The sequence below is a fragment of the Neorhizobium descurainiae genome (genome assembly GCF_051400715.1).
Lineage (GTDB): Bacteria > Pseudomonadota > Alphaproteobacteria > Rhizobiales > Rhizobiaceae > Neorhizobium.
On record NZ_JBLFFK010000010.1, the window covers coordinates 112,541 to 199,805 of the forward strand.

An 87,265-nucleotide genomic window follows, 5' to 3' on the forward strand; every position below is an offset into this window, starting at 1 on the left:
TTTTCGGGAGCTTCGAATGCGATACTGACCGCTGCCATTGCCATGAACCTGTTTTCCCTATTGTTATTCTGTCCCGAATTGTGCGGGGCAGCCTCGGCTATCCCGTTAAATTCCGGCACAATCGGGGCCGGAATCTTCCCATATGGTTAATTTCTGCTAAGCTCCCGGGATTTTAGGACTTTTGCACCTTCTCATGGTTTAAATTCTGTTAACAACATTTCGCGCCTCCGGTCGCAGGGGGGCGTTTTAATTGTACGGGATGGCCGAATGTGCCACTACAGTACGACTAAGGTGGCGAGGAATATTCTCCTTTTGCCGCGGATGGCAGGTTGGTAAGTTTTCATTATCATCCGTTTGAAAGAACGGGGCCGACCTGAAAGTGAATGGGAAATTCCGAATTCCAGTGCGGAAGGCGGATTCCGGCAGGCAGTATCCCTTCTTTCGATCTGCGGGCGGCAGAATGTTGGATGGGGGATGGCCGGGCGAGTATGTAACGAGGCGTAACCGCATGGCGAAGAAAACCACCAGCGAATCGATCGACGAAACGGCTTTCCAGGCGTTGGAAGATGCTCTGAAGATCAATTTCAACGACGAGCAGCCGCGTCCCCGATCCGTGCCCCATGCCTCGGAGGCCAGAGTGTCAGACACATCCCAGCCGCGTCAAACTTCCACGCAGCCTCAGGACGGTTCAGCCGAATCCCAAAGATCGGCCGCTTCCGAGAGCGCCGCAAGGACGCAGGCCTTCCAGCCCGCCAACGACCCCGGCCGGCGCTCGACCACCGCCATGCTGCGGACGCTGGAGGGCGGCACGATACGCTCCGCCATCCGCAACGCCGTCATCATCTCCATTCTCTGGGCCATTGCCGGCATCGGGCTCGGGCAGCTCATCTACGGCAGCCAGCTCTGGCAGATCACCTCCGTCGAAGGCGTGCTTGCGGCCCCCGGCATCGTCGCGCTCGCGGTCGGCATTCTCGTGCCGATCATGCTGTTCTTCGCCTTCGCGATCATGATGGCCCGCGCCCAGGACCTCAGAAACGCAGCGCGCTCCATGGCCGAAGTGGCGCTTCGCCTCTCCGAACCGGAGACCATCGCTTCCGAGCGGATCATGAGCGTCGGCCAGGCCGTGCGCCGCGAAGTCTCCGCCATGAACGAAGGCATCGAGCGGACCATCGCGCGCGCCGCCGAACTCGAAACGCTCGTGCATTCGGAAGTCAATGCGCTCGAGCGCAGCTTCACCGACAACGAATTGCGCGTGCGCGGCCTGGTGCAGGAACTCGGCTCCGAGCGCGACGCGATCGTCAACCACGCCGAGCGCATCCGTTCCTCGATCGTCGGCGCCCACGACCAGCTCAAGGAGGAGCTGTCGCTGGCGACCGAAGAGATTTCCGTCCGTCTTGCGACCTCCGGCGAAGCCTTCGCCTCGATGATCGAGACCCGTGCCGCCACGCTGATGGAAAAGTCCAATGCAGCCGGCGAAGCGCTCGGTTCGCTTCTGACCGCGAAGTCGGAAAACCTGCTGCAGACCCTGAACTCCGCCGGTTTCGCCCTCGCCCACGAATTCGACGAGCGGATGGACACGATCACCTCGGTCCTCTCGCAGCGCGGCGAAGCGCTTCTCAACGAGTTCCAGACCCGCGCCTCCACGCTCGACGCCAATACGGAAAAGCTGAACGCGGCGCTCGCGGACCGCACCCGTCAGCTCAACGAAACCCTGCTTGCCCGCACGCGCGAAATCACCGAAGGCCTTACCAACAGCGAAAGGACCCTCACTGGCTCGCTCGACGGCATCCTCGCGGCGCTCAACAGCTCGCTCGATGACAAGAGCTCGTCGTTCCGCCAGAGCCTGCAGACGACCGTCGACGACGTGGTCATGGATCTCGACATGCGGTCCGGCTTCTTCGAGGAGCGCCTGCAGGCGACCGTCGGCCAGCTCAGCACGACGTTCGACGACAGCATTTCGCAGTTCACCTCGGCTTTCGACCAGCGCGCCGGCACGCTCGACAGCAAGCTGATGGACAGCCTTGCCCGCATCAACGAGACCGTCGCGAGCGGGTCGGAATCGATCGAGAACATTCTCAGCTCCAGCATCGAACGCATCAGCTCCTCGCTGACCGACCAGTCGCTTTCGCTCGCGACGACACTCGGGACCAGTCAGGAAGTGCTCGATTCGATGCTCGAAGGCCGTTCGCAGGAGCTTTCCGATGCGCTGGCAGCCCGCAGCGGCGAAATCCAGGATGCGCTTGCGTTCCGTACCGCCGAGATCCAGGACGTGCTCGCATCCCGCACCAGCGAGCTGCATGACGGGCTTGCGGACGCCCACCGCAAGATCAGCGGCACGCTCGCCGAGCACAACGGCGAGCTTCACGAAGGCCTCGCAAACGCCCACCGCAAGATCAGCGACACGCTTAGCGAGCACAGCAGCGGCCTGCTCGGCACGCTTTCGGAAAGCCAGACCAGGTTCGAACAGGGACTGGCGATCCGCTCCGGCGCCATCATCTCCGCGCTCTCCGGCAGCCACGACCACCTGACCGAAGTGCTGAGCCAGAAGACGGCCGCGCTCGACACGCTCATGTCCAACGTGCCGGAACGCCTCGCCGGCGTGTTCGACGAAAGATCGGAGCGTATCGCCAAGACGCTTTCGGACGGCGAGCAGCGCATCAGCAGCGATCTCGGCCGGCATGTCTCGGAGATGCAGGCATCGCTGGATGCCAATCGCGAGCGGATTTCCGAAGTCCTCCAGGACAAGTCGATGGAGCTTGCGACCTCCTTCGCGCTCGGCGAGGACCGCCTCACCGGCATGCTGGACGAAAAGGCGGAATCCATCACCCGGGCGTTTTCGGAGACCGAAGAACGCATCAGCGGCGATCTCGGCCGCCGCACGTCGGAAATCCATGAGGCGCTGAATACCAATCGCGACAAGCTTGCTGAAATCCTCGACGACAAGTCGATGGAAATCGCCACGACCTTCGCGCTCAGCGAGGACCGCCTCTCCGGCATGCTGGACGAGAAGGCGACGGCATTCGCCAATACCCTTTCCGATGCGGACAGCCGCATCGAACAATCCTTCGCGGCGCGGGCGGAAGCCATCCGCAGCGCCTATGCCGACAACCAGCTCAATCTCGACCTCTCGCTCGAGAACCGCACCGCCGAACTCTCGCGCATTCTCGAAAACGGCAGCGAACGCCTGGAACAGGCCGTCGGCGGCGCAGCCGGCCGGATCGAAAGCGCGCTTTCGGACGGTACGCAACGCTTCGAAACCGACATGGCCAGCGGCCTGGAGCGGATGGAGACCGTGCTCGGCACCAGCCAGGAACGCATGGCCGCAACGATCGGTCTCGGTCACCAGCAGATGGAAACCACGCTGGGCTCCGGCTACGAGCAGATTCGCGACACGCTCGAAGAGCGCACCAGCAAGATCGCCGAGACGCTGGGTGAAGCACACAGCCAGATCGACAACCTGATGCAGGATCAGGCGACGTCGCTCGGCACCACCATCGCCGCAAGCGCCGGCATGCTGGAAATGTCGCTCGAGAACCAGCAGAGCGCATTGCGCGGCGCCATCGATTCGGCCGGCCAGTCGCTGGAAGAACGTCTGCGCGAGAATGTCGGCACGCTCGCCACCCAGCTTTCCAATGCCGCCGGGGAGATCGGCCGCTCGGCAGACTCTTTCTCCAACCGCATCCGGGAAACCGTGGGCGGCGTCCAGGGAGCGCTCGAAGAAACCGGCAGCCGGATCGAATCCACGTTCGGCGGGCTTGAAGGCCGCATCCGCGACGAGATTCTCGGCGCCACCCAGCTTGTCAACGAAGCCGGCGCCAATCTTTCCAGCACGCTTGGCGACCGCACGGCCGAATTGGAGCGTGTCGCCGGCGAAGCCTCCGACCGCATCGCCGAGACCATGGACAGCCGCACGGCGCGGATTGAGGAACGGCTCGGCACCATTGATCGCGCGCTGACGATCGGCCTCGACAACGTCACGAAAACCATGGAAGGCAAGGCCGTCGGCCTCGCCACGACGCTGCGCGAAGCCGTCAGCGCCGCGGCCCAGAACATGGACAGCGAAGCCACCCGCTCTGCGGAAGTGCTTGCCCGTGCCGGCGCCGAATTCACCCAGGAACTCGCCAACCGCAACAGCGAATTCACCAAGGCGATCGAGGAACGCTCCACTCAGATCGTCGGCCGGATTTCGGAAACGCAGAACCGGCTCGCCGGTCAGGCGGCAACCGTTGCGCAAGCCTTCTCCGAGGCAGGCAATGCCATCGTCAAGAAGGTGGCGGAGGCCGACAGCCTCGTGAAGCAGCAGGTGACGGCGATTTCCGAAGCCCTCGATGATGCGCAGAAGGCACTCGGCGCCCGTGGCGACGATATCCGCACCACGCTTTCCGACACGGCAAACCAGCTCGACAATGCGATGGACGCCGTCGACCGTGCGCTCGCCGCGCGCGGCGAGGCAATCCGTTCGGCCCTCGACAACCGCGCCCGCGACCTGAATTCCGTCCTCGCCAGCCGTTCGGCGGAACTGTCGCGCCTTCTCGACGAAAAGGCGAAACCGATCATCGAGGAATATACCGAAGCCGGCCGCATTGCCGTCGAGCAGATCACGACCGCCGCGCAGCAGGGCGCCGAACGGCTCTCCGCCACCGCGGATGAAACGAGCGCGCGCATCCGCGACGAGAATTCGGCCCTCATCGATGCGATCGCGGCCCGCACGAACGATACGCTTGCCGCGATCAGCCAACGGACGGAAAATGCCGCCGGCACGATGCGCTATGTCGAGCAGGGCCTGTCCGTTGCGGTGAACAGCCTCATCGACAAGCTGGCGGAAAGCAATTCCAACATCGCATCGCTGGTCGAGCAATCGACGCGGGAGATCAGCAGCACGGCGGATGTCGTCGCAGAGCATCTGGCGGAAGCCGACCGCAAGCTTGGCTCCACTGCCAACCGCTTCGCGCAATCGGCCACGCATGCGGCCGATATCGTCTCCGGCTCGACCCGCGTGCTGGAGACCAATATCGACCGGATGTCGGATGTCTTCAGCCAGACGCTCGATCAGGTCGGCAGCATCGTCGGCCGATTCGACGAGCATTCCCGGGTACTTGCCGAAGCTTCCGACCTCCTGGGCGCCGCCCAGTCCAACCTTGTCAGCACGCTGGACGAACGGCAGAGCGCGCTGCGCAATCTGTCCACCGGCCTGGTCAACCGTTCCGAGGAAATCGAAGCGACCATGCGCAGCCTGACGAGCCTCGTCGACGGCGCCTTCGAACGGGCCGAGGAACGTTCCCTGCAGGTGGGTTCGCGCCTGCGCGAAAGCCTTCACGCTTCGTTTGCGGACATCGGCCGGACGCTCGGGGAGACCCAGCACCGCGCAGAGGCCACCGCGGATGCGATGCGCAACGCCCTCATCGGTGCCGGCAGCGACGCCAACCAGGCCATCGAGACGACGCTTTCCGAAGCCGAGAAGCGTACCCGCGAGATTTCCGAGCGCATGCGCAGCAGCATTGCCGCATCGCTCGGGGACGTCGAGCGGCTGCTGTCGGATACGGCCAATCGCTCCGGCAGCGCGGCCGAACAGCTTCGCGAGACGCTGCGCGAATCGGTCGACGAAGCCATCAATCGCTTCTCGGGTGCGACCGAGGAGATCCGCCGCTCCGCGCAGGACATCCGCCGGGAACTCGATGCGACCCGTTCCGAACTCAAGCGGGGTGCGTTCGACCTTCCGGAAGAGGCCAAGGAAAGTGCCGCCGCCATGCGCCGCGCGGTCGCCGAGCAGATCAGGGCGCTCCAGGATATTTCCGCCCTGGTGGGCCGCTCGACGCAGAACTTCGAAGTCTCCGAAGCGTCGGCCAGCCGTCCCGCCCCGGCACCCCAGCCAGCCCCTGCGCGCCCGCAGCCTCCCGCTGCCGCTGCGATCCAGCAGCCGGCTCCGGCCGCTCCGCGCAGCGATCCGTACGCATCCGGCTCGCTGCGGGGCACGCTGCCGCTTGACCGGCAGACTCCGGCACCGGCCGCGCGTTCTCAGGAACCGGCGCCGCGCGGCGGTAATGCCGGCGACGAAGGCTGGATCAGCAATCTCCTGCGCGGCGCCTCCCGCGACGAATTCGGCAATGCTCCGGCGGCCCGCCAGCCGCAGCCGGCGCGTCCGGCCGAACCGGCCTCCGCGCCGCGCAGCAATGGCGACAACCGCAATCCGCGCCATATGGTGGAATCGCTGAATTCGCTCTCGGTCGATATCGCCCGCGCCATCGATCACGACGCGTCGGTCGATCTGTGGCGCCGCTACCAGCGCGGTGAGCGCGACGTCTTCACCCGTCGCCTTTACACGCTGAAGGGCCAGCAGACCTTCGACGAGATCAAGCGCAAATACGACCGGGAGCCGGAATTCCGCACCGCCGTCGACCGCTACATCGCCGATTTCGAAAAGCTGCTCGCCGACGTCGCCCGCACCGACCGGGACAAGACGGTGACGCAGAGCTACCTCACCTCGGACACGGGCAAGGTCTATACGATGCTCGCCCATGCCGCAGGCCGGTTCAGCTGAGACCGGATAGACACCACGACAAAAAGGCTGCCCTTCGAGGCGGCCTTTCTGTCTGCTGAAAAAGGTTCGCTACCTTTCCGCCGTCATGCTCTGGCTCGTCCCGAGCATCTAAGCCGTTGATCTTGCAGATTCTCGGCACAAGGCCGAGGATGACGCGAGAACTTGGTGGCCGTTTGTCAGCAGTCTCAGGCCGCTCTTCCAGGCGGCCTTTTTGTTTCAAATGAATTGCGTTTACCGGAAAGGCCGCGATCACATCGACTTCAAGGCCCAGTCGACGATCTCCGCGCCGACCTTGGCGAAGGCCCTGTCGAGCGCCTCGATGAAATCGCGGTTCTCCGCGCCCGAGACCGCCGCCGTCGCCTTGAAGACGCCTTGGGCGCGCACGGTGCCGTTGCGGTCGTTCAAAAGCTTTGCCGATATCTCCACGTTCGCCACCCGCGGGCTGCCGGCGCTCACCTCGAAGGCGCGGATATCCGTCACCACCTGATAGTCGATCGCAAGGCCCTGCCCCGGCTTGCCGACGCCGCCGAGCCGGCCGGAATTCTCGAAGGCTTCCACGAGCTTCGACTGGACAAGGGCCGGCAGACGGTCGCCCCAGCGGGAATTGGCGAGATATTGGATTTCCGAAGGCGACACGCGCACGACGACCTGCTCGCTGTTCAACTGCTTCAACGCAGTCGGTTCCGGCACCAGAATCTGACGGTTGCGGGCGGAAGGACCTCCTCCCGAAGGCGTCAGCGACAGATCGAATGTATCGTTGTTCGCCTTGCTGCCGCAACCGCTCACAAGCGCTGCGACGAGCGGCAGCGCGAGCAATAACGGGCGGCGGGCCGCACGTCGCACCAAGAACTCCGAACCGGTCATCAAGCCCCCACTCTCCAATACCGAACGCCCCACTTACCGCCGTGTCCTGCCATCATATTCCTTCACCGTCTCGCCGCCGAAGATCAGCCGCTGCGGGTTCTGGTCGAAATTGTTGATCGTCTGGTCGAGCGACTGCACGGTGCGCCGTGCATCGTTGACCAGTGTCTGGATGTCCCTGAGCCCGGTCGCGGAGAAACGCGACAGGTTATCGGCGATCGGACCGACACGCGCATTGATGTTGTCGGCGACGGTCCGGAAGGATTCCAGCGTCCGGCGCGCTTCGGCAAACAGGCCCTGCGAATCGTCGCTCGATACGAGACCGTCGACCTTGGCGAGAATGCCGTCGACGCGGCTGGAGGCCTCGTTGAGCTTCCTCGCCAGTTCGGTGAAGTCGCCGATCGCGCGGTCGATGTCTTCCTTGCGGTGGGCGAAGTTGTCCACCACGTCGCGGGCGGAGCTGATAGTCTGGCGGGCATCCTCGGAAGCGGCTGTAATGTTGCCGATGGTCGTCCTGACCTGATCCGGATTGACGGAATTCATCACCGTATCGACCCGGCCGAGAACGCTCTGCGCCTGTGCGCCCGCCCGTTCGAAATTGGCGGCGGCGTCCTTCACGTTCGTCACCAGTTCGCCGAAATTGTCCGAGGCGTTGGCGATGTTGCGGGTGGCGCGCTCCGTATTGGCGACGACGGCGTTGATCTTTTCCGCGTCGATCGCACTGACCAGCCGCTCGGCTGCCGCAAGCGTGGAATTCAGCGTTTCGGAAACGCGGTCGATGGTCGTCGAAAGCGTCGAAAGGCTGTTCAGGAACCGGTCGATGCTGTCGGAATTATGGGCCAGCGCGGAGGTGAAGGTCTCCACGTTGCGGATCGTCTGGGTCAAAGGTCCTCGCGCATCCGCGACGAAGCCCTGGATGTCGCCGATCGCGTCGTCTGCTCGCTGGAGGATCTTGTCGGCGGTCGCAAGCAGGTTCGTCACACTCGACTGTTCGGCAATCAGCACCGCCGGCCGGCCGGTTTCAAGAGACTTCTGGAGAATGTTCTCCTCGCCCTTCGCTCCCCCGGAGAGCTCGACATAGGCAGCTCCCGTCAGACCCTGCACTTCCAGTCTAGCCTGGGTGGACTGGTAGACGGGGGCATCGGCCCTCACTTCCGTGAACGCGATCGAATAGCGCGGGTCGTCCGGGTCGATGGTGAGGCTGCGAACCGAACCGACGGCAATGCCGTTGAAGCGCACCGGAGACCCGACCGACAACCCGTTTGCCGAACCCGGGATACGGATCGCCAGCTCGGCCGTCGGTCCGCCGCGGCCGGATTGCGCCATCCAATAGACGAAACCGAAGGCGGCCGCGATCACCAGCAGGGTGAAGAAACCGACGAGGGCGTAGTTGGCTCTGGTTTCCATGGATTACGTCACTTCTCTACTTCTGCCGCCGGCTGCTTTTCTGGGAGTACGACCGACCGAGCCCGCTTGCCGCGAAAATAGGACTGAACCCATGGATCGTCACAGGCGAACATATCTTCAAGGGTGCCTTCCACCAATACCCGTTTCTGGCCAAGCACGGCAATACGGTCACAGACCGAAAAAAGGCTGTCGAGATCGTGTGTTACCATATAGACGGTCAGGCCCAGCGTATCACGCAGCTTGGCGATCAGGGCATCGAAGTCGGCGGCGCCGATCGGGTCGAGGCCTGATGTCGGTTCGTCGAGGAACACCAGGTCCGGGTCGAGTGCGAGAGCCCGCGCCAGCGCCGCACGCTTGATCATGCCGCCGGAAAGCTCGGACGGGTATTTGTCGGCCGCGTCCGGCGGCAGACCGACCATCTCGACTTTGAGATATGCAAGTTCGTCCATCAACGACTGCGGCAGATCGAGATATTCGCGCATCGGAAGCTGGATGTTTTCCTTGACCGTCAGCGCCGAAAACAAGGCGCCGTGCTGAAAGAGCACGCCGAGGCGCGTATCGAGCTCCATCCGCTCCCCTTCCGACACCTTGTCGTAATCGGCACCCAGAATGTGGATCGTGCCGGAACGATGCGGCAGGAGGCCGAGAACGGTGCGCATCAGCACCGACTTGCCGGTGCCGGAAGCGCCGACGAAGCCCAGGATCTCGCCGCGATAGACATCGAGGTTCAGCCGGTCGAGCACCAGATTGTCGCCGAAGCCGACGGTCAGATCGCGCACCGACAGCACGGTTTGCCGGCCGTTCGTCCTATCCTGAGCCTCGCTCTTCGGTGCTTCGTCCAAACCGCTCTCCATCAGAAATCGATCGCGGAATAGAAGATGGCGAAAAGCGCATCCATGAGGATGACGACGAAGATCGCCTTCACCACGGAGGTCGTGACGTGTTGGCCGAGCGATTCGGCGCTGCCGCCGACCTTCATGCCTTCGACCGCCGCGACGATGCCGATGCAGAGCGCCATGAACGGCGCCTTGATCATGCCCGACGCGACGGAAGTGTGATCGATCGCCTCGTGCAGCCGCGAGAGGTAGGTTTCGAAGGTGATGCCGGAATAGGCCCAGGCGACGACCGCCGCCCCGGCGAGCGCCGCAAAATTGGCGACGATAGTGAGCAGCGGCAGCGCAACCGTCAGCGCCACGAGGCGGGGGAAGATCAGCACGCCCACCGGATTGAGACCGATGACGGTCAGCGCGTCGATTTCCTCGCGCATCTTCATGGAGCCGATCTCCGCGGTGATCGCGCTTCCAGACCGGCCGGCAATCATGATCGCGGTCAAAAGCACGCCGATCTCACGCAATTGCAGGATGCCGACCAGATCGACGACGAAGATTTCAGCGCCGAAATAGCGGAGCTGGAAAGCACCCTGCTGGGCGATGATCGCGCCGATCAGGAAGGACATCAGCACGATGATCGGCACGGCGCGCACGCCCATGCGGTCGATATGGGTGACCACCGAAGCCGGCGAGACGCCCGCGCCGCGGCCGAGCTTCATCTGCGCGCCCCGAACCGCTGAACCGAGAATGTGCATGGCCGCATAGAAATCGCCGCCAAGCCCCACCATGATCTTGCCGATCGGCGCGAAAAGCCGTTCGAACAGCGTGCCCTTCGCGCCGCCATCGTCAGGCGGCGCCGGGGCCTTTTCCGGCAGCACGCCGACCAGTTCCTGAATAGGCCCGTCGCCGCCCGTCAGCACCGGTTCCCGGCCCTGCTCGCTCTTGGCGGTCAGAAGCCTGCGGATCAGCCAGGCGCCGGCGGTGTCGATACCCGCTATGCCGGAAAGATCGATCTCCAGCCTGCCCTGCCCCCGAGCCCGTTCAAGCCGCTCGAAATCCTTGAGGATCGGAGAAATCGTCGAGCCCCGCCAGTCGCCGGCCAGCACATAGCGCTCACCGCTGCCGCCCGGTATGTTCTCGGCTGTGATCTGGGCTGACTTCGACGCCACGGTTTTCTTTCGCGCTTACAATTTCAATGTGATGCGGTTGATCGTCTTTTTCGAGACCGGCAATATAGCCGCCTCATAGGGATTTGCCACAACGGGACACGTAAAAGCATGGTCCGTCACCTTGAAGCCACAATAGAGACCTTCCCGATCGCCGGCACGTTCACGATTTCGCGCGGTTCCAAGACGGAAGCGGAGGTCATCACCTGCATTATCCGTGAAAACGGCGTTTCCGGCCGCGGCGAATGCGTGCCTTACAGACGCTACGGCGAAACCATGGACGGCGTCATGACGGAAATCCGCTCCATCGCCGACGCGATTCGCGACGGCCTGACGCGCGAAGATCTGCAGGCGCGGATGAAGCCGGGATCCGCCCGAAACGCCGTCGATTGCGCCTTGTGGGACCTGGAAGCCAAGCGCGGCGGCCGCAGCGTTGCCGACGTCATCGGCGCGACAAGCCTGAGGCCCTTCGTCACTGCGTTTACGCTGTCGCTCGGCGAGCCGGAGGCCATGGCCGCCGAAGCCCGCAGGAATGCGCAGCGCCCGCTTCTCAAGATCAAGCTCGGCACGGACAATGACGAAGCCCGCCTGCGCGCCGTCCGGGAAGCCGCTCCGGATTGCCGCATCATCATCGATGCCAATGAAGGATGGACCGAGGAGAACCTTGCCCGTCATATGGCCGTCGCGGCCGAAGCCAACGTATCGCTGATCGAACAGCCGCTGCCCGCCGGCAAGGATGCGGCACTTGCCGGCGTCCGGCACCTGGTCTCGGTCTGCGCCGATGAAAGCGTGCATGCCACCAAGGACCTGGCCAGCCTTCGCGACCGCTACGACGCCGTCAACATCAAGCTCGACAAGACCGGCGGGCTCACGGAGGCGCTCGCGATGAAGGCGGAAGCGCAGCGGCTCGGGTTTGCCGTGATGATCGGCTGCATGGTCGGCTCCTCGCTTGCCATGGCGCCGGCAGTGCTGCTTGCGCAGGATGCGGATTACGCGGATCTCGACGGACCGCTGCTGCTGGCCCGCGACCGGCCGGGCGGACTCTATTACGAAGGTTCGCTCGTCCATCCTCCGGCGCCCAGCCTCTGGGGCTGAAGCCGGGCCGCAAGCGCGATGATCGCAAGGCCGACAAGCGCCACGACCGACATGGCGACATAGCTCGCCGGTCCGAATTCGCGGTAGATCAAGCCGGAGAGGAAGGTCGAAAGCGCCAGGAAGACGCCGTTGTAGAAGACATAGGCACCCTGCATGGAAGATTCCTGGTCCTCCCGAACGGATTCCACCAGCCGGTGCTGCAGCCCGATATGCACGAAGGCAAAGGTGAAGGCATGGGTCAACTGCAGCGCCAGATATCCCCAGAAGCCGAGCGGCATGGGAAACAGCGTCCAGCGCAGCACCGCCACCGCGCAGCCGATCCGCATCAGCGTCCAGGGCGGAACGCGCCTGGCGATCCAGCCCGCCGCGAAGAAGACCATGATCTCGGCGATGACCGCCATGCTCCAAAGGATACCGATCGAACCGCTGGAGAAGCCGACCTGCTGCCAATGAATGGCGCCGAACGTGTAGAACATGCCGTGGCTTGCCTGGATCACCGAGGCGCCGATCATCAGCACGTGCAGGTCGATCCGCCGCAGCGCGCTCGGCTGCAGTCCCTTGTCGGCAGCGGGCACGATCACTGCCCGGCCGAGCCTGGGTGCCGCGAAGGCCGCGGCGATGGTCAACAGAAAACCGATCGCCAGCGCCGGCGGGATGACGTGCCCGCCCCAGATGCCGCGCAATTCGCCGACGGCGAGCGCTGCCGCCACGAAGCCGATCGAACCCCAGACGCGCATCGATCCATATTGAAAGCCCCAGCGCCGGACGCCGGTCACCGCGATCGATTCGACGATCGGCGCATAGGGCGCGAAAACCGCCGCCTGAACGGCGATGACGATCAGCAGCGGCCAGAAATCGCGTGCGAAGAACATGGCGAACGCCGTCAGCAGCGACAGGGCACCCGACCAGGCGAGCACCAAGGTCCGCTCCGTCAACCGGTCGGCGAAGAGTCCGGCCGTCGGCGCCGCGAGCACGCGGAGAATCATCTGCACGGCGAGAACCACGCCGATCTCGAATTCCGTGAAAGCAAGTCCGTCGAGCCAGACCGGCAGGTAAGGCAGGATGACGCCGTTCACCCCCAACGGCGCGCCATAAGCGAGCGCGCAGCGCAGTTGAAAGAACCGGGGCGCCGAAGGCGCCGCATGTGCAGGAATCACGATTTCACGGGTAGGTTGCCGAAACTTTCAGCTTACCTAACACAGGACCCCGGCCCTGCCTATGGCAAGAAATAGCCGTCCTGCAGGATTACCCCGGATACACACAGCCACCCTGTCAGGCGGCCTGCATGTCCTCGACGTTCTGCGGCTTCGGCAGCGCCTTGATCTCGGCTGTCGTGCCGATCCTCTGCCAGGAGATCATCTCGAGCGTCCCGTCATGGTGCTCGGCGATTGCCGTGCAGCTCTCCACCCAGTCGCCCGTGTTGACATAGTGAATGCCGTCCATGTCCTCCATCACGGCATGGTGGATATGGCCGCAGATCACGCCGTCGACATTGTTGCGGCGGGCCTCCTCGGCCACGACACGCTGGAATTCGCCGATGAAGTTGACCGCATGCTTGACCTGCAGCTTCGCCCAGGCGGAGAAGGACCAATAGGGCATGCCGAGGCGGCGGCGGATCGCGGCAAGGCCGACATTGATGACGATCGCGGCATCGTAGGCCCAATCGCCGAGATAGGCGAGGAGGCGGGCATTGCGCACAACGACGTCGAACTCGTCGCCGTGCAGGATCAGGTATTTCTTGCCGTCGGCCATTTCGTAGGTTGCGCGTTCGGCCACTTCGATGCCGCCGAAATGCGTGCCGGGAAAGGAGCGCAGGAATTCGTCGTGATTGCCGGGGATGTAGACGATGCGTGTGCCCTTGCGCGCCTTGCGCAGGAGCTTCTGGACGACGTCGTTGCAGCCCTGCGGCCAATACCAGTTGCGCTTCAGGCGCCAGCCGTCGACGATATCACCGACCAGAAACATGGTGTCGGCTTCGTGATAGCGCAGAAAGTCGAGAAGGAAGTCGGTTCGGGCGGCTTTGGAGCCCAGATGCACGTCCGAAATGAAGAGCGTTCTGAAATGCCTTGTTTCCATTTCACCGGTCACGAAGTCGTCCTTTCGCTGCCGCTTCTGCGATTTTCAAAACCAGACTCGTGTTTCAGGATGATGACAGGCCAAGGGAAAAGCCGTCTCCGCGACTATTCGCCATGCTCCAATTTCCGCCACGACCGCAAATTAGCTGCTGTCGCATCCGGTCGATTGATGTAATGAGGGACGCTCGCCTTTCGACCCAGCAAGACAGAAAAGAAGTGCCAGGAGGGACCATGAACGCCCAGGAAAAACCGAAATCGTCCACCGTGCCGGTGAGCGGCGATCTCGACGAACAGGCGCTGTTCTTCCATCGCTATCCGCGCCCGGGCAAGCTTGAGATCCAGGCGACCAAGCCGCTCGGCAACCAGCGCGACCTGGCGCTCGCCTATTCGCCGGGCGTCGCCGCACCCTGTCTGGCGATCCGGGACAATCCGGATGCCGCCGCCGATTTCACCGCCCGCGCCAATCTCGTCGCCGTCATCTCCAACGGCACCGCCGTGCTCGGCCTCGGCAATATCGGTCCGCTGGCCTCCAAGCCCGTCATGGAAGGCAAGGCCGTCCTCTTCAAGAAATTCGCCGGCATCGACGTCTTCGACATCGAGATCGACGCGAACAGCATCGACGCGATGGTCTCGACCGTGTCGGCGCTCGAGCCGACCTTCGGCGGCATCAACCTGGAAGACATCAAGGCGCCGGAATGTTTCGAGGTGGAACGCCGGCTGCGCGAAAAGATGAACATCCCGGTCTTCCACGACGACCAGCACGGTACCGCGATCATCGTCGCCGCGGCGATCATGAACGGGCTGGAGCTTGCCGGCAAGAACATCGCCGACGTGAAGATCGTCACGTCGGGCGCGGGTGCGGCGGCGCTCGCCTGCCTGCATCTCCTCGTCTCGCTCGGCGCGAGACAAGAGAATATCTGGGTCCACGATATCGAGGGCCTCGTCTATGAGGACCGGACCGAGCTCATGGACGAATGGAAAGCCATCTATGCGCAGAAGAGCGACAAGCGCGTGCTTGCCGACAGCATCGGCGGCGCCGACGTCTTCCTCGGTCTCTCGGCCGCCGGCGTGCTGAAGCCCGAGCTGCTCGCCCAGATGGCGGAAAAGCCGCTGATCATGGCGCTCGCCAACCCGACGCCGGAAATCATGCCCGAGCTTGCCCGCGCCGCCCGGCCCGACGCGATGATCTGTACCGGACGCTCGGATTTCCCGAACCAGGTCAACAATGTGCTGTGCTTCCCGTACATCTTCCGCGGCGCGCTCGATTGCGGCGCCCGGACGATCAACGAGGACATGAAGATGGCGGCCGTGAAGGCGATCGCCGCGCTTGCCCGCGAAGAAGTCTCCGACGTCGCCGCGCGCGCCTATTCGGGCGACACGCCGATCTTCGGCCCGGACTATCTCATCCCCTCGCCCTTCGATCCGCGCCTCATCCTGCGCATCGCCCCGGCCGTCGCCAAGGCTGCCGCCGAGACCGGCGTCGCCGCCCGGCCGATCCAGGATTTCGATGCCTATCTCGATCAGCTGAGCCGCTTCGTCTGGCGTTCCGGCTTCGTCATGAAACCGATCTTCAACGCCGCCAAGAGCGCCGAGAAGAACCGCGTCATCTTTGCCGAAGGCGAAGACGAACGGGTGCTGCGCGCAGCCCAGGTCCTGCTCGAGGAAAAGACCGCCACCCCGATCCTGATCGGCCGCCCCTCGGTCATCGAGGCGCGCCTGAAACGCTTCGGCATCCGCATCCGTCCGAATGTCGATTTCGCCGTGGTCAATCCGGAAGACGACCCGCGTTACCGCGACTACGTGGACGACTATTTCGCCCTGGTCGGCCGCGAGGGCGTCAACCCGGAAGCTGCGCGAACCATCGTGCGCACCAACAACACCGTCATTGGCGCGCTCTCGGTCAAGCGCGGCGAAGCGGATGCGCTGATCTGCGGCGTCGAGGGCCGCTACGACAAGCACCTGAGCGACGTGGAGCAGATCATTGGCAAGCGCGCCGGCGTCTGCGCCTTCTCGACCCTCAGCCTGATCATCTCGCAGCGCGGCACGATCTTCTTCACCGACACGTTCGTCAACTACAATCCGAACGCGCAGGAGATCGCCGAGATCACCGTTCTCGCCGCAGAAGAGATCCGCCGGTTCGGCATCGTCCCGAAAGCGGCGCTGATCTGCCATTCGAATTTCGGTTCGCGGGATTCGGAAAGCGCCCAGAAGATGCGCGCCGCGCTCAAGCTGGTGCGCGAACGGGCGCCGGACCTGGAAGTCGACGGCGAAATGCAGGGCGGCTCGGCTCTCTCGGAGGTGTTGCGCAAGCGCGCCATGCCGAACAGCTCGCTCACCGGAGAGGCCAATCTCCTCGTCTTCCCGAACCTCGATGCGGCCAATATCTCGCTCGGCATCGTCCGCAACATGACCGACGCGCTGCATGTCGGACCGATCCTTTTGGGCGCGGCCATGCCGGCGCATATCCTTTCGCCGTCGGTCACCTCCCGCGGTGTCGTCAACATGGCGGCGCTTGCGGTCGCGGAGGCATCGCAGCCCAATCTCGAAGTGCAGCCATAAGTTGACGAGCTGAGGGGCAGAGGCCGCCTTCCCCTGAATTTCAACCAGGCCGTGGGGCGCGCCTTATGATATTGTCAACCGGCCTGCTCCATGATCGGGTCTCCGCCGACTGGAGAGAATGCCGGACACAATGCCCATGCGCCTTCGTGGCCTCTTGATCGCCCCGCTTCTGCTCGTTCCCGCAGCGGCCTCCGCGCGTGACGTCGCCGCCTGCGCGGCGCTTTACCGGCAGCTCAACAATACCCGCCAGGTGATCGGCAACACCGCCGAAATGCGGCGTTATGCGCAACAGCTCAGCCGCCAGAACAGCGTAATCCGGCAGTTGCGGATCGAGATGCGCAGTGCCGGCTGTGGCACCGGGAGCGTCATCACCCTCGGCGGTGCGGACAGCGAGGTCTGTCAGGAAATCCGCGATCAGCTCCAGCAGGCGGAAGCGAACCGCGACGCCATAACCGACGAACGGAACAATGTGCGGCAATTGGTGCAGTCTTCCGACGAACGCACCGCCATCCTGGCGGCGATCCGCTCGAACAGCTGCATTCCGTCCGACGTGGAGGAGGACCAGAAGGAGCGGATGAAGGTGCAGGGTATCGAACTGCCGAAGGAAGAGCCCTATTCCGGCATCACCAATCTGCGCACCACGCCGCCCGAGCAGCCGCAGGCCGCGGCCATCCAGCCGAACTTGCCGGGCCCGGAGCGTCCCTACGATCCGGACAGGAAGGTGCGCACGGTCGGCCCGCAATTCCTGCCCGAGGAAAACATCGATCTCGCCCATCCGAAATCGAGCGGGCCGCAGCCGCAGCAATGATCAGCGATTCTCCCATTTCTCCCTGAAGATCAGCTCTTCGAGCGGCAGGCGCTGGCGCCAGCCTCTGACCGCCAGTTCCGGCTCGGCATAAAGCCGGTCGACGTAACCCAGACAGAGCCAGGCGACGATCTCGATGCGTTCGGGAATGCCGAGCAGCGCGCGCACGTCCTCGTCGCGGAAGATGCTCACCCAGCCGACGCCGATGCCTTCCGCGCGTGCTGCGAGCCAGAGGTTCTGCACGGCGCAGACGGTCGAATAGACATCCATGCGCGGATTGTGGGTGCGGCCGAGCACTACCGGCCCTGCCCTGTCCGGATCGCAGGTCACGCAGATCGAGAGCGGCGCCTTCCGGATGCCTTCGAGCTTCAGGCTGCGATAGAGATCGCGCCGCTCTTCGGGGAACATTTCCGCAGCCTCGTCATTGGCGCGCGAAAAGGCGGCGAAGGCCGCTTCCCGCACCGCCGGATCGCGGATCAGGACGAAGTTCCAGGGCTGCATGAAGCCGACCGACGGCGCCGCATGGGCGGCGGCAAGCAGCCGCATCACCAGATCGTCCGGCAGCGGCTCGGGCAGGAACTGGTCGCGCACGTCGCGGCGCGTCTCGATCGCCCGGTAGACGGCCGCCCGCTCGGTTCCGGAAAATTCGCCGGCAAGTACGAGGCCGGGTTCAAAAAGGTCAGGTCGCATCGTTTTCCCCAACAATGCAGCCCCCATGCCTGTGGGCCGGGGAGAGCTTCGAAACCTGCCCGCCGTCCGCGCGGATCGGTCTATCCCGTCAGGCCGGTCTTCTGACTTGGCTTCATCCGCTTCTGCCGCAGCCTTCCCGGAAAACTCCAGTGGCCTAAATCTCGCGGCCGGGCGTCCGCCTCACAGCGTTGGGCACGTTCCGGCATCTCACCGGATTCCCGATTCTCCCGCAACAAGCGGGCACCTGACGAAGGCGTTATGCCCGGAAGGCCGAAGCCGTTCAAGCCGCTTATGCGACGGGGAAGTATCGCACATAGGCGAATTCGCCGCCGTTCGGCGCCCAGTTGGGCGAGTTCATCGTGCCCTGCCCGCCGAAAAGGTCGAACAGCGTCTCGACATTGCCGCCATCCATGTCCATCAGCCGGACGCGCACGTTTTTGTCGCGCGGATGGTCGAAGACATCGGCGTCGTAGGAGACGAAGACGATCTTGTCACCCTTCGGTGACGGATGCGGAAACCAGTCGCCATAATCGCTGTTGGTGATCCGTTCGGCCGGTCCTCCGGCAGCCGGCACGCGCCAGATCTGCATCAGGCCGGTGCGGCTGGAGTTGAAATAGATCCACTTTCCATCCGGCGAATAGTCCGGCCCGTCGTTGCGGCCTTCGCCGAAGGTGAGCCGCGTCTCCTCGCCGCCCCCAATGTCAATCGTATAGATGTCGAAGACCTGGTCGCGGATGCCGCAATAGGCGAATGCCTTCCCGTCCGGCGACCAGCCATGCCAGTAAGACGGCAGGTTCTTCGTCACCAGTTTCGGCGCACCGCCTTCGGCCGGCAGCACGTAGATCGCCGACTTGCCGAACTCGACCTTGTCGGACACGGCGATCAGCGAACCCTCCGGCGAGATGCCGTGGTCGTTGTTGCACTGCCGGGCAAAGCCCGTGTCCACCGGCTCGGGATCACCGTCACCGTCCGGAGACAGGCGATAGATCAATCCCTCGCTGTTCAGCATCAGGTAGCGTCCGTCCGGCGACCAGTTCGGTGCCTCGAACAAGGCTTCCGTCTGCCATACCACCCGGTTCTGTCGGGTGCGGATGTTGAAGACCTCGACCGAGCTGCGCAATGCCATGGCTTCGCCCTACCGATCTCTGAACCGGTTGGTAATCGGATAGCGCCGGTCGCGGCCGAAATTCTTCTTGGTGATCTTCACGCCCGGCGCCGATTGCCGCCGCTTGTATTCGGCGAGATAGAGCAGGTGCTCGATCCGGTGCACGGTCGCGATGTCATGGCCGCGGGCGACGATCTCCTCCGTGCCCATCTCCATCTCGACCAGGCATTCGAGGATGTCGTCGAGCACCGGATAGGGCGGCAGCGAATCCTGGTCCGTCTGGTTGGGCCTCAATTCCGCCGAGGGCGCCTTGGAAAGGATGTTCTTCGGGATCACCTCGCCCGTCGGCCCGAGCGCGGTCGGCGGCAGGTGCCGGTTGCGCCAGGCGGAGAGCGCATAGACCTGCATCTTGTAGAGGTCCTTGATCGGGTTGAAGCCGCCGTTCATGTCGCCGTAGAGGGTCGCGTAGCCCACCGACATTTCCGATTTGTTACCGGTGGTCACCACCATCGAGCCGAATTTGTTGGAGATCGCCATGAGAATGGTACCGCGGGCGCGGCTCTGCAGGTTTTCTTCGGTGATGCCCTCGTCCGTCCCTTCGAAAAGCTCCGACAGCGCCGACGAAAAGCCGTCGACCGGCTCGGCGATCGGCACGATGTCGTAGCGGCAGCCGAGCGCTTTGGCGCAATCGGCCGCGTCCTTCAGCGAATCCTCGGATGTGTAGCGGTAGGGCAGCATGACGGTGCGCACCCGCTCCTCGCCGAGTGCGTCGACGGCGATCGCCGCGCAGAGCGCCGAGTCGATACCGCCGGACAGGCCGAGCACGACCGATTTGAAACCGTTCTTGTTGACATAGTCGCGGAAGCCGAGCAGGCAGGCGCGGTAGTCCGCCTCCTCTTTCTCCGGAATGCGCGCCATCGGCCCGCGCGTGCAGCGCCACGTGTCGCCGGCCTTCTTCCATTCCGTGACGGTGATCGCCGGCTCGAACTGGCTCATTTGGAAAGCAAGCGTCTTGTCGGCATTGAAAGCGAAGCTCGCGCCGTCGAAAACCAGTTCGTCCTGGCCGCCGAGCTGGGCGGCATAGATCATCGGCAGTCCGGTCTCGATGACCTGTTTCAGCACCACCTGATGCCGGATATCCACCTTGCCGCGGTAATAGGGCGAGCCGTTCGGCACAAGCAGGATTTCGGCCCCACTTTCGGACAGGGTCTCGCAGACGCCGAGCTCGCCCCAGATATCCTCGCAGATCGGAATACCGAGGCGCACGCCGCGGAAATTGACCGGTCCCGGCATCTCACCCGCAGCGAAGACGCGCTTCTCGTCGAACTCGCCGTAGTTCGGCAGATCGATCTTGTCGCGGATGGCGATCACCTTGCCGCCGTCGAGAACCGCAACCGAATTGTGCCGGCCCTCCTTGCCCTGGCGGGGAAAACCGATGATGACGCCCGGCCCGCCATCGGCGGTATCGGCGGCAAGCTGCTCCACTGCCCTAAGGCAGGCAGTCAGAAAGGCCGGCTTCAGGACGAGATCCTCAGGCGGATAGCCGGAGATGAAAAGCTCCGTGAAGAGAACGAGGTCGGCCTCTTCCCGGGCGGCATCCCGGCGCGCCTCGCGCGCAAGGGCCAGATTGCCGGCGACGTCGCCGACGGTCGGGTTGAGCTGGGCGACGGCGATGCGAAGGGTCTGGCTGATGTCCTGGGTCATCAGATGGATTTAGCGTTCCCTGCGGGAGGCCGCAACGTTGTTCCAGGAGTTTTTTGCGGACCCTCCTTGATCCGTGGAGATGGGCGAACTCCCCGGTGTCGCCTCAAGAGAGGAGAACTTGCTTCCGCTGGCTTGCTCTCCTCGCTCTCCTGCCACGGAGTGCGTTCGGGAACGTTTCGCACCTTTAAATTATGTTTCCATTTTCTAATGCAATTTAAGATGACGCATTAATCGGCCGTTAGCACCTGCTGATTATTATATTCTAAAATACTTATTTAGCGGGAGAGAATAAGCATGAAACGTCTCCTATCGCTGATGAAATGCCGATCGGGAGGCTCGGCGGTGGAGTTTGCCATCGTGGCGCCCATCCTCTTCCTCACGCTCTTCAGCCTGATCGGCTACGGCATTTATCTGAGTGCCGCCCATGCCGTGCAGCAGATCGCCGCCGACGCCGCCCGCACCGCCGTGGCCGGACTGAACTCGGCCGAACGCGAACAGCTCGTGCGCAACTATCTCAGCATGTCCACCATGAACCACGCTCTCCTGGACATGAGGAATTTCACCCTCCAGGTGCGGGACGATCCGCAGAACCCCAATCAATTCACCGTCTCCATCGATTACGACGCGAGCGAACTGCCGATCTTCAGCCTTTACAGCTACGCCATGCCGGATCCGCACATCCGGCGCTTCTCGACGATGCGGATCGGAGGCATTTGACATGCGCAGGCTCGTTCACGCCCTTCGTCGCGATAAATCGGGCAATATCGCCATATCGGCCGCCCTCACGCTGCCGCTCGTTATCGGCGCCTTGGCGCTCGGAGTGGATTACGGCTACCTGACCCTGCAGCAGCGCCAGATCCAGAGTTCCGCCGATCTTGCCGCCATTGCCGCAACCGGACAGTTGAGCGACCCCGAAAAGGCGGCGCTCGACTATTTCACGCTCAACAACCAGAATTTTGCCGTTCGGACGGATACCGGACTGCTGACGGCCCAGGGGAAAATTCCCTTCGACCCGGAACGCCTCTTCGAGAGTTACGACGCCTATGCCGAGCTGACGAAAGGCCGCTATGTGGCCGATCCGTCGCGCCCGGTGGAAACCCGTTTCGAGGCCGGCGCAACGCCTTACGACGCCGTTCGCGTCACAATGCACCAGAAGAGCCGGATCTTCTTCGCAAACAGCTTCGCCGAAGCGCCCCTGCTTGCGGCCACCGGCACGGCTTCCGCCGACAAGCTCGCCGCCTTCTCGGTCGGCTCGCGGCTTGCCAGCCTCAACGAAGGCATCATCAACGCTCTGCTCGGCCAGCTCCTCGGCACGACCATCTCGCTGAAGGTCATGGACTATCAGGCGCTGATCGACGCCGACGTCAACCTCCTCCACGTTCTCGACGGGCTGGCGATCGACCTCGGGCTCACTGCCGGCACCTATTCCGAGGTGCTCAAGACCGAAATCACCTACGGTCAGTTTCTGCAGGCGCTCGGCAAGGCAACCGGTCTCACGCCGTCCGTCCGCGCTATCCTCAACACGCTCGAAAAGACGGTCAACCGCACGCAGGTCAAACTCAGGCTGGAAGAAATCCTGGCACTGGGACCATTGTCCGAAAGACTGGTCGGACAGGGCGATGGGCTCGCCGTGAAGGCAGCCCTGATGGATGTCATTACGGCGGCTGCGGTGGCCGGCAATGGCGGCAAGCAGATCGGCGTCGATCTCAATGTCAGTATTCCCGGCCTCAGCAAGGTGACGCTCACAATCGCCATCGGCGAGCCTCCGGTCGGCACGCCGCCGAACGCCGTGGGAGGACCCGGCACCATCGTCCGCACCGCGCAGACGCGGCTCGCTCTGAATGTCGTCGTAGACGGCCTCTCCGCCATCGCCGGACTGAAAGTGGAGGTGCCGCTCTATCTTGAGGTCGCGCATGCCGAAGCACGGCTTGCCGATATCCGCTGCTATGGCGGTACTCACGGCAATGGCAGCGTCGACGTCGAGGTCGTCCCAGGCGTCGCGGCGATCGGGCTCGGCAATGTCAATCAGGCCGCGTTCGAAAACTTCGGCACCACGCCGCGCGTCACCAAGGCGAACATCCTGTCCACAGTCCTGCTCAGCATCGCCGGAAAGGCCGACATCAACGCCGGCAATCTCACCAGGAAGACGCTGACCTTCTCGGCCAACGATATCACCTCCGGCAAGGTCATGAGCGTCTCGACCAGAGACACTTTGACGAGCCTCGTCACTTCGCTTCTGAAACGGTTGGAGCTGGAGATCAAGCTCGGTCCGCTGGCGATCGGAACGCCGACGCTCATTCAGGCCGCGCTCGCCGATACGTTGGCGACGCTGACGAAGCCTCTCGATACCCTGGTCTACAATCTGCTCCTGACGCTCGGCGTGCGCATCGGCGAAGCCGATGTCCGGGTGACGGGCCTCACTTGCCGCAATCCCGTTCTCGTCCAGTAAATTCAGCCCTGAACGAGAAAATGAAGAAGGCCGGCGCTCCCCCTCGCCGGCCTTCTTTCATTCGCAGCTGCCGAAGATCGCGCAAACGGCTCAGCCGTTGACGACCATCCGCTTCTCGTCGCGGCCGCTCTTCATCCGCTCGGCGAGCAGGAAGGCGAGTTCCAGCGCCTGGTCGGCGTTGAGACGGGGATCGCAATGGGTGTGATAGCGGTCGTGCAGGTCCTCGGCGCTGACTGCGCGGGCGCCGCCGGTGCATTCGGTCACGTCCTTGCCGGTCATCTCCACATGGATGCCGCCCGGATGGGTGCCTTCGGCGCGGTGGATCTGGAAGAAGCTTTCGACTTCCGAGAGAATCCGCTCGAACGGACGGGTCTTGTAGCTGTTCAGCGTGATCGTGTTGCCGTGCATCGGATCGCAGGACCAGACGACCTTCTTGCCTTCCCGCTCGACGGCGCGGATGAGCTTCGGCAGGCAGTCGGCGACCTTGTCGTAGCCGAAACGGCAGATCAGCGTCAGGCGGCCGGCCTCGTTGGTCGGGTTCAGGGCGTCGATCAGCTCGATCAGCTTGTCCGCCTGCAGCGAGGGGCCGCATTTCAGGCCGATCGGGTTCTTGATGCCGCGGAAATATTCCACATGCGCATGGTCGAGCTGGCGGGTACGGTCGCCGATCCAGATCATGTGGCCGGAGGTCGCATACCAGTCGCCGGAGGTGGAATCGACGCGGGTCAGCGCCTCCTCGTAACCGAGCAGCAGCGCCTCGTGGCTGGTGAAGAAATCGGTCTCGCGCAGGCTCGGATTGTTTTCCGAGGTGATGCCGATCGCCTGCATGAAGTCCATCGTCTCGCTGATGCGGTCGGCGAGCTTGCGGTAGCGTTCGCCCTGCGGGCTATCCTTCACGAAGCCGAGCATCCACTTGTGGACGTTTTCGAGGTTGGCGTAGCCGCCCATCGCGAAGGCGCGCAGCAGGTTCAGCGTCGCCGCAGACTGGCGGTAGGCATTCAACTGCCGTTCCGGGTTCGGCGTGCGCGCTTCCTCCGTGAAATCCGTGCCGTTGACGATGTCGCCGCGATAGGTGAGCAGCGTCTTGCCGTCCTGCGTCTCGTGGGAGTTGCTGCGCGGCTTGGCGAACTGGCCGGCGATACGGCCGACCTTGACCACCGGCAGCTGGGCGCCATAGGTGAGCACGACCGCCATCTGCAGGAACGAACGGAAGAAGTCGCGGATATTGTCCGCGCCGTGTTCGGCGAAACTCTCGGCGCAGTCGCCGCCCTGCAGCAGGAAGGCGTTGCCTTCCGCGACGTTGGCGAGCTGCTTCTTCAGGCGGCGGGCCTCACCGGCAAAGACGAGCGGCGGAAAGGTCGCGAGCTGAGCTTCCGTCGCTGCCAGCGCGGCCTGGTCCGGATAGTCCGGGACCTGCTGGATCGGTTTGTTCCGCCAACTGCTCGGGGTCCAATTCTGTGCCATCTCACTCACCTGTTTTAGCCACCACGATCGCCTGCCGGGCAACCGCCTTCAAAATAGACGCGGCTTATAAACCTTAACAGGGGCCTTGCATAGCCGCATTGTCGGACAATGAAACCGGTGCTTTGCACCCGCACCCGAGCCGGGTCGCGATGCCTCAGACGCGCTCGCCGTTCCTGACGCGATAGCTCGGATTGTACATGGTGACCAATTCCTCCGCAGCCGTCGGGTGGACGGCCATGGTACGGTCGAAATCGTCCTTGGTGACGCCGGCCTTCAGCGAAATGCCGAGAAGCTGGGCCATCTCGCCCGCGTCGTGGCCGAGAACATGGGCGCCGAGCACCTTGCGGCTTGCGGCATCGACGACGAGCTTCATGATCATCTTCTCCGCGCGGCCCGACAGCGTCGCCTTCATCGGCCGGAATTCGGCGCGGTAGATTTCGAGCTCCGGATAGCGCTTGGCCGCCTCCTCCTCGGAAAGCCCCACGGTGCCGATCTCCGGCTGCGAGAAGACGGCTGTCGGGATGAGGTCGTGATCCGGGGCGGTCGGATTGTCCTTGAAGGCGGTTTCGATGAAGCACATGGCCTCATGGATCGCCACCGGCGTCAATTGTACCCGGTCGGTGACGTCGCCGAGCGCATAGATATGCGGCACGCTGGTGCGGGAATATTCATCGACGACGATCGCGCCGCGCTCGTTCACTTCGACGCCCGCGGCCTCGAGGCCCAGCCCGTTCGTGTTCGGGTCGCGGCCGAGCGCCAGCATGATCGTGTCGACGGCGATGGTCTCTCCGCAAAGGGTACGGGCGACAAGCCCGCCGGCCGGCGCCTTCGTCACCTCCTCGATCACGTCGGTGAGGACGATCCGGATGCCCTTTTCCACCATCGCCTTGTGCAGGCCTTGGCGCATGTCCTGGTCGAAACGCGAGAGGATTTCCTTGCCGCGATAGATGAGCGTCGTATCGACGCCGAGGCCATGAAAGATGTTGGCGAATTCGACCGCGATATAACCGCCGCCGGCGATCAGGATCGAGCGCGGCAGTTCCGGCAGGTCGAAAGCCTCATTCGAGGAAATGCAGAGCTCGTGGCCCGGCAGCGCCGCATGCGGATTGGGCGATCCGCCGGTCGCGATGACGATCTTCTCGGCCGTCACCGTCTTGCCGGTCTTCGTGAGCCGGATCGTATGGGCATCGACCAGTTCCGCGCGGGTTTCGAGGATTTCCGCGCCGTTGTTCTCCAGCCCGCGGCGATAGAGGCCTTCGAGGCGGGCGATCTCCTTGTCCTTGGCGGCGATCAGCTTCTTCCAGTCGAAGGTGCTTTCCCCCACCTGCCAGCCATACCCCACGGCATCCTCGAAATGCTCGGCATATTGCGAGGCATAGACGAAAAGCTTCTTCGGAACGCAACCGCGGATCACGCAGGTTCCGCCGAAGCGGTATTCCTCGGCGATCGCCACCCGGTTGCCGAGCGAAGCGGCGACGCGGCCCGCCCTCACCCCGCCCGATCCGCCGCCAATCACAAAGAGATCATAGTCATAGGCGGTCATCAGAATTCTCCTTCGGACGGGCAGCGGGATCGCCCTCATATAATGTTCCGACGCAAAAAAGGAAAAGCCCGGATCGCTCCGGGCTTCCACAAAATTCGCCGGACCGGCTATGCGATCAGGGCTTCGGCGCCGGGGTGGGAGCAGGCTTGGCAGGTGCGGGTGCGGCTGCAGCCGGAGCTTCTGCCGAACCGGTATCGACCACCGGGGCCTGGATCGGTGTCGCGTCGATGACACCGCGCAGCTTTTCGGTGCTCTGGTTGGTGAGGTCGCGGGAAATGCCGTTCGCCCAGATTTCGGCCGCCTTCACCAGCTCGCGGCTGACGAGCGGCTGATTGGTGAGCAGCTTCTTGCCGGTTTCGGTGTTGAAGAACGTGGAGATCGCCTTCAACTCCTCGACCGAGAAGCTCTTGGCGTAGATGGTCGCTGCCTCCTTCTCGAGATCGGCGCGACGCGACGCAAGCGCCAGCGCCTCCTCGTCGACCACGTTGGAGATCTGCTCCTGGAAGTTCGGAGAAGCCTGGATGAACTGCGCCTTCAGGCGCTCCGACAGGTTGGGCAGGATGTTGTCGTAACGATCGGTGACGTTCAGCGCAGCAATCGCTTCCCGCGCGGCGGTAAGCTGGGCGTCCGAGACTTCCTGAGCGCGAGCCGATACCGTGAAGGCGCCGGAGAAGAGGATCGCCAGGGCGGCGGCACGGCCGAGAACCGCGAATCTGATCATGAGTTGTTGCTCCTAGTTTATTTCGCCTCGAGCGTCCGCGCTCCAGCCTCGCCGGCAATGATCGCAAAGGACGCCATGTGGATGAACAGCCCGTGTTCGACGACACCGGGAATGGAATTCAGCTCCCGCGAGAGAGCCTCTGCATCAGGAATGCGGCCAAAAGATGCGTCGAAAATGTGGTGGCCGCCGTCCGTCGTGAAGATATCGTCACCGGATTTGCGCAGTTTCAGCTCGCCGCTCAACCCCAGCCTTGCCGCAACTTTTTCGATCGCGATCCGCGTCGCCGTCTGGCCGAAGGGATTGACCTCGATCGGCAGCGGGAAGGCTCCAAGCATCGAGACAAGCTTGCTTTCGTCGGCGATCACGATCATGCGGCTCGACGCGGCCGCGACGATCTTCTCCCGGAGCAGCGCGCCGCCGCCGCCCTTGATGAGGGTCAGGTTGGCATCGACCTCGTCGGCGCCGTCGATCGTCAGATCGAGCTCGGGAAGCTCGTCGAGCGACTTCAGCGGAATGCCGAGCTCGACGCAGAGCCTTGCGGTGCGTTCGGACGTCGGGACGCCCTCGACCCGCAAGCCCTCGTGAACCTTTTCGGCCAGGAGCCTTACGAATTCCTCTGCCGTCGAACCGGTGCCGATGCCGAGCCTCATGCCGTCTTCGACATATGCCAATGCAGCCTCGGCCGCCTTGACCTTCATTTCCCGGGCGTCCATCCGCCAAAAGCTCCCGCTGTTTCGCCGAACCGCTGTTTACACGCCTCCTCCGGCAAACGAAAGTCCCCCCGATTGGGTTTTGAGCCCGTTTCGAGCCCGGGTTTTGCTGAGGGCGCGAATCCTGCATATTTGCATTTCACGGCAGCATTCCTTAATCCAGGGAGATATCCCGACAGACCTCGTGAGGCTTCATTGACCGCTCCCCTCGTCATTTTCGATCTCGACGGCACGCTGATCGACACCGCACCGGACCTGATCGACAGCCTCAACCATACGATCGCGGTGGCCGATCTCGCGCCCGTCACGTTCGAGGACCTCACCCATCTCGTCGGCCAGGGCGTGCGCGTCATGATCCGCCGGGCTTTCGAACTGCGGAAAACGCCGCTCGACGAGGCGACGGCCGAGCGCCTGTTCAACCGCTTCATGGAACATTACGAGGCGCATATGCCGGGCAAGAGCCGTCCCTATGCCGGTGCCGTCGAATGCCTCGACCGGCTGTCGACTGCGGGCATGCGGCTTGCCATCTGCACCAACAAGGCCGAACGTCTCGCCTTCCCCCTGATCGAAAAGCTCGGCCTTTCGGATCGCTTCGCGGCGATGACCTGCGGCGACACCTTTGCGGCCCGCAAGCCCGATGCGCGTCACATACTCGGCACGATCGAACGGGCCGGCGGCAATCCCGCCGCAAGCGTCATGGTCGGCGACAGCGTCAACGATATCCTCGCCGCCCACAATGCCGGAATTCCTTCGATCGCCGTCAGTTTCGGCTATTCCGACGTCGCGGTCGAAACGCTCGATCCCGGGCACGTCATCAGCGGCTATGACGAGCTGACGGCGGATCTGGTGGAAAAGCTGATGTCCCGAGAAGCCAGGTTCATAGCGGCGGCCAAATAAAAAGGCGACCCGCGGCCGCCTTTTGCCTCAATCTAAAATCCGAACTCAGCTATGGGCGGCGCGCACCTTGGTGGTCGCAGCGAAGGCCTTCATCATGGCGTCGTCGCGGCCATAGACGTCGTCGAAATATTCCACCTTGCCGTCCTTGTTCGGCCAGGCGGTGAAATAGGCGACATAAACCGGGATCTTCGCAGTCACCTTGGCGGCGACATTCTTGCCCGCGGCGATGCGCGCATTGACGTCCTCGACGGTCGTGCCGAGCACGGCAGCCGCCATCTTGCGCGGATCGGCAAGCCGGACGCACCCATGGCTCAGCGCCCGCATGTCGCGCTGGAAGAAGCTCTTCGAGGGCGTGTCGTGCATGTAGATCGCATGGCTGTTCGGGAAGAGGATCTTCAGGTCGCCGAGCGCGTTGTCGCTCGACGGCGGCTGGCGCACCGCGATACTCTGCGTCGAACCGTACCAGTTGACGCTGCTCGACGAAACGGCGCGGCCGTTGACCGAGACCTCGTAGCCCAGCCGGTCGAGATAGCTCGGGTCCCGGCGCAGATGCGGCAGCATCTCGTTGATGATGATCGACTGCGGCACGCCCCAATAGGGATTGAACTCCACGGTCTGGATCTCATCCTGGAAGAAATAGGTCTGGTTCGACTTGGAGCCGACGACCACCCGCATGGAGAACTGCTCGGCGCCGTGATCGTGATAATAGACCATGAAGGCCGGCTGATTGATGAAGACGTAACGGCTTCCGAGGTCGCCGGGCAGCCAGCGCGCCTGTTCCATGGCGACGACCAGCTTTGCGATCCTGTCCTGCGACGTATGGCCGACCATCTTGCGGACGGTGGCCGCACCGATGACGCCGTCAGGCTTCAGGCCGGCCTCGGCCTGGAAGGATTTCACCACCTCGACAAGCTCCGGCGTGTAGTCCGGCGTCTGCTGATAAGCGGCAAGCGTCGCCGCGTGCCTGCTCTTCAGCTCCTCCGAGCCGGAGCGCTCGATCGCCGCAATCACGTTGGCCATGTCCGGGCTGCTCCTGCCCGGCTTCAGCAGAAGATCGCGCGGCAGGGAGATGCCCGGGCCGTCGCTCGCCGCCTCGGCACGCAACCTGGCAAGCTCGGCCTTCAGCGCCTGGAAATGCGCGCTCTGAGGTGCGAGGCCCTCCAGATAGGCGGCTGCATCCGATCCGCTTTTCGCGAAGGGCAGGACCAGAGAGAGCTTCACGTCCTTGCGCTTGAAATCGTGGTAGCCGGAAACCCGGTTCGGATCGATGCGGCCGCGCAACATATCCTCGGCGAACATCAGCACCTTTTCCGACAGCGCCAGTTCGAACTGCATCAGCTCCCGGTCATGGGCATCCGCAGGAGAGGCCGAGACGGTCGGCGCGGCGAGATCAACCTGCGCGGCAGGATCGGTGGGGGCGGCAGTGTCGACCGGAGCGACGACGCTTGCCGTCGTCAGCGACGGTACGGGCAGCAGATAATCGGCCGGGTCGAGACCGTATTCGCCGGCGCGCTCGAAGAGCGCCAGGACGCCCCTCGCCTTTTCGTTCACATCGCCGTCGGAAATCCAGAGCGGTTCGGCGGTCTTGCCGTAGAAGGCTTCGAGAGCTGCAGCGATCTCCGTCGGCGCGGAAACCTTGGCTTCGGAGAGGAACCGCGAGCCATCGGTTGCGGCTGCAGCGGCAAAACCGGCCGTCTTCACGAGGCGCTCGGCATCCGGCTTGTATGTGTAATAGCGCGGCCCCGAGACCTTCGGCAGCGGCTCGGGATCGGCGAGCGCCCGCTCGCTCGGCATGCCCCTGCGGCCCGTATCGACGCCCGGCAGGCCATCGTCCGCCTGCCGCGCCCTGTCGGCGCCGGGGCCGCCGCGCAGAAGGTCCATCAGGGTTATCGCATGGGCGGGAGCGACCGCCCCGGTGAAGACGGAAATTCCCGACACGAGCGCCAGTGCGATCGAAGTTTTCTTGTGTCTGTGCTGCAATGTCGTCCCCGTCACCTGCATCCGCGACTTCTCCGCGGGCCCGAATATCATCACGCCATCTAACCGATCGCGTAAGGGATGGAAAGAAACGCACGAGCTTCCCGACCGGTTCGCGCCCTGCCGGGAAATAGCGTCGGTGCGCGGGCAGAAGGTTAAGAAAATATTCGTTAAATTTTTACTGACGCCGGGCCGCAGCGACAACAGGCGGGCGAGGAAAATGTCGTATAATTCCGCTTCCCGTGTCATAAAAAGCACGCCGGCAACGTACCAAAAAGCCCGTTTCCCCGTCTTGCGGACGCATACCAATCGTATAGTAATGCCCGCCGGCCGGCATCCCACGCGGTAACGCGTTGTTGAAGACCCGAGGCCGGCAGCGACCACGAGAAAGCAGAGGCAGCGAAGATGGCATCGACCCGCACCGAAACCGATACGTTTGGCCCGATCGAAGTGGCAGGCGACCGTTATTGGGGGGCTCAGGCGCAGCGCTCGCTCGGCAACTTCAAGATCGGCTGGGAAAAGCAGCCGCTCGCCGTGGTCCGTGCCCTCGGCATCGTCAAGCAGGCCGCGGCCCGCGTCAACATGGCGCTCGGCGGTCTCGACCCCGCTCTCGGCAAGGCGATCGTCGATGCGGCCCAGGAGGTCATCGACGGCAAGCTCAACGATCACTTTCCGCTCGTCGTATGGCAGACCGGCTCCGGCACCCAGTCGAACATGAACGCCAACGAGGTCATCTCCAACCGTGCGATCGAAATGCTCGGCGGCGTGATGGGCTCCAAGAAGCCGGTGCATCCGAACGACCACGTCAACATGAGCCAGTCGTCGAACGACACCTATCCGACGGCCATGCACATCGCCTGCGTCGAACAGATCGTCCACCACCTCATCCCGTCGCTGAAGCACCTGCATGCGGCGCTCGACGTGAAGGTCAAGGCCTTCGCCCACATCATCAAGATCGGCCGCACCCATACGCAGGATGCCACGCCGCTGACCCTCGGCCAGGAATTCTCCGGCTATGCCGCGCAGGTCGCCTCGGCGATCGCCAATATCGAACTGACGCTCCCCGCCCTCAGCAAGCTCGCCCAGGGCGGCACGGCCGTCGGCACGGGCCTCAACGCCCCGGTCGGCTTTGCGGAAAAGGTCGCGGAGGAAATCTCGAAGATCACCGGCCTGCCCTTCGTGACGGCGCCGAACAAGTTCGAAGCGCTCGCCTCGCACGACTCGATGGTCTTCGCCCACGGAGCGATCAATGCGGCCGCCGCAGCCCTCTTCAAGATCGCCAACGACATCCGTTTCCTAGGCTCCGGCCCGCGCGCCGGCCTTGGCGAACTGTCGCTGCCGGAAAACGAACCGGGCTCGTCGATCATGCCGGGCAAGGTCAATCCGACCCAGTCGGAGGCGCTCACGCAGGTCTGCGCCCACATCTTCGGCAACCACGCGGCACTCACCTTCGCCGGCAGCCAGGGCCATTTCGAGCTCAACGTCTACAATCCGATGATGGCCTACAACTTCCTGCAGTCGGTCCAGCTTCTCGGCGATGCGGCCGTCTCCTTCACCGACAACTGCGTCGTCGGCATCGAAGCCCGTGAGGACAATATCAAGCGCGGCGTCGAGAATTCGCTGATGCTGGTCACCGCGCTCAACGGCAGGCTCGGCTACGATATCTGCGCCAAGATCGCCAAGACCGCACACAAGAACGGCACGACGCTGCGCGAAGAAGCGGTCGGCGGCGGATATCTGACGAACGAGGAATTCGACCAGTACGTCCGGCCGGAAAACATGATCGGCCCCAAATAAAAGGCTGACCGGCGCCCGGATGGGAAGAAGCCTCGCGTCTCGACGGACCGCGGGGCTTTCATCCGTTCGAAGCGACTTTTCTGATAATTTATTACACTCGCAAGGTGAGACGGCTTCTGAGTGGCGTTCCGCAAGCTCTTCCGTTCAAAGGGAATTGGTTAACGCGCGATGGCGAAATAAAATTAAGAACAAGCTGTTCAGAGCGGACCCTTAATTCTTTTCCAATATTTTTCACATACTAATTCTGGTCATCAATACGGGCGGAATCAGTGGGGATCGTCGATGACGACGGCAACGGCGCCGAAGGCGCAACCTGGCGATCTGATCAGTCAGATCATCTATGCGGTGCGATCGATGGGCGTTGCGCCGATACCCCGCAACTATCAGCTGTTCTATGAAGCCTATATCGGCTCGAATCCCGACCTCACCCGGGATCTTGCGGCACTCGGAAACCGGGCGTCCCAGGAAGAGCTGGACGATCTCTCCCATCGCTATCTCGGAACGGGGCAGGTAGCCGTCGTCGAGAATGCGCATACCAGGCTGCTCGGAGAGCTCGACTCTCTTCTGAAGCTGCTGCGTCAGGAGCAGAACTCGCTGGAGAGCTACAGCAGGCTGCTCGGAGAGACCGCGCAGCGGATCAACTCCAAGAGCAATTTCTCGACCGAACTCCTGAGCAATGCCATTTCGCTGCTCAACGAAGCGACGGGCACGACGATCGCCCATGGCGAAAAGACAGTCGGCGGGGTCGCGCAGCGCAGCCAAGAAATGGATCAGGTCCGCAAGGAACTCGACGAATACAAGCGCATCGCCAACACGGATTCGCTGACGCGCATCGCCAATCGCCGCGCCTTCGACGAGCGTCTCGCATCGATCTACAACAATTCCGCCGTCCTGCCGGTCGTCGCGCTCGTGCTCGCGGACATCGACAACTTCAAGAAGATCAACGACAGCTTCGGACACCCGGTCGGCGACAAGATTCTCGCAAGCGTCGCCTCCGTGATCCGTTCCAACGTCCGCAAGGATGTCTTCGTCGCCCGTTCCGGCGGCGAGGAATTCGCCATGATCGTCGAAGGCAATACGCCGGACGAGGTCATGATCCTTTGCGAGCGGGTTCGCCGCGCGCTGGAGACCCGCACCTTCCGCAATTCGCGCTCCGGCGTCGACTACGGCCCGGTCACGCTCTCCCTCGGCTTCGCCATGGGTTCGCAGGCGGGCGATCCCGGCGAACTTTATGCCGACGCCGATACCGCGCTCTATCATGCCAAGAACGGCGGCCGGAACCGCACCGTCTTCTTCGAAGAAGGCATGAAGAAGGATTATGCGGGCAAGAACTGGCTGATCTACAGGAAGTAGGTTTCAGGTGATCCGGAAGCGGACTGGATCCTCGCCGCGGCCTGCTACCACATGGTCTTGGCGGCGCGCTCCGGCCATTCGCGGTCGTAGGTTTCCTTGTCGAAATCCGCCTTGGCGGCCTTCAAAAGAGCGCCGGGCGTCGGCAGGCTCTTCGGATCGACGAAGCGCTCCGGATTCCAGAGTTCCGCGCGCATCAGCGCCCGGGCGCACTGGAAATAGACCTCGTTGATGGTGATGACGGTCACGCTGCGCGGATGCCTGCCGTCCATCTCGAAGCTTTCCAGCAGCGCGGGCTCCACCGAGACGACGGCCCGGCCGTTGATGCGCATGGCCGTATTGGAGCCCGGCACCAGGAACATCAGCGCCACGCGCGGATCGCGGACGATGTTGAGAAGCGAGTCGATGCGGTTGTTGCCGCGCCAGTCGGGCAGAAGCAGCGTCGCCTCGTCCTGAATTCGCACTGCACCGCCCAGGTCGCCGCGCGGTGAGCAGTCGAGCCCTTCCGGCCCGACGGTCGCGAGCGCCACGAAGGGAGAAGCCTCGATCATCTGCCGGTATTCCGGCGTCAGCACCTTGGTCACCTTGACGAGGGAGGCATCAGACACGCCCTCGTAGATGGCCTTCAGTTCCTCGACGGATGTGATGATGGTCATGGATCGTCCCCGCAATCGCTCCGGCCTTAGCCGGCGCGGGTGACAGTATGATGACAGGTTTCGGCGATCAAGCGGCGGCCCCGCTTCCGGCGGCTTCATGAACCGGTGGCATATCCTCCGACAGGAATGCGCCGATCGTTTCGATGACGCCACGGTCGCTGACGATGCGGCGATGGCCGAGACCGTTCGCCCAGTGGAGCTGCGCCGTCGCAAGATCGCCGAAGCGGCGAGCATGGTGGGATGCGACCTCCTTGTCCTCCTCCGCATGCACGACCAGCACGGGCTTGCCGAGCCGCGCGGCGGCGGCAACCGTGTCGAAATCGTCGAGCGAGGCACCCGCCACCTGCTCCGCGTGCTGGATCAGCAACGCCTTGACGCGCGGCGCCAGCCCGACCATTCGCGAAAAATCGTCGAACAGCCAGTGGATATCGCTGGGCGATCCGATCACGACCAGCTTCGAAGGCGAGATCGCGCCGGCCCCCTTCATCACGCCGCCGGCCGCGAGCATCGAAGCCGCACCGCCGAAGGAATGGCCGACCACTGCGTCGAAACGGCCGAAGCGTCGCTCGGCCTCCACCACCGTATCCACCGCCTGGCGCATGTTGAGGCTCCGGCCGCTCGAAAGACCGTGGCCTGGAAAATCGAGCACCACGACCTCGGCCCCGCTTTCCGCAAGCCCCGCCGGCAGGGCGGAAATGTAGGCCGCGCTCGACCCCCAGCCATGCACGACGAGATAACGCCGGCGCCCGGGCCTGCCGTCGCCGAAGCGGTAAGCCATGACGGTGGATTTCCCGGCCGGAAACGGCATCCTCTCGGCCGCTGCGAGCCTTTCCCGGCCCTCCGCCTCCGTCATCCGGGCCTTCTCGCCCTTCGGGCGGCGCGACGGCGTGCGGCAGAAAAGCGCAAAAGCGAGCTTTGCCGCGGTTTGAGGAGCCAGCCTTCCCAACATGGCGAAGGCGAGACGGATGACCTTGAGCGCAAAATTTGGCATAGTGGAAAAATCCGATAATGTTCAATCTTGAACAATAAAGTACAAACATGAACAAAAATCAATCCCTGCCGTGGGATCATCCGCGATTTAAAAGCTGGGTCGCCGTGGCGCGCGCCTGCCAGCTCATGCAGACCGTGCTGACGCGCGAGCTTTCCGGCCTAGACATCAAGCCGCCGCATCTCGACATCCTCGTCAACCTCTACCGGTTCGAAGGGATCTCGCAGCAGGAACTGGCCCGCAAGCTGCTGGTCGGCCGCTCCAACATGAGCATGACGCTGCCGCAGATGGAAAAGCGCGGCCTCGTCGAACGCCGCGGCGACCAGAAGGACAAGCGCGTGCTGCGCCTCCATCTCACGCAGGAAGGCCGGGCCGTTGCCGAGGAGGCGATGGCGATCCAGACGACGCTGATCGAGCGGACGCTTTCCTCGACGCCGATCGAGCAGTGCCATGCCATGGCCGAGTCGATGGAAAGAATCATCCTGGCGCTGCAGGCGGAAAACGCCGAGGAGACCGAGCAAGCCTGACCGGCGCCTATGAGGGCTGTTCCTTCAGCTCCGCCTGCTCCGCCGCGCGTCTTTCGCGCTCCTGCGCGGTTCTTGCGGCCACGAGATCGGCCGGGCCGGCATTGCCCCGGATCAGCGAGCGCCCGGCATAGATGCCGCCGACCAGTTCGAGCGCGAAGCGCTCTTTGTCGACGGAGCGGAATTCCTCGACCAGTTGGTCGGCCATCTCAGGCTCCTCGCCGAGGACATGCAGGACCTCCCTTCCGAAAGTCAGGGCCGATTCGTAGGTCTCGCGGATCTGGTAATCGACGCCCGCATGGATGAGGTCGATGGCATGGCCTCTGTCATAAGCGCGTGCCAGCAGCGGAACGAGCGGAAATTCCTCCTTGATGATTTCCGCCGTTTTGATTGCGGCCTCCTTGTCGTCCATCATGAGCAGGATCGCTTTCGCGGTGCCTGCGCCTGCGGCGTGAAGAATGTCGATCCTCGACCCGTCGCCATAGAAGACCTTGAAGCCGAACTCTCCCGCATCGCGCACGAATTCCACATCCTTGTCGATCATCGAAAGCGTGTAGCCCCGCGCCAGCAGCGGCTGGCTGACGATCTGCCCGAAGCGGCCGAAGCCGATCATCAGGACGGAGCCTTCGACATTTTCCGGCAGGGCGAGCCCCTCCGTATCGGGCTCCTGTTCCGGCGTCAGCCGGTCGTGCAGGATCACCATCAGCGGCGTCAGGACCATCGATATGATGACGGTTGCCGTCAGGATCGCATTGGTCTGCGCGTCGATCACCCCCTCGGACATCGCCGCGGCATAGAGGACGAAGGCGAACTCCCCGCCCTGCGCCATCAGGACGGCGCGCTCGAAGCTTTCGCTGTGGCAGGTTCGGAGGAGCCGCGCAACGACGTAGATGATCAGCGCCTTGAGGATCATGTAAGAGACAACGCTGGCGACTACGATCTGCCAGTTGGCGGCGATGACGGCAAGATCGATCGCCATGCCGACACCCAGGAAAAAGAGGCCGAGCAGGATGCCGCGGAAGGGTTCGATATCCGCTTCGAGCTGATGGCGGAACGACGACTCCGACAGGAGCACGCCGGCCAGGAACGCTCCCATCGCCATGGAAAGCCCGCTCATCTGCATGGCGAGCGCCGAACCCAAGACGACCAGGAGGGCCGCTGCCGTCATGACCTCCCGCGCGCCGGAGGTCGCGAGAAGCCGGAAGAACGGATTGAGCAGGTAGCGTCCGGCGAGAATCAGAGCGGCGACCGCGGCGATCGCGATGCCGATCGACGTCCACCGTTCCGCGGGCGTCGCGGTCGCCTCCGCCGTGGAGACCAGCGTCACGAGGGCCAGAAGCGGCACGATCGCCAGATCCTCGAAGAGGAGGATGGCGACGATGCGCTGGCCTTTCAGCGTCGAAAGCGCGTTCCGCTCCTGCAGCATCTGCATGACGATCGCCGTCGAGGTCAGGACGAAACCGGTGCCGGCGACAAAGGACGGACCGAACGGAAAGCCGAAGGCGATGCCGATCCCCGTCAGCCCGGCGATGCAGGCGATCACCTGAAAGGCTCCGAGGCCGAAGATGTCCTTGCGCATGCCCCAGAGCCTGGACGGCTGCATTTCGAGGCCGATGATGAAGAGAAACATCACCACGCCGAGCTCGGCCACATGCAGGATGGCTTGCGGATCGGAGAAGACGCCGAGGCCGAAGGGACCTATCGCCAGTCCGGCGGCGAGATAACCCAGCACGGACCCGAGTCCCGCACGCTTGAAGAGCGGCGCGGCGACGACGCCTGCCCCCAGCAGGACGACGACCTGCGCGAGATCGCTCGAATATGCTTCAGCCGCCAATGCTCATGTCTCCTGGATCGCTTCTGGATCTAAGCATCGCGGCTTAAACCCTTTTCGGCAAGCTCGCGCTCGTAATCCGCAAACAGGTCGCCCCCATGCTCCCCGAGCTCGCGCAGATAGGACCAGGTGAAGATGCCGCTGTCGTGACCGTCGTCGAAGGCGATGCGCACCGCGTAATTGCCGGTCGGCGCGATCGCCGCGATCCCGACATTCCGCTTGCCCGGCACGGTCACCTTCTGGCCCGGGCCATGGCCCTGCACTTCCGCCGAGGGAGAAAGAACCCGCATCGTCTCGGCAGGCACCGGAAAGGTGCGGCCGTCGTTGAAGGTGACGCTGAGCGTGCGGCGGTCTTTCGAAACCCTGAGTTCCGTCGGCCAGATCTCGCTCATGGTGGAGCTCCCGATTGTCATATACCCGCCGGAGGATTATGGGTTCGTCCGCTCCGCCGCAAGCTGTTTTACACTCGCCCCTGTTCTCATGGGGCCGATTGTCATACACTTGAAGCAGAGGCTCGAAGTCCCCACCTGTGGGGTAAGGGAGATTATCACGTGAACAGTTTCGCAGGACCGATCGGAGGGGCAGCGCCAATCATCGCCGACAAGGCGCCGATGATCGATCCGTTCGGCCGGGCGGTCACCTACCTGCGCGTCTCGGTCACCGACCGCTGCGATTTCCGCTGCACCTATTGCATGGCGGAAAACATGACCTTCCTGCCGAAGAAGGACCTGCTCACGCTCGAAGAGCTGAACCGGCTCTGTTCCGCCTTCATCGCCAAGGGTGTCCGCAAGCTGCGCCTCACGGGCGGCGAGCCGCTGGTGCGCAAGAACATCATGTTCCTGGTGCGCGAGCTCGGCCGCCATCTCCAGTCCGGCGCGCTCGACGAGCTGACGCTGACGACCAACGGCTCCCAGCTCGCCCGTTACGCCGACGAGCTCTACGATTGCGGCGTGCGCCGCATCAACGTCTCCCTCGACACGCTCGATCCCGCAAAATTCAAGACGATCACCCGCTGGGGCGATTTCCACAAGATCATGGAAGGCATCGACGCCGCCCGTAAGGCCGGCCTCAAGATCAAGCTCAACGCGGTGGCGCTCAGGGATTTCAACCGGCTCGAAATCCCCGCGATGATCCGCTTCGCGCATGAGCGCGGCATGGACCTGACGGTGATCGAGACCATGCCGATGGGCGAGATCGACGAGGACCGCACCGATCAATACCTGCCGCTTTCCGAGCTGCGGGCCGATCTCGAGGAGCAGTTCACGCTCGCGGACATTCCCTACAAGACCGGCGGACCGGCCCGCTATGTCGAGGTGAAGGAAACCGGGGGACGGCTCGGCTTCATCACGCCGATGACCCATAACTTCTGCGAGAGCTGCAACCGCGTGCGGCTCACCTGCACCGGGACGCTCTACATGTGCCTCGGCCAGAACGACGCGGCGGACCTCCGCACGGCGCTGCGCGCCTCCGAGAGCGACGATTATCTCTCTGCGGCGATCGACGAAGCGATCGGCCGCAAGCCGAAGGGCCACGACTTCATCATCGACCGCCAGCACAGGAAGCCCGCCCTCGCCCGCCACATGAGCGTCACCGGCGGCTAAAAAGCGCCAGCGCTCTTTTTCTCACGTCCGGCTGATCGAGACGCCGCCGTCGGCGAGCATCGAGGAACCCGTCACAAAGCTCGCCATGTCCGAACCCAAAAACAGTGCGGCTTTGGCGATCTCCTCCGGCTGCGCGACCCGTTTCAGCGCATGCAGTCCATTGATGAAGCTGACCGTCTCGGGAAGCGCGCCCGGAAAGTTGATCGGATTGGCGTCCGTGTCGACCCCGCCCGGCAGCAGGGCGTTGACCCGCACCTTGTGCGGTCCGAGTTCCGCCGCCAGCACCTGGACGAGACCCGCAAGCCCGGCTTTGGCGGCAGCATAGGCGCCCATGCCGGGCATGCCGGCGCTGTGGCCGACGAAGGTGGACGTGAAGACGATCGAGCCGCCGCCGCGGGCGATCATCGCCGGCGCTTGGTATTTCGCCGCAAGGAACCCGCTGGTGAGGTTGAGCTCCAGCGTGGTGCGCCAGTCGTCCGCGGATGTTTCGGTCACCGGGCCGTAGGCGACCGTGCCGCCGGCATTGTTGAAGGCGAAATCGAGCCCGCCGAAACGTTCCACCGCCGTTTCCACCAGCCGCCGATGCAGGTCCTCGTCGCGGATGTCTCCCGCAAGGGCCGCAGCCCTGCCCCCGGCAGCCTCGATTTCCTCGACCAGCGTGTCGAGCAGTCCGGCCCGTCTTGCCGTGACCACCAGGCTTGCGCCTTCATCGGCAAAAAGCCTTGCCGCAGCCCGGCCGATGCCGGCGCTCGCACCGGTGACTATTGCGATCTTTCCTTCAAGGATTTTCATGGGATCTCCGCTTTGCTGTTTTCATCAAGTGCGGGATCCAAATTCCAGATCGGGGCGCCGCCGGCCACCCGTTTCCTGACTTTCGCGGATCAGCGCGATGTCCGCCGATAGACATCCGGGCTGCAGGGCGAGCGGCCCGGACGGTCGCAGTAGGTCTGCTGCTCCGCTCCGGTCTTCACGAACCCCTCCAGCATCGGCCGGGTGAACGTGCCGTCGCTCGCGCCGGCGGCCCGATGGCAGGTGGCACAGGGCGGGCTCGGCCGGAATGCGTCGAGCCCTTCACCGGGCCTGATCGAACCATAGGTCCAGCGGCCCTCTTTGCGGCGCTTGACAAAGACCGTCGTCAGGTCGTCATCGGAAAAGCTTTCCATCAGGATGGTCATCGTCTCCGCAGGTCCGCCCCGACGCAGTGCTTCGAGCGAGGCATTGTCGACCAGCATGTTGCGGTAAGTCCCGTCGGGCCGGTCGACCCGGGCGTAACGCGTGAAGCCGCTGCTGTGATTGTCCGCAACGACCGCGAAAGCGGCTGCCGCGCCGGATATCAGCGCAAGGAACGCCAATAGCGCAACCAAGCTCGGCACCATGAAATGACCGGATTTCGGCAATGATCCACGCCTTCCCGTTGACTGTCGAGGGACAAAAGCCTTGCTTCGAAAGAAGATAAGGGTCACGCTGATTGCGTTCCAATCGGAATATCACGATCTGTGATAGGGAATTTTAATCAGGAGCTCCTATGGATATCCGGTCCATGGCGTGTTTCGTCGCCGTCGCCGAAGAGCTGCATTTCCGCCGGGCGGCCGAACGGCTGCATCTCACCCAGCCCTCGCTCAGCCAGCGCATCCGGGCCCTGGAGTTCGAGATAGGCACGGAGCTCTTTGCCCGCGACCGCCGCGGCGTCGCCCTCACACCTGCCGGCAAGGCATTTCTCGAACCGGCGCGGCGGGCGATCGAGAATGCAAATCTCGCCAAGGAACAGGCGCTGCGAGCAATGCGCGGCGAAGTCGGCCGGCTGCGGCTCGGTTTCACCGCGATCGCCTTCTACGGCGTGCTGCCGGAGGCCGTGCAGGCCTATCGCCGGCACTATCCCGACGTGGAAGTCGAGCTTTCCGAGATGAATTCGCCGTCGCTCGAAACGGCGCTGACGATGGGTACGATCGACCTTGCCATCCTGCATCCGCCGCTCGCCAGTCCGCATCTGGCCATCCGCGAACTGCCGGACGAGCCGTTCGTGCTCGCCCTGCCCGCCAGCCATCCGCTCGCCTCCCGGACCGAAATCCGGATTGCCGATCTCGCCGGCGAGCCGCTGCTGATTGCTCCGCGCAGCGTCGGACCCAGCATCCACGACCGCTTCATCGCCCTCTTTCAGGAAGAGCGCATCAGCCCGCGCATCGTCCAGGAAGTGACGCCGATGACGACGCTTGTCGGGCTTGTCGCGGCCGGCGCCGGCATGGGCTTCGTCACCGCGGGCCTGTCGCACCATCCCCGGCCTGGCGTCAGCTACCGTCCAGTCACGCCGACGCCGCCATCGTTGCCGATGGCGGCGTCCTGGTTGAAACCGGAGCTTCCAATCAGCGGGCAACGCTTCCTGGAAACGGTCGCCTCTCTGATCCCTTGAGGCCTCAGGCCGCGTCGCTGCGCAGCATGTCCGCGCGCCGCTCATAGGCGCCGGCGTGGAAATTCGTGTTCGGGTCGCGGGTCTTGAACCGCTCGATCTTCTCCGACAGCATTTCCACGCGCTTGCGCAGGCCGTGGATCTCGGCATTGTTCTCTTCGACCATCGCGGCGTTGCGCTGGGTGATGAGTTCCACTTCCTGAACGGCCTTGGTCACCTCGTGGATGCCGGTCGACTGCTCGCCGGTCGCGGCCGAAATCTGGGCGACCAGTTTGCGGACGTCCGTGATGTGGCCGATGATCTCGGTCAGCGCCGAACCGGTCTCCTCGACAAGCTGCACGCCGTTGCTGACCTGGGTCGAGCTTGCCGAGATGAGGCCTTTGATCTCGCGGGCCGCACCGGCGCAGCGCTGCGCCAACTCGCGCACTTCCTGGGCGACGACCGCGAAGCCGCGTCCCGCCTCACCCGCACGCGCCGCCTCGACGCCGGCATTCAACGCCAGAAGGTTGGTCTGGAAGGCGATCTCGTCGATCACGCCGATGATCGTCGCGATCTTGTCGGAGGAGCGGCTGATCTCGCCCATCGCGTCAACCGCGCGGGACACGACCTCGCCGGAACGGACCGCGAATTCCTCCGTCTCGTTGACGGAGACCGAAGTCTGCTTGGCGCTTTCGGCGGTCGAGCGGACGATATCGCTCAAGTGCCGGAGTGCCCGCGAGCTCTCTTCCAGCGCCGCCGCCTGCTGCTCGGTGCGGCGGGCAAGGTCGTCGGCGGACGAGGCGAGATTGCCGGTGCCGCCGTCGATCTCCTCGGCAGTGGAACGGACGTCGGCCAGCGTCGCCCGGAGCGCCTCGACGGCCTGGTTGTAGGTGCGCGCCATCTCGACGAAGTCTTCCGGCAGGTTCTCGTCCATGCTGCGTTCCAGATCGCCCTCGGCAAGCTTGCCGAGCACGTCGGAGAGAGCGGTGAGCGCCTGGCGCTGTTCGGCGGCGATGCGGGCGCGCTCCGAAGCACGGCGTTCGGCCTCGGCGTTGGAAAGCTCGCGGGCCGCGGTGGCCTCTTCCTCCAGGCGGATGTTCTCCAGCGCCGCATCGCGGAAGACGGTGACCGAGCGGACCATGTCGCCGATTTCGTCACCCCGCTCGCGGCCCTCGATCTTGACCTCGAGGTCGCCGGCGGCAAGCCGCTTCATCACCTCGGTGACACGGCGCAGCGGGCCGCGCAGGGTTTCGACCAGCATCAGGCCGCCGACGATGGCGAGCAGCGTGCCGAGCACCATGGCGACGATCGAGAGCTGGGCCGAGCGCTCGCTGTCCTCCTTGCCGACCTCCTGGGCCTGGGCGACGAAGTTCTTGAGGCCAGCCATGCCGGCGGTCAGTGTTCCGGTCGCGGCCGCCCGGGCCGTCTTCCACTCTTCGGCGATCGACAGAAGCTTGGCCGTATCGTCCTCGATCGACTTCAGCCGCGGCTGCAGCATGGGCGCGAATTCACGCATGGCCGGATTGCGCGCGAGTTCGGAGACCTCGGCGCTCGCCGTGTTCAACTGTGCCATGACGTCGAGGACGATCTTGCGGGCCTCTTCCGTCTGGGTGGCGCGCAGGCGCTCGATGTAGAGCTGCATGGCGTCGATGAGACGCAGCGACTCGGCGCTGCGGTCGAGAAGCGTGCGAAGGCTCGCCACTTCCCCTTCGATGCTGGCGAAACGCGAGGCGGCATTGCCCGCCTTGTTGGCGACCTCGGCCTCCATCTCGGACTGGTATTTCATGAAGGCACTTGCCGCGAGGCGGATCGCCTGGGCTTTTTCCGGAACGGGCCGATCGCTCTTGATGAGATCGCCCATGCCGTCGATCGCATCGCGGATGGGCTTCAATTGCTTGGCACCGTTCGGCGTCAGGAAGGACTGCACCTCGTCGAACGTCTTGGCGAGAATGCCGAGATACATGTCCGCGGTGCTGATCGCACCGTCATCCGTGCCCGTCTCGCGGACGGAATTGCGAACTTCGCCGATCTGCTCGGCGATCGCCTTGTAGGCATAGGCTTCCAGCACCATGCCCTTGGCGAATTTCTCCTTCCCCTCGAACTGCTTGCGGACGTTGGCTACCTGGTCGGCGACGCCGGTCGCGATGGTGCGGATGTCGTCGACGTTGTAGTCCAGGGCCGTGGCGTTCTCATCGCGCCTCTGCTTGATCGCCCAGAGGGCGTCGGTATCGGCCCGCAGCGCCGGCGCCAGACCGGTCACGACCGCGATGCGCTCCCGGTCGCCGTCGGTCACGAGCAGGCCTTCGAGCACCTCCACACCGTTTTCCTGCCGGTCGATCCCCTCTCTGAGGGCGGCAAGGGTCGCATCGTCGGGCTTGCTGGTGAATTCCTGGAGCACGGACTGGAGATTTTCGAAATCGCCGATGTTCTCGATCGTCGCGCGCGTCACGGTCATGTGCCCGTTCAGCATGCTCGCCGTATAGTAGCCGGCAAGGCCGACGCCGGCGATCAGAAGAACCAGCGGCACGACGAAAAGCAGAACCTTGGTGACGATCCGGCGGCCTTGAAGAAGACGATCGATGAAAGACATTTTTCCCCCAACTGCAATCAGGTACCGGCTTTCGCGTCAGCGGCATTCGCGAAACGGCAACGGCACGATTCCAGCCTCATGCGGGAATGATTGCGCCTACAGTCGGCAATTTCGGTTGAACAAGGGTTAATTCGGAACCCTTACAATTCGCTTTCTTACACTCTATCGCATATTAGACTTCCGTTCACCTCTACCCAAGAGCGTACCGCCCAGGTCGCAATCGCACTGGCGGTGGGTAAGCCATTGCTTTAAGAGACCTTCGGTACCGGAGGAATCGGGAATGGCATCGTCGGAAAATTCGCGGGGGGCGCTCCTCATGTCGCTCGCCATGGCGGCTTTCACCTTCAACGATGCGCTGGTCAAATCCGTCACCTCCGAGCTCGGCATCGCGCAGATCATGGCGGTGCGCGGCGTCATGGCGACCGTCCTCATCTATTGCGTCGCGCGTTATCTCGGCGTGAGGCTGTCTCTCAAGGCCGTCACGCATCCGCTCGTGCTGCTGCGCACCGCCTTCGAGATCGGCGCCACCCTCACCTTCCTTTCGGCGCTCGCCCATATCGAATTCGCGGCCGCCTCCTCGATCATGCAGTCGTTGCCGCTTGCCGTTACGTTAGGTGCGGCACTTTTCCTGGGGGAGCCGGTCGGCTGGCGGCGCTGGACGGCGATCGCCGTCGGCTTTGTCGGCGTGCTTCTCATCATCCGCCCCGGGCCGGAAGGTTTTACACCTGCCGCGCTGTTTGCCGTTGCCGCCTGCTTCTTCACCGCAAGCCGCGACCTGACGACCAGGCGGATCACCGCCGAAATCCCGACGCTCACCGTGACGCTCTTCACCTCGCTTGCCAACACCGTCGTCGGAGCGCTCCTCATCGTGCCGATGGGCGGCTGGCAGCCGGTCGGCCCTGAAGCGCTCGGCTATCTGGCGCTTGCCGCGGTCCTGGTCTTCGGCGGATATCAGGCGGTCATCAAATCCATGCGCGTCGGCGAGATTTCCTTCATCGCGCCCTTTCGCTACACGGGCCTCCTCTGGGCGCTGGCGATCGGCGTCTTCCTGTTCGGCGAGCGCCCGAACGCCTATATGCTCACGGGCGCTGCCATCGTTATCGGCTCCGGCCTCTATACCTTCTATCGCGAACGCAAGCGGCAGGGCGTCACGATCGAGAAGGCAAGCGCGGCCCCGCCGGCCTGACGAGAGGTCGCAAAGGCAGCGCAGAAAGGAAGAAGACGTGCAGCAGACCCGGTTTCTGGACAGACGCACCCCGCCGCATATCGTGACGCTGGTCGTCTGTGCCGGACTTGCAGCCCTTTCGCTCAACGTCTTCCTGCCGTCGCTTTCCGCCATGGCGGTCCATTTCGGCACCGACTATGCCGTCATGCAGCTTGCCGTCTCCGGTTATATCGCCGGTACCGCCCTGCTGCAGCTCGTGCTCGGACCGCTCTCCGACATTTTCGGGCGGCGCCGGGTGATGATCGGCAGCATTCTCATCCTGCTCGTCGGCACCGTGATCTGCATCACGGCACCCAATGTCACCGTCTTCATGTTCGGACGGCTCCTGCAGACGGCGGTCGTCGCGGGCTTCGTGCTGCCGCGCGCCATCATCCGCGACACCGTGCCGATGGAAGGTGCCGCCTCGATGATCGCCTATGTCACCATGGGCATGTCGCTGGTGCCGATGATCGCGCCCACCGTCGGCGGCACGCTCAACGACCTGTTCGGCTGGGAGGCGAATTTCGCCCTCATCCTGGGACTGGGTCTTCTCGCCCTGATGCTGGTCTCCGCCGATCTCGGCGAGACGAACCGCACGCCGGCGGCGAGCTTCACGGCGCAATTCAAAAGCTGGCCCGAGCTTTTCCAGTCCCGCCGCTTCTGGGGCTATACGCTCACCTCGACCTTTTCCTCCGGCGTCTTCTTCGCCTTTCTCGGCGGCGCGCCCTTCGTCGGCACGGCGATCTACCATCTGACGCCGACCATGCTCGGCGTGCAGTTCTTCCTGATCGCTGCAGGCTATATGGTCGGCAATTTCATCTCCGGCCGCTATACCCGCCGCTTCGGCACCATGACCATGATGCTTTCGGGCAGCGTCGTCAGCCTGATCGGCGTCGCCGTCACCACCGCCATTCTTCTCGGCGACGTGGCGTCGGCGACCGCCTTCTTCGCGCCGCTGGCGCTGACGGGCGTGGGCAACGGCCTCACGCTGCCGAGCTCGAACGCCGGCATCGTCAGCGTGCGCCCGCACCTTGCCGGCTCGGCCTCCGGCCTCGGCGGCGCGATCACGGTCGGCGGCGGCGCGGCCATGTCGACGCTGGCGGCGGCCGTGCTCAAGGAAGAAGGCGGCGCCATGCCGCTCCTCGTCGTGATGGCCGTCTCGACACTGCTGGCGCTTGCCGCAACCGCCTATGTCCGCCAGATCGACCGCCGCGAAGGCGCGATCGAAACCCGGGACGCCGACGGATGACCGGCGCGGCACTCCCTCCCGGCCTGATCCTTGCCGGCGGCAAGTCGAGCCGCATGGGCACGGCGAAGGCGTTGCTCACAATCGGCGGCGACACCATTCTCGGCCATATCGTCCGGCGGCTCTCGCCCCAGGTTTCGGCAATCACGCTCAATGCGCCCGAAGACTTTTTAAATCCGCTTGGCCTGCGTCTGCTGCCCGACCGGCTCGGCGGCCAGGCCGGGCCGCTTGCCGGCGTGCTCTCCGGCCTCCGCGACATGGAGGACCATGGCATCGCCGCCAGCCATCTCCTGACCGTCCCGTCGGACAGCCCCTTCCTGCCGGCCGATCTCGTCGCCCGCCTTCAGGCCAGGACGACCGATCCGGACGCGATCGTCATCGCCGCGTCGGACGGGCGCAATCACCCGGTCTTCGGGCTCTGGCCGGTCTCGATCGCCGACGATCTCGAACCCTGGCTTGCCGATCCGGAAAACCGGCGCATCACCGCCTTCCTCCGGCGTCACCGCACGGTGACCGTCGAATTCCCGATGATCGGGACGCCCCGCGGACCGCTCGATCCCTTCTTCAACATCAACACGCCGGAAGACCTCGAAGAAGCCCGACGCTTTGCGGAGGAACTCGCATGAGCCCTGCCCGCGTCTTCGGCATTTCCGGCTGGAAGAATTCCGGCAAGACGGGCTTGACGGTGCAGCTCATCGCCGAACTCACCCGCCGCGGCTACCGGATCTCTACCATCAAGCACGCCCACCACGATTTCGACATCGACAAGCCGGGCGCCGATTCCTTCCGCCACCGGGAAGCCGGCGCGAGCGAGGTGGCGATCGTCTCCGACACCCGCTTCGCCATCATGCACGAGCTGCGCGGCGAGCAAGAGCCGCGCCTTGCCGACATCCTCGCCCGCCTCGAACCCTGCGATCTCGTGCTCATCGAGGGCTACAAGCGGGAGCCGGTCCCGAAGATCGAGACCCGTCGCCTCGATGCCAAAAGTCGTGAGCCGCTCGCACCGAACGACCCGCATATCGTCGCCATCGCCGCCGACCATCCGGTGACGGACACGGCGCTGCCGGTCTTCGACCTCGACGACCCGGCGGCAATCGCCGATTTCATAGAGAAGGTGACCGGACTCAGGCGTTAAGCCTCGCCCTGGTGCTCGACAAGATAACGGGTCGCAAGCGCAACGTGACGGGGGATCGGCTTGTCCTTGCGATAATCCGCGACGAGACGGCGCGAAATTTCCAATGCCGAAGCCATGCCGTCGAGCGACATGCCGAGCTTTTCCATGGCGTTCCGAAAATCACGGTTATCGAACGTGACGGATGGCAGCGCGGCGAGCCACACGGCAGAGAATTCGAGATCTTCGCCCGGCCATTCCAAGGCATTGCGGTCCTCGCTGACCGCCATCCTAGTAAAAAGCGCATCGTCCTGCCGAAGCGGAATATAGATGCGGCGGCTTTCCAGTGCCGGCGCAAGATCGACGATCTTCGCCTCTCCGCTGTCCCAGACAATCCTCACCTTGCGCCCATCGAGGGGGGTTGCCTCTGCAATACGCGGCAGAGGCTCCCAACGGTAATGACCTCATTATCTTTCATTGAGGCGTTGCGAGGCATCTTCCAGCACCTTTCTATTCTCCATCACCCAGGTCATGGCGATCCCGAAACTGCGTCGGTCGATCGAACCTGCAAGGATTTCCAAATCGGCAAGCCGCACCAGGGCTTCATGATCGGGGTGACGATATGGAAATGGGGCGGATGGTGATCATCGGCAAAAATCTGAATCTTCAGATTCCCGAGTTTTACAACTGTCGGCATCACCCACCCCGTGACGCGTCAGAAATAGTGCATATTACGCACTATTTCAACATGAAAAGCCGCCGGATTGCTCCGGCGGCTGACTTTTTCGCGGGCTCGCATTCGTTACTGCTTCGAGGCGACCGGCTTCACCAGCGGCGTGATGCGGCGGACGGTGACGCGGCGGTTTTCCTGTTCCGGGCCGTCGGTGCGCACCTTGAGGTAACGTTCGCCATAGCCTTGCGTCGCGAGGTTTTCCGGCGGAACGTTGAAGGCGTCCGTCAGCACGCGGGCGACCGATTCCGCCCTTTCGTCGGACAGGATCAGGTTGTCCTCGTCCCCGCCCACGGCGTCGGTATGGCCTTCGATCAGGAAGGTTTCGGACGGATCGCCGTCCAGCACCTTGTTGATCGCGTCGGCCACCTTGCGCAGCGATCTTGCCTGATCCATCGGGATTTCGGCGCTGCCGGTCTCGAAGGTGATCGTATCGAGGTCGATGCGCGGCACCTTGTCGCGAATGCGCGCGGAATACCGCACTTCGTCCAGCGAGTAGACGCGCTCGACCTGCTCGACCGGCGGCTGTTCGAGGAACTCGTAATAATCCCGGTCCGGCTCGCTCGACGTGTCGATGATGTAGTCCTCGACCGGCACAGTGAGGCGCATCGGCGGCAGGTCCGCGCCGGGATCGCGCCAGACATAGTCGCGGTCGCGGCGCTCGTCCATCAGCTCGGGAGCATAATAGAGGACGTATTCGTCACCGCCATCCACGATGCGCGAGCGCTGGACGATCTCGCCGTAGCGGTTGCGGACGGTGACGACGCGCGTGCCGTCGTCGCGCACGACGATCTCGCGGACCCGGCCGTCGCGCAGGCGTTCGTATTCCGGCTCGCGGCCGTCGACATAGAAGCGGCGGCTGTCGTCGTGACGCACGAAGGTCTGGTTGTCGATCGAGATGATCGTACGGGCGCCGTCACGATCACGATCCCGGTCCCGGTCGCGGCGGACTTCCTCACGGAATTCCCAGCCGCGCGGCCGGTCGAATTGCGGACGCCCGTCGAGCCGTTCGCCTCGCTCGTCGATCATGGCGCGAACCTGCTCCTGCTGTTCGCGGCTAAGCCGGGTGTTCGCCTGGGCCTCCGCATCGGATCGCGGACGCTCGGCCGGCTGCTGCTCGACCTGTTCCGTCTGCTGGCGGCGCGGGCGCTCCCGGTCGCCGGTCAGACGGGCCGACGGCTCCTCCTTGGCGCTGTCGAGCACGGCGGCGCCATTCTCGACCGGCAGCACGACCTGCTCGCCATCCCGGGCCGAAGCCGGGTCGCGGGCGACCTCGCGGGCGCGTTCGACCTCTTCCGGCGTGCGCGGCGGACGAGCCTGCTCGCGAGTTTGTTGTTCGCGGGTCTGCTGTTCACGTGAGGGCCGACCTTCGGTCGCCTGCTCACGCGTCGGCTGCCCCGGAACCGGCTGCGGCTCCTGGCCCTCCGTCGCCCGCCTGCGAGGCTCTTCGCCCTGCCGCTCACCATCCTGCGTGGCCCGGCCTTCGGCCGGCGGCTGCCGCCTGCGGTCATCCTGGGCCGTGCCGGTATCACGGCTTCTCTCTTCACCTTCGGCATTGCGGCGGGCGGGCGCTTCCGGGGCGGTCTGCGGCGTTGCAGCGCGGTCGGCCGCGCGCGGCCGCTGCGCCGGGGTTTCCGCCTGGTTCTCGGCCGGAGCCTCACGACGTTCCTGGGCGTTGCGGCGCTGCTGGCGTTCGCCGCCTTCCGGCGCGGCTTCACGCGGGCGTTCCGCTTCCCGGGTGGCTGGCTGTTCGGCCTCAGGGGCCGCCTGTTCGCGCTGGCGTTCACGGCGCTGTTCGCGCTCACGGCCGCCTTGCTCCTGATCGGTCTGCTGCTGACGGCGCAACAGACGTTCGGCGCCTCCCTCACCCTGCTCGGCCTGCTGACGGCGCTGCGGACGCTCGCCGCCACCCTGATCCTGATCCGCCTGCTGGCGGCGCTGCTGACGTTCGCCGCCGCCCTCACCCTGCTCGGCCTGCTGGCGGCGCTGCGGACGCTCGCCGCCACCCTGATCCTGATCCGCCTGCTGGCGGCGCTGCGGGCGTTCGCCGCCGCCCTGATCCTGATCCGCCTGCTGACGGCGCTGTTGGCGTTCGCCGCCGCCTTGCCCCTGACCCTCGCCTTGCTCGCGGCGGGGACGACGCTCACGCCCCTCGCCTTCGCCTCCCTGACCGTCCGGCAGAATGAGCTGTTGCTGGACCTCGATCAGGCCCGGCATCCGGCCCGCCTCGATAGCGGGCTTCGGCGGGGCTGCGCTTGCCGGCTGAATCATCAGCGGCAGCGAAACGAGCGGCGCTGCGACGCTGGCGAACAGTCTGAATTTCCTGGACATTGGACATTTCCTCTTTACGGGTGTCATCCCTTTCGTGCGCGTCCTTTATTGCCCAACGGGAGGCGGACTTACGCGCCGGCTGAACGGCATTCGGCCGGAATGGTTCCCTCGGAGGGTGTCGCGGCCCACCTGAACCGCGCGTGAATGCATCGTTCATGTTTCACCGCCGGTCCACCAACAGTTCAGGCCGTGCGGACGTGCACGTAAAATGCCGTTGCAATTTCGTCCGGCCGGTATCTATAAAGCCGAGGTGGGGCTGCAACGCCCTTCTTCCCCGTGGGCGAGATAAATACGAACACGCCGCAGGGGGTCGCCAACAGAGAGGATCATCATGAACATCTCCGCCCGCTTCTTTGCCGCCGCCTCGATTGCGGCATTGTCGCTTTTTGCCGGTTCGGCTGCAGCCCAGGAAAAACTCGTGATCGGCACGGAAGGCGCCTATCCGCCCTTCAACAACCTCGAAGCCAACGGCGAACTCACCGGCTTCGACGTCGATATCGCCAAGGCGCTCTGCGAAGAGATGAAAGTCACCTGCACCTTCGTCACCAACGATTGGGACGGCATGATCCCCGCGCTGCAGTCGAAGAAGTTCGACGCGATCGTCGCCTCGATGTCGATCACGCCGGAGCGCCTGGAACAGGTCGACTTCACCAATAAATACTACAACACGCCGGCAGCGATCGCCGTGCCGAAGGATTCTCCCATCACGGAAGCCACGCCGGAGGCTCTCAAGGGCAAGACGATCGGCGCGCAAGGCTCCACCTCGCATGCGAACTATGCCGAGAAGCACATGCCGGATTCCGAGCTGAAGCTTTACCCGACCGCCGACGAATACAAGCTCGACATCGCCAACGGCCGCGTCGACGCCGCCATCGACGACGTCGTCGTGCTTTCGGAATGGGTGAAGTCCGATGCGGGCTCCTGCTGCAAGATCCTCGGCACGCTGCCGGGCGATGCGGAGATTTACGGGCCGGGCCTCGGGATTGCCATCCGCAAAGGCGAGTCGGCGCTGGTCGCGAAGTTCAACGACGCCATCGCAGCGATCCGCGCCAACGGCAAGTACAAGGAAATCAACGACAAGTATTTCGATTTCGACGTCTACGGCGACTGATTGCGCCGGACGCTCGCCAAGGCTCGGCGGGAGGCTTGCCCTTCCGCCGTTTTTCTTTTTAATGAGACCGACATAACATCAGCGGCACGGCAGAAGCCGCAGGGGAAACCGACCTTATGAGCGGATTCTTTTCCGCCCTCTTCACGGCGCTCGATCCGCTTTGCGGTCCTGTCGGCCTTTTTACGCTGATCGGCTCCGGAACGCTCGTTTCCTGCGGCGAGGCCGGCTGGGGCGACGAGATCGCCTTCGGCGTCAAGGTCACCATCTCGCTGGCGCTCGCCACGCTTCCGGTCGGGCTCGTCATCGGCTTCCTGATCGCGCTCGCCGCCCAGTCGGAGGAAAAGCTGCTGAGGCTGGCGGCCGGCATCTACACGACGATCTTCCGCGGCCTGCCGGAACTGCTCACCCTCTTCATCGTCTATTACGGCCTGCAGATCCTCATCCAGTCGGTGCTTGCCTGGTTCGGCTACGAGGGACGGATCGAGATCAATGCCTTCCTCGCCGGCATGGCGGCGCTCGCCGTCGTCTTCTCGTCCTATTCCTCCGAGGTGCTGCTCTCCGCCTTCCGGGCAATCCCCCGCGGCCAGTACGAGGCGGGCGACTCCCTCGGCCTCCACCGCTGGCGCACCATGCGGCTCATCGTCCTGCCGCAGCTCGTCCGCATCGCGCTGCCCGGTCTCACCAATCTCTGGCTGATCCTGCTCAAGGACACGTCCTATGTCTCGGTCATCGGCCTTGCCGATATCCTGCGCCAGACCGGCATTGCGGCGCGCGTCAGCAAGGAGGCGTTCTTCTTCTATGGCATCGCCTGCCTGCTCTACCTGGTGCTCGCCATGATCTCGTCCTTCGGCCTCGGCTTCGTCGAACGCTGGGCCAGGCGCTCGGAGATCCGCCGATGACCGCCGTGAACGAGCTCATTCCGCCGCGCCCGGCGCCGGCCGCCGCCCGGCGCACCATCACCGGCGCCAGGATCGCCGGCATCGCCGTCCTTGCCCTCTGGGCTCTTCTGGCGATTGCGCTGGCCGGCATGGTCATCGACGGTTGGGACCAGGACAAATTCCTGCGCTACGGCCCGCGCTATCTGTCCGGCCTCTGGGTCACGATCTCGCTCGTCGGACTTGCCGTCGTGTTCGGCGCTCTCCTGTCGGTGCCGATCGCTTTCGCGCGCATGTCGAGCAACCGGGTCCTGAACGGCATCGCCTACGCCTATGTCTATCTCTTCCGCAGCACGCCGCTACTGGCCCAGCTCTTCCTGATCTATTACGGGCTCGGCAGTTTCCGGCCGCAGCTCGAAGCCGTCGGCCTTTGGTGGTTCTTCCGCGATGCCTGGTATTGCGGCCTGTTCTCGTTCGTGCTCAACACCGCCGCCTATCAGGCGGAGATCCTGCGCGGCGCCATCGAGAGCGTGCCGCGCGGCCAGCATGAGGGTGCCGCAGCCCTCGGCCTTCCCAAAAGTATCGCCTTCCGCAAGATCATCCTGCCGCAGGCGCTGATCGTCGCGCTTCGCCCCTATGGCAACGAGATCGTGCTGATGATGAAGGGGTCGGCGGTCGTCGCCATCGTCACGGTCTACGACCTGATGGGCGAGACGCGCTACGCCTTCTCGCGCACTTTCGACTATCAGACCTATCTCTGGGCGGCGATCTTCTACCTCGCCATCGTCGAGACGCTGAGGCACGTCTGGGCCTTCCTGGAAGCCCGCTTGACGCGGCATCTGAAGCGGTAGCAGCACTCGTTCAATTACGCTGCTAACACACTGAAAAAATTCGCGAATATGCCTCTATAGGCCAATTGTAAAGCTTCCGTTAAGCGTGGCATGCTCCCATATCGGGGTGACGCAACGACGTCAACTCGAAACAACGAATGGGAACTGCTGATGTCTGACATGGAAATGATGCTGAAAGGCTACGGCCTCACGACAGCCCAGATCTTCTACCGCCTGCCCGACCATCCCTTGCTGCTCCAGAGCTATGTCTGGCAGTATTACGACCTCGCCCCGGATTTCCCCGAGATGAAGGGTTTTCTCAAGTTCTGGCAGGAAAAGCTGGATGGCCCGCTACATTCCGTCCGCTATGTCCACCGCAAGCTGATCTCGGCCGGCGAATGGCGTGCGGTGAAGGGCGAGATCATCCTGCATTAGGGCTGTGAGGCGGTTAGACATGCACCTCGCCATGAGCGAACTCGCCTTCGTCGGGCTCGCGATGCAGGGCGGCGTATAAGACGGCACAGTAAAGGGCGGCAACGACCGTAACCACGCTCCACCCCGGCAGCGGACCGAGCGCGGCATTGCTCACGGCATCGGAGATGGAGAAAACGACGTCCACCTTCGGCTGGTCAGGCAGCAGCTTGGGGGTCGATATCTTAAGCAGCCAGGCGAGCAGCAGGATAAGGTACATCCAGACGTAGTTGCGGCGCACCCGCCGGAACAATGCCTCGCGATAGCTGATCAAGAAACAGGGATTGCGGAGACTGCGGGCGATCCCCGCCGCCCAGTCCGGCTTGAGGTCGGCCTGCGGGTCGAGCGCCTGCGCGAAGTAATGCCGTTCCAGCTTGCGCACCCTGGCGCGATAGACGTCGAAGAAGCGGTAGCGCCTCGCCTCGATCAGAAGCATCAGCGAAATCAGGAGAATGGCGAAGAGCACCACGCCGTGATGCGATGTCGGCGTGGAAAGGGAAACCGACAGCAGCGCCGCCACCATGGTGATCGCCCAGTTCGAGGTACGGTCGATGCGGTCGCGCCAGCTCGCCATCCGGCCGATCTCGCCGCGATAGTAGTGGATGATCATATTGGCCTTTTCGGCGGAGGTGATCGGCAGCGACGGCGCGCGCCGCTCGACGTTCTGCTCCAACACGTTCGGCCTCTGCTCGCCGCCCATGGCTCGTTCCTCCCGGGGCATTTGCTGGTTTATCCTTCAACGAGCGAGTTCCCGTCGCGTTCCGCCGCATGGACAAACGACGGCCACCGGCTTAAAGCCCTCCCGAAACGAAGGACAAGCCGATGAAGAAGATCGACGAGGAAGCGCTGGCCGAGGCCTACAACCGCGCGCTTTCGCTGGAAAAAGCGGGCGATATCGACGCCGCCGTGAAGGCCTATGAGGAAGTGCTGGCGATCGACCCGGAGGATCACGGCGGCGCCGCCGTCCGCATCGCCGCGCTCGGCCGCGGCGAAACGCCGCCCAAGGCGCCGGACGCCTATGTGGAAACCCTCTTCGACCAGCATGCGGAAAGTTTCGAGGACATCCTCGTCGAGCAGCTCGGCTATGCGGTGCCGGTCATGGTGCGCCAGCGCCTGCAGGCGTTGCAGCTCGGTCCGTTCAAGCGCATGCTCGATCTCGGCTGCGGCACGGGGCTTACCGGCGGCACGCTGCGCGACATGGTCGACGACATAACCGGTATCGACATTTCCGAGAACATGGTTGAAATCGCTCACGAAAAGGATCTTTACGAGACGCTTTACGTAGCGGAAGCCGAGGATTTCCTCGAAGACAATGACGACGAGCCCTTCGACCTCGTCACCGCCACCGACGTGCTGCCCTATCTCGGCGCGCTGGAGCCGCTTTTCTTCGGTGCGGCGGAGAACATGGTGCCTGGCGGCATCTTCGTCTTCTCGTCCGAGACCCTCTCCGACGGCGACGGGCGGCCCTATATCGTCGGTCCGCACCAACGCTTCATCCATTCGGAAGCCTATATCCGCAGCCGCCTTGCCGATACCGGCTTCGAAATCCTCGAAATCTCCGAGATCAACGTGCGCATGCAGGACGGCAACCCAAGCCCCGGCCATCTGGTCATCGCGCGGCTGAAGGGCTAAACCTCCTCCCAACGGAGGATTCGATGACCCCGCAGCGCTATCTTCTCGCCCAGGCCTACAACAATGCCTGGGCCAACCACCGGCTTCTCAAGGTCTGCGGCCGGCTTTCGCCGACCGAGATCGCCGCACCGCGCGTCAGCTTCTTTCCGTCGATCGTCCACACGCTGAACCACATCCTGACCGTCGACTGGCTCTATATCAGCGCGCTCGAAGGCGACTGTCTGGGCGCCGCAGCCTTCGATCCGGAAATCCCCTTCCCCATCTTCGCCGACCTCGAACGCGAGCAGCGTGCGGCCGACCGACGCCTCATCGATCACTGTCGCGGCCTGGATGCCCGAACGCTGACCCAGGAAGTCCGCATTCCGCGTGCGACCCATGTGCAGGCGGAAACCGCCGACCGCGTGCTTCTCCACCTCTTCCAGCACCAGATCCATCACCGCGGCCAGGTCCACGCCATGCTGTCGGGAACGTCCGTCCTGCCGCCGCAGCTCGACGAATTCTTTCTCGCCGATCCGGCCGAACAGGCGCTGCGTAAGCAGGATTTCGCCGAACTCGGCTTCACCGAAGCCATGATCTGGAGTTGATTCGAACATGCTTTATTTCGTCATCAAGGCCCTGCATATCCTTTCCGACTTCCTGCTGATCGGCGGCATGCTGATCAACGCCTTCGTCATCGGCATGGTGCCGCCGGCGATCCGCGTCGGCGTGATCTCGGCGCTTCGCAAATACGATCGCACCGTCACCACCGCCGCACTCGCCGGCGCCTGGATCTTCGGTCTGTGGCTCATCTTCGGCTATATCGGCTTCTCCGACGGCTGGCTGCACGCCAAGCTGCTCCTGGTGGTCCTCTTATCGGCGCTGCATGGCATGCAGGGCGGCTGGATGCGCCGCATGGAGGCCGATCCGAAGCTCGATCCGCCGGCTTTCGTGCGCGCCGGCATGCCGATCATCCTGGTCTCCGTCGTGCTGGTCGTCGCGCTGGCCGTCATCAAGCCGTTCTGATGAAGCAATGCCTCCTTCCCGCGCACTGATGAGAACAAATCGCCTCGTTCTGCGCCCGACCTCCGGCGCGGACGCCGATCGCGCGTTCGAAATCCAGTCCGATTGGGAGGTCACGCGCATGCTGCGCATGGCCTCCTTTCCGCCCGATCGCGAAGCGACCGAAAAATGGTTCGCCGATCACGAACGCGAATGGCTTGCAGGCGAGGCCTACCGGTTCGCCGTGGACATCGGCGGCCGCATGGCCGGTCTCGTCGACGTGGACGGGATCAACGGCGGGAAAGGTGATCTCGGTTACTGGTTCGAGCGGGCGGCCTGGGGGCAAGGCCATGCGTTCGAGGCCGCGCATGCCGTAGTCCGCTTCGCCTTCGAGGAAGCCGGCCTCTCGATGCTGAAATCCGGACATGCGAGCGACAATCCCGCATCGGGCCGCGTCCTCACCAAGCTCGGCTTCGTTCCGCTCGATATCGTGGAGCGCTTTTCCCGCCCGCGCGGCGAAACCATCCGGCAGTGCCGCTATGCGCTTCCGGGGCCGCCACAGCCGTAGCCGTCGTCTTACCGGCAGGAAATGGACGCTTTTCACCGAACCCGGCTTTTCCCACCGGCCGCTTTGCTCTAATCCTCACCCAGCAAAATTCAGGAGGTTCGGCATGGCGAAGGTGGCATTCATCGGTCTTGGGGTCATGGGTTTCCCCATGGCGGGGCATCTGAAGGAAAAGGGCGGCCATGACGTCACCGTCTATAACCGCACCGCATCCAAGGCTGCGGAATGGGCGAAGAAATATGGCGGCCGGACCGGCGCCACGCCCGCGGAAGCCGCGAAGGACGCCGATTTCGTCTTCACCTGCGTCGGCAATGACGACGACCTCCGCTCGGTGACGGTCACGGAGACGGGCGTGCTCGCCGGCATGAAATCCGGTTCGATCCTGATCGACAACACGACCGCGAGCGCCGAAGTCGCCCGCGAGCTCGAAGCGGCCGCAAAGGCGAAGGATATCGGCTTCATCGATGCTCCGGTCTCCGGCGGCCAGGCCGGCGCGGAAAACGGCGTGCTCACCGTCATGTGCGGCGGCGATCCGGCAGCCTTCGAAAAGGCCCGGCCCGTCATCGATGCCTATGCCCGCATGGTCGGCCTCATGGGTCCGGCAGGCGCCGGCCAGCTCACCAAGATGATGAACCAGATCTGCATCGCCGGCGTCGTCCAGGGGCTCGCGGAAGCGATCCATTTCGGCAAGCAGTCCGGCCTCGACATCGAAAAGGTCATCGAGGTGATCTCCAAGGGCGCCGCCGGCTCCTGGCAGATGGAGAACCGCTACAAGACCATGAATGCCGGCAAATACGATTTCGGCTTTGCGGTCGACTGGATGCGCAAGGACCTCGACATCGTGCTCACCGAGGCCCGCCGCAACGGCGCAAAATTGCCGCTGACCGCGCTCGTCGACCAGTTCTACGGCGACGTGCAGGCCATGGGCGGCAACCGCTGGGATACGTCCTCGCTGCTCGCCCGGCTCGACAAGAAACGATGAGCCCGTTCGGATGATCGGGCCTTCCTCCGATGTCGCCGGGATCGTCGCGCATCTCGAAACGCTGCGCTCGGAGGAGAATGTCGCCGGCATGGCTCGCTTCGGCATCGCCACCGGAACGGCGCTCGGCATTTCCAATCCGGACCTGCAGAAGATCGCGCGCCTGGTGAAGCGCGATCATGGACGGGCGCTCGATCTCTGGCGCACCGGCGTCCGCGAGGCGCGCATGCTCGCGATCTATACCGCCGACCCCGCCGCCCTGACGCCGGCCCAAGCACGCGGCTGGTCGGAGGATTTCGCCTCCTGGGAAATCGTCGACACCGCCGCCGACCTCTTCACGGAGACACCGTTCTGGCAGGAGCTGATCGCCGAATTCGCCCGGGACGAGCGGGAATTCGTCCGCCGCACAGCGTTTGCGATGATCGCCGGCGCCGCCGTGCATCGGAAGACGGAGCCGGACGAGACCTTCATCACCTATCTGCCGCTGATCGAGGCGCATTCCGCCGATCCGCGCAATTTCGTGAAAAAGGCCGTCAACTGGGCGCTCCGCAATATCGGCAAGCGCAGCCGCATCTGCCATCGCCCCGCCTTCGCGCTCTCGGAAAAGCTCGCCGCTTCCGTGGACAAGACCGCCCGCTGGATCGGCAAGGACGCGGTCAGAGAGCTTTCGAGCGAAAAGGTGCTGGCGCGGCTGAAGGGCTAGATGCCTGCGGACAAAACGCTTTCAAGCGGAGTGTTCAGACCGGCCGCGACGCAGGAAGCGATACGGCGGTCAAACCGTTCATGGCTGTTCAAACCATTGGCAACAATCCTGCCGTCTTCGATTTCCAGCAATTCGCGATATCCATCAGAGCTGCTGTTGTCATAAATGACGATGGCTTCGCAGAAGAGAAAAGCCTTCTTCAAATTCTCAAAGGCAAGATCGTATCTTCGGCGAATGATAGGCTCAGGTATGTTATGCCCGCCTTGCTGCACACGCTGCTGGACGCGTGCGACATGCAAATCCGCTGAATTGAGCGCAATGAAAATCAGAAGCGTGCGATAACCTTCCTCCTTCGCGCGCTTTAGAAGGTTGATCGACTGGTGGCTACTCAACGTCGTTTCGTAAGTGAAATCCACTCGGCGGGAAAAGACGTTTTCAATAGTTTTCAGAACTAATCTGCCCGCTTGAAGCGACGCGGCTTCGGGATCGCGCGGATTAAGTTCACCGGCCACATCGTCGGCATTGATGAATTTGCCTGGAAAGGAAAGATGTTTGAAAAATGATGATTTGCCGGCGCCATTTGGCCCGGCCAGAACAGTGCATTCCGGCCGGACAAGATTATTCGGCGGCATGCAAACCGGGCTTCATCGCAAAGGGATACGAGTGGAGCACCTTAGTGCCATCAGGCTTTTCCTCCACTATACCTACGCCCACTGAGTGATCGACATAATACGACGAAACGCCATTCGCTTGGGCTTCAACGCGTTCGCGTGGGCCGATCGTCTTGATCACGTCTTTTTTCTTGCGCAGTTCCTCAAGCATTCGCATGAGCCAACCTCCGTTAAGCTCAATATAATGCGTAGGCAGACGAAATCTACAGTAACTTATTCCTCCCCCGACTTCTGGTTGTCGAGCACCATGTAGTCGAGCGGCAGTTCCGTCGTGTATTTGATCTGCTCCATGGCGAAGGCGGAGGAGACGTCGCGGATCTCGATCTTGGCGATCAGCCGCTTGTAGAAGGCGTCATAGGCGCCGATATCGGGCACGACGACGCGCAACAGGTAGTCCACGTCGCCGCTCATGCGGTAGAACTCCACCACTTCCGGGAAATCCACCACCACTTCCGAAAAGCGCTTCAGCCATTCGATCGAGTGGCTGGCGGTGCGGATCGACACGAAAACCGTGACCTTGGTATTGACCTTGCCCGGGTCGAGCAGCGCCACCCGGCGGCGGATGACCCCGTCCTCCTCCATCTTCTGGATGCGCCGCCAGCAGGGCGTGGTGGACAGGCCCACCTTCTTCGCGAGATCCGCGACGGCTAGAGTGGAGTCCTCCTGCAATATGCGCAGGATCTTGCGGTCGAGGCGGTCCATTAACAGTCCTTTCGAAATGATTTTTCGTTATACACGTAATTCATAGGAGTTAACCGAAATTTGTTCTCCGGATCAAGCTATCCACATTCTGGCGCAGCACCGGCAGCACATCCGCCTCGAACCAGGAATTCTTCTTGAGCCAGCCGGTATTTCGCCAGCTCGGATGCGGCAGCGGCAGAATGCGCGGCCCCTCGTTCACAAAGAAATGTTCGCGCCAGTTCCGGACTGTTTCCGTCATGCCCTTCTTGCGGCGGCTGCCCAGATGCCAGGCATGCGCGTAGGCGCCGACGGCCAGAACCAGCTCGATCTGCGGCATGGCGGCGAGCGCCCTTGCCCGCCAGAGCGGCGCACATTCCCTCCTCGGCGGCAGGTCGCCGCCCTTCTCGTCATAGCCGGGAAAGCAGAGGCCCATCGGCACGATGGCGAAGCGGTCGGGATCGTAGAACTCCTCGCGGGAGACGGCCATCCAGTCGCGCAGGCGATTGCCGGAAGCATCGTTGAAGGGAAGACCGCTTTCATGGACGCGCAGCCCAGGCGCCTGCCCGGCGATCAGCACCCGTGCGGTTCTCGAAAGCACCGCCACCGGCCGCGGTTCGTGCGGCAGGCGGTCGCCCTCGCCCTTCGCCGGCGCGTCGCGACAGAGACGGCAGGCCGCGATCGCCTGCCTCAGCACGTTGATCTCTCCCTCGCGATTCCCAATCCGGTCCATGCTCATTCCCAATCGATTGCCCGTTTCAGCCAGTCCACGAACGCGTCCGCGAGGTTCGGATCGTCCGTCATGCCGCGGCCGGCGCGCCAGTCTTGAGGGCTTTCGAAGCGCCCGGCCCAGAGCCCCTGCCGCTCGCGCCGGGCCGCCACCTGTTCGTCGGCATAGCGGCCGGAGGCGATCGCCAGTCCCCGCCGCACCAGGACCGCATTGATGTTTTCCGTGCCCGCGTGGCAGCGCACCAGAAGCCGGCGATAACGATCGCGGTCGCGGCCGAGGCATTCGGTCCGGGCGTCGGCGGTGAGGCGCGCCAAAAGCCGCCGCGCCTCCTTCCCGCATTCCCAGCTTCTGCCGCGGTCGTCCTCGCAGGTCTGGTCGAGTTCCGGTGCATCTATGCCCTGCAACCGCAACCGTTCCCCGCCCGCCGACAGCGTATCGCCGTCGATCGCGTAGAATGGACCCCGTATCACGCTGTCGGCCGCCTGATCCAGCTTCACGGCGATCAGCACCAGAAGAATGAGGAAGGCGGCCAGAACGACGCCGTCTCGAGCAAACCTGAATATACGCGCCACAATCCGGCCTTATTGGAAAACGGAAGCTTCAGGGAAATGGCAAACAAAACCTTTCCCGGCAGGACTCTCTTAAGGTTTTGCCCCTAGTCTCTCAACACCCGGGTAAGCAATCCAGTAGCCATGAGTAACGGCGTCAGCACCTCGACCGACAAGATCATCGTGGATCGTTCGCGCAGCCATCGCAACAAGGCTGTGTCGAAAGCCGTTCGCGCCACCCGGGAACGGCTGCAATCCAGCGCCAACGGCAACGAACTCTTCGATCGAGACATGCTCACCATGCATGTCAACGCCGTGCTGCAGGGCGCGTCCATCATGCCGCTCTTCATCGTGCTGGTGACGGCGATCGGCGTCTATCTGAACCCCGATGCCAGCCTCTTCGGCTGGGCGCTGATGATGCTCAGCCTCCATGCGATCAACGTGCTCCTGGCGCGGCGCGCAAGCCGCAGGGAAATCACCCCGGTCGACATCCGGAAATGGCGTCACCGGCTGCTCGTCGCACAGGTCCTGGTCGGCTGCGGCTGGGCGGTATTCGCGCTCCAGAGCTGCAACGCCTGCTCCGGCGACGGCTATTATTTCTACAAGGGCGCGGTGCTGCTCTTCGCGATCTCGATCACGGCGATGAGCAGCTTCATGCTGCGTCTCGGCGTCCTCTTCGGCTTCCTGCCGATGATCGCCGCACTGCTTGCCACCTCCGTCCTTTCGCGGCACGTGCTCGACATCGGCATGACGGGCATGTGCGCCACCGCCGTGGTCTTCTTCCACTATATCGCCGACCGGCTCTACCGCTCCAACCTGACGCTGATGTCGTACCAGTCGGAAAAGGACGACCTGATCGCCGAGCTGGAAGTGGCGAAATCCATGTCGGACGAGGCGCGCCGCCGCGCCGAGGAGGCGAACCTCGCCAAATCGCGCTTCCTCGCCTCCATGTCGCACGAGCTGCGCACGCCCCTCAACGCCATCCTCGGCTTTTCCGAAGTGATGAATTCCGAGGTGCTCGGCCCGCTTTCGAACCCGACCTACAAGGAATATGCCGGCGATATCCACCGCTCCGGCCAGCACCTCCTCAACCTCATCAACGAGATCCTCGATCTGTCACGCATCGAGGCCGGCCGTTACGACCTCAGCGAAGAGGCGCTGTCGCTCCTGGAGGTCGCGGAGGATTGCATCGGCATGGTGCAGCTTCGCGCCAGCGGCAAGAACATCGCCATCCGCGAACAGTTCGAACAGCATCTGCCGCAGGTCTGGGCCGACGAGAAATCCTTGCGCCAGGTGCTGCTGAACCTCCTCTCCAATGCGGTCAAGTTCACGCCGCAGGGCGGCGAAGTCACCGTCAAAGTGGGCTGGACGGCCGGCGGCGGACAATATGTGGCGATCAAGGACAACGGCCCCGGCATTCCGGAGGAGGAAATCCCCGTCGTTCTTTCGGCCTTCGGCCAGGGCTCGATCGCCATCAAGAGCGCCGAACAGGGCACCGGCCTCGGCCTGCCGATCGTGCAGGCGATCCTCGCCAAGCACGACGGCCAGTTCATCCTGCGCTCGAAGCTGCGCGAAGGCACCGAGGCGATCGCCATCCTGCCGGCGACCCGCGTGCTGCAAACCGTTCCGGCCGTCGCCGACGCACCGGCCGTCGACCGCCGCCGGAGAAGCTTCGCGTAAGGATTTGAAGGCGGCCGGCCTTTTGTGAATGCATGGATTCGTGCACAATACCCCCATGACAAAACTTCTCGACCGCGCCATCGAAGCCGCCAGGGAACTTCCTGCCGAAATGCAGGACGAGATTGCCGGTATTCTCCTGAGATTGATCGGTGAAGATGGGCCTGTCTATCAGCTGACACCGGAGGAAGAGGCTGATCTGAAAGAAGCTCTTGCCGAAGCGAAACGCGGCGAATTTGCGACTGAGGACGAAGTCCGGGCTGTTTTCGCCAAATACGGTCTACAAGACGTGCCAGAAGCCTAAGCTCCGCACCACCACATAAAGCGCGAAAAACCCGTTTGCGCAGAGCAGGCAGAAGACGGCGAAGGAACCCAGATCCTTCGCGTGCCGGCCGACTGCCGAGATTTCCGGCGATATCCGGTCGACCAGTTCCTCGACCGCCGTGTTGAGCGCCTCCACCGAAAACAGCACCAGCATCAGGATGACATAGACGAGGTAATCGGCCGGTTCGGCGCCGACGATCGCAAAGAGGACGAGCCCGGCCGCAAAGGCGATCACCTCGTGCCGGAATGCCTCCTCCCGCCACAGCCTCGCAAGCCCCTGCATCGAATAGCGTGTCGCGGCGATGATCCGGCGGATGCCGCTCGCCCTTTCGATATCGCTGTCGAGCGGCGTCTTTTCCATCCGGACCTCAGTGGCTCGTTTCGGAGCTCTTGTTGCTGACGCCCGCCTGCTCGAAGGTCGCCATGCCGGAATGGCAGGCGGCCGCCGCCTTGACGATGCCGGCCGCGAGCGCCGCACCCGTCCCTTCGCCGAGCCGCATCCCGAGCGCCAGAAGCGGCGTCTTGCCGAGCTTCTCGATGGCGCGCAGATGCCCCGGCTCGCCGGAGACATGGCCGATCAGGCAATGGTCGAGGGCTGCCGGATTGGCCGCCTTGAGGATGGAAGCGGCGGCCGTCACCACGTAGCCGTCGAGCAGGACGGGAATTTTCTCCACGCGGGCGGCGAGAATGGCGCCGGCGATCGCCGCGACCTCACGGCCGCCGAGGCGGCGCAGCACTTCCAGCGGATCGGACAGATGGTCCTTGTGGAATTCGACCGCCTGCTTGACGACCGCAATCTTGCGTTCCAGCAACTCGCCGTGCGAGCCGGTGCCGGGGCCGACCCAGTCCTCCGCCTCGCCGCCGTAGAGCGCGAGGTTGATCGCCGCGGCGACCGTCGTGTTGCCGATCCCCATCTCGCCGATGCATAGAAGGTCGGTGCCGCCGGCGATCGCCTCCATGCCGAAGGCCATGGTCGCGGCGCAGTCGCGTTCGGAGAGCGCCGCCTCCGTCGCGATGTCGCCGGTCGGATAGTCGAGCGCCAGGTCGAAGATCTTCAAGCCCAGGTCATGAGTCACGCAGATCTGGTTGATCGCCGCCCCGCCGGCTGCGAAATTCTCCACCATCTGCTGTGTCACCGAGGAGGGATAAGGCGTGATGCCGTGCCGCGTCACGCCGTGATTGCCGGCGAAGATCGCTACGAGCGGCCGGTTGACGGCCGGCGCCCTTCCGGTCCAGGCGGCGAGCCAGAAGGCGATCTCTTCCAGCCGCCCCAGCGCGCCCGGCGGCTTGGTGAGCTGCGCGTCGCGCTCGCGCGCCGCCACCAGGGCCCGCGCATCCGGCCCCGGAAGGTTGGCTAGCAGGACACGGAAATCGTCGAAAGGCAGGCCGCTCACGCTCATCTGAAGTCTCTCTATGTCTCTCGATCGGAAAACTTGTGTTTCCCGGCAAATCGCGCTTCTGTGCGCTTCTCATAGTCGGGTCAGCACGGAGGGACAACTGCCAAACGCGACGGAATTCATTGCGGACCTCGCCCGCTCGGTGGGTTTCTTAAGCCGCCTGCCGGTGCCGGACCGGTTCTTCCGCGGCCATGACGGCACGATCTCGCGTGCCGTTCGGGCCTTTCCGGTCGCCGGTCTGATGATCGCGCTCGTCCCCGCCCTTTTGATGCTCCTGCTGCAATCCGGCGATCCCCTGGTGGCAAGCCTGATCGCGCTCGCGCTCATGACGCTGCTTACCGGCGCGCTGCACGAGGACGGCCTGGCGGATGCCGCAGACGGGCTCGGCGGGGGGCACGACAGCGAGCATGCGCTTGCGATCATGAAGGACAGCCGCATCGGCAGCTATGGCGTCGTGGCCCTCATTCTCTCCTTCGGGCTGCGGGCCGCCTCTCTTTCCGCCCTTGCCCGCTACGAGCCTGCAGCCGCCGCCCTTGCCCTGCTCGGCACCGCCGCCTTCAGCCGCGCCGTCATGGTCGCCCATTGGCATGCGCTTGCCTCCGCCCGGGAAGGCGGCGTGGCGGCCAGCGCCGGCCTGCCGGAGGAAAGCGCCCGCAATCTGGCGCTCGTCGTCGGCACTGCCGCGGCCATCGTCCTCACAGTGCCTGTCCTCGGCGTGCCCAAGGTGCTGCTGTCGCTCATCGCCGCTGCGGCTGCCGGTTTTGGCTTCACCCGCCTCGTCCGGAAAAAGCTCGGCGGCCATACGGGCGATACAATCGGCGCTACACAACAGATAAGCGAGATCGTGATGCTCGCCAGTCTTGCCCTCCTCGCCTAGAATCTCGATATATTCCTTCATGATCTCGCCCTGCATCCTCGTCTGTTCCATCGACATGAAGACCGGCTACTGTTTCGGCTGCGGACGCACGCGCGAGGAAATCGCCGCCTGGATGGACTATTCCGACATGGAACGCCGCGAACTCATGGAAATCCTGCCCGCCCGTCTCGAAACGGTGGAGCGCCGGCCCCGGCGCGAAACGCGCCGCCGGCGCATGGCCCGGGAGCGGGATAACGCATGAACGCGCTCACCATCATCCTCGTCGTCCTCGGCATCGGGCTCGTACTCCTCATCTTCAACCACGATACCGGCCAGACGTTCGGGATCGCCAACGAGGATTTCGGCCAGATCATCTATCTCCTGCCGATCGCCGGCCTGCTTTCCGTCGGCATTCTCGCCGGCCGCCGCGGCAATGCCGGACAGGTGCTGCGCAACATCGCCATCTGGCTCCTGATCGCGCTCGGCCTCGTCGCCGCCTATCTCTACCGCGACGACGCCCGCAATGTCGGCGCCCGCATGGTGGCGGGCCTGCTGCCCGGCACCGCGGTGGTGGTGACGACGAGCGAAGGCCGCAACGAGGTGATCATCCACAAGACGCGCGGCAGCCATTTCCAGACCAATGTCCGCATCGAGGGCAAGGCGCTGCCGATGCTCGTCGACACCGGCGCCAGCACCGTCGTGCTTTCCTATGACGATGCCCGCGCCATCGGCATCGACCCGCAGGACCTGAACTACACCGTCAGCGTCATGACCGCCAACGGCCGGGCGATGGCCGCGCCGGTCCGCCTCGAAGAGGTCGCCATCGGCCCGATCGTGCGAAGAGGCATCCGCGCCATGGTGGCGGAGGACGGGCAGCTCGAAGAAAGCCTGCTCGGCATGAGCTTCCTCTCCACGCTCGGTTCGCTGCAGATGCAGACGGACGAGCTCCGGCTGAGAGACTAGCAGGGCCGGCGGCTATCGCGGCTCGTCCGGATAAGGCCATTGGGAGAGCCGCTCGACCGGAACAACCGCGGCATTGTCCTTGCGGCAAAGGCAGACATCGGTGCCTGCGGGATGGAAAGCGGGGCGTTCGGCGAACTTTCCGGGCACAAGGGCAACCGGGTTCAGCGTGTCGGCGGCAAGGAAAAGATGCGCGTCCCGGGATGAGAGGGCGATCCGCCGCCCATCCGGTGACCAGGCGGGTTGCGAAAAGTAAGGATCCGGCCCCAGGATGCGCTCGCATCGGCTGGCGCCGGTCGCGATGTCCTTCACCACCCATTTGAACGGCCGTTCAAAAAGCGCATAAACGGGGTCGGCGATGATATAGCTGCAGAGAACTCTGTCTCCGCAGGGCGAGATGTACATCCCGTTGGTGAAAGTATTGCCCATCAGTTCCCGCATCTTCCTGGCTTCGATGTCCAGACTGCAGAGCACCTCGCCAACCGGGTCGCGGTCGGTTCTGGCAGGAATTAGGCGGACGACCGTCAACAGGTCCTTTCCAGGCGTCAGATGAAGCGCGCGCAATGAGGAGCCGGCGTGAAACGGCCTGGAGACTTCGCGGCCGTCGCGAGGGTCGAGCCGCTGAAGCAAGCCTTGCCAGGTTGCGAAGAGAAAGGTTCCATCGGCGAGCAGCACGCCGCCGTCACCCTCGCCAATCGGCTCGGTCTGCCAGAGGATACGGCCCGTGCTGTTGCATAGGCCGAAATGGCGCCCGGAGGTGTCGGTGGCGACGATCCTGCCCTGGGCCTCGACCAGGTCCGAGCAATATTTGATCTTCGCCGTCCAAAGCTTCGTCGGCGTCAGTTGCCCGTTGGAAGCCCGTCGCAACGCGTATTTCTCAATCCGGTTGCTGACTGCTGCGACAATGGCGATACCGTCCTCGACGAACAGGGCGCGATCGACGGTCTTCATCAGCCGAATTCCGGAATCGCTTCGGCCATTCCCTCGCCCTTCCTGCGGAACCGGCTGGGCGGCGCGCCGATGATGCGCTTGAAGGCGCGGCTGAAGGAAGCCTCGGCATCATAGCCCAGCCGCTCGGCGACGACGGAAACCCGCATTCCGTCTTTCAGCCATTGCCGCGCTTGATGCATGCGAACCCGCGCCACATAGCGCGCCGGCGTTTCGCCCACAACCTTGAGGAACCGTTCGGCGAAGCCCGAGCGGGAAACGCCCATGATCCGCGCCAGCGCCGCCACACTCCAGTCCCGGTCCGGCTCAAGGTGGATCGCCGCAAGCACGCGGCCGACGTCCGGGTTGCGCACCGCGGCGATCCAACCCGTCGTGTCGCCGCAGCCATGCTCCACCCAGGTGCGGATGAGCGTCGCGGTCAGCACGTCGGCCAGGCGGGCGAGAATGCCGCCCGCACCGACCCGGTCCATCTCCACCTCGCGCGCCATCGCGTCCAGCAGATGCGGAATGGCCGGTTCGCTCTTCGCCAGAGCGCTGGTCAGCATCGCCTCCGGCATCATCTGCAGAAGCGGATGCAGCCTGTCCATGTTGAACCGCATGGACGCGGTGAAGGCGAGCGCACCGCCCCCGACATCGGCGCATTGCACGTCGAAGACGCCCTGACACACCTCCTTGCGCCCGAATCGTTCAAAGGGCGTCGGCGTCAGGCCCGGCGTGCTCGCAAGCACATGGGCGTCGCCGCGCGGCAGAAGCACCGCGTCTCCCGCCTCAAGCGGCAGCCATTCGCCGGACGGCATCTGAACCCAGCAGCTGCCGCAGCCGATGAAGTGGAAACGCGCTGCCTCCTGCGCCGGAAAGGACGTCGCCCAGGGTTCGGCAAGCCGGCAGCGGCCGTATTCGACGCCGTCGAGCCTCAGGCCCCGCAGCATCTCGCTGAGCGGATCGGTGAAATCTTCCGGTTCTTTTTTGGACGATCTGTCAAGCATGTCGGATTTTCTAGCATAGAAACTACAGGCTGTCACGCCTAACTCTATGACTCCTCCCAACATAGGAAACGACCATGACAGATTACACCCTGGAACAGGAAAGTCCGTCGTCCGACGCCAAGAGCAAGGCCGCATGGGATGCGGTCGTCTCTCTGGCGCTCGGCGTCTTCGGCCTCGTCACCGCGGAATTCCTGCCGGCGAGCCTGCTCACCCCCATCTCCGCCGATCTCGGCATCAGTTCGGGCACGGCGGGGCAAACCGTCACGGTGACGGCCGTCGTCGCGGCCTTCGCCGGTCCCGGCATCGTCATCGGCACACGCAGCCTCAACCGGCGCTGGACGCTCTTCGGCCTGACGGCGCTGCTCATCATCTCCAGCGCATTGGCGGCGATCGCCAACGGCCTCTTCCTGCTTCTCCTGTCGCGCGTCCTGCTCGGCATCGGGCTCGGCGGCTTCTGGGCCATGTCGGGTGCGCTTGCCATGCGGCTCGTGCCCATGGACCTGCTGCCGCGGGCGATGGCGATCATCTTCACCGGCGTGTCGGTCGCGACGGTTACCGCCGCTCCGCTCGGCGCCTATATCGGCTCCACCCTCGGCTGGAGGGCAGCCTTCGTGCTGGCGGCCGCTGTCGGCGTGCTCGCGCTGCTGGTGCAGGCCGTCACCGTACCCTCGCTGCCGCCTGCCGGACATGCGGGGCTCGGCACGCTGGCCGCCGTCCTGAAGCGTCCGAAAATCCGCATCGGCCTCTTCGCCACGCTGTTCATCGTCGCAGGCCATTTCGCGGGCTTCACCTATATCCGTCCTTATCTGGAAGAAATTCCGCGGCTTGATGTCGACATGCTCTCTCTCGTCCTGCTCGCCTTCGGCATCGGCGGCTTCTTCGGCAATATCGTCGGCGGCATGATCACAGAGCGCAGCGCCACCCTCGGCGTCGTGTTCGCCGCCGGCCTGATTGCGGTCGCCGCCGTGATCCTCGCCTCGCTCGGGGCATCCGGCATGGCTTCGGCAGTGGCGGTCACGCTGTGGGGCTTCGCCTTCGGCGCATTGCCGGTCAGCATCCAGAGCTACATCACCCGCACGGCTCCGGACGAGGCGGAAAGCGCCGGCGCCCTGCTGCTCACGACGTTCCAGATCGCCATTTCCAGCGGCGCGGTGCTCGGCGGCGTCCTGATCGACCTGCAGGGACCGATCGGCGTGATGTCCTTCCTCGGCGTCGCGAGCCTTCTCGGCGCATCGGTCATGGTCGCCCGCGGCGGCCGGCAGGTGCAGCTCAGCCAGGGCTGACGGACGGAATACCGGCTGCGGTCAGCTCCGCAGCCGGTATCCGGTCTTGAAGATCCAGCCGAGGATCGACAGGCAGATCGCCAGGAACAACCCGATCATGCCGAGGCTGATCAGCGGATTGACGTCGGCGATCTCGTAAAAGCTCCAGCGGAAGCCGCTGACGAGATAAAGCACCGGGTTGAAATGGCTGACCGCCTGCCAAAAGGGCGGCAGCATGTCGATCGAATAGAAGCTGCCTCCCAGGAAGGTCAGCGGCGGCACGACCAGCATCGGCACGATGTTGAGCTGCTCGAAATTCTTAGCCCAGATGCCGATGATGAAGCCGAACAGGCTGAAGGTCACCGCCGTCAGCACCAGGAAGACGATCATCATGAACGGATGGGCGATCGAGATGTCGACGAAGAAGGAAGCGGTCGCGAGAATGATGAGGCCGATGATCAGCCCCTTGCTCGCCGCCGCCCCCACGTAACCGAGCAGGATTTCCGTCATGGCGACCGGGGCCGAGAGTATTTCGTAGATCGTGCCGGTGAATTTCGGGAAATAGATGCCGATCGAGCCGTTGGCGATGCATTGCGTGAGCAGCGTCAGCATGATCAGCCCGGGCGTGATGAAGGAGCCGTAGGAGACGCCCTCGATCGTGTCGATGCGCGAGCCGATCGCCGTGCCGAAGACGATGAAATAGAGCGAGGTGGTGATGACGGGCGAGATGACGCTCTGCAGCAGCGTGCGCTGCATGCGGGCCATCTCGAAGAAATAGATCGACTTGATCGCTTCGAAATTCATGCCTTCTCTCCCGCTTTTTCCCCGACGAGCGCGACGAAAATGTCCTCGAGCGAACTCTGCCGCGTGGAGAGGTCGCGGAAATGAATGTCCTCGGCGGCAAGCGCCGCAAGAAGCGAGGCGATGCTGCCCTGCCCTTCCTCGCCCTGGTACTCGTGGACGAGCGCCGTGCCCTCGTCGGAAAGCGTCAGGTTGTAGAGCGCAAGGCTGTCCGGCATCGCCTTCAGCGGTTCGGAGAGTTCGAGCCGGAGCTGCTTGCGGCCGAGCTTCTGCATCAGCGCCGTTTTCTCTTCGAGCAGCAGCAGCTTGCCGCCGTTGATGACGCCCACCCGGTCGGCGATCTCCTCCGCCTCCTCGATGTAATGGGTGGTGAGGATGATGGTGGTGCCGTTTTCGCGCAGCCTTTCCACCACCTGCCACATCTCGCGGCGCAGGTTGACATCGACGCCGGCGGTCGGCTCGTCCAGGAAGAGGATCTTCGGCTCATGCGCCAGCGCCTTGGCGATCAGCACGCGCCGCTTCATGCCGCCGGAAAGCTCGCGCAGCATGTTGTCCTTCTTCGACCAGAGCGAGAGATCCTTCAAAATGCTTTCGATCAGCGCCGGGTTTGGCTTCTTGCCGTGCACGCCGCGGGAAAATCCGACCGTATTCCAGACGGTCTCGAACATGTCGGTCGTCAGTTCCTGCGGCACGAGACCGATGAGTGCCCGCGTCGTGCGGAAATCCCTGACGACGTCATGGTCCGCCACGAGCACCTTGCCGCTCGTCGGATTCACCAGCCCGCAGATGATCGAGATCAGCGTCGTCTTGCCGGCGCCGTTCGGGCCGAGCAGCGCCAGGATCTCGCCCTGCTCGATGTCCAGATCGATGCCCTTGAGCGCCTGGAACCCGTTTTCGTAGGTCTTGGTGAGGTTTTTGATGGAGACGATGGGAGCCATGCGGAACAGGTCTTCTCATGGAATCGATTTGCGGAATTCGCCGCCAATATAGGTAACGCAACCCGCCAGACCATCCCCGCAGGAAGAATATTGCGTTCGCTTTTCCTGACCAATCCGCTTCGAACGATGATGATCGAAAGAATCGGATCGGGATATCGGGATCAAGATCAGGAAAATACCGAATCCGTTTCACGCCGAGCGTGGTCGGAGCCATCCTGGTTCTCCGGCGGGAGAGGCCGGAAAAGAAAGCAGGAGCGTCGCCGCGCCTGTCATCTTTCCGTGACGTTCATGCAGCATTGTTCCCGCCAGGCAAGCAACGGTCCCGCCCCTACGCCGCACGCAACCTTCGCGCGACCGTCATGACCAAAGCGTTTCAGACCCTCTCATTTCCGCTTGCCGCGCATGCATCGTTTTTGAGTATGAGTTCTCGTTTTCGGAGGCACGGCTTCTCCCCGCGAACCCGTCTCCGCCCTTGCCGGCCTCCGCGCCGGCTTTCTTTTTATGTATGGCGCTTGCTTTTTCCCGAATTCGGCAGCGCATGCCGCCACGCCGTCTCGAGCGCATCCTTGAGATCGGCTTCCTCGAGCCCGGAAAGGACGGCCGTCGTCCAGCCCTGCCGGCCCCAGGCGTTGGGAACCGGAAAGAAGGCGTCCGGCAGCATCATGCATTTGAACTGCTGCTCGTCGGGCGTGAACTTGAAATTCGCCGTCAGACCGTCGGCCGCAAGCGTCACGTAGATGCGCTTCACCTTGAACGCTGCCCGGTCGAAATGCGGCGCCTCGACGGTTCCTTCGAGGGAAAGGGCCAGGCGGCGCAGCATGTCGGCGGTGGCCATGGTCGAGCAACCTCAGCTGCAATAGCGCCGGCCGGCCTTGCGCGAGCGCAGGTCGAAATGGAAGTGGTTCCAGTGCTCCGCATTGCTGCCGGGGCCGAGCACGGTACTGAAATACTTGCAGCTGTCGCTGCGCACCGCCTTCAAAAGCCCGCCTTCGCGGAACGAGAAGAGGCCTTTCTTGCGCACGGAGATCGCGTGGCCGTCCTTCAGCACGATCTGGCCGATGTCGATCGCATTGCCCTTGGCGTGCTCGGACATCGGATTGTAGCGCTGGCGGCTGTTGTTCATGCGCCGGCAGGAATAGCCGCCCATGGGGACGATCCTCCTCACGCCGGTAAGATAGCGCAGACGCGCGGACGGCGCGAGCTCGTTCTTGACCCATTTGGCGAAAGCGAGCGTCGTCTGGCAATTGAGCGTGACCGCCGGCTTGACGTCGATATTGCCCGAAAGCCCGGAGAGTTTGACGGGATAGTCGATGCCGCAGCTCGGGCCCTGCGAGATGCGCGGGCGGTCCTCGAACTCGACGCCGAGGCGGCGCAGCTCCGCGCGGCAGCTCACTTCCGAGCGGGGCATGACACCTCTGAGCCAGGGCTGGTCGCGCCGGCTCATCGGCCCGCTGTCGTCGATCGGGCCGCGGTCGTTGACGGGATTGTCGGGCCGAAGCATTGCCACCTGCTGCGTGCCGGCGGCGGGCGCGCGGCCTGGCGGAACGACACGCGAGCCGTCGCCCCAGGTCATGCCCGGAGGGGTCATGCCGCCATTCGTCGTGTCCCTCTGCAGACCGGCGCCCTGCCGTTTCGGCGGCACGACGACGCGGCCATCATCGGTCAGGGGCTCAGAGATCGGCTGGCGGCGCGGCTGGAGGGCGACCGGATTGTCCGTGCCGACGCCGTCGACCACCGGCTGATCGCCGACGCCCTCGGCGATGTCGGAATCCTCTTCCTCGGCAAGCCCGGTGACACCGCTCTCGTCGGGACCGAAGCCGAATTCGGCGTCCATGTTGACGCCCTCTTCCGGGATGGTCATCGGGCCGGCACCTGCCCCGGCCTGGCTCGCGGAGCCCTGCCGCCCCGAAATCTGCATCGCCTCGTCGCTGTCGATCATCGGCAGGCGGCCCTGGCGCGCGGAGCTTCCCGGCTGCGTCACCGGTGCCTGCTGCGAAGAAGGCGCATCGAGCGGCGCGGACTGCACGGCTTCCGGCGCCCGCAGATATTGCCCGCCGTCATCGGGATAGCCGCCGCCGGGATTCGGCGCGTTCATGTAGTCGACGCCGCTCGCCTGCGAGACGGGCGCGGAGCTCATCCGGTAGGCCTGCTGCGAAACCGGCTCGGGCGGAACGTCGCGCATCGGCTCGATCGCACCGACGCGCATGCCGTTGTCGATCGGCGCGGGCGGCACGAGATCCCCCGCGGAACAGGCAACCAGCATCGTCGAGACCATCAGCCAGCCCGCGGCCCGCCGAGAAAGGGAAGCATACGCCATACCAGTTGCCACTCTTCCGGTGCCGAAATGACACATTTCCGGATTTTAGGGAAAGCCGGTAAACGAAAGCTTGCGCAAACAAGGCCTTTTCTGGACCTTTTCGAGAGGCGTGATTACCCCAAAACGGCATGGGCATCGCCTCACACCCGGCAAAAGCAAACCCGCCGGAACCCATGGATCCGGCGGGTCTTGTCAGCGGCCTCGGTCGTCAGGCGGCGCGGGGGCGGGACGCGGTACCGTAGGCCGCCCCCTTGCCGTCGTTGCCGAGCCGGAAGGCCGAAAGCAGGCCCTGCAGCTGCAGGCTCTGCTCGGCGAGCGTCTGGCTCGCCGCCGTGGTCTCTTCCACCATCGCGGCGTTCTGCTGGGTCATCTGGTCCATGTGGTTGACGGAGGAGTTGATCTCCTGCAGGCCGGTCGCCTGTTCGCGGGCGGCGGTGGCGATCGTCTCCACATGCGCGTTGACCCGCTCGACCAGCGTGGCGATCTCGATCAGCGCGTCGCCGGTCGAGCGTACCAGCGCGACGCCGCCTTCCACCTCGCGGGCGGAATTGCCGATCAGTTCCTTGATCTCCTTGGCGGCATTGGCGGAACGCTGCGCGAGCTCCCGCACCTCCTGCGCCACGACCGCGAACCCCCGGCCCGCCTCGCCGGCGCGCGCCGCCTCGACGCCGGCATTCAGCGCCAAGAGATTGGTCTGGAAGGCGATCTCGTCGATGACCGAGATGATCTGGTTGATGCGGTTGGACGAGTCTTCGATACGGCCCATGGCGTCGATCGCGTTGCGGACGATCTGGCCCGAACGGCCGGCGCTTTCCTTCGTCTCGTTGACCATGGTGCGCGCCTCATGCGCCCGTTCCGACGCGGTGCGGACGGTGGCGGTGATCTCGTCGAGCGCGGCGGCGGTCTCCTCAAGCGAGGCGGCCTGCTGTTCGGTACGCCTGGAAAGGTTGCCCGTCGCGCCGGAAATGTCGGAGGCGCTGTCGCGCACCACCAGGCTCGTTTCGGCAATCGCCCCGATCGCCCGGTGCAGCGAACCGACCGCCGCGTTGAAGTCATGGCGGAGCTTCGCGTAATCCTCGCCGATATCGGCAAGCGTGACGGAAAGGTCGCCGTCCGCCAGGGCCTCCAGCGCCCGCCCGAGTTCGCCCATCGCCCGCGCTTGACGTTCGGCCGCGGCGGCCATCGTCCGCTCGTTGCCGGAACGCTCGTCCGCCAGCGCGCGGGCCTGCTCGGCCTCGCGGGCCTGCAGTTCGGCGCGCTCCTCGACGCTGTCGCGCAGCACGACCAGCGCCCGCGCCATCTCGCCCATCTCGTTCTTCTGGTCCGTGCAGGGCACGGCGACACCCGCCTCGCCCGAGGCGATCGACTGCAGCACATGCCTGATCTTGCCGATCGGCCCCGTGACGCTTCTCACGACGAAAGCCGCGCCGCCGATCAACACCAGGGCGCCGACGCCGAAGATCGAGGCGAAGTTGATTGCGTCGCGGCGGAACATGGCATGCAGGTCGTCCACATAGACGCCGGTGCCGACGATCCAGCCCCAGGGCGCGAAGCCGGCCACATGCGAGTATTTCTCGACCGGCTCCTCGGCGCCCGGCTTCGGCCAGTAGTAGTCGACGAAGCCCTTGCCGCTCGCGCTCGCCTTCACCGTGTTGACGAATTCCACGAACAGGAACTTGCCGTTCGGATCCTTGTCGCCCGAAAGGTCCTTGCCGTTCATCTCCGGCTTGATCGGATGCATGACCATGCGCGGCAGCATGTCGTTGATCCAGAAGTAGCCGGTTCCGTCGCCGTAGCGCATGACGGAGATGACCGCCTTGGCTTCGGCCTGCGCCTCGTCGCGGGTCATGGCGCCCGAAGCTTCCATCGCCTGATATTTCTTCAGCACCGTCAGCGCGGCGTCGTTCATCTGGGCAAGGCCCGCCTTGCGTTCCCGCTCCGACGAGGCATAGCTCTGGAACAGGCTGAAGATCATCGCGCCGCCCAGGATGACGAGCGACAGAAGCACAAGGCAGTAAAGCCGCCAGGAAATGGTGAAACGTTGCATGCTACCCCCCTTATTCGTATTCGCCTCAAATTCTAACGATCGAAGGTTACCAGGTAGTGAAACACCACAACGATCGCGCAATGCGCGCATTAGCCTCACCTAAACTTTTGATGAAAAACACTTTTCGGGAAGAGTTTTCTTCTCCTGCCGGCACCGCTAGTCTCTTGCCGGGAGGAATCGCCCTGAAAACCGCCGAAGCAAGAGGGACAGCCATGACCGAAACCAAGAAGCCGACCGGCGAATTGACGCTCCGCACGCTTGCCATGCCGGCGGATGCCAATGCGGCCGGGGACATATTCGGCGGCTGGGTCATGGCCCAGATGGACCTTGCGAGCGGCATCCGCGCCGCCGAGCGCGCCCGCGGCCGGGTGGTCACCGCCGCGGTCAAGGAAATGGCCTTCGAGCTGCCGGTGAAGATCGGCGACACGCTCAACGTCTATACGGAGATCACCCGCGTCGGCCGCACATCGATCATGCTTTCCGTCGAGGCCTGGGCGCATCGAGCCCGCCACCGGATCCTGGAAAAGGTCACGGCCGCGACCTTCATCATGGTGGCGCTCGACGAGGACGGCAAGCCGACGCCGGTCCCCGCGGAGGAATAAGGGAAATGGACGCTCCGACCGCCGCAGAAACCTTCACCCATATCCGCATCGTGATGGGCATGGTGGTCAGCCTCAGCCTCGCGCGGCTCCTGAACGGGCTTGCCGGCATCGTGCAGCACCCCAACGCCGCCCGCATTTACGCCGTCCATCTCGGCTGGGTGGCGTTCATGTTTCTCTTCCTGGTGCATTTCTGGTGGTGGGAATACCGGCTGCACGGCCTGCCCGTCATCGAGTTCACCACCTATCTGTTCCTGATCCTCTTCTGCGCGCTGTTCTTCTTTCTCTGCGCCCTCATCTTCCCCACCTCCATGCAGGACTATGACGGCTACGAGCATTATTTCATGTCGCGCCGGAAATGGTTCTTCGGCTTCCTTGCGGGAATGCTCGTCACCGACTTCGTCGATACGGCGCTCAAGGGCCGCGACTATTTCCTGTCGCTCGGCCCCGAATATCCGGCGCGTACCGCGCTCTATATCGTTCTCAGCCTGATCGCCGTGATGACTGCCAACCGGCGCTATCATGCGGTCTTCGTGATCTTCGCGCTCGCCTACCAGCTCTACTGGATTTTCAGGGTCTACGACATCATGACCTGAGGCCGGCGGTCGGCCGGGGCCCTATATGAGACTGTTCGAATTCGAACAGAGGTAATCGCCATGAGCAGCACGGAAACGAAGGAGTTCGTTCTGGCCGGCGTGGTCATGAAGCTCCTGCTGTCGGGCAGGCAGACCGAAGGCCGGTTCTGCCTCCTGGAAAACGTCAGCGGCGGAAATACGAAGACGCCCATCCACGTCCACGCCGGAGACGATGAAGCCGTCTACGTCATCGAGGGCGAGTTGACCGCCGTGATCGACGGAGAGGCCCACCGGCTGGCCGCCGGCCAGAGCGTCTTTCTCAAGCGCGGGGTGCCGCATCAACTCATGAATACGAGCGGCCGGCCGGCACGCTATATCCTGATCGATACGCCGCCTCTCTTCGACGCGTTCCTGGAGGAAGCCGGCCACAAACTCCGGCAGGGCGAGGTTGTCGGACCGCCGACGCCCGAGGAAATCGACCGCCTTCGGACGGCATCCTCGAAATTCGGCATCACCCTGCTGCCCGGCTGGCCCGCCGGGGATTGATTGTACCCGCTTCACCCCCTCAGATAAGCCGAGGACTTGTCGAAGGTGAGGCCCGGAAAGACCTTGGCGGTGAGATTGTCGGGGTCGATGCCGAACTGCCGGTAGAGCATGGCGGCGGCGACCTCGCGCACGTCACCGGTCGGCATCAGGTCGCGCCGGTCGAGCAGCCTGTCGTCGGAAAGGCCGGGCCACGTCCCCAAAACCTTGCCGCCCGGGATGGCGCCGCCGGCCAGAACCGCAAGCCCGCCTGTCCCGTGGTCGGTGCCGTTGGTGCCGTTCTCGCGGGCGGTCCGGCCGAACTCCGTCATCGCCAGCACCGCGGTCTTTCTCCAGACTTCCTCGCCCATCGCATCCTTCAGCGCGGTGACGGCGGCCGCCAGCCCATTCACCGCCTTTGCGAACTGCCCCTTCTGGCCCACATGCGTGTCCCAGCCGTTGATCGAGAAGCTGGCGATCCTGTAGTCCTCGCGCAGCATGCCGCCGGCAAGCCGCGCCATGTCGGCGATGCCCGCCCCGCGCTTTTCGTCGCCATAGAGGGAATCGGCGGACATATCCGTCTTCTTCGCTTCGGCCATGGCTCTCGCGAAGGCCTCGTCTCCGGCATAAAGCCGGTCGAGGAAGGCGATCTCGTCCTCGGCGAGCGCGAAATTGCTCTGGCTCGACCAGGAATCCGCCTCGTTCGGGCCGCTGAGGATCAGTTCCATCGAAGTATTGATGTCGATCGCCTTGCGCGCGTCCGATCTGGGGATGGCCGCCAGCGTCCGGTTCAGCCAGCCGGTGCGTTCGCTCTTGTCGCTGCCGCCGGTCTCCAGCATGTCCTGCCCGTCGAAATGGCTGCGCTGGTTACGATAGGGCGTGGAAACCGCATGCACGAAGGAGAGCTCGCCCGCCCGCCACAGCGGCATCAGCGCCGACGCGGCCGGATTGAGGCCGAAGAAGCCGTCGAGATCGAGGAGGCCCGTTTCGGGCGTCAGCCCCAGCTTGGGCCGAAGCGCCGCATAGGCCGGATCGCCATAGGGCTGCACCAGATCGAGCCCGTCCATGGCGCCGCGCAGGATGATCGTGACGAAACGGTTGTCGCCCGGCGTGGCGGCGAAGGTCACCGGCGTGAGAATGGGCGCGGCCGCCGCGCAGCAGGCGCCGGCCAGGAAGCCGCGACGGGACAACAGGACACTCTCTCGAAAAGTCATCGGGTCATCTCCTGTTGAATTCGGGGGATGCAAGAACCATGGTGATGCCGTGCACCTTGCTCGGCGCCTGCGCTACGATCTGGCGGGTCTCCGGCCGCGTGGCATCGCCGAGCGCCGCCTCCAGAAACGCGGAGGGCTCCATCTTCTGCCCGAAGGTTCGGGCGATCAGGCGCGACCAGGCGATCCGTTCGCTGAGCTGGCTTGCCGACAGCCAGACGCCTGCCTCGTCGGCGAACCCCGCCGGGCTCGGCGGCTGCCAGACCGGCTGTCCCATGCGCTGCAGGGCGCCGAGCGTCAGGGCGTTCGCCCGCCTGGCCTTTCGCCTTGCCTCTTCCCGCGTCGCGACGGCGCCGGCCATTTCCATGGCCTTGCCCACCGGCCCCTCGTCCTCGTCGTCCAGGTCGCTCACGAGACTTGCGAAATTCTTTTCCGGCAGGCCGAGAGCCCTGAAGCCGGAAACGACGAATTCGAAGGGCTGCTTGATCTTCCGGCCCGGCTCCGCCCAGGCGCGCGGATGGGAAAGCATGGCGCGGTAGACTTCCGTGAGATTGCCCTGGCTCCCGGTCCAGGTTTCGACCATCGGCTCCACCATGTCGTCCGGGGGATCGTCGGCGATGAAATGCCGGACGAGCTTGCGGGAGACGTGCCGGGCGGTTTTCGGATCGCCTGCCAGATCCTCCAGCATCAGGACATGATCCTGGCCGTCGCCTTCGTCGTCCTCATAGGTGCGGCCGAGCAGCGTGATCGGCCCGGCTTCCGCGAGCTGCGGCTGGTAGACCACTTCAAGCGTACGGTTGTCGACCGTGAGGCCCGTCAGGACGAGGGCGGCGGCGCGCACGTCGTCCTGCGTATAGCCGCTGCCGGCGCCGAGCGTGTGGAGTTCCAGGAGCTCACGGCCGAGATTCTCGTTGAGGCCGCGGCGGTTCCGGCGTCCCGCGGGCGAGTCCGGCCCGACGCTCTGGTTCTGGTCGAGATAGATCAGCATGGCCGGATGCTGGATCGCCGCCGAAAGCAGTTTGGAGAAGGAGCCGCCGATATTCGGCCGGATCGCCTGCGCCTCGTAAAGCGGCACGATCATGCGCATCGGCAGGGCTTTGAGGACGCTGGTCGAGAAATGATCGACCCAGAAACTTGCAAGGCGCTCGTAAAATCCGAGCGGGGAATGCACCGCATGGGCCATCCGCGCCATGGCATCGAGACGGTAGGTGCGCTGGACCTCCCGCTGCGTTTCTCGGCGGATGCCCTCATTGGGATTGCCGGCCCTGCGGGCCTTCGCCTCGGCAGCGAGCACCGAAAGAACGCGCGTCGCATTCTCGAGCCGGCCGGCCGCTCCCTCACGGGGAAACCCGGGCTTTTCCGACGCTCCCTCCTCGATCTGCGCCAGCAGCGCTTCGGCATCGGCGGGCGGCTCTTCGCCCGGGCGAAGACCGTAGCCGAAGCGGATTGCGGCCAAGGTCGGGTTTGAAAGAGCCATGCGGTCAGTCCTCGTCTGGCATCCCTGTCCGGGAGCATCTTCAAGGTCGGCGACAATTGTGGTGGAAACGGTCGAAAATTGCGGCCATTTCGCGACATGGACATTTTGTAATCCCCGTTGCGGATCGCCCGCGCATGTCCCCGCGTACAACCGCCAAATCTCCTTAAGGTTGCATGCGATAAGTTTTCAATCAGAAACACTTGTGCCTTTATGTATTGCGTGAGGGGACAAGAAACATGCCGGGAATTTTTCATGTAGTCATGAGCATGGCCGCAGTAACGGCAGCTCTGGCCGGCTGTACTCCGTCGATCGCCGGCGGGCCGAACCTCGCCCAATACAATAGCGTCACGACGGCTTATTTTGCCGGAGGATATGCGCCTTCCCGGCTGGAGGCCTATCACACCGCCACCAGCGAGATCGACAGAAGGGCCCTGCGGAACTCGATCGTGCTCAGCGCCATGGGCTCGATCGACATCCAGTATGCGAAGTTTTCGGCGGAATTGACACAGGAAAGTCAGGGCGTCCCCTTCGTCGCCACGCTGACGAGCCTGTCGCTCAGCGGCGCGGGAACGCTTGCCGCCACCAAAACCGCCAAGACCGTGCTCGCCGCGGTCGATACCGGCATCAAGGGCGCGCATGCGGCCTACGACAAGAGCATTCTTTCGGAGAAGACGATCCAGTTCCTGCAGAAGCAGATGCGCGCGAACAGGAACGGCGTGCGTTCGTCGATCCTCGACAAGCTGGCGCTGGACACGGCCGCATACCCGCTCGAACTCGCCCTGATGGACGTCAACGACTATGCGTCGGCGGGCACGATCACCGCGGGCCTGATCGGCATCGACGAGCAGACCTCGCAATTGCTCGCCCGCACCGAAGAAACCAGAACCGAGACCATCTACGCCTATGCCGCCGACGAGGCCACCGGCCTCATCCTCGACTATCTCCGGAGCGGCGAAGCAGCCCAGCAGGCGGTGCTCGGATGGCTCCGCGGGAACAACATGAACGCCGATCTCACGCAGTTTGTGCACGCCCCGCAGTTCGCCACCGCCCGGCGCCGGTTCGTGGAGGCTCGCGGACTGAAGAAGCCGGGCTGACGCCGATGCGGCCGATGCCAAGCTCTCGACAAAGACCATGGAGGAGGAATTCATGACGATCACCGGCGTACCTGAAGCAGGCCTGGCCGACGTGCTTTTCACCATTCGCATCAGCGGCATGACGGTGACGTCGATCGAGAAGACGACCGACGGGACCTATACCGTCGTGTATGGCCCGGGCGCCGGCGCAGCTTCGACCCGCCAGCCAAATCCGGAAGCCCCCAGACCCCCGCCAAGGCCGCCCGTTCCCAACATGGACGACCCCGCACCGCCGCCCGCGGGATCGCCGGACAACTTCGTGCATGCCCGCGTCATGGCGTCGAGGATCATCCTTTACGTCGACGCGCAGGGGCGAGAACAGGTCCGCGAAGGCGGATCGAGATCATGGCGCAACTGCAATCCGGGCAATATCAGGAAAGGCGATTTCTCGATCAATTGCGGCGCGATCGGCGACGACGGCAGCTTCGCGATATTTCCCGACGAGGCAACCGGCATGGCCGCGATCGTCGCGCTTCTCAAGACCGCGGCCTATGCCAGGCTCACGCTCAGGGACGCCGTCTTCCGCTACGCGCCGCCCGGGGACGGGAACAATTCGCAGGAATACGCCGATTTCATCCACCGTGAAACGGGCATCGCGCTCGCAACGGTGCTGTCGACCTTGAGCGAACGGGATCGGAAGAAGGTCGCGCAGACGATCCAGAAGATCGAGGGCTGGATCAAAGGCACGGTGCGGCCGAACGCGCCGCCGGCCCCGCTGATCGGCCGGACACCGGACGTTCCTTCCTCCGCCGCCTCCGCCTCGAACGACTGGATGGCGGTCGCGCGAAGGGAGGCGGCCCTGCCCGCGGGAGAAAGGAGCCAGTGGCGCGATCCCGGCGAAAATCCCCGCATCCTTCTTTATTTCGAGGTCTGCGCTCCCTGGTTCGATCCGGTCGGCGGCGACGAGGTGGACTGGTGCGCGGCCTTCGTCAACTATTGCCTGATCACCAGCGGCCATATGGGCACCAATCACCCCGGCGCCCGCTCCTTCTTCTGGAACAAGAACAACCAGTTCAAGAGGCTGCCCGCTCCGGCCGTCGGGGCGATCGCGGTCCGCCGTTATGCGCCGTTCGACGATGCCTCCTGGTCCACGGGAACGGGACATGTCGGCTTCGTGACGGGATGGACGCAGGACAGCGTGACCCTGCTCGGCGGCAACCAATCCGACACGGTGCGGGAGATGGCCTATCCGCTGGTCGAAAAGGATTCCACCGGCGCCGTCCTCTCGGAATTCGTCGCCTGGATGATGCCCGTCATCGTTTGACCCGCGTCCGAGATGCAGGCCTGGCGCCGGCAGCATCGTCCGCCCTGCCTCATCCCCGTCCGGCGAAAACCCGTTTCCCTTTTGTACTTGTTTTGTAACCCGGCCCCCTTCCCTTTCGGCGTGACTTTCTCCATATTCGGCGCATGGCCAGATCACCGAAAAAATCCCCCACCTCGAGCCCCGGTTTCGAGGAAGCCCCGCAATCGTCGTTCGAAGGCGCGCCGCTCTCCGGCTCCGTCGCCGACTGGGTGAGGCAGCTCGAGGCGGAAGCGGAAGCTTCTTCCGTCGAGACGCAGCGCGAGATCGCCTCCAAGGCCGGCAAGCACCGCAAGAGGATCGAGATCGAGGCCCGCCAGGAGGCGCAGAAGCAGGCCGAAAAGGCCGCTCCGAAGACCGCGAAGAACACCACCGCCTCGAAGACCGCTCGCGGCGTGTCGATCGGCGCCTCGTCGGATCCGAAGACGCGCGCCCGCGCCGGCCTCAACCCGGTCGCCGGCCTCGACGTCTCGCTCGAAGACGCGCAGTCGCTCGCGCCCGGCGCCGTCACCGCCACGGTGGAAGCCCTGTCGAAGCTGATCGAGAGCGGCAATCCGCTGTTCAAGAACGGTCAGATATGGACACCGCACCGGCCCGAACGCCCGGAAAAATCCGAGGGCGGCATTCCCATCCGCATGGTCACCGACTACAAGCCCTCCGGCGACCAGCCGACCGCCATCGCCGACCTCGTCGAGGGCATCAACTCGGGAGACCGGTCCCAGGTCCTGCTCGGCGTCACGGGCTCGGGAAAAACCTTCACCATGGCCAAGGTGATCGAGGCGACGCAGCGCCCGGCCGTCATCCTCGCGCCCAACAAGACGCTCGCCGCGCAGCTCTATTCGGAATTCAGGAACTTCTTCCCGAACAACGCGGTCGAATATTTCGTCTCCTATTACGACTACTACCAGCCGGAGGCCTACGTCCCGCGCTCCGACACCTATATCGAGAAGGAATCGTCGATCAACGAGCAGATCGACCGGATGCGCCACTCGGCCACCCGCGCCGTGCTCGAGCGCGACGACTGCATCATCGTCGCCTCCGTCTCCTGCATCTACGGTATCGGCTCGGTCGAGACCTATACGGCAATGACCTTCCAGATGACGGTCGGCGACCGGCTCGACCAGCGCCAGCTCCTCGCCGACCTCGTCGCCCAGCAATACAAGCGGCAGGACATCAATTTCGTGCGCGGCTCCTTCCGCGTGCGGGGCGACACGATCGAAATCTTCCCCGCCCACCTGGAAGATGCCGCCTGGCGCATTTCGATGTTCGGCGACGAGATCGACGCGATCACCGAGTTCGACCCGCTGACCGGCCAGAAGACCGGCGACCTGAAATCGGTGAAGATCTACGCGAATTCGCACTACGTGACGCCGCGCCCGACGCTCAACGGCGCCATCAAGGCGATCAAGGAGGAGCTGAAACTCCGCCTCGCCGAGCTGGAAAAGGCCGGCCGCCTCTTGGAGGCCCAGCGGCTGGAACAGCGCACCCGCTACGATGTCGAAATGCTGGAGGCGACCGGTTCCTGCGCCGGCATCGAGAACTATTCGCGCTATCTCACCGGCCGCCGCCCCGGCGAGCCGCCGCCCACCCTCTTCGAATACATCCCCGACAACGCGCTGATCTTCATCGACGAAAGCCACGTCACCGTGCCGCAGATCGGCGGCATGTATCGCGGCGACTTCCGCCGCAAGGCGACGCTCGCCGAATACGGCTTCCGCCTGCCGTCCTGCATGGACAACCGCCCGCTCCGCTTCGAGGAATGGGACGCCATGCGGCCGCAGACCATTTCCGTTTCCGCCACGCCCGGCGGCTGGGAGATGGAACAATCCGGCGGCGTCTTCGCCGAACAGGTCATCCGCCCGACCGGCCTCATCGATCCGCCGGTGGAAGTCCGCTCCGCCCGTTCCCAGGTGGACGACGTGCTCGGCGAAATCCGCGAGACCGCCGCCAAGGGGTATCGCACGCTCTGCACGGTGCTCACCAAGCGCATGGCGGAAGACCTCACCGAATACCTGCACGAACAGGGCATTCGCGTCCGCTATATGCATTCGGACATCGACACGCTGGAGCGCATCGAGATCATCCGCGATCTCCGCCTCGGCGCCTTCGACTGCCTCGTCGGCATCAACCTGCTGCGCGAGGGCCTCGACATTCCCGAATGCGGCTTCGTCGCCATCCTCGATGCCGACAAGGAAGGTTTCCTGCGCTCCGAAACCTCGCTCATCCAGACGATCGGCCGCGCCGCGCGAAACGTCGACGGCAAGGTCATCCTCTATGCCGACACGGTCACCGGCTCGATGCAGCGCGCCATAGACGAGACCGCCCGCCGCCGCGAAAAGCAGATGGAATACAATACCGCCAACGGCATCACGCCGGAATCGGTGAAGGCAAAAATCTCCGACATCCTCGATAGCGTCTACGAGCGCGACCATGTCCGCGCCGACATTTCCGGCGTCTCCGGCAAAGGGTTTGCCGATGGCGGCCATCTCGTCGGCAACAATCTGCAGGCGCATCTCAACGCGCTCGAAAAGCAGATGCGCGACGCCGCCGCCGACCTCGACTTCGAAAAGGCCGCCCGTCTCCGCGACGAGATCAAACGCCTCAAGGCCGCCGAGCTCGCGGTCATGGACGACCCGATGGCGAAGGAAGAGGCTCGGTCACAGGAAAGCGGTAAAGGCGGAGCGAGGAGCCGCCGCGAGTCGATCTCCCCCCTTGAGGGGGAGATGTCCGGCAGGACGGAAGGGGGTGGTGCCCCACCCACCCATAAGTCTTTGTTTGCCAAACCCTCCCTCGACGACATGGGACCGGGCACCGATACGCCCACTCCGCTCTTCCGCAAGCCGCATCTCGACGAAATGGGCCGTGACATCGCCGAACCCGCAAAGGGCGGCCTCTTCCGCAAGAACACGCTGGACGAAATGACCGTCGGCCGGACGGAAAAGCCGGTCACGGGCAAGCTCCCGCCGAAGCCGGAGACCGAAGCCGGCAACCGCTTCTCGCCGCTTCCGGAGGGGCAGCCGGAGCGCGACGATGGCGCGCGGCCGGTTGTCAGAGGAAAAATAGGCGCCGGCTCCTACGAAGATGCTGGCGAGCAGAAGCGCAAGGGACGGACAAAGGGCAAGACCGGCCGGCCAGGGCGGTAGCCGCGAGTCTCTTCTCCCCTCGGGGGAGAAGATGCCGGCCGGCAGATGACGGGGCGGCGACGTTCCCACCCTCACCCGAACCGCTCATCGATATGCTGCACCTGCTCGGAGATCACGTTGTCGATCACCACATGCGAGAGCAGTTTCGGACCGACGGCCCAGAGGGCGCGCATATGGTCGGTATCCTCGTGGCGGCGATGCGCCTCCTCGCTGGTGAAGGCTTCGGCGAGCAGGATCCTGTCCGGATCGTCCGGCATGGGCACGAGCTCGATGTAGAAGCAGTCCGGATCGAGCCTGCTCTGCTCGAGATGATCCCGCGCCGCCTCCAGATATTCCGCCCGCTTTCCGGGCTTGGTCGTAAAGAAGCCGACGATGACCTTCATTCCACCCTCCCTCGCTTTGCCGAAAGGAAGATGGAGCGGGTCTGGCGTGCGGGCAAGGGTGGGTCGTGGATGACGATAGGCGAGCCGCCGCCCCTTCCACCACCTCCAACCGCCCAGGTCTCAGACCCCGTTAAATCTCCTTCAACCTCCGCATGGCATTGGCATATCCGCCACGCAACAGAAGGAGAAAGACGTATGGCGCTGATCGGCTTCAAGAACACCCACAATCAGCCCGTCTACGTCAATCCCGCGCAGGTGGCCTATGTGACGACCTTCGAAGAGGACGTGACGATCATCGCGCTCGCCCTCACCGGCACGGGCGGCAAGCCCATCGCGCTTTATGTCCGCGGCCATGTCGACGCCGTCCAGCAGAAGCTCGGCGGCACCGCGCCGCGCTAGGCGGCAGGCGCTGCCTCACCACACTCCCTCTAGCCTTCTGAGCTTGTCGAAGGGCGGCCATCTCCCCCACAGGTGGGGAGATCACAAGCGGCGGCCCTTCCCGCCAAACCAAGGATGTGCCGGACAGCAGAGCTTATTGCTTGGGGAAGCCGGCGCCCCCATTCGATCTCCCCCCTTGCGGGGGAGATGCCCGGCAGGGCAGAGGGGGGTGTGGCGGCATCCACCGGGACCGATGGATAAAACTCAAACCCGTCCCAGCCTTATCAATCACTTGACCTCTTTCTCATCCCCGCCCTCTCGC

Annotated in this window: 82 protein-coding genes and 1 riboswitch (1 of these 83 only partly in view); of the genes, 39 read left to right on the forward strand and 43 right to left on the reverse strand. The window is 64.0% G+C overall.

The window, feature by feature from the left end:
• On the reverse strand, nucleotides 1-38 hold the 5' portion of the coding sequence (locus ACMGE0_RS18335) for an Hpt domain-containing protein (RefSeq protein ID WP_436817384.1). The gene continues 331 nt to the left of window position 1, outside the view; only the first 38 of its 369 coding nucleotides appear in the window; it begins with the start codon at nucleotides 36-38; its stop codon lies off the left edge, out of view.
• A 470-nt stretch (nucleotides 39-508) separates the two neighbouring features.
• Here ACMGE0_RS18335 and ACMGE0_RS18340 point away from each other — a divergent pair, with 470 nt between their 5' ends.
• Nucleotides 509-6,538, forward strand: coding sequence for an apolipoprotein A-IV repeat region-like domain-containing protein (locus ACMGE0_RS18340; protein WP_436817310.1), 6,030 nt, complete (start codon nucleotides 509-511; stop codon nucleotides 6,536-6,538).
• Nucleotides 6,539-6,787: 249 nt separating this feature from the next.
• On the opposite strand, the gene ACMGE0_RS18345 is transcribed toward ACMGE0_RS18340, so the two are convergent.
• Genes ACMGE0_RS18345 through ACMGE0_RS18360 form a run of 4 tightly spaced genes read right to left on the reverse strand, consistent with a single transcriptional unit; the run spans nucleotide 6,788 to nucleotide 10,805 of the window.
• Nucleotides 6,788-7,402: an ABC-type transport auxiliary lipoprotein family protein gene (locus ACMGE0_RS18345; protein WP_436817311.1), complete on the reverse strand. Its 615-nt coding sequence runs from the start codon at nucleotides 7,400-7,402 to the stop codon at nucleotides 6,788-6,790.
• A 33-nt stretch (nucleotides 7,403-7,435) separates the two neighbouring features.
• Nucleotides 7,436-8,806: an MlaD family protein gene (locus tag ACMGE0_RS18350; protein WP_436817312.1), complete on the reverse strand. Its 1,371-nt coding sequence runs from the start codon at nucleotides 8,804-8,806 to the stop codon at nucleotides 7,436-7,438.
• Nucleotides 8,807-8,814: 8 nt separating this feature from the next.
• Nucleotides 8,815-9,660, reverse strand: a complete 846-nt coding sequence (locus tag ACMGE0_RS18355; protein WP_436817313.1) for an ABC transporter ATP-binding protein — start codon at nucleotides 9,658-9,660, stop codon at nucleotides 8,815-8,817.
• A complete protein-coding gene (locus tag ACMGE0_RS18360) occupies nucleotides 9,660-10,805 on the reverse strand; it encodes an ABC transporter permease (protein ID WP_436817314.1) in 1,146 nt (381 codons plus the stop codon). Before ACMGE0_RS18360 ends, ACMGE0_RS18355 begins: the two co-directional genes overlap by 1 nt.
• 108 nt (nucleotides 10,806-10,913) lie before the next feature.
• Here ACMGE0_RS18360 and dgcA point away from each other — a divergent pair, with 108 nt between their 5' ends.
• Complete coding sequence (dgcA, locus tag ACMGE0_RS18365) at nucleotides 10,914-11,897, forward strand: N-acetyl-D-Glu racemase DgcA (protein ID WP_436817315.1); 984 nt, start codon at nucleotides 10,914-10,916, stop codon at nucleotides 11,895-11,897.
• Here the strand turns inward: dgcA and ACMGE0_RS18370 are convergent.
• Nucleotides 11,849-13,054: an MFS transporter gene (locus tag ACMGE0_RS18370; protein WP_436817316.1), complete on the reverse strand. Its 1,206-nt coding sequence runs from the start codon at nucleotides 13,052-13,054 to the stop codon at nucleotides 11,849-11,851. The two genes, dgcA and ACMGE0_RS18370, sit on opposite strands and share 49 nt — an antisense overlap.
• 115 nt (nucleotides 13,055-13,169) lie before the next feature.
• Nucleotides 13,170-13,973: a UDP-2,3-diacylglucosamine diphosphatase gene (locus ACMGE0_RS18375; protein ID WP_436817385.1), complete on the reverse strand. Its 804-nt coding sequence runs from the start codon at nucleotides 13,971-13,973 to the stop codon at nucleotides 13,170-13,172.
• 230 nt (nucleotides 13,974-14,203) lie between these two features.
• Between ACMGE0_RS18375 and ACMGE0_RS18380 the strand changes: the two genes are divergently transcribed.
• Entirely contained in the window at nucleotides 14,204-16,531 is a 2,328-nt protein-coding gene (locus ACMGE0_RS18380; protein WP_436817317.1) for an NADP-dependent malic enzyme, read from the forward strand.
• A 136-nt stretch (nucleotides 16,532-16,667) separates the two neighbouring features.
• The gene (locus tag ACMGE0_RS18385; protein WP_436817318.1) at nucleotides 16,668-17,339 is read left to right on the forward strand and encodes a hypothetical protein; all 672 of its coding nucleotides are present in this window, start codon (nucleotides 16,668-16,670) and stop codon (nucleotides 17,337-17,339) included.
• On the opposite strand, the gene bluB is transcribed toward ACMGE0_RS18385, so the two are convergent.
• From bluB to ACMGE0_RS18400, 3 genes are all read right to left on the reverse strand, one after another.
• Nucleotides 17,340-18,026 (reverse strand): 5,6-dimethylbenzimidazole synthase, encoded by a 687-nt coding sequence (gene bluB, locus ACMGE0_RS18390; protein WP_436817319.1) that lies wholly within the window; start codon nucleotides 18,024-18,026, stop codon nucleotides 17,340-17,342.
• Between the two features lie 74 nt (nucleotides 18,027-18,100).
• A riboswitch (cobalamin riboswitch) is annotated at nucleotides 18,101-18,289 on the reverse strand.
• Between the two features lie 26 nt (nucleotides 18,290-18,315).
• Nucleotides 18,316-19,146: a TolB family protein gene (locus ACMGE0_RS18395; RefSeq protein WP_436817386.1), complete on the reverse strand. Its 831-nt coding sequence runs from the start codon at nucleotides 19,144-19,146 to the stop codon at nucleotides 18,316-18,318.
• A 15-nt stretch (nucleotides 19,147-19,161) separates the two neighbouring features.
• Nucleotides 19,162-20,835, reverse strand: coding sequence for an NAD+ synthase (locus tag ACMGE0_RS18400; protein ID WP_436817320.1), 1,674 nt, complete (start codon nucleotides 20,833-20,835; stop codon nucleotides 19,162-19,164).
• Between the two features lie 294 nt (nucleotides 20,836-21,129).
• Between ACMGE0_RS18400 and ACMGE0_RS18405 the strand changes: the two genes are divergently transcribed.
• On the forward strand, nucleotides 21,130-21,552 hold the full coding sequence (locus tag ACMGE0_RS18405; RefSeq protein ID WP_436817321.1) for a TadE/TadG family type IV pilus assembly protein: 423 nt from the start codon (nucleotides 21,130-21,132) through the stop codon (nucleotides 21,550-21,552).
• Between the two features lies 1 nt (nucleotide 21,553).
• Nucleotides 21,554-23,284, forward strand: coding sequence for a TadG family pilus assembly protein (locus ACMGE0_RS18410; protein ID WP_436817322.1), 1,731 nt, complete (start codon nucleotides 21,554-21,556; stop codon nucleotides 23,282-23,284).
• Between the two features lie 90 nt (nucleotides 23,285-23,374).
• Here the strand turns inward: ACMGE0_RS18410 and ACMGE0_RS18415 are convergent, their stop codons facing one another.
• The 4 genes from ACMGE0_RS18415 to rpiA form a co-directional block, all read right to left on the reverse strand.
• Nucleotides 23,375-24,748 (reverse strand): class II 3-deoxy-7-phosphoheptulonate synthase, encoded by a 1,374-nt coding sequence (locus ACMGE0_RS18415; protein ID WP_436817323.1) that lies wholly within the window; start codon nucleotides 24,746-24,748, stop codon nucleotides 23,375-23,377.
• Nucleotides 24,749-24,902: 154 nt separating this feature from the next.
• On the reverse strand, nucleotides 24,903-26,291 hold the full coding sequence (gene gor / locus ACMGE0_RS18420; protein WP_436817324.1) for a glutathione-disulfide reductase: 1,389 nt from the start codon (nucleotides 26,289-26,291) through the stop codon (nucleotides 24,903-24,905).
• 115 nt (nucleotides 26,292-26,406) lie between these two features.
• On the reverse strand, nucleotides 26,407-27,012 hold the full coding sequence (locus tag ACMGE0_RS18425) for a DUF2059 domain-containing protein (RefSeq protein WP_436817325.1): 606 nt from the start codon (nucleotides 27,010-27,012) through the stop codon (nucleotides 26,407-26,409).
• 17 nt (nucleotides 27,013-27,029) lie between these two features.
• Nucleotides 27,030-27,725, reverse strand: a complete 696-nt coding sequence (rpiA, locus tag ACMGE0_RS18430; protein WP_436817326.1) for a ribose-5-phosphate isomerase RpiA — start codon at nucleotides 27,723-27,725, stop codon at nucleotides 27,030-27,032.
• A gap of 192 nt (nucleotides 27,726-27,917) precedes the next feature.
• Here rpiA and ACMGE0_RS18435 point away from each other — a divergent pair, with 192 nt between their 5' ends.
• On the forward strand, nucleotides 27,918-28,619 hold the full coding sequence (locus tag ACMGE0_RS18435; protein WP_436817327.1) for an HAD family hydrolase: 702 nt from the start codon (nucleotides 27,918-27,920) through the stop codon (nucleotides 28,617-28,619).
• Between the two features lie 45 nt (nucleotides 28,620-28,664).
• On the opposite strand, the gene ACMGE0_RS18440 is transcribed toward ACMGE0_RS18435, so the two are convergent.
• Nucleotides 28,665-30,620, reverse strand: coding sequence for a L,D-transpeptidase family protein (locus ACMGE0_RS18440; protein ID WP_436817387.1), 1,956 nt, complete (start codon nucleotides 30,618-30,620; stop codon nucleotides 28,665-28,667).
• Between the two features lie 381 nt (nucleotides 30,621-31,001).
• Between ACMGE0_RS18440 and fumC the strand changes: the two genes are divergently transcribed.
• Both fumC and ACMGE0_RS18450 read left to right on the forward strand, forming a co-directional pair.
• Entirely contained in the window at nucleotides 31,002-32,393 is a 1,392-nt protein-coding gene (gene fumC, locus ACMGE0_RS18445; RefSeq protein ID WP_436817328.1) for a class II fumarate hydratase, read from the forward strand.
• 282 nt (nucleotides 32,394-32,675) lie between these two features.
• Nucleotides 32,676-33,746: a GGDEF domain-containing protein gene (locus ACMGE0_RS18450; protein WP_436817329.1), complete on the forward strand. Its 1,071-nt coding sequence runs from the start codon at nucleotides 32,676-32,678 to the stop codon at nucleotides 33,744-33,746.
• A 44-nt stretch (nucleotides 33,747-33,790) separates the two neighbouring features.
• On the opposite strand, the gene ACMGE0_RS18455 is transcribed toward ACMGE0_RS18450, so the two are convergent.
• Both ACMGE0_RS18455 and ACMGE0_RS18460 read right to left on the reverse strand, forming a co-directional pair.
• A complete protein-coding gene (locus ACMGE0_RS18455) occupies nucleotides 33,791-34,399 on the reverse strand; it encodes a pyridoxamine 5'-phosphate oxidase family protein (protein ID WP_436817330.1) in 609 nt (202 codons plus the stop codon).
• Between the two features lie 67 nt (nucleotides 34,400-34,466).
• Nucleotides 34,467-35,390, reverse strand: a complete 924-nt coding sequence (locus ACMGE0_RS18460) for an alpha/beta hydrolase (protein ID WP_436817331.1) — start codon at nucleotides 35,388-35,390, stop codon at nucleotides 34,467-34,469.
• Between the two features lie 47 nt (nucleotides 35,391-35,437).
• Between ACMGE0_RS18460 and ACMGE0_RS18465 the strand changes: the two genes are divergently transcribed.
• On the forward strand, nucleotides 35,438-35,914 hold the full coding sequence (locus tag ACMGE0_RS18465; protein ID WP_436817332.1) for a MarR family winged helix-turn-helix transcriptional regulator: 477 nt from the start codon (nucleotides 35,438-35,440) through the stop codon (nucleotides 35,912-35,914).
• 7 nt (nucleotides 35,915-35,921) lie between these two features.
• Here ACMGE0_RS18465 and ACMGE0_RS18470 read toward each other — a convergent pair whose 3' ends face one another.
• Together ACMGE0_RS18470 and ACMGE0_RS18475 are read right to left on the reverse strand one after the other, a co-directional pair.
• Nucleotides 35,922-37,745, reverse strand: coding sequence for a monovalent cation:proton antiporter-2 (CPA2) family protein (locus tag ACMGE0_RS18470; protein ID WP_436817333.1), 1,824 nt, complete (start codon nucleotides 37,743-37,745; stop codon nucleotides 35,922-35,924).
• Between the two features lie 29 nt (nucleotides 37,746-37,774).
• Complete coding sequence (locus tag ACMGE0_RS18475; protein WP_436817334.1) at nucleotides 37,775-38,134, reverse strand: gamma-butyrobetaine hydroxylase family protein; 360 nt, start codon at nucleotides 38,132-38,134, stop codon at nucleotides 37,775-37,777.
• Nucleotides 38,135-38,353: 219 nt separating this feature from the next.
• On the opposite strand from ACMGE0_RS18475, the gene moaA reads away from it, so the two are divergent.
• Nucleotides 38,354-39,343, forward strand: a complete 990-nt coding sequence (gene moaA / locus ACMGE0_RS18480; RefSeq protein WP_436817388.1) for a GTP 3',8-cyclase MoaA — start codon at nucleotides 38,354-38,356, stop codon at nucleotides 39,341-39,343.
• 21 nt (nucleotides 39,344-39,364) lie between these two features.
• Here the strand turns inward: moaA and ACMGE0_RS18485 are convergent, their stop codons facing one another.
• Both ACMGE0_RS18485 and ACMGE0_RS18490 read right to left on the reverse strand, forming a co-directional pair.
• Complete coding sequence (locus ACMGE0_RS18485; RefSeq protein ID WP_436817335.1) at nucleotides 39,365-40,135, reverse strand: SDR family oxidoreductase; 771 nt, start codon at nucleotides 40,133-40,135, stop codon at nucleotides 39,365-39,367.
• 89 nt (nucleotides 40,136-40,224) lie between these two features.
• Complete coding sequence (locus tag ACMGE0_RS18490; protein ID WP_436817336.1) at nucleotides 40,225-40,740, reverse strand: hypothetical protein; 516 nt, start codon at nucleotides 40,738-40,740, stop codon at nucleotides 40,225-40,227.
• Between the two features lie 128 nt (nucleotides 40,741-40,868).
• On the opposite strand from ACMGE0_RS18490, the gene ACMGE0_RS18495 reads away from it, so the two are divergent.
• Nucleotides 40,869-41,750: a LysR family transcriptional regulator gene (locus ACMGE0_RS18495; RefSeq protein ID WP_436817337.1), complete on the forward strand. Its 882-nt coding sequence runs from the start codon at nucleotides 40,869-40,871 to the stop codon at nucleotides 41,748-41,750.
• Nucleotides 41,751-41,754: 4 nt separating this feature from the next.
• Here the strand turns inward: ACMGE0_RS18495 and ACMGE0_RS18500 are convergent, their stop codons facing one another.
• Complete coding sequence (locus ACMGE0_RS18500; RefSeq protein WP_436817338.1) at nucleotides 41,755-44,316, reverse strand: methyl-accepting chemotaxis protein; 2,562 nt, start codon at nucleotides 44,314-44,316, stop codon at nucleotides 41,755-41,757.
• Nucleotides 44,317-44,596: 280 nt separating this feature from the next.
• Here ACMGE0_RS18500 and ACMGE0_RS18505 point away from each other — a divergent pair, with 280 nt between their 5' ends.
• From ACMGE0_RS18505 to mobB, 4 genes are read left to right on the forward strand one after another with little or no spacing between them, the layout of a single operon-like run.
• Nucleotides 44,597-45,502, forward strand: coding sequence for a DMT family transporter (locus ACMGE0_RS18505; protein ID WP_436817339.1), 906 nt, complete (start codon nucleotides 44,597-44,599; stop codon nucleotides 45,500-45,502).
• A gap of 37 nt (nucleotides 45,503-45,539) precedes the next feature.
• Nucleotides 45,540-46,769, forward strand: coding sequence for a multidrug effflux MFS transporter (locus ACMGE0_RS18510; RefSeq protein WP_436817340.1), 1,230 nt, complete (start codon nucleotides 45,540-45,542; stop codon nucleotides 46,767-46,769).
• Complete coding sequence (gene mobA, locus ACMGE0_RS18515) at nucleotides 46,766-47,392, forward strand: molybdenum cofactor guanylyltransferase MobA (RefSeq protein WP_436817341.1); 627 nt, start codon at nucleotides 46,766-46,768, stop codon at nucleotides 47,390-47,392. Before ACMGE0_RS18510 ends, mobA begins: the two co-directional genes overlap by 4 nt.
• Nucleotides 47,389-47,901, forward strand: coding sequence for a molybdopterin-guanine dinucleotide biosynthesis protein B (mobB, locus tag ACMGE0_RS18520; protein WP_436817342.1), 513 nt, complete (start codon nucleotides 47,389-47,391; stop codon nucleotides 47,899-47,901). Before mobA ends, mobB begins: the two co-directional genes overlap by 4 nt.
• On the opposite strand, the gene ACMGE0_RS18525 is transcribed toward mobB, so the two are convergent.
• The 3 genes from ACMGE0_RS18525 to ACMGE0_RS18535 all read right to left on the reverse strand — a co-directional run bounded on the left by ACMGE0_RS18525 (nucleotide 47,898) and on the right by ACMGE0_RS18535 (nucleotide 50,938).
• On the reverse strand, nucleotides 47,898-48,320 hold the full coding sequence (locus ACMGE0_RS18525; RefSeq protein ID WP_436817389.1) for a DUF2442 domain-containing protein: 423 nt from the start codon (nucleotides 48,318-48,320) through the stop codon (nucleotides 47,898-47,900). The two genes, mobB and ACMGE0_RS18525, sit on opposite strands and share 4 nt — an antisense overlap.
• Before the next feature lie 24 nt (nucleotides 48,321-48,344).
• Nucleotides 48,345-48,473 (reverse strand): hypothetical protein, encoded by a 129-nt coding sequence (locus tag ACMGE0_RS18530; protein WP_436817343.1) that lies wholly within the window; start codon nucleotides 48,471-48,473, stop codon nucleotides 48,345-48,347.
• A 206-nt stretch (nucleotides 48,474-48,679) separates the two neighbouring features.
• A complete protein-coding gene (locus ACMGE0_RS18535) occupies nucleotides 48,680-50,938 on the reverse strand; it encodes an OmpA family protein (protein WP_436817344.1) in 2,259 nt (752 codons plus the stop codon).
• A gap of 331 nt (nucleotides 50,939-51,269) precedes the next feature.
• On the opposite strand from ACMGE0_RS18535, the gene ACMGE0_RS18540 reads away from it, so the two are divergent.
• From ACMGE0_RS18540 to ACMGE0_RS18555, 4 genes are all read left to right on the forward strand, one after another.
• Entirely contained in the window at nucleotides 51,270-52,049 is a 780-nt protein-coding gene (locus ACMGE0_RS18540) for an ABC transporter substrate-binding protein (RefSeq protein WP_436817345.1), read from the forward strand.
• A 116-nt stretch (nucleotides 52,050-52,165) separates the two neighbouring features.
• Complete coding sequence (locus tag ACMGE0_RS18545; protein ID WP_436817346.1) at nucleotides 52,166-52,948, forward strand: ABC transporter permease; 783 nt, start codon at nucleotides 52,166-52,168, stop codon at nucleotides 52,946-52,948.
• Complete coding sequence (locus tag ACMGE0_RS18550) at nucleotides 52,945-53,775, forward strand: ABC transporter permease (protein ID WP_436817347.1); 831 nt, start codon at nucleotides 52,945-52,947, stop codon at nucleotides 53,773-53,775. The genes ACMGE0_RS18545 and ACMGE0_RS18550 overlap by 4 nt, the downstream gene beginning before the upstream one ends.
• 147 nt (nucleotides 53,776-53,922) lie before the next feature.
• A complete protein-coding gene (locus tag ACMGE0_RS18555) occupies nucleotides 53,923-54,189 on the forward strand; it encodes an usg protein (RefSeq protein WP_436817390.1) in 267 nt (88 codons plus the stop codon).
• A 13-nt stretch (nucleotides 54,190-54,202) separates the two neighbouring features.
• On the opposite strand, the gene ACMGE0_RS18560 is transcribed toward ACMGE0_RS18555, so the two are convergent.
• A complete protein-coding gene (locus ACMGE0_RS18560; protein WP_436817391.1) occupies nucleotides 54,203-54,925 on the reverse strand; it encodes a DUF2270 domain-containing protein in 723 nt (240 codons plus the stop codon).
• 122 nt (nucleotides 54,926-55,047) lie between these two features.
• Between ACMGE0_RS18560 and ACMGE0_RS18565 the strand changes: the two genes are divergently transcribed.
• The 6 genes from ACMGE0_RS18565 to ACMGE0_RS18590 are packed head-to-tail and all read left to right on the forward strand — an operon-like array spanning nucleotide 55,048 to nucleotide 59,082.
• Nucleotides 55,048-55,857, forward strand: a complete 810-nt coding sequence (locus ACMGE0_RS18565; RefSeq protein WP_436817348.1) for a class I SAM-dependent methyltransferase — start codon at nucleotides 55,048-55,050, stop codon at nucleotides 55,855-55,857.
• A gap of 23 nt (nucleotides 55,858-55,880) precedes the next feature.
• On the forward strand, nucleotides 55,881-56,441 hold the full coding sequence (locus tag ACMGE0_RS18570; protein WP_436817349.1) for a DinB family protein: 561 nt from the start codon (nucleotides 55,881-55,883) through the stop codon (nucleotides 56,439-56,441).
• A 7-nt stretch (nucleotides 56,442-56,448) separates the two neighbouring features.
• Complete coding sequence (locus ACMGE0_RS18575) at nucleotides 56,449-56,859, forward strand: HemJ family protein (protein WP_436817350.1); 411 nt, start codon at nucleotides 56,449-56,451, stop codon at nucleotides 56,857-56,859.
• Nucleotides 56,860-56,887: 28 nt separating this feature from the next.
• A complete protein-coding gene (locus tag ACMGE0_RS18580) occupies nucleotides 56,888-57,403 on the forward strand; it encodes a GNAT family N-acetyltransferase (protein ID WP_436817351.1) in 516 nt (171 codons plus the stop codon).
• The gene (locus ACMGE0_RS18585; RefSeq protein ID WP_436817352.1) at nucleotides 57,375-58,382 is read left to right on the forward strand and encodes an NAD(P)-dependent oxidoreductase; all 1,008 of its coding nucleotides are present in this window, start codon (nucleotides 57,375-57,377) and stop codon (nucleotides 58,380-58,382) included. Before ACMGE0_RS18580 ends, ACMGE0_RS18585 begins: the two co-directional genes overlap by 29 nt.
• A gap of 10 nt (nucleotides 58,383-58,392) precedes the next feature.
• Nucleotides 58,393-59,082 (forward strand): DNA alkylation repair protein, encoded by a 690-nt coding sequence (locus tag ACMGE0_RS18590; protein ID WP_436817353.1) that lies wholly within the window; start codon nucleotides 58,393-58,395, stop codon nucleotides 59,080-59,082.
• Here ACMGE0_RS18590 and ACMGE0_RS18595 read toward each other — a convergent pair.
• Genes ACMGE0_RS18595 through ACMGE0_RS18615 form a run of 5 tightly spaced genes read right to left on the reverse strand, consistent with a single transcriptional unit; the run spans nucleotide 59,079 to nucleotide 61,733 of the window.
• Nucleotides 59,079-59,714, reverse strand: a complete 636-nt coding sequence (locus tag ACMGE0_RS18595) for an ATPase (RefSeq protein ID WP_436817354.1) — start codon at nucleotides 59,712-59,714, stop codon at nucleotides 59,079-59,081. The genes ACMGE0_RS18590 and ACMGE0_RS18595 overlap by 4 nt on opposite strands.
• Nucleotides 59,701-59,910, reverse strand: coding sequence for a hypothetical protein (locus ACMGE0_RS18600; RefSeq protein WP_436817355.1), 210 nt, complete (start codon nucleotides 59,908-59,910; stop codon nucleotides 59,701-59,703). Before ACMGE0_RS18600 ends, ACMGE0_RS18595 begins: the two co-directional genes overlap by 14 nt.
• Before the next feature lie 56 nt (nucleotides 59,911-59,966).
• A complete protein-coding gene (locus ACMGE0_RS18605) occupies nucleotides 59,967-60,455 on the reverse strand; it encodes an Lrp/AsnC family transcriptional regulator (protein ID WP_085424292.1) in 489 nt (162 codons plus the stop codon).
• A 49-nt stretch (nucleotides 60,456-60,504) separates the two neighbouring features.
• Nucleotides 60,505-61,164, reverse strand: a complete 660-nt coding sequence (locus ACMGE0_RS18610; RefSeq protein ID WP_436817356.1) for a uracil-DNA glycosylase family protein — start codon at nucleotides 61,162-61,164, stop codon at nucleotides 60,505-60,507.
• A gap of 2 nt (nucleotides 61,165-61,166) precedes the next feature.
• Entirely contained in the window at nucleotides 61,167-61,733 is a 567-nt protein-coding gene (locus ACMGE0_RS18615) for a thermonuclease family protein (RefSeq protein WP_436817357.1), read from the reverse strand.
• A 120-nt stretch (nucleotides 61,734-61,853) separates the two neighbouring features.
• Here ACMGE0_RS18615 and ACMGE0_RS18620 point away from each other — a divergent pair, with 120 nt between their 5' ends.
• Nucleotides 61,854-63,389, forward strand: a complete 1,536-nt coding sequence (locus ACMGE0_RS18620) for a sensor histidine kinase (RefSeq protein WP_436817358.1) — start codon at nucleotides 61,854-61,856, stop codon at nucleotides 63,387-63,389.
• A gap of 55 nt (nucleotides 63,390-63,444) precedes the next feature.
• Nucleotides 63,445-63,690 carry a hypothetical protein gene (locus ACMGE0_RS18625; RefSeq protein ID WP_436817359.1) on the forward strand — a complete coding sequence of 82 codons (246 nt, stop codon included), beginning with the start codon at nucleotides 63,445-63,447 and terminating at the stop codon, nucleotides 63,688-63,690.
• On the opposite strand, the gene ACMGE0_RS18630 is transcribed toward ACMGE0_RS18625, so the two are convergent.
• Nucleotides 63,667-64,071 carry a diacylglycerol kinase gene (locus ACMGE0_RS18630; protein WP_436817360.1) on the reverse strand — a complete coding sequence of 135 codons (405 nt, stop codon included), beginning with the start codon at nucleotides 64,069-64,071 and terminating at the stop codon, nucleotides 63,667-63,669. The two genes, ACMGE0_RS18625 and ACMGE0_RS18630, sit on opposite strands and share 24 nt — an antisense overlap.
• Nucleotides 64,072-64,078: 7 nt before the next feature.
• On the reverse strand, nucleotides 64,079-65,110 hold the full coding sequence (cobT, locus tag ACMGE0_RS18635) for a nicotinate-nucleotide--dimethylbenzimidazole phosphoribosyltransferase (RefSeq protein ID WP_436817361.1): 1,032 nt from the start codon (nucleotides 65,108-65,110) through the stop codon (nucleotides 64,079-64,081).
• A gap of 97 nt (nucleotides 65,111-65,207) precedes the next feature.
• On the opposite strand from cobT, the gene ACMGE0_RS18640 reads away from it, so the two are divergent.
• The 3 genes from ACMGE0_RS18640 to ACMGE0_RS18650 are packed head-to-tail and all read left to right on the forward strand — an operon-like array spanning nucleotide 65,208 to nucleotide 66,926.
• Nucleotides 65,208-65,984, forward strand: a complete 777-nt coding sequence (locus tag ACMGE0_RS18640) for an adenosylcobinamide-GDP ribazoletransferase (protein WP_436817392.1) — start codon at nucleotides 65,208-65,210, stop codon at nucleotides 65,982-65,984.
• Nucleotides 65,985-66,003: 19 nt separating this feature from the next.
• A complete protein-coding gene (locus ACMGE0_RS18645) occupies nucleotides 66,004-66,225 on the forward strand; it encodes a DUF1289 domain-containing protein (protein WP_436817362.1) in 222 nt (73 codons plus the stop codon).
• A complete protein-coding gene (locus tag ACMGE0_RS18650) occupies nucleotides 66,222-66,926 on the forward strand; it encodes a TIGR02281 family clan AA aspartic protease (RefSeq protein ID WP_436817363.1) in 705 nt (234 codons plus the stop codon). Before ACMGE0_RS18645 ends, ACMGE0_RS18650 begins: the two co-directional genes overlap by 4 nt.
• A gap of 12 nt (nucleotides 66,927-66,938) precedes the next feature.
• On the opposite strand, the gene ACMGE0_RS18655 is transcribed toward ACMGE0_RS18650, so the two are convergent.
• Together ACMGE0_RS18655 and ACMGE0_RS18660 are read right to left on the reverse strand one after the other, a co-directional pair.
• Nucleotides 66,939-67,874 (reverse strand): hypothetical protein, encoded by a 936-nt coding sequence (locus tag ACMGE0_RS18655; protein WP_436817364.1) that lies wholly within the window; start codon nucleotides 67,872-67,874, stop codon nucleotides 66,939-66,941.
• A complete protein-coding gene (locus ACMGE0_RS18660) occupies nucleotides 67,874-68,857 on the reverse strand; it encodes a cupin domain-containing protein (RefSeq protein WP_436817365.1) in 984 nt (327 codons plus the stop codon). The genes ACMGE0_RS18655 and ACMGE0_RS18660 overlap by 1 nt, the downstream gene beginning before the upstream one ends.
• Before the next feature lie 74 nt (nucleotides 68,858-68,931).
• On the opposite strand from ACMGE0_RS18660, the gene ACMGE0_RS18665 reads away from it, so the two are divergent.
• Nucleotides 68,932-70,140: an MFS transporter gene (locus ACMGE0_RS18665; RefSeq protein ID WP_436817366.1), complete on the forward strand. Its 1,209-nt coding sequence runs from the start codon at nucleotides 68,932-68,934 to the stop codon at nucleotides 70,138-70,140.
• A 21-nt stretch (nucleotides 70,141-70,161) separates the two neighbouring features.
• Here ACMGE0_RS18665 and ACMGE0_RS18670 read toward each other — a convergent pair whose 3' ends face one another.
• The 5 genes from ACMGE0_RS18670 to ACMGE0_RS18690 all read right to left on the reverse strand — a co-directional run bounded on the left by ACMGE0_RS18670 (nucleotide 70,162) and on the right by ACMGE0_RS18690 (nucleotide 76,222).
• Nucleotides 70,162-70,923: an ABC transporter permease gene (locus tag ACMGE0_RS18670; protein ID WP_436817367.1), complete on the reverse strand. Its 762-nt coding sequence runs from the start codon at nucleotides 70,921-70,923 to the stop codon at nucleotides 70,162-70,164.
• Nucleotides 70,920-71,858, reverse strand: a complete 939-nt coding sequence (locus ACMGE0_RS18675) for an ABC transporter ATP-binding protein (RefSeq protein ID WP_436817368.1) — start codon at nucleotides 71,856-71,858, stop codon at nucleotides 70,920-70,922. Before ACMGE0_RS18675 ends, ACMGE0_RS18670 begins: the two co-directional genes overlap by 4 nt.
• A 499-nt stretch (nucleotides 71,859-72,357) precedes the next feature.
• Complete coding sequence (locus ACMGE0_RS18680) at nucleotides 72,358-72,693, reverse strand: MmcQ/YjbR family DNA-binding protein (RefSeq protein WP_436817369.1); 336 nt, start codon at nucleotides 72,691-72,693, stop codon at nucleotides 72,358-72,360.
• Between the two features lie 12 nt (nucleotides 72,694-72,705).
• Nucleotides 72,706-74,175: an extensin-like domain-containing protein gene (locus tag ACMGE0_RS18685; RefSeq protein ID WP_436817370.1), complete on the reverse strand. Its 1,470-nt coding sequence runs from the start codon at nucleotides 74,173-74,175 to the stop codon at nucleotides 72,706-72,708.
• Nucleotides 74,176-74,383: 208 nt separating this feature from the next.
• Nucleotides 74,384-76,222, reverse strand: a complete 1,839-nt coding sequence (locus ACMGE0_RS18690; protein ID WP_436817371.1) for a methyl-accepting chemotaxis protein — start codon at nucleotides 76,220-76,222, stop codon at nucleotides 74,384-74,386.
• A gap of 212 nt (nucleotides 76,223-76,434) precedes the next feature.
• Here ACMGE0_RS18690 and ACMGE0_RS18695 point away from each other — a divergent pair, with 212 nt between their 5' ends.
• From ACMGE0_RS18695 to ACMGE0_RS18705, 3 genes are read left to right on the forward strand one after another with little or no spacing between them, the layout of a single operon-like run.
• A complete protein-coding gene (locus ACMGE0_RS18695) occupies nucleotides 76,435-76,824 on the forward strand; it encodes an acyl-CoA thioesterase (protein WP_436817372.1) in 390 nt (129 codons plus the stop codon).
• Between the two features lie 5 nt (nucleotides 76,825-76,829).
• On the forward strand, nucleotides 76,830-77,417 hold the full coding sequence (locus tag ACMGE0_RS18700) for a hypothetical protein (protein WP_436817373.1): 588 nt from the start codon (nucleotides 76,830-76,832) through the stop codon (nucleotides 77,415-77,417).
• Between the two features lie 60 nt (nucleotides 77,418-77,477).
• Complete coding sequence (locus ACMGE0_RS18705; protein WP_436817374.1) at nucleotides 77,478-77,942, forward strand: cupin domain-containing protein; 465 nt, start codon at nucleotides 77,478-77,480, stop codon at nucleotides 77,940-77,942.
• Between the two features lie 11 nt (nucleotides 77,943-77,953).
• Here the strand turns inward: ACMGE0_RS18705 and ACMGE0_RS18710 are convergent, their stop codons facing one another.
• Together ACMGE0_RS18710 and ACMGE0_RS18715 are read right to left on the reverse strand one after the other, a co-directional pair.
• Nucleotides 77,954-79,132, reverse strand: a complete 1,179-nt coding sequence (locus ACMGE0_RS18710; protein ID WP_436817375.1) for a DUF1501 domain-containing protein — start codon at nucleotides 79,130-79,132, stop codon at nucleotides 77,954-77,956.
• Nucleotides 79,133-79,136: 4 nt separating this feature from the next.
• A complete protein-coding gene (locus ACMGE0_RS18715; RefSeq protein ID WP_436817376.1) occupies nucleotides 79,137-80,606 on the reverse strand; it encodes a DUF1800 domain-containing protein in 1,470 nt (489 codons plus the stop codon).
• 260 nt (nucleotides 80,607-80,866) lie between these two features.
• Between ACMGE0_RS18715 and ACMGE0_RS18720 the strand changes: the two genes are divergently transcribed.
• The 3 genes from ACMGE0_RS18720 to uvrB all read left to right on the forward strand — a co-directional run bounded on the left by ACMGE0_RS18720 (nucleotide 80,867) and on the right by uvrB (nucleotide 86,182).
• On the forward strand, nucleotides 80,867-81,700 hold the full coding sequence (locus ACMGE0_RS18720) for a hypothetical protein (protein ID WP_436817377.1): 834 nt from the start codon (nucleotides 80,867-80,869) through the stop codon (nucleotides 81,698-81,700).
• Nucleotides 81,701-81,752: 52 nt separating this feature from the next.
• A complete protein-coding gene (locus ACMGE0_RS18725; RefSeq protein WP_436817378.1) occupies nucleotides 81,753-83,003 on the forward strand; it encodes a CHAP domain-containing protein in 1,251 nt (416 codons plus the stop codon).
• Between the two features lie 143 nt (nucleotides 83,004-83,146).
• Nucleotides 83,147-86,182, forward strand: coding sequence for an excinuclease ABC subunit UvrB (gene uvrB, locus ACMGE0_RS18730; RefSeq protein ID WP_436817379.1), 3,036 nt, complete (start codon nucleotides 83,147-83,149; stop codon nucleotides 86,180-86,182).
• Between the two features lie 71 nt (nucleotides 86,183-86,253).
• Here the strand turns inward: uvrB and ACMGE0_RS18735 are convergent, their stop codons facing one another.
• Nucleotides 86,254-86,565: a putative quinol monooxygenase gene (locus tag ACMGE0_RS18735; protein WP_436817380.1), complete on the reverse strand. Its 312-nt coding sequence runs from the start codon at nucleotides 86,563-86,565 to the stop codon at nucleotides 86,254-86,256.
• A 195-nt stretch (nucleotides 86,566-86,760) separates the two neighbouring features.
• On the opposite strand from ACMGE0_RS18735, the gene ACMGE0_RS18740 reads away from it, so the two are divergent.
• Nucleotides 86,761-86,964, forward strand: a complete 204-nt coding sequence (locus ACMGE0_RS18740) for a hypothetical protein (protein WP_436817381.1) — start codon at nucleotides 86,761-86,763, stop codon at nucleotides 86,962-86,964.
• The last annotated feature ends 301 nt before the right edge of the window (nucleotides 86,965-87,265 follow it).

Coding starts and splice junctions, on each gene's coding strand:
- ACMGE0_RS18495 (WP_436817337.1), top strand. CDS start 40,869: ATGGATATCCGGTCCATGGCGTGTTTCGTCGCCGTCGCCGAAGAGCTG.
- ACMGE0_RS18455 (WP_436817330.1), bottom strand. CDS start 34,399: ATGACCATCATCACATCCGTCGAGGAACTGAAGGCCATCTACGAGGGC.
- ACMGE0_RS18670 (WP_436817367.1), bottom strand. CDS start 70,923: ATGAATTTCGAAGCGATCAAGTCGATCTATTTCTTCGAGATGGCCCGC.
- ACMGE0_RS18535 (WP_436817344.1), bottom strand. CDS start 50,938: ATGTCCAGGAAATTCAGACTGTTCGCCAGCGTCGCAGCGCCGCTCGTT.
- ACMGE0_RS18485 (WP_436817335.1), bottom strand. CDS start 40,135: ATGAAAATCCTTGAAGGAAAGATCGCAATAGTCACCGGTGCGAGCGCC.
- ACMGE0_RS18410 (WP_436817322.1), top strand. CDS start 21,554: ATGCGCAGGCTCGTTCACGCCCTTCGTCGCGATAAATCGGGCAATATC.
- rpiA (WP_436817326.1), bottom strand. CDS start 27,725: ATGGACGCCCGGGAAATGAAGGTCAAGGCGGCCGAGGCTGCATTGGCA.
- ACMGE0_RS18380 (WP_436817317.1), top strand. CDS start 14,204: ATGAACGCCCAGGAAAAACCGAAATCGTCCACCGTGCCGGTGAGCGGC.
- ACMGE0_RS18355 (WP_436817313.1), bottom strand. CDS start 9,660: ATGGAGAGCGGTTTGGACGAAGCACCGAAGAGCGAGGCTCAGGATAGG.
- ACMGE0_RS18540 (WP_436817345.1), top strand. CDS start 51,270: ATGAACATCTCCGCCCGCTTCTTTGCCGCCGCCTCGATTGCGGCATTG.
- ACMGE0_RS18500 (WP_436817338.1), bottom strand. CDS start 44,316: ATGTCTTTCATCGATCGTCTTCTTCAAGGCCGCCGGATCGTCACCAAG.
- ACMGE0_RS18605 (WP_085424292.1), bottom strand. CDS start 60,455: ATGGACCGCCTCGACCGCAAGATCCTGCGCATATTGCAGGAGGACTCC.
- ACMGE0_RS18690 (WP_436817371.1), bottom strand. CDS start 76,222: ATGCAACGTTTCACCATTTCCTGGCGGCTTTACTGCCTTGTGCTTCTG.
- ACMGE0_RS18400 (WP_436817320.1), bottom strand. CDS start 20,835: ATGACCCAGGACATCAGCCAGACCCTTCGCATCGCCGTCGCCCAGCTC.
- ACMGE0_RS18645 (WP_436817362.1), top strand. CDS start 66,004: ATGATCTCGCCCTGCATCCTCGTCTGTTCCATCGACATGAAGACCGGC.
- ACMGE0_RS18610 (WP_436817356.1), bottom strand. CDS start 61,164: ATGGACCGGATTGGGAATCGCGAGGGAGAGATCAACGTGCTGAGGCAG.
- ACMGE0_RS18375 (WP_436817385.1), bottom strand. CDS start 13,973: ATGGAAACAAGGCATTTCAGAACGCTCTTCATTTCGGACGTGCATCTG.
- cobT (WP_436817361.1), bottom strand. CDS start 65,110: ATGAGCGTGAGCGGCCTGCCTTTCGACGATTTCCGTGTCCTGCTAGCC.
- ACMGE0_RS18695 (WP_436817372.1), top strand. CDS start 76,435: ATGACCGAAACCAAGAAGCCGACCGGCGAATTGACGCTCCGCACGCTT.
- ACMGE0_RS18625 (WP_436817359.1), top strand. CDS start 63,445: ATGACAAAACTTCTCGACCGCGCCATCGAAGCCGCCAGGGAACTTCCT.
- ACMGE0_RS18575 (WP_436817350.1), top strand. CDS start 56,449: ATGCTTTATTTCGTCATCAAGGCCCTGCATATCCTTTCCGACTTCCTG.
- ACMGE0_RS18460 (WP_436817331.1), bottom strand. CDS start 35,390: ATGCCAAATTTTGCGCTCAAGGTCATCCGTCTCGCCTTCGCCATGTTG.
- ACMGE0_RS18665 (WP_436817366.1), top strand. CDS start 68,932: ATGACAGATTACACCCTGGAACAGGAAAGTCCGTCGTCCGACGCCAAG.
- ACMGE0_RS18465 (WP_436817332.1), top strand. CDS start 35,438: ATGAACAAAAATCAATCCCTGCCGTGGGATCATCCGCGATTTAAAAGC.
- ACMGE0_RS18620 (WP_436817358.1), top strand. CDS start 61,854: ATGAGTAACGGCGTCAGCACCTCGACCGACAAGATCATCGTGGATCGT.
- ACMGE0_RS18720 (WP_436817377.1), top strand. CDS start 80,867: ATGAGCATGGCCGCAGTAACGGCAGCTCTGGCCGGCTGTACTCCGTCG.
- ACMGE0_RS18585 (WP_436817352.1), top strand. CDS start 57,375: ATGCGCTTCCGGGGCCGCCACAGCCGTAGCCGTCGTCTTACCGGCAGG.
- ACMGE0_RS18580 (WP_436817351.1), top strand. CDS start 56,888: ATGAGAACAAATCGCCTCGTTCTGCGCCCGACCTCCGGCGCGGACGCC.
- ACMGE0_RS18725 (WP_436817378.1), top strand. CDS start 81,753: ATGACGATCACCGGCGTACCTGAAGCAGGCCTGGCCGACGTGCTTTTC.
- ACMGE0_RS18440 (WP_436817387.1), bottom strand. CDS start 30,620: ATGCAGGTGACGGGGACGACATTGCAGCACAGACACAAGAAAACTTCG.
- ACMGE0_RS18740 (WP_436817381.1), top strand. CDS start 86,761: ATGGCGCTGATCGGCTTCAAGAACACCCACAATCAGCCCGTCTACGTC.
- ACMGE0_RS18550 (WP_436817347.1), top strand. CDS start 52,945: ATGACCGCCGTGAACGAGCTCATTCCGCCGCGCCCGGCGCCGGCCGCC.
- bluB (WP_436817319.1), bottom strand. CDS start 18,026: ATGCGACCTGACCTTTTTGAACCCGGCCTCGTACTTGCCGGCGAATTT.
- ACMGE0_RS18590 (WP_436817353.1), top strand. CDS start 58,393: ATGATCGGGCCTTCCTCCGATGTCGCCGGGATCGTCGCGCATCTCGAA.
- ACMGE0_RS18385 (WP_436817318.1), top strand. CDS start 16,668: ATGCGCCTTCGTGGCCTCTTGATCGCCCCGCTTCTGCTCGTTCCCGCA.
- ACMGE0_RS18425 (WP_436817325.1), bottom strand. CDS start 27,012: ATGATCAGATTCGCGGTTCTCGGCCGTGCCGCCGCCCTGGCGATCCTC.
- ACMGE0_RS18350 (WP_436817312.1), bottom strand. CDS start 8,806: ATGGAAACCAGAGCCAACTACGCCCTCGTCGGTTTCTTCACCCTGCTG.
- ACMGE0_RS18545 (WP_436817346.1), top strand. CDS start 52,166: ATGAGCGGATTCTTTTCCGCCCTCTTCACGGCGCTCGATCCGCTTTGC.
- ACMGE0_RS18680 (WP_436817369.1), bottom strand. CDS start 72,693: ATGGCCACCGCCGACATGCTGCGCCGCCTGGCCCTTTCCCTCGAAGGA.
- ACMGE0_RS18450 (WP_436817329.1), top strand. CDS start 32,676: ATGACGACGGCAACGGCGCCGAAGGCGCAACCTGGCGATCTGATCAGT.
- ACMGE0_RS18735 (WP_436817380.1), bottom strand. CDS start 86,565: ATGAAGGTCATCGTCGGCTTCTTTACGACCAAGCCCGGAAAGCGGGCG.
- ACMGE0_RS18595 (WP_436817354.1), bottom strand. CDS start 59,714: ATGCCGCCGAATAATCTTGTCCGGCCGGAATGCACTGTTCTGGCCGGG.
- ACMGE0_RS18560 (WP_436817391.1), bottom strand. CDS start 54,925: ATGGGCGGCGAGCAGAGGCCGAACGTGTTGGAGCAGAACGTCGAGCGG.
- ACMGE0_RS18565 (WP_436817348.1), top strand. CDS start 55,048: ATGAAGAAGATCGACGAGGAAGCGCTGGCCGAGGCCTACAACCGCGCG.
- fumC (WP_436817328.1), top strand. CDS start 31,002: ATGGCATCGACCCGCACCGAAACCGATACGTTTGGCCCGATCGAAGTG.
- ACMGE0_RS18685 (WP_436817370.1), bottom strand. CDS start 74,175: ATGGCGTATGCTTCCCTTTCTCGGCGGGCCGCGGGCTGGCTGATGGTC.
- ACMGE0_RS18340 (WP_436817310.1), top strand. CDS start 509: ATGGCGAAGAAAACCACCAGCGAATCGATCGACGAAACGGCTTTCCAG.
- ACMGE0_RS18415 (WP_436817323.1), bottom strand. CDS start 24,748: ATGGCACAGAATTGGACCCCGAGCAGTTGGCGGAACAAACCGATCCAG.
- dgcA (WP_436817315.1), top strand. CDS start 10,914: ATGGTCCGTCACCTTGAAGCCACAATAGAGACCTTCCCGATCGCCGGC.
- ACMGE0_RS18345 (WP_436817311.1), bottom strand. CDS start 7,402: ATGACCGGTTCGGAGTTCTTGGTGCGACGTGCGGCCCGCCGCCCGTTA.
- moaA (WP_436817388.1), top strand. CDS start 38,354: ATGATCGATCCGTTCGGCCGGGCGGTCACCTACCTGCGCGTCTCGGTC.
- ACMGE0_RS18570 (WP_436817349.1), top strand. CDS start 55,881: ATGACCCCGCAGCGCTATCTTCTCGCCCAGGCCTACAACAATGCCTGG.
- ACMGE0_RS18505 (WP_436817339.1), top strand. CDS start 44,597: ATGGCATCGTCGGAAAATTCGCGGGGGGCGCTCCTCATGTCGCTCGCC.
- ACMGE0_RS18650 (WP_436817363.1), top strand. CDS start 66,222: ATGAACGCGCTCACCATCATCCTCGTCGTCCTCGGCATCGGGCTCGTA.
- ACMGE0_RS18600 (WP_436817355.1), bottom strand. CDS start 59,910: ATGCGAATGCTTGAGGAACTGCGCAAGAAAAAAGACGTGATCAAGACG.
- ACMGE0_RS18655 (WP_436817364.1), bottom strand. CDS start 67,874: ATGAAGACCGTCGATCGCGCCCTGTTCGTCGAGGACGGTATCGCCATT.
- ACMGE0_RS18660 (WP_436817365.1), bottom strand. CDS start 68,857: ATGCTTGACAGATCGTCCAAAAAAGAACCGGAAGATTTCACCGATCCG.
- gor (WP_436817324.1), bottom strand. CDS start 26,291: ATGACCGCCTATGACTATGATCTCTTTGTGATTGGCGGCGGATCGGGC.
- ACMGE0_RS18405 (WP_436817321.1), top strand. CDS start 21,130: ATGAAACGTCTCCTATCGCTGATGAAATGCCGATCGGGAGGCTCGGCG.
- uvrB (WP_436817379.1), top strand. CDS start 83,147: ATGGCCAGATCACCGAAAAAATCCCCCACCTCGAGCCCCGGTTTCGAG.
- ACMGE0_RS18675 (WP_436817368.1), bottom strand. CDS start 71,858: ATGGCTCCCATCGTCTCCATCAAAAACCTCACCAAGACCTACGAAAAC.
- ACMGE0_RS18475 (WP_436817334.1), bottom strand. CDS start 38,134: ATGAGCGAGATCTGGCCGACGGAACTCAGGGTTTCGAAAGACCGCCGC.
- mobA (WP_436817341.1), top strand. CDS start 46,766: ATGACCGGCGCGGCACTCCCTCCCGGCCTGATCCTTGCCGGCGGCAAG.
- ACMGE0_RS18705 (WP_436817374.1), top strand. CDS start 77,478: ATGAGCAGCACGGAAACGAAGGAGTTCGTTCTGGCCGGCGTGGTCATG.
- ACMGE0_RS18700 (WP_436817373.1), top strand. CDS start 76,830: ATGGACGCTCCGACCGCCGCAGAAACCTTCACCCATATCCGCATCGTG.
- ACMGE0_RS18715 (WP_436817376.1), bottom strand. CDS start 80,606: ATGGCTCTTTCAAACCCGACCTTGGCCGCAATCCGCTTCGGCTACGGT.
- mobB (WP_436817342.1), top strand. CDS start 47,389: ATGAGCCCTGCCCGCGTCTTCGGCATTTCCGGCTGGAAGAATTCCGGC.
- ACMGE0_RS18710 (WP_436817375.1), bottom strand. CDS start 79,132: ATGACTTTTCGAGAGAGTGTCCTGTTGTCCCGTCGCGGCTTCCTGGCC.
- ACMGE0_RS18630 (WP_436817360.1), bottom strand. CDS start 64,071: ATGGAAAAGACGCCGCTCGACAGCGATATCGAAAGGGCGAGCGGCATC.